A 115,343-nucleotide genomic window follows, 5' to 3' on the forward strand; every position below is an offset into this window, starting at 1 on the left:
AAATATGTGCAATCCGTGGTTTATCTGCCGCATTTCCTGTCCTGGGTCGTGATTGCCGGGATCTGGATCAGTCTATTGAATCCTGCCGAAGGCGGAGTCAATCTGATTGCGAATTTCTTTCAACTGCCATCCGTGGATTACATGACCAGCAAGGAGCATATCCGTTGGGTGCTCGTATTCTCCGAAATCTGGCGAAGCGCGGGTTGGGATTCCATCATTTATCTGGCAGCCATCATGAAGATCAGCCCAGGATTGTATGAAGCAGCCAAGATCGACGGGGCGACCCGGCTGCAGCAGATGAGGTACATCACGCTTCCTCATTTATACAGCACAGTTGTAACCGTCTTCATTCTGAATCTGGGTTTCTTCATGAATGCTGGTTTTGATCAGGTGTTTAACTTTATGAACGATTCCATCATCAGCGTGGTCGATATTCTGGACACGTATGTGTACCGGATCGGTATCGGAAACGGGCAGTTTGCTTATGCAACCGCAGCGAGCCTGTTCAAGGGCGTGATCGGCATCATTCTCATCCTGGGCACGCATTTCATCTCGAAGCGCTTCTCGGGCAAGGGCGTCTGGTAAAGGAGGGATTTACGATGAGACGGCTTGAAATTTCCAAAATCGTCATTTATCTGATGTTGTTTGTATTTACGCTCATGGTCTTGGTTCCTCTCCTGAATCTGCTGGCGCTGTCTCTGACCGACCCCGGCAAAGCCCATCTGATGGGCGGTCTGGACATCATACCGAAGGGATTCTCAACGATCAACTACCAGCTGTTGTTGTCCAATCCCTTGATCACGGGCAGTATTCTGAATTCGGTATGGATTACCGTGGCAGGCACATTCCTGAATCTGCTGCTGACCTCCATGGCAGCGTACGTGCTGGCCAGAACCGAGTTTATCGGGAAAAAGGTCGTGTTGTTTTTCCTGATCGTCATTATGGTATTCGAGCCGGGCATGATTCCCGAATACCTGCTCGTGAAGGACCTCGGACTGATGAATACGTTAACTTCACTGATCCTGTATAAAGCGATCAACGTATACTATCTCTTTATTCTCATGCGGTTCATTCAGGACATCCCGGAGGAGATTCTGGAGGCATCCCGAATCGACGGGGCAGGCCATTTCCGTTTGTATAGCCGCATCATCCTGCCGCTCTCCAAACCGGGTCTGGCGACCTTGGGCTTGTTCTACGGAGTATATCACTGGAATGAATATTTCCGGGCGACGCTCTATATTTCGGACCCGACCAAATGGCCGCTGCAGGTCGTGCTCAGGCAGTTTGTTGTCCGTAAGGACAATACGTCCCTGATCGGGAACCAGAACATGTTCGACAGCTCGATCAATTTTGATTTCGCTTCCCTGCAGGCAGGTACGATCATGATTGCGATTGTGCCGCTGTTATTCCTATACCCGTTCATTTTGAAATATTACGCCAAAGGCGAACTGGAGGGCGGAGTCAAGGATTAAGCTAAGGAAGGCAGCATACTTAAGGCATGAATGTTCAAATTCAAAAAAGGGGAGAAAGATGAACATGAAAAAATTAAGCCTATTATTAATCGTTGCCATGCTGGTTATGGTCATGTCGGCATGTACATCGAATTCGAAGACGCCGGGAGCGGGCCAGACCGAGCCCGGGACCGCGCAGCCTGAAGGAAGCGGTGATCCGGTTACGCTGAAGATCGTGTACAAGGATGAAGGAACGGCGAATCCCGTTTCCGTTAAATTCTTCGAGACTTTGGAGAAATCCCTGGCCGAAGACGAAGGCTTGAACGTGAAGTTCGAGCTTGTGGATCTGGCACAGGGCAGTTATGCCGAGAACCTGAATCTGCTGCTGTTGGGCGGAACCATTCCGGATATTATCTACTTCCAAGGCGGCGACCAGCAAATTGCCGAACAAGGCCTGCTGGAAGATCTGACGCCTTACATTGAAAAATCCACTTACATTAAAGATATCATCGAGCCGCATAACCAAACGCGGATGGCAAGCTATCCGTATCTGCTGTGGATCAAACCGCTCGCACCGAAGACCCCGGTCATCCGGGCCGACTGGTTTAATGCCATGGATAGCTCCAAGGCCCTGATGGAGAATCCGACCGTCGACAATTATTATGCTTTCTTCAAGGAATTGGTGGAGAAGAAGCCGGGTGAAGGCAAGCCGAGTTACGCGCTGACGGCAGCAGGCGATATTGCCGAGATCAATTTCATTTTCAATACGGCTTTCGGTTTGGATACGACTTGGCTTAAGAAGGAAGACGGCACTTATGAGTACTCCAAGGTTTCCCAGAATGAAAAAGAAAAGCTGACGTTCTACAACAAGCTCTACAAGGAAGGATTGCTGGACCCGCAATTCATTACGAAGCAGTGGGATACCAAGGAGGATGCCTTCTATAAAGGGGAAGCTGCCGTTATTACGGGCACAGCCGGCAAAATCATCGATTTGTATGACGGAAGAATGCAGGAGCTCGGCGGAGAAGACGCTAACCTGATCGTGCTGCCGCCTGCCAAGGGTGAAGCTCAAGGCTTCGGGGCAACCGACGTGACGAAGGAATCCAGAGGAATTGCGATCTCTTCCCAGTCTCCGCATAAAGACGTGGCGTTCAAGGTCTTTGATTACCTTGCAAGTCCGAAGGGACAAATGCTGGACCGTCTCGGTTTCGAAGACGAGCATTATAAGGTCGTTGACGGCGAGATCGAGCTGAACGAGAAATACTACAGCGAATGGTATGCGCGTTTCTGGGAGCCGACCGAGATCAAATCCGAAACGCCTTTGAAAACGCCGCTATTGGGTGAGCCTGGAACCGAATCGTTGAAAATGGCTGGCGATTTCTACACGGAAGACAATAATTTCATCATCCCTGAGCAATTCATTGCGAACTGGGATGCGATGAACAATCTGTACAAGGAATATTCGACGGACTTTATTACAGGCAAGAAGGATTTGTCCCAATTCGACCAATTCGTTGAAGCATGGAATGCTGCAGGCGGAGCAGAGATAACGAAATACGCCAACGAAAACATCAAGTAAGGAGCCTATAACTATGACTTCGTTTCGTGACCGGGTGAGGGGCGTGGTGATATCCACCGCGCTCGGAGACGCAATGGGAGCTCCAATCGAGAAATTGACGTACGGGGAGATCAAGTCCAAGTACGGACGCGTGGAATCCCTTATGACAAGATGGCATAAGATGGACCTGCCCCCCGACGTCCGGCTTGGCCGGGTAAGGGGCGATGGCATTGTCACGGACGATACGCTGATGACCATTGCGCTCATGAACGTGTATCTTACCGAGGGCAGGCATCTGGATGCCTATGATATGGGCAACGAGTTCGTGAAGGAGATTGCGTTCCGCAAGACGTTTGTCCCTGAGCTGAATGAGGAAACGTTGATTATTGACCGATTGTTCTATCCGGAAAAATACATCTTCATGCGTCATGTGCTGGCCAATTGCGATCCGCGAGAAGGCGGCATCGGGAATATGGTGAACTGCGGGGCGGCGATGTACATCGCCCCGATCGGGATCGTCAATGCGGGCAATCCCAAGGCGGCCTATGATGAAGCCATCCTGTTTGCGATGGGTCATCAGAGCAGCTACGGCCTGGAAGCCGCGGGCGTGCTGGCCGCTTGCGTGGCGAAGGCCTTTGAGCCAGGGGTGAGTGTGGACGATATTGTCCGCACCGCCATCAGCCTGGCGAAAGACGGCACGAAAGCGGCCATTGTGGAGATGACGCAAGCCGCGCGCGATCTGCGGCAGGAGCGGGATGACATGGACAAAGTGATCGAGGTATTGCAAGCGATCATGCTTAAATATTCGCCGATGGGCGATGACGTGAGCCGCCATATCGACAAGGTCGGCATCCCGAGCAACCATTATACGCCAAGCCGTTTATGGTCGATTGAGGAGCTGCCGATGGCACTGGCGTTCATCGTGCTCAATGACGGAGAGTACTACCGTTCGATCCTGGACGGGGTTAACTCCGGGCGCGATACGGACTCGATCGGCGTCATGGCCGGGGTGATCCTGGGCGCCATGTACGGTAGCGAGGTCATCCGCAAGGAAGATATCGAACAACTGAATAAGGTGAATCGTTTGGACCTGTGTGCCATCGCCGACCGGTTCAGCGGCATTGCCGCGAAGATCATCGAGGAGGATCTTCGCATCAATGAATCTCGGAAGAATATTGTGAGCCCATAGTTTTTTTGCAAGCTATTGGAATTCAGCGGAAGTAGAGGAATGGTTGATACAGGAGGGAGAGCAAATGATACCTAAACATTATGTAGAGACGGTATATGCGGGATTCATCGGCATGAACATTGGCATAAGGCTCGGTGCTCCCATCGAACCGGTAGCTTGGACGTATGAACGCATTCGGGACGTATACGGCGATATCCGGGATTACGTGAAGCCGTACAAAACCTTTGCCGCGGACGATGACGCAAACGGTCCGGTTTTCTTTATTCGCGCGCTGTATGACGATGCGACGGACCGTGAGCTTGCGCCTGAGGATGTGGGTAAGGCATGGCTCAATTACGCAAGGGAAGGGATCGGCATGTTCTGGTGGGGCGGCGAGGATATCAGTACCGAGCACCGCGCCTATGTGAATCTGCGCAAAGGCATCTCGGCCCCTCGTTCCGGTTCGATCGAGGTCAACGGCACGGAGATGGCGGAGCAGATCGGCGGCCAGATCTTCATCGATTCCTGGGGCTTGCTGTTCCCGGGACAAGCGGAGAAAGCGGCGGATTACGCGGAAAAAGCGGCCAGCGTCTCCCACGACGGCAACGGGCTGTATGGTGCCCGCTTCATGGCCGCTTGCATAGCCAAAGCCTTTAATGCTTCATCCATGGATGAGATTATCGCGGAAGGCCTACGCATGATTCCGGATGACTCCACCTATGCGCGCGTGGTCCATGCGGTGATGGACTTCCACCGGGAGCAGCCTTCCGATTTCCGCGCTTGCCGCCAATATTTGGAGGACCACTGGGGATACGATAAATATACGGGCGTATGCCACATTATCCCGAATGCCGGGGTGTGCGTGCTTGCCCTTCTGTATGGCGAGGGAGATTTTGCGCGCACGGTCGAGATCGCCTCGATGTGCGGCTGGGACACCGATTGCAACGCAGGCAATGTGGGTACGATCCTCGGCGTTTACGGGGGGCTGGCGGGGATCCCGGATCATTACCGCAAGCCGATCAATGACTTCATCGTGGCTTCCAGCGTGTCCGGCTATTTGAATCTGGTGGATTTTCCGACATTCGCCAAAGAGCTTTCACTGCTTGGCTATCGTCTTAACGGAGTGAAAGCACCTGAAGAGCTGGTTCGTCGGGTGAAGCAGGGCGAGGTGTACTTTGATTTCGACCTGCCTGGATCTACGCATGGCTTCCGGACGAGCCATGCCTTCAAAACGCCGGTCGTTCGCCATTCGACGAAACATGTTTATGACAGCAGAGGATCGCTGGAAGTGGTTTTTGACAGACTGGTTGAAGGCGACAGCAGCAAAATCTATTTCAAACCGTTCTACCGGCGCGCCGAGTTCAACGATGAGAAGTATAAGCCGACCTTTGCGCCGCTGGCCTATAGTGGACAAACCGTATCCGCCCACATTTATGTGGACCAGTGGGAAGGCGCACCGGTTACCTTGACTCCGTATGTGCGCAATACCTATACGCAGGAGGACGTGCGATTGGCTGCGTTTACTCCCGTGTGCGGAGAGTGGAACGCGGTGCAATTCGTCATCCCGGATACGGATGGTGCCATGATCGATGAGATCGGCTGGATCTTGGAGAGCCCGTCGCCGCTCTTAAACCGTGCTATCGGAAGTTTGTTCGTCGGGCAATTCCGCATCACGGGGGCTTCGAACTATGCGATCGATTTTGCCAAGCAGGCCAAAGAGTTCGCTTCCGTCACCCCATTCTCGCATCATCGCGGGAAATGGGAACTGCGTGACGGTGCCCTGCATTGTTTCTCTGAAGGGGATACCTCGTCTTATTCCGGCAATTATTATGCCGGAGATATGGAGATTGAGGCGACCATCAAACCGATATCCGGCACCAGCCATTGTGTTATTGCAAGGGCGCAAGGCGTCATGCGTCATTATCTGGCCGGCTTCGACGGCCCGAACGCCGTATCGTTTATCAAACAGGATTTCGGAATCAAGCGTTTGATCACGGCAAAATACGATTGGGCATTGGGTAACGAATACCGCCTGAAGCTGGTGTCCGAGAGGGACAGGTTCATCTTGTATATTAATGGAGAGAATGTGCTGGAATGCAAGGAAACCACCTATGCTCACGGCATGTTCGGTTTTGGTTGTCTGGAGGATGGCGAGAACGAGATCAAGGAAGTTCGCGTCCGTACATTCGAGCCGAAGCCGGTTTAACAGAAGGGAGCGGGTTAACTTTGCGCAAGCTGGTTGTCATTGGCAGCATTAATATGGACGTTGTAAGTAATGTAGCGCAGTTCCCCCAGCCGGGGGAAACGATTCACAGCAGGGACGCACAGTTTTTTCCCGGAGGCAAAGGGGCAAATCAGGCTGTGGCCGCAGCCTTGGCAGGTGCCGATTGCAGCATGGTCGGCGCCGTGGGCCTGGATCCTTTTGGAAGCACCTTGGTTGCTTCCTTGGAGGAGCGCGGCGTTGGCGTCTCGTCCGTTCTCGCTAAGGCAGGCACATCCGGAATCGCGATCATCACGGTCAACGAAGAAGGCGAGAACTATATCGTGCTTTCGGAAGGAGCCAATGGGCGGCTGACCGAAGAGGATGTTGCCGCCGAAGTCAATTGGGACGGGGTATATGCGGTGCTGCTGCAGAATGAAATTCCGTGGCAGACGACACAGCATGTCATCCGATCGGCCAGCAAGGCAGGCGTTCGCGTCTGGCTGAATCCGGCCCCCGCGCGAACGATTCCGCACGAGGTGTTTCCGCTGCTGGATACATTGATCGTAAACGAAACGGAAGCAGGCGTGGTTAGCGGGCTGAGGGTGGAGGACGCGGCTTCGGCCGAGGATGCTGCAGCATCGATCATCGGAAGAGGCACTTCCAACGTGATCATCACCCTTGGCGAGTTAGGGTGCTTCTATGGGAATGCATGCGGCGAGCGTTTTAACGTCCCGGCTTTCCGCGTCAAACCCGTGGATACCACGGCGGCAGGGGATACCTTCATCGGTGCTTATGCGGCAGCTTGCACGGAGGGGCTGGATACGGAAGCAGCGCTGCGGTTTGCGACAGCAGCTGCTGCATTGACGGTGACCCGTCCAGGCGCTCAATCCTCCATACCGGCTAAGGAAGAGATTGTGGCGTTTATGAATACATGAAGCTGCTAAAGAGAGGGCGTTTACGGATGCCTTCTCTTTTTGTTATATAATGCAAGATTCCATGGGAGCTGCCCGACATGTTATGCCGAACCCTTTCATATATGTAAGAGTGACGATAATGAATCTATGAAATGGGGGATCTGGCAAATGGCAAAACAAAAAAGAGGCAAATCCTTATGGCACTTACCGACTCGCGCACGCGGCACATGCCCGGTGTGCAAGAGTACCCGGACCAAACTGTTGTATCCTCGGACCAAATCGGACGGGACTGCCCTGAAAGTGTGCAAGCGCTGCGACGGGGCATCGCAGGAGCGGGTGGATGCGGCTGTGTAAGCAGCTTCCCGATACAAGGAAGGACTAGAAGTCAGGGATTATTTGGAATATAATAGTGTAATCCAAGAGTGCATAGGCCGTATTCCTCGTGAAGCGGTCTATGCTTTTTTACACGGATCAAGGTTCTCTGGGGCATGCTCCCGCATATTCGGCGGGGTTCGTAAACGTGAGGGACCTGGGGAAGACACGATTACAAGCAAGCTGGGATTCATATCAACCATTCATGGGCGGTGAAGGCATGTTAGAGGAACGGTTAAAGGAATACATAAGGCAGCACAAGCCATTGATGGCGGATTTGGGCATCGTTCGGGATTTAGCCCTGCCGCAATGTTATATTGCCGCAGGTTACATTCGAAATTATGTATGGGACATCCTGCATGGATTAGACGGGACGGACCGGCATACCGATATCGATGTCGTTTACTTCGATCCGGAGGATGTGTCCGAAGAACGGGATGCTGCCCTGGAACAGCACTTAAGAATCTCGACGGCAAACCCGAAGTGGTCGGTCAAGAACCAGGCCAGAATGCATGCCAAGAACGGAGACGAGCCCTATCATTCGACCCATGCAGCGCTAACCCATTGGCCGGAGACGGCCACCGCGGTCGGGGCCAGACTGAACGTCGAAGGGGAGCTTGAGCTTTGCTGTCCTTACGGATTGGATGATTTATTCGCGCTTCGGGTTCGAAGAAGTCCTAACTTTGATAAGCGGGGCTATTATTTGGAACGGGTACGCAAGAAACAATGGAAGGATCAGTGGCCGCGTTTAGCGATCATCGAGGATTAGATAAGAGTTCGCCGAGTAAGAGACACGATCGGCAAGGATTTAGGCATTCTTATGTGGAATTTGTTAGAAAGCAGCTGATAACGGCAAAAACAAGGGGTTATAACATTGAACATATACGACCGTGCGCGGGAAAAGGAAAAGTCGTATCACGAGAAATTGTATGAAGAAGCCGTATTGTTTGAACCTGGGAGCTGGTTAGCCAAGCCCGTTCAGACGGTCCTGGATCATTTGGACTTATTGCCGTTTCCGGATATGCGGGTCCTGGATTTGGGATGTGGCGTCGGGCGCAACAGTATTCCGGTTGCGCAACGGATCCAATCCGCGAAAGGGAAGGTCATCTGCGTGGATTTGCTGCCATCGGCAATCGACAAGCTGGTTCAGTATGCCGCGTTGTATGGCGTAAGTCCAAGCATCGAGGCACTTGCAGCAGACGTAGAGCATTACGAAATTGCCGAGGCGTCTTATCACTACATCATTGCCTGTTCATGCCTGGAGCATTTGAGCTCGGAAGAAGCCTTCGTAAGTAAGGTCAAACAAATGCAGGCTGGAACCGTGGACCAAGGCATTCACTGCATCATGATGAGTACGGAAGTGAAGGAAATCGATCGGGAGACTGGTTTAGAGGAAGAGGGGTTAATCGAGCTGAATCTGTCGACCGAAAGGGCCTTTTCCATCCTTGATGAGCTGTATTCGGAATGGGAAATCTTAACGAGGCGGCAGGTGCAGCAGGATATTCAAGAAGTGAAGGAGGGGAGAGACGTTCTTTTCCGAAGTCAATGGATGACCTTCACTGCGAGAAAAGGAGGGGATTGACCATGGTGAAACATACGCATCTCGGCGTTTATGGAATACTGATTCAGCATGATCATATCCTGTTGATCCAGAAAGCGAGAGGGCCGCATAAGGGGAAGTGGGATTTACCGGGCGGCTCGATCGAGTTCGGCGAAGAGCCGGAGCATACCCTTCAGCGCGAATTTAAGGAGGAAACCGGACTTGGTTCAATTAAGGGAAGCATTCGGACGGCCGTCTCTTACACGATCGTGTATCAGTATGAAGCGAATCAGATGGAAGAACTGCATCATATCGGCATTATTTATGATGTCGAGCTGCTGGAGGATCAAGCTAGGATCCAAACGGACGGTGACGGTCAAGACTCCTTGGGAGCCCAATGGATTCCGATTGACACACTGGGCTCGCTACCGTTAACGCCTTTTGTCGAGATGATGATGGAGCCTGAATTCGAGACGAATCCAGAAGCGGGGATCGAAGAATGACGATGATATATTTTGTGAGACATGCGGAATCCCCATTTATCGAGGGGAAGGAACGGTCTCGTGGATTATCGGCGCAGGGATCGCTTGCTGCGGAGCGAGTGAAGGAGATACTGCTGGGTGAAGGGATTGACGCAATCCTGTCGAGCCCTTATCAGCGAGCCAAGGACACGGTTCAACCATTGGCGGACGCTTTAGGATTACCGATTGCGGAGCAGGAGGACTTAAGAGAACGGATGGCCGGCGATTTGCAGGGACATTCCTTCCCTGATGCCAAAAAGAAATTGTTCCAGGATCCGGCCTTCTCCTTCCCCGGAGGGGAATCCGGTAAAGCCGCGCAAAGCCGTGCGGTTCGGGCCTTCGAGGGAATTTTGAATGCATATGGAGGCAAGCGGGTAGCGATCGGCACGCACGGCGATATCATGACACTCATGCTCCAGCATTATGATGAGCGCTTCGATTATCATTTTTGGCTGGGAACCACATTGCCTGATATTTACCGGGCCGAGTTTGAGGAAGGGCGGCTTGCGAATCTAGCGCGGTTATGGAGCGAGCGTCAAGAGATAGGATGATAAAAAGGCCAAGAATCTCGATAGATTCTTTGGCCTTTTAAGTTTAGATACGATAAATGCGAGTTTATGCAGACTGCGTCACTGCTTAAAATTTGAAAATGTTGATGGTTTTCTGCAGCCGGAAAACGGCGTTATTCATCGCTTCCGCTTCTTCAGCCATCTTCTGGATCGACGAGATGCCTTCGTTCATGGAGGCCGACACTTGCTCCGTTCCGGCAGCGGATTGCTGCGTGATTGCGGATATATTCTGAATCGCGGAAGAAATGTTCTGCGCGCTATCCAGCATGGACTGGCTTTCTTTGGAGAAAGCGGCGATCTGTTCCGAGATATACTGCACGCTGTTTACGATCTCCATAAACACTAGCTCTGCTTCGCGAATCATTTCGGTCTGCTGCCTGACGACCTCTTCATTGATTTTGATGTTTTGGGACGCGTGTTTGATGTCCGATTCGATGCTCCGAACGAGATTGAATACTTCCCGGGTTGAAGACGTAGATTCTTCGGCCAGTTTACGCACCTCCTGGGCGACAACGGCAAAGCCTGCGCCATGCTCGCCAGCTCTGGCCGCTTCGATGGATGCGTTCAGGGACAACAGGTTGGTCTGATCGGCAAGCTCGGAGATCGTCTCCGTAATCTTCGTGATGCCCCTGGCGCTTTGGGCCAACGCATCGATGGATTCCGAAACCTTGGCCGTGGCATCAATGTTCCGCTGCATCCCTGCAGACTGCTTGGCTACCGAATCCCTTCCTTGTTCAACCAGTCCCAGCGTTTCGATCGAGCGGGTATTCATTTCCTGGGTCGAATGCGTATAATTGCTGACCTTCTCTTCGATCTCACGGATGGAATGCGTCATTTCGGATACGTCTTCCGAAATTTCGTTGGCGCCGACGGCCAGCTCGTTGGAGGAAAGAGAGACTTGATTCATCACTTGAATAAGCTCCTGGTTTTTAATCGAGATGCTTGAGCTTGACGTCATTACCTGACGGGTGATATCCGAGGTTTCCTGCAATATTTTGCGAAGCTTGTCCACCATGCTGTTGAAGGTTCTGCTCAGATCGTTCATGCCGCCAACCTCCTCCACCTGGAAGGTGAAGTCGCCTTTGGCGATTTTGGCGGAAACGCTGGAAATTTCCGCAAAGGAGTTCGTAAGCGTTTTCTCAATGAGACGAGAAAGAGGAAAAGTAAGTCCGGTTAGCACCACTACGATGACCACGCCAATGATTGCTTTACCCATCAGAATAAACGCAAGCAGCATGGGTACCGCAAACAAAGCGGCAATGAGATAACAGGCTGCGGTGATTTTTTGAGACATAGGGAGTCTGTTGAACCATGCCATAAGAATGAATCCTCCTCAACAACATAGGATATATTTACCACGATTATAGCATCGAAGGGCTAAACTAGATATAACGAATTGACAAAAAGTGTTGAATTAGGTCGAAAGAACTGAGTGTGATGAAAGTGAGGGGAAGCATAGCCATATGCAGATCCCCTCTTGATGCATAGATATGAAGCCGGATTATTTCACCGCACGAAATAAGGCGGAAGCGAGATAATCCGTATTATCCAGAATCATGCGGTCATGCTTGAACAGCGTTTCCCAGAGCGCAACATCGAACAGGAGTCCTTTATCGCGCTGCTCAAACGCATCCAGATGACGGGTTTGCTCTTCCTTTAATTGCTCGTTGAAGTGGTTGTACTCCAAAAATTCAGACTGCTTAAAACCGCAAGACAAGAGGGCCTCCGCCCATTCTTCCCTCATCATCAGATTAGGAATGCCGAAGAATTCGAGCAGCTCCTTAAGCTTCGGCTCCGGCATCGGCTTATCCAGCAGCAGTTCCCTGTCCAGCAAGACGCCTCCGCGATCCAGAACGCGGTAATATTCGGGCAGCGATTTCGAGGCATCCGTAAATACGGTGACGGACTCGGCCATGATCAGATCAAACCGATTGTCTTCGAAAGGCAATGCGCATACATCCGCCTGCAGGAATTCCACGTCCATACCCATGGCTTCGGCTCTTGCGCGGGCTTTTTTGATCATGTTTTCGTTCAGGTCAATGGCGGTCACTTGATAACCCATCTCCGAAAGATGGCAGGCGGTTCTGCCGGTTCCGCACCCTACCTCCAAAATGCGGCTGCCCGGTTGAATGGGATAATTCTTCAGCATTCTGAGGGTTGCCTCGAATCCTCCCGGGTGGGCACTGCCCATGCCTAATCTGGAGAGCATGTGAATGTAATTCATCTCATCTATCCCTTCTTCCTTATCGTCAATGCGGGTAATCGTTTATTTACCATATGATTCAGGTACGTTTGGGGTTTTCGTTGAATTTAATATTTTGAGCCCTTTTTTGTGGCGGATGAGTGAATTACTGGAGGGAACGGCCATGAGACTGGAACCGACGGAGGCAGCGATACGCGTCATGCAACGAAATTATCCCGACTGCTTGCTTGCCGTACTTGGCGGCAGCGCGAGCTGTGGCGAATATAATGAACAATCCGATCTGGACATCATCGTCATTGAACGGGACGGATATGACTTCAGCAGGAAGACGATCGAGGCGCATGGCTGGATCGCGGAAATATTCATATTGTCTTTATCCTCCTATCGCGAATATTTCGATGAGGGAGTGCTGGCGGCGAATCCGTCTTTACAGCGGATGGTCGCCGAAGGGACGGTGCTGCGTTCGTTGCCTGAGGGAGTAGAGGTTCGGGCGGATGCCCGGCGTGATTTGAATTACGGCCCCATGCCCTTGTCGCCGAGCGATATTGCCGAATACCGCTACATCCTGACCGAGTTTTTGCTGGACTTGACAAGTCCCCGCAGAGAAGGCGAAAAATGGTTTACGGTACACAAAATAGCGTCGACTTTATGCGAATTCGTGCTGAGGGCAAACCGGGAGTGGACGGGTGAAGGGAAGATGCTGTTCCGTTTGTTCAACCGCTACAGCCCAGCCTTGGGGGATCGGCTGGAGGCAGCGCTTCTGGCGATTTATCGGGAGGATGATCCTGAGGACCTTATTGCATTGACGGAGGAAGTGCTCAGCCCGTACGGAGGCAAGCTGCTGGTCGGATATGAGGAATAATAAGCCTTGCATAAAAAAGAGGGGGTACATCAGCCGTGACGCTCGCCCGCCACAAGCAATAAGATAATAACGTGATTAACTCACGTCATTCTTTTAAATCCAGGAGGGATCTTCATGAGCGGAGCATACGGCGGCGCATGGGGCAATTCAGTAGGAACTATATTGGTTCTCTTTATCCTGCTCGTAATCATCTTGAGTGCTTGGGTTTAAACACCGTCAATATTCTTGCCTGCAATTGATAAAGGCCCGGCGCTTGCCGGGCCTTTATCTGTTGAAAAGGACCTTAAGCTTTGACTTTGGGAGATGGACTGTGCGCCGAAACCACCGCGGTCATGACCAGATGGCTGCTGTCGGATTGGATCGCATGTTGGAACGCGTCTTCGAGTGATCCGAACACCCGGGACAACGTCCCGTCCAACCGGCTGGCGTAATGAACGCTTCCACCGAATGTGCCCGCTGCCTTCGCACGATCCACTTCTGCGTAAATGACATCCATGTAATTGGCGCTCCCCAACGGGTAAAGTGCGAATTGGCAGGCCGTTTCGATATCGGCGTGTTCCCCGATATCGTGGTTTAAGCGGGTCGAATCCTCGTCCATATACGCATCGGCATCCGTATCACCCGGACAGCCGATAGAATAAGTACCGTTAAAGACCGTGTGCACGCCGCTAGCCGCGGCATGAGCGAATATCGCTCTCGTCACATCAAACACATGCTCCGCACGTCCGCGAATACAAGTGCTCACATCATCCGTTTGGATCCATACCTTTTCCGAATCCACGGAACGAAGCGCCTCCGTGATCACTTCCACGAACCGATCCGTCATGGGAAATACCGAGAACCGGCATCCCACGATCCGGCTCGTTCCGCATACAAGCTCATTCATAAATTTTTTTCCTCCCCATTGTAAAAGTCCACGCAAAAAAACCGCACCCCATGAAGAAGTGCAGTTATGCCTACGCAAAGAAATAAACATAAATGCTACACTTCCCCACGCTAGTATGATCTAGATCGGGTGATAAGGGTTAACGGCGGCCCGCCGTCTCTCAGCACATGGCACCCCTAGTACAGCCAAACATCAAATATGCAGTTGGTAATCAAGCCGGCTCCAAGAACTTCCGAAGATCAGAAGGCGAAAGGCCTGCTTCCTGTGTTATTGTATCGTTTTGCCGGCAGGTTTTCAATGGCAGGGCACCATAAAAAAACCGCCTATTCCAATCCAATGGACTGAATAGGCGGCTTATGCCGGTAATGGCTTACTTGTATACCTTCACGCGATCTTCGAGCGGCGCAAATTCTTTTTCGCCCGGATCTGCAACCGGTTTGCCGAAAGGCATTTGAGCGATCAGCTTCCAGTTTTCCGGAATGTTCCATTCGGACTTCACTTTCTCGTCGATCAACGGGTTGTAATGCTGGAGGGATGCGCCCAGGCCTTCTGCCTCGAGGGACGTCCATACCACGAACTGCAGCATGCCGTTGGATTGGTTCGACCAAACCGGGAAATTGTCGGCATACAGCGCGAACTTTTGCTGCAGGTCGGCAACTACGTTATTGTCCTCGAAGAAGAGAACAGTGCCGTATCCAGCGCGGAATGCGCCCATTTTTTCTGCTGTGGATTTGAAAGCCTCTTCGTCTCCGACAACTTCTTTCAGAATGCCTTCGGTCAGGTTCCACAGTTTGTCATGCTGTTCGCCAAGCAGGACAACGACGCGTGCGCTTTGGGAGTTGAAAGAAGACGGAGTATATTTAACGGCTTCATTAACAATCTCCTGGATGCGTTCGTCGGAAATGACCGGGTCTTTGCTGATGGCATAATGGGAACGGCGATGCTTAAGTGCTGCTGAAAAATCTTTAGACATTGAAAAAAACCTCCTGATGTAATCATGTTTGCATAAGCCTGATAACAAAGATGTCCTTTAATTCAAGCAAATATGCATGTTGAGTTGAATTGCTGTCGTTGAATTATCATTCCACATTAACTTACGTTTAGTTAGAAATAATAATTATGTTAGCATATTAATATAACTTAGAGAGATTGTCAACGCCTCGAAAGAAAGTCAATTTATATTTTTTATACCCGGTTACTGAGAATTAAATCAGCTTCTACATCCGTATGGATTTCGGGAACCGCGAATCCCAAGCGGCTCAGCCTTGGTGATATAAAGTTTTATCTCTGCGAAACTCCATATTATGAACAAATCATGAACAAATGATACTTGGATGAATAAATTAAATGATTTTGATTCTCAATTATACTTGTCGACTGAGAATGTGAATGATATAATCCATATCAGAACGCAAATGATAATCAATCTCAATGAGAATGGTTGGGGAATTGCTGACTGCCGGGAGTTCGACAGACAAACGCATAGAAGGAAGAGCCATGAAGATTAGATACTTATTCGCAGCCGTTGTGGTACTCTCGATAATCTCGTTATTTATTGGAGTTAAAGATATTTCGCCACTGGAACTGTTCTCGATGACAGAACAACAACAGCATATTATGCTTGTCAGCCGGATTCCCCGGCTTGTCAGCCTCATATTGGCGGGTGTCAGCATGAGTATCTGCGGATTGATCATGCAGCAGCTCAGCCGCAACAAGTTCGTATCGCCGACCACGGCGGGCACCATGGACTCCGCCAGATTGGGGATCTTGGTCGCCATGCTCGTCTTTACGACAAGCGGCCCGCTTATCAAAATGCTCGTGGCATTCGTATTCGCGCTGGCAGGAACCTTTATCTTCATGAAGATACTGGATCGGATCAAGTTCAAGGACGCGATCTTCATTCCGCTGGTAGGACTTATGTTCGGTAATATCATCAGTTCGGTCGCGACCTTCTTTGCCTACAAATATGATCTTATACAGAATATGTCGGCTTGGCTGCAGGGCGATTTCTCCATGATCATGAAGGGCCAATACGAAATGCTGTATCTCAGTATCCCGCTTGTGATTCTGGCTTACCTGTTTGCCAACAAGTTTACGGTAGCCGGAATGGGAGAGGAATTCGCAACCAACCTGGGACTTCATTATCGGCGAGTCGTGAACCTGGGATTGGTCATCGTTGCGCTGGTTACGGCTTCCGTAGTACTGACCGTCGGCGTGATTCCGTTCCTTGGTCTGATCATACCTAATATTGTCAGTCTGTACTTAGGGGACCATTTGAAAAAAAGCCTTTCGCATACCGCGCTGCTGGGGGCCGGGTTCGTACTGTTCTGTGACATCCTTGGCCGGATCATCATTTATCCCTATGAAATTCCGATTAGTCTGACCGTGGGCGTACTCGGAAGCGGTATATTCATTTTCTTACTGATGAGGAGAAAGGCTTATGACTTATAAAGCCAAACTCGGCCTGTTGGCCGCGGCGGCAATCATCCTGGTGGCAGTCTTTCTGTTCATTGATCTTGGCGGCAATTGGGATTACGCCCTTCCAAGACGAATCAAGAAGGTGCTTGCCATTATTCTGACCGGCGGGGCGATCGCTCTGTCGACCACGGTGTTTCAAACGGTCACGAATAACCGGATACTGACGCCAAGCGTGATGGGATTGGATTCCTTGTATATCCTGATCCAGACGACCGTGATCTTTGTCTTCGGTTCCTTCACGCTGTATAAACTGGGCAGCAATGTTAACTTTTTGATCAATGTCGGCGCTATGATCCTGTTTGCCGGGATCCTATATAAGATTTTGTTTCAGAGGGAAGGAAACAACATTTACTTCCTGCTGCTGATCGGCATGATATTTGGAACCCTGTTCTCCAGCATGTCTTCCTTTATGGAAGTGCTGATCGATCCGAACGAGTTCCAGTACGTGTCCGACAAGATGTTTGCCAGCTTTAACAATGTGAAGACCGAGCTTCTCATCCTATCCGTCATTGTCGTTGCACTGACCCTGCTGTATTTTGCACGGTTTGCCAAGTACTTGAACGTGCTGTCGCTGGGTCGTGATCAGGCGATCAACCTTGGCGTAAACTATGATTACGTGGTGAAGCGGCTTCTGATCGTTGTCGCGGTTCTCATTTCGGTGGCCACCGCATTGGTAGGACCGATCACGTTCCTTGGACTGCTTGTGGTCAACGTCGCTTATGAATTCATGAAAACATACCGGCATTCACATTTGATCACGGCGTCCATTCTGATTAGCATTATCGCCTTGGTGGGCGGCCAACTTGTGGTAGAGCGGGTGTTTACGTTCTCTACTACGCTAAGCGTCATCATCAACTTCATCGGCGGCGTGTACTTCATATACCTGCTACTAAAGGAGAGTAGAGCATGATCCAGGTTACGAACGTATCGAAAGTCTATGGCGGCAAAAAAGTCGTCGATAACGTGTCGGTTACGATCCCGAAAGGTCAAATTACGTCCTTTATCGGCCCGAACGGTGCCGGTAAGAGTACTTTGCTGTCCATGATTAGCAGACTAACGGGCAAGGACAGCGGTCAAATTACAGTGGACGGCAAAGAGGTCAGCCAATGGAAAAGCGGGGACTTGGCGAAGAAGGTCTCGATTCTGAAGCAATCGAACCATATCAGCCTCCGCCTGACGGTTCGCGAGCTTGTATCCTTCGGGCGTTTTCCCTACTCCCAAGGCCGATTGAACGCGGAAGACGAGAAATTCGTGGATGAAGCCATCTCCTATATGGAGCTTGAGGATATGCAGCATAAATATCTTCATCAGCTAAGCGGCGGTCAGACTCAGCGTGCTTATATCGCGATGGTCATCGCCCAGAACACGGAGTATATCCTGCTGGATGAACCTCTGAACAATCTGGACATGAAACACTCCGTACAGATTATGAAGATTCTCCGAAAGCTTGTCGCTGACCTGAACAAAACGATCGTGATCGTGATTCATGACATCAACTTCGCTTCCTTTTATTCCGATTACATCGTGGCATTGAAGGGCGGAGCGATTGAAAGCGAAGGGAAAACCGAGAACATCATTCAGAGCAATGTTCTTCGCGGCATCTACGACATGGACATCGAGATCGAAGAGATTAACGACAATCGGGTGTGCGTATACTACGGCTAATCGACAAGGGATCGGGATTTGAAAATATGATGTGGACTCCGGGAGAAGCTGATGAAGCGAGCGAGCTTCACTCCTTGCATAAGGACTAGGCCGCCTTGGTCAAAGGACGGCATGGTTTCCTCTGTCCAAATTGAATTACATATTCAACCATAAATTCAAATATGTGTTGAATTATATTGATTTTAAATATAAAAAATGGGGTGTTAGGAATGAAAAAATGGTTGGCTTTATTTATGGTAGCAATGTTCACGCTTGTGCTCGCGGCTTGTGGGCAGGACGCTAAAACTAGCGGTGCGGGTGGAGGCGACGCTGCGGGAGAAACGCCGCCTGCGTCCGAAGAAATCACGATTACCCATAAGCTGGGTGAAACGCCTGTCAAGAAAAATCCTTCCCGCGTCGTTGTATTCGATTTTGGTATTCTGGATTCCATGGATAAATTGGGCGTTGAGGTTTTGGGCGTTCCGCAAGCGAATATCCCGGCATACCTGTCCAAATTCGAAGACAAGAAATATGAGAATGTGGGCAGCCTGAAAGAGCCCGACTTTGAGATAATCAACAGCATCGATCCGGATCTGATCATTATTTCCGGCAGACAGCAGGATGCTTACGAGGAACTCAGCAAAATTGCTCCGACGATCTTCCTGGGCGTGGACACAAGCAAATACATGGAATCCTTCAAAGAGAACATGAATACGCTGGGTCAAATCTTCGGTAAAGAAGCCGAAGTTGAAAAAGAGCTTGCCACGATCGACGAGAACATCAAGGCATTGAATGAGAAAGCTACTGCAACCGGCAAGAAAGCCCTGATCATTCTGGCGAACGAAGGCAAAATCAGCGCGTACGGCCCAGGCTCCCGTTTCGGCATTCTGCATGACGTGTTCGGTTTCGGTGCCGTCGATCCTAACATTGAAGTCAGCACGCACGGTAAAGATATTTCGAATGAATACATCGTTGAGATGAACCCGGATTATCTCTTTGTTGTGGACCGCGGTGCAGCGGTAGCCACGGGGGAAGGAGAATCAGGCGCCAAAGCGGTTGTCGAGAACGAACTTGTTAACACAACCAATGCGGCGAAAGAGGGCAACATCGTATATTTGAACCCTGACTTCTGGTATCTGTCCGGCGGCGGATTGACATCCGTATCCGAAATGATCACGGAAGTAGACGCAGCCGTTAAATAAGCGGGCACTAGCTATGAATATGGAAGCACTGGAGTTTCTTGACGAAGCTCCGGTGTTTTATTTTTTTGCATTAGGGTAAGTGGATATCGGATAATAGGCTGACAGACCCTTACGATAAATAGATGTTAGTCAATCATGATATCAAATAATCGCAGCATAGGAGAATCGATTAGGAGGTCATTCTTATGTTTCAAAATCAAATCTATATCGCCGGAAAATGGATTCAGACCGAGGAGCAGATGGATGTATATAACCCGGCAGACGGCAAGGTTATCGGTACCGTATCCAAAGGCGGGAAGAAGGAGGCCGGGCTTGCCGTCGATGCGGCCGCCGATGCTTTTCCGGCATGGTCCCGCAGAACGGCGAACGAGCGGGGAGAGCTGCTGCGCCGCTGGCATGAGCTGATCGCGGAACATACGGACGAATTGGCAAGGATTATGACCACGGAGCAGGGGAAACCGCTGAAGGAAGCGGCGGGCGAGATCCAATATGCCAACAGTTTCGTGGCATGGTACGCGGAAGAAGGCAAGCGAATCTACGGCGAGACCATCCCCGGATCATCCAGCCGCCAGCGCATCATTGTCACGAAGCAGCCTGTTGGCGTCGTTGCCGCCATCACGCCATGGAATTTCCCGGCCTCCATGATTACACGTAAGGTAGCGCCGGCCCTGGCGGCGGGGTGCACCGTGGTGATCAAACCATCCGGCGAGACGCCGTTCACGGCGATCAAGCTGGTGGAGCTTGCGGATCAAGCCGGCATTCCAGCCGGGGTCATTAACATCGTAACCGGGTCTTCAAGCGACATTTCCGGTGTCTGGCAAGGGGACAGCCGGGTTAGAAAGCTGTCTTTTACGGGATCTACCGAAGTAGGGAAGCAGCTGATGGCCGGCGCGTCGGCCAACGTCAAGAAAATATCGCTGGAGCTTGGCGGCCATGCCCCGTTTATCGTGACCGATCAGGCGGACCTGGATCAAGCGGCTGCGGGATTGATTTCTTCCAAGTTCCGCAACGGGGGACAGACCTGCGTATGTGCCAACCGGGTATATGTTCAGGAAGGGATCGCGGAGAAATTCGCTGCGAAGTTTACTGAGCTTGTCAAGCAATTGAAGGTGGGCAGCGGAATGGAGAAGGGGGTCGATATCGGTCCCTTGATTAATCGGGAAGCCGTGGATAAAGTCGTACGACAGATCAAGGATGCGAAAGAGAAAGGCGGCATCGTCTTGGCAGGCGGTCAAGCCCTGCCCGAGCTCGGCCGCAATTATGTGGAGCCCACGGTCATCATGAACGCTACGGACGACATGGAGTGCATGAACGAGGAGACCTTCGGCCCCCTTGCGCCGATTACTACTTTCGAAACGATAGACGAAGCCGTGCAGCGTGCCAATAACAGTCCGTATGGCTTGGCCGCCTATGTATTTACGCAAAATCTGGGTGAAGCGGTGCGCATTGCCGAATCGTTGGATTACGGGATTGTAGGCGTGAATGATCCGGTGCCTTCGACAGCGCAAGCGCCGTTCGGCGGCTTTAAGGAAAGCGGGCTCGGCCGGGAAGGCGGGCATTACGGAATGGAGGAGTTCCTGGAAGTAAAATACATTTCGCTTGGATTATAAGAGTGGAACGGACAACTTCACGCTCCCAGCGGTAACGCAAGCGGCAAGAAGCCTCTGACAGGGAAGCGGCAGCTTATTGCAATGTAATGAACATAACGAAACTTGTTGCTAAACGAAAAGTAAAAGGGCGTCCTCAAAGTCTGCAGACCGCGAGAACGCCCTTTTTGCATTATGGCTGAATCGTTACAGGTTGGCCGGTCTCGGCGGATTCATTGGCGGCCAGCGTTACTTCCAGCGTCCTGAAGCCGTCTTCGTAGGATGCCAGTACCAGGCTCGGGTCATTGTTCCGAATGGCGTCAATAAAGGCATTGGTAAGATTTTTGTAAAAGTCCGTCTTGCTGCGGTACACCACTTCTTTCTCCTTGTCTACGATGGAGAGCGTGGTTCCGTCCAGGACAACCCGGAAATCCCGGCCCATAATCTCGATACCGCTGCGGTGATCGAACTGGATAAACCCGGTTTGCATATGGCCGACGGCCCCGGAATCCAGGACGAATTGGATGGCGCCCACATCCGGAATGTCCAGCTCCGGAATGTCGTTGACCAGCAGCAGTTTCATATCGGCATACAGGCGGGTGATGTCGCCGCACAGGTAGCGGACCAAGTCCAGGGTATGCGTGGATTGCTCAACCAGCTGCCCGCCGGACAACGCCTTTTTGCGCCACCATGGAGTCGGCACAGGCGTTGTGATGTAGTGGGCGCGGACCAGGCCGATTTTTTTGTCCTTGAGAAAATCCTTGGCGATCGCCACCGTATCCAGGTACCGCAGGCAATAACCAGAGGCGGCGATGATTCCGCTTTCAGCAATGACTTTGGCTTTGTGGCGAACGGACTCGACATCCAGCCCCAGCGGCTTCTCCACCATCAGGTGAATGCCCTTGGCAGCTGCCTGCTCTTCAATGTCGCCATGGCAGAACGGCGGAATGCAGACATACAGCACATCGAGCGGCTCCTGCTCCAGCATCGTGCTGCCGTCCGTATAATAGGCCGCACCGTAAAGCTCGGCTTGCTGTTTGGCTAACGCTTCATTCGTATCGCATATCGCGGCCAGCTGGACATGTTCGTTCCCGTGAAGATTTTTAATGTGGACGGCGCCCATGCCGCCCGCTCCCATCACGCCTGCTTTAATCATAGGTTGCTTCACTCCCGATCGTATAAATGTTGGCTTCAAGTTCCGGTAACTCGATTACTCACACGTGATTATAGCCCCGCCATCCATATTATTCAAGCATTCATTTGGGCCCGGATTCACGGATCCGCTATGAGAAAAAGCACAGAAGGCCTTCTCGTACACGACGAGAAAACGACTTCTGTGCCGGTTATCAAATTACAGCTCCGACATCGCGATCGTCCGCTTGTCTGCGGACGATCGGTAGGCGGCTACGGCCACGGCTAGCGCATGAAGCCCGTCCTCGCCGGTGACGGATGCCTCTGCGGCGCCGGAGGAGACGGCATCCACGAAATCCCTGATCAGGCTGTCATCCATGCTGTCACCCCAAGCCTGATGGCGGTATCCGGATTCATCGGTGTATACGTGCAGTTTCTGGCTGGTGGCATTGACGCTGAGAGTCCCGGCGGAACCGACGATTTCCAGGGTGACATCGCCCCAGGTCGGGAACTCCTTGTTGCGGGACCAGCTGCAATCCAGCGTAGCAAATACGCCATTGTCGAATTCCATGGTCAGGATGCCGCTGTCATCAATCGGAGCTTCCGAGATGAGATGGTCGACCTCGGCGTACACTTCCTTGACCTCGGCACCGGTGATCCAGCGCATAATATCGGCGACGTGCACGGTATGGTCAATGACGGCTCCTCCGCCGGAGAGCTCCGGATCGACGAACCAACCGCCGGGATTGCGTCCGCGGTTGGTTCCCTTCATGGCCAGAATGCGGCCTAATTTTCCATCATCGATCATTTGCTTGGCCCGCACGACCGTCGTATTGTAACGCACCGGGAACGCCGTTTGCAGCAGCACGCCGTTTGCTTTGCAGGCATCTATCATGTCCTGTGCATCCTGTACGTTGGTCGAGAGCGGTTTTTCGCAGAGCACATGAACCCCGGCCGCAGCGGCGGCCAGCACGTGCTCCTTATGATGCGCGTTCTCGGACGTCACGATGACCCCGTCCAACCCTTGGTCCAGCAGCTCGCGATAATCCCGATAATAGGCGGTCTCGAAATGTTCGGCGTATTTGCGGCCGCGCTCCTCTACAGGGTCGGCAATGCCGGCAAGCTCCACGCCTTCAATCCCGAGAAGGGCTTTGGCATAACTGAACGCATGCATATGCGCAAAGCTGATCACTCCCAATTTCATGGCTTTCTCTCCTTGTTTAGTGATATGAAAGTATATCCCGCAGACGCTTCCTCTCCTTATTCAGCAACAAAATCTGCAGGATGCGGGCTCTCCAGATAATACATCGATCGCGTTTATTTCATGTCGAGGTGAGGGTAAGCGCAGCGTCCCCGATAACCACCGGCTCGCCTGCGGCCATGGAGGTTAGAGCGGCAAGAGCGATGCGAAGCGCTTCATATGCGTCTTCGGCGGAAACCAGCGGTTCGCTGCCATCGCGGATGCACGACATAAAGTGTTCCAGTTCCCGGTAATAGGGGCTTCGTTCAAGCGGGCTTTCCGGAACGGCGACGCCGGGAATCGTCGCGGCACTGCTCCGCGATTTGAAGAGAAGCGGGCTGTCCTTGGCACTATCATAGTCAATGATGCCGCTGGTGCCCGCCATCTCCAAATTCATGGAGAAGCCGTCATGGGCCCAGGTGCCCTCCACATGAGCGATGACGCCGCTGTGGAAGCGAATGGTCACCAGCGAATAATCCAGCTGGGCCTGGTGGCGGCCGTTCAGCCCCTTGGCATAGACGCGCTCCACTTCTCCGAAGCACCAGCGCAGGTAATCAAAATCATGGATCATCGCATCCAGCGTAATGCCGCCGCTCGCACCAAAATCGCTGTACCAATGGTTCCAGCCGATCGGATAACCGCCGCCGCGACCAGCCCGGATGACAGCAGGCTTCCCGATGCTGCCTTGATCGAGCAGCGACTTGGCCTTCACGTATTCCGGGAAGAAGCGCAGCACATGACCGACAAATAAGCGTACGCCCTTATCACGGCAGTAGTTGATCATGAATCGCGCGTCTTCTTCGGTTCTTGCCAGCGGTTTCTCGCATATGACATGCTTGCCGATGTCCGCCGCTTTGACAACGTAGTCCTTGTGAAGCGGAGTTGGCAGGCAGACGTCGATGACATCAATCTGCCCTGCACCCAAATCCTCTACCGCCGTTTCAAACGAACGATAGGTGCCTGCTTCATATTCGTCCGCAAGCTGCCTCGCTTTCTCCAGCCGGATATCGGCGATGCCGGCAAGCTTCACTCCCGGCATCGAAGCATAGGCGGCGGCATGGGTTTTTCCCATGGCGCCTGCACCAATGACTAACACGTGTAACATTTACCGTACACTCCTTTTTTACATGGTGGGCTGATTCATTCGTTATCCTTTGATCCCATTCATGGCTATGCCTTCAATGAAATACCGCTGAAGGAAGATGAACAGGATGATGATGGGAAGGGTGGCCATCAAGGCCCCGGCCATCAGCAGCGGATAATCGGTGGAATGCTGCCCCTGGAAGCTGGATATCCCGATCGAAAGGACGCGCATCTCCTCGGAGCTCGTCATAATGAGCGGCCACAGCAGATCGTTCCATGAGGCTAAGATGGTGAAAATCGCCAGTGAGACGAGTGCGGCCTTGGATAACGGTAAGTAGATATTCCAGTAGATCCGGAAATAACTGCAGCCGTCGATTTTGGCGGCTTCCTCCAGATCCTTCGGCAGCGTCATGAAGAACTGTCTTAACAAGAACGTGCCGAAGGCGCTGAATATGCCGGGTACGATGAGCACATAAAACGTGTCGAGCCAGTTGAACTCGCGCATGATGACAAAGCTCGGAATCATAACGACTTGGGAAGGTACCATCAATACGGCCAGGAGGGCGAGAAAAATGGCATTCTTGAACGGGAACCTCAAGCTGGCGAATGCATAGGCTGCCAGCGAGCACAGAATGAGCTGGCCCGCGGTGCGACCCACCGTCACGATGACGGTGTTCAAATAATAAGTGCCGAAATCAATGGTTTGGATGACACGAAGGTAGTTGTCCGGATGCCATTCCACAGGCAGCCATTTCGGCGGAACGGACATGGAATCGGCAAAGGACTTGAAGGATGTCGAGATCATCCACAGAAACGGCATGATCATGAGCAGCGCCCCGACGGCTAACAGGATGTGTACCGCCAGGCGGCTTGCTTTTTCAGCTTGGGTTGAAGTAGTCACGTCTACGCACCTCCTGTTATTGGTAATGGACCCAGCGCTTCTGAATGTACATCTGAACCATGGTGATGATCAGAATGACGACGAAGAGAATGAAGGCTTGCGCCGAAGCGTATCCCATGTTGAAGTATTTGAATCCGTCTTCCCAGATGCTGTATACCACCGTCCGGGTGGACTCGAGCATCGTGGTCTGCTGATCCATCATGATGAAGATCAGGTCAAACACCTGGAACGAATTGATGAAGGACATGACCAGGACAAAGAACAAACTGGGCGTGAGCAGAGGCAGCGTAATCCGGAAGAACTTATACAGCGTCCCCGCTCCGTCAAGCGAAGCCGCTTCATAGTAGCTGCCGGAGATGCCCTGCAGACCCGAGAGCAGAATGACGGCGTTATAACCGATGCTGCTCCACACGCTGACAAGCACGATGGAGAACAAGGCGAATTTCTCGTCAAACAGCCAGTTGGGCTGCGGCAGGTTCATGACGCCCAGCACATGGTTGATTAATCCGAATTCGGAATTGTACAACCATTTCCACACCATGCCGACCGCGATCGGCATGGTGATGACGGGAATGAAATAGAACGTGCGGTAGAAGACCATACCCTTGATCTTCTGGTTCAGCAGCACCGCCAGCACCGTTGCCAGTGCAACGGATAACGGTACCGTACCGATGGTATACAGCATCGTGTTCAGCATGGAGCCGGTGAATTTGTCGTCCTTCATCAAATTCGCGAAGTTATCGAGCCCGATGAATTGGGGGGCAGTCAGTCCGTCCCAGGAAGTAAACGACAGAAACAGGGAGGCGGCGGAAGGCGCCATGTAGAACAGACCGAGGCCCAGCACGACAGGCAGAATGAAGATGTATCCCCACATGGCTTCATGAAAGGCAAGTTTCCCGACCTTTCGCTTGGCCGTCGTTTCAGGAGGTTTCGTAGTCACAGTGATGGGAGAGCTCACAGGCTGCACCGTCCTTTCTTAGGTTCCGTATTGGAAGGGCTGTTCGTTAATTGGTTTCCGTCGCAAGGATGGCATTCATCTGCTCGCCTGCATTTTTCAACGCCTCTTCAAACGTTTTCTTGCCGAGGAAGGCGGCCTGGATTTCCTTCACTTCCGCGTCCTGCCACTCTGCGGTTTTTTGGGATACGGGATACGGGACGGCAAACTCCAGGCTGTCGACGAACACTTGCAGATCAAGCGAAGGAATGGATTTCAGCCATCCTCCCTCCGTGCCTTTGTAAGCAGGCATCGAGAAGCCCGAGTCAGCCAGCAATTCCTGTCCTTCCTTGCCGGATAGAATCTGAATCAATTCCCAGGACTCCTGCTCGACTTTGGTTTTGCCGTTGATGGCCCAGCTGAGTCCATGGACGATGGACGCCTTTTCCTTTCCGGCGGGCAGAACCGCGACGCCCAGCTTGTCGCCAAGCAGCTTGTACAGTTCCGGCGAGTTGACGGAGATTCCCGGGAACATGGCGGCCTTGCCCGATCCGAACAGCTGGCGCGACTTGGTTTCAAGCTGCTGCTGCGCATTCGGAGAGTAGCCTTTTTCAATCAGGCTCTGCTGCCATTTGAATGCCGAAAGAGCTTCCGGCGTATCGTAACCGGACGTTTTTTTATCGTCGGATATCACGAATCCGCCGGCCTGGGCAATATAGTTGTAATAACCGATTTGACTGTCGATCGGCGTAATATAGCCGTAGATTCCGTTCGATTTATCCGTCAGCTTGGCTGCGTTCTCTTCTACCGTTTCCCAGGTCCAGGTATCGTCGGGATAGGGCAGCCCGGCCTTGTCAAATAGTTCTTTGTTGTAGAAAAGTCCTACGGAATCCTGGAAGTAAGGAAGTCCGTGAAGCTTGCCTTGATAGGTATACATATCGACGAGCGCTTCGGTATAAACCGAGGTGTCGAGCCCGCTTTGCTCAATCAGGGGAGACAGGTCTTTGATCAGACCGGAGGAGGCATACGAGTGAAAGTTGGGTCCGTTCATCCAGTAGACGTCGGGACCGCTGTTGCCGGCAAGGCTGGTTTTCAGCTTGGTCCAATAGTCCGCCCATGGGGTATAGGTCACCTTCACTTGTACATCGGGATGCTTCTCATTGAAAATTTTGATGGATTTGTCCAGCGTGTCCCGCACATTTTCGTCCCATAGGGCAACGTTGATGACCTTCTTGCCATTATCTCCTCCGGAGGCATTGCCGCCTCCGCAGGCGGACAGCAGGGCGGAGAACACGAACAGTACTGAAATCAGGACAGACATTCTTTTTTTCATCAAATAACCCTCCTTGAATTCACATGGTTTTTGATCAAGCGTGGTTGGTCGTGCGGCTTGTTCGAAGTGAATCGATCCCCCAAAGCGCCCCCTTTGTGTTTGAGTGTAAAAAGCGATAGTTATTCCATTGGTCGAAAAAAGTTAACATGCCTATGCTATCTATCTTGACGGAATAACCAGCTTCTATTGCGAAAGATTATATAATTACCTTGTTTATTTTTCAAGATAGCGATTTCAAATCCTTTTAAATTCTTTTTTTCACAATATGAGAGAGTCATTATCAAATCTTACGTCATATGTTATTTCGATGAATGGAATAAGTTTATATCCGCTTGTTGAAAATGGTATAGTGGTTCTAACCTCATTTTTCCGATACAGAAAGTCGCACTATAATGAAGAACCCATAGAAAGGTTGAACTTGCTTGAAGAATATGAAAAAAGGCAATCACAAGCTGATCCAGGCGCTAAATCGGTCCAAGGTGCTGAACAAGATCCGTACGGAAGGGCCTATTTCCAGAATCGAACTGGCCAAAAAAAACAAGCTGAGTCCCTCCACGGTGGCATCGGCCGTTCAAGAACTGATCAGGGAAGGCTACGTTTCCGAAATTGGAACAGGCTCCTCCAGCGGCGGTAGAAAACCCATACTGCTTAAATTCAATCCGGATAATCACTTTCTGTTAGCCGTAAGCATAACGAATTCGGTCATGATCCTGGCCCGGATGAATCTGGAGGCGAAGGTGCTCGCAAAGGAAACGCACCCTATAGCCAGTCTCCAGGGAGAAGCGGTTATCGAGCGGCTGCTGCACCTGATGGATGATTTCATGGCAGGTCAGGAGGACCTGGAACGGTGCGTCGGCATTTCCATTAACGTCCCAGGCATTGTGAGCGACAGCCAGGGCGTCGTGCATTATAACACGAAACTGCGGATGACGAATGTTCCGCTGAAACGGATATTTGAAGACCGCTACGGAATGCGGACCTGGGTTGAGAATGACATGAATTCCGTTGTGCTGGCCGAACGCCGATTCGGCGATTACGCGTTCGCGAATCTGATCTATATATCCATCGGGGACGGGCTTGGTTCCGGTATTTTGATTAACGATCATCTCCTAAGAGGCAAGCATGGCGGTGCCGGGGAATTCGGGCATACGAGCGTGCATCGCAGCGGAATCCGCTGCGAATGCGGCAATGCAGGCTGCCTCGACAGTTATATCAGCTGGATTGCCGTGTATTCCCGCATTATTACGGCGATCGCAACAGGAAGGCCGACGCTGATCCAGGAGCTGAGCGGTGGGGATTACGGTAAAATTGTTCCGTCCGTATTCAAGGAAGCCCTTCGCAAGGGGGACAAGCTGGCGAAGGATCTGAATGAAGAAGTGGCCGAGCACTTGGGAGCGGCCATCGTCAACCTGGTGAACATGTTTAATCCCGAGGCGTTGATATTAGGCGGGGATTTGGCGCTTGGAAATCCGGAATTGCTGGACATGGTCAGCGCATATATCGACCGGCACGCGATGCCGATTCTGAAGGATGACATGGTTTTCGGCTTGGCTTCCCTGGGCGAGGAGGACAAGCTAATGGGTGCGGCTTCGGTCCTGCTGCAGGACCTGCTGGGCTTCTCTTTGATGGAATAATGGATTTGACAACGTTTCCATCTGCACGTTATCTTTGGTTAAATGCATATGCAGAAAGGGGAGAAGATGCTTGGAGAAGTACATTCTGGCGCTTGACCAAGGAACGACAAGCTCGCGCGCGATCCTGTTTAACCGCGAAGGGCAAATCGTTCACTCCGCTCAAAGGGAATTTCCGCAGTATTTTCCGAAGCCCGGCTGGGTGGAGCAGAATGCCAACGAAATATGGGGCTCGATTCTGGCGGTCATTGCGACTTGCTTATCCGAAGCGGGCGTGAAGACGGAGCAGATTGCCGGCATCGGAATTACAAATCAGCGGGAGACCGCCGTGGTATGGGACCGCAAGAGCGGTGAACCGATCTATCCCGCCATCGTATGGCAATCCCGCCAGACGGCCGGCATATGCGAGGAGCTCATTGCAGCAGGCCATGACGGGACGGTCAGGGAGAAGACGGGACTTCTGATCGATCCCTATTTCTCGGGAACGAAGACCAAATGGATCCTCGATCATGTGGACGGTGCGCGCGAACGGGCCAAGCGAGGAGAGATTATATTCGGGACCATCGACACCTGGCTGATCTGGAAGCTGTCGGGCGGCCAGGCGCATGTAACCGATTATTCCAACGCATCGCGTACGATGCTCTATAACATCCATGAATTGAAATGGGATGAGGAGCTGCTGCAGCTGCTGGACATCCCCAAGGCCATGCTGCCTGAGGTCAGGCCATCATCCGAAATCTATTCCAATACGGCATCCTATCACTTTTTCGGGCGAGAGGTTCCGATTGCCGGAGCGGCCGGCGATCAGCAAGCGGCGCTGTTCGGCCAGACCTGCTTCTCCGAAGGCATGGTGAAGACGACCTACGGAACAGGCAGCTTTATGCTGATGAATACCGGCGATAAGCCGGTTCAATCCGAGCATGGGCTGATCACCACGATCGCCTGGGGACTGGACGGACGCGTACAATACGCCCTGGAGGGCAGCGTTTTCGTGGCGGGCTCCGCGATACAGTGGCTGCGCGACGGTCTTCGAATGTTCCGCGAAGCCAAGGACAGCGAGCCCTATGCAAGACGGGTCCAATCCACCGAAGGCGTCTATGTGGTGCCGGCTTTTGTCGGTCTTGGCAGTCCGTATTGGAACAGCGATGTGCGGGGGGCGGTCTTCGGTCTGACGCGAGGCACGTCGAAGGAGCATTTCATCCGCGCAACCCTCGAGTCGCTTGCATATCAAACGCGCGATGTGCTATCCGTGATGGAAGAGGATTCGGGCTTTCATATCGAATCCCTGCGGGTGGACGGAGGAGCGGTGTCCAACACCTTTCTTATGGAATTCCAAAGCGACATCCTGAACGTCCCGGTGGAAGTGCCGGACATTACGGAGACAACGGCGCTCGGTGCAGCCTATTTGGCAGGGCTCGCTGTCGGCTTCTGGAAGGATCAGGAGGAGATATGCAGCAAGTGGAGCATGGGGCAAAGCTTCAAACCAACCATGGAGGAAAGCGCAAGGGAGCAATTATACAGCGGCTGGAAAAAAGCCGTTTATGCGGCAATGGCTTTTCAATAGCATTTTATATGGTATAATGATCAATAAGTGAATAGATGTCTGGAGACTTGGAGAGACCACTAGGCGCGGATACCTCATGTTATGGGGTTGTTACCGCGTGTTTCGTGGTCTCTTTTTTGCTGTCTTTTTTCAAGGGAAGGATAACGATAGATAAAAACAGGGTAAAGCATACTGGGAGGGATTCAATGTGGAGCAGTCACAGTCGTTTTCAAGTTTGGACCGAGGGCATCGATTTCAAAGAATAGCCGAGGACACCTACGATCTGATCGTGATCGGCGGCGGAATCACCGGAGCGGGGATTGCACTGGATGCGGTCACGCGCGGGATGTCGGTGCTGCTGGTGGAAATGCAGGATTTTGCGGCGGGAACGAGCAGCCGTTCCACCAAGCTGGTGCATGGCGGGCTGCGGTATTTGAAGCAGTTTGAAGTCGGCATGGTGGCCGAGGTAGGCAAAGAACGGGCCGTGGTGTACGAGAATGGGCCGCACGTCACGACCCCGGAGTGGATGCTGCTGCCGATACACCAGGGCGGCACCTTCGGGAAGTTTAGTACCTCCATCGGTTTGATGGTGTATGATTTCCTGGCCGGCGTGAAGCGGGGAGAACGGCGATCCATGCTGTCCGCATCCGAGACGTTAAAGCGGGAGCCGCTTCTGAAGCAAGAGGGCCTGAAGGGCGGCGGCTATTACGTGGAATACCGGACGGACGACGCCAGGCTGACGCTGGAGGTCATGAAGGAGGCGGCAGCAAGAGGGGCGGTTCTGTTTAACTACGCCAAGGCGGAATCGCTAAATTATGATGCGAATGGGCGGATTACCGGGGTTACGGTAAGGGATATGCTCGGCGGCGCTGTGAAGTCCGTCTCCGGCACCAAAATCGTAAATGCGGCCGGACCATGGGTGGACCAAGTGCGCGAAATGGATAAGTCCAGGAAGGGAAAAATGCTTCAGCTGACCAAAGGGGTTCACCTGGTCATCGACCAATCCAGGTTCCCGCTTCGCCAGGCGGTCTACTTCGATACGCCCGACGGCAGGATGGTGTTTGCCATTCCCCGGGACGGGAAAACCTATGTCGGCACAACCGACACGGTTTATAAGGCGGATCCCGTACGTCCCTTGATCACGGTGGAAGACCGGGATTATATTTTGAAGGCCATCCATTATATGTTTCCGGGCGTAAAGCTAAGTCCGGCAGACGTTGAATCGGGATGGGCCGGGGTCCGGCCCCTGATTCTGGAGGAAGGCAAGAGCCCGTCCGAAATTTCCCGCAAGGATGAAATTTGGGAATCCCCCTCCGGCCTGATTACCATTGCCGGAGGCAAGCTGACCGGATATCGGAAAATGGCGGACACCGTCGTTGACCTGGTAGCGAAACGGATTCAAGAGAGCGGCGGTAAGGCATATGGCGCCAGCGTAACGAAGAATCTGCCGATTTCCGGCGGTCAGGTTGGCGGTTCCAGCCAATTCCCGGATTTTGTCCGCAAGCAGACGGAGATCGGCGCAGCGCAAGGAATTGACCGTAAGCTTGCCGAGCACTGGGCGCGAATGTACGGCTCCAACGCAGCGGAATTGTTCCGCTTGGCCAAGGAAGGCTCCGATCAGGCGGAGGCATCGGCGCTTCCGGTGTCGGTATTGGTTCCGCTGATGTATGCCATTGAGCGTGAGATGGCATCGAAGCCGGCCGACTTTTTTATCCGTCGCACGGGGTCTCTCTTGTTTCATATCGACTGGACGAGAAAATGGAAGGTGCCCGTGATCAATTATATGGCTACCGTACTGGGCTGGAGCGAACAGCAGAGAACCGAGTACACCAGGGAACTGGATGAGGAGCTGGCTTTGGCGACGCAGCCGGCCGCTAACGAACCGCCGGCCCAGGCACCGATTTCGCCAAATGCTTCAAAGGCCAAACTTTCGTCTTAACCGGCCGGCCATGAGGGGGGATGGGTCAGCCCGTCTACCCCGAACATATAGAAGTAAGGGCACTGGTATGATAATCTATATACGTTCACACTTGAGAGGAGAGATCACCCGATGAACCACAAAGCGTATGAAGGATCGTATCAGGGAGAGCGTGCGGTTTGGCTCCAGCATGGCCCTTATGAAGCGGCGATATTGCCTGAAATCGGAGGCAATCTCATTGCTTTCAGGGATAACGTAAGCGGTTACCGGTTCCTGCGCGAGCCGGAAGAGAACGAAATGGAAGCGTTCAAAGCCAGTCCGGGCGTTCACGGCATTCCTGTTCTGTTTCCGCCTAACCGATATGAGGACGGACGGTTTCCTTGGAACGGACAAACCTATCAATTCCCGGTAAATGAAGAAGAGACGGGCAATCACCTCCATGGTTTTTTACATACGACCCCTTGGAGTGTCGAGGATTATGGCAGCAGCGAGACCGAGAGTTATGTGGTGGTCTCCGTCACGGTTGACGAGCATCATCCGGTGTACGCCATGCTTCCGCACCGCTTCATCTTCCGGCTTCGCTACACGCTGAATCAGGACGGCTTGGCCCAGCATGTGTTTATACGGAATCAGGGTACCAGCAGCATGCCGTGCCTGCTTGCCTTCCATACGGCGATCAATGCTCCTTTTGCCACGGAAAGCACGGCGGATGATTGCGTCGTGAGAATCACCATTGGCGAGCGGTGGGAGATGAGCGACCGGATGCTGCCGACCGGCAAGTTCCAAGCGCTTACGGCAGAAGAAAAGCTGCTTCGCACGAGCGGCGTGAATCCCTATTTCGATTCGATGGACAACCATTATACGGCCGTTCCGCAAAACGGCAGAAACCGCATGGAGCTGACGGATACCAAGCTAGGCAAAACATTCGTTTACGATGTCGGCAACTCGTATAAGCAGTGGATGGTATGGAACAGTAAGGCGTCCCGCAAATTTTTCTGTCCAGAACCGCAGATCAACCTGGTTAATGCACCGAACACGGACTTGCCTGCGGACGAGATCGGTCTGTTCGGTTTGGCGCCGGGCGAGATTTGGGAGGCAAGCTCCCGTTTGTATCTTAAGAATTAGGGGAGGGACCCCTTCCTTAAAAAAGCGTATGGATCGTAAACACCCTGTCGTTTCAGGTGCTTCAATCCATACGCTTTATGTTTCTATGACGCCTTGTTCAACCGCCTGTCGAAGACAAGGAAGCCGGCTCGGGTTTGCGTCGGCGGCTGCGCCTCATCCGATCCGGGATGACAAAGAAGGCGACATGCATAAGGATAAACAGCGATAACGCGATAAGCTCCTCTACAACAATATAAACGGGATGCGGCCCCAGCAGATCGAGCAGCGAAGCCGTATCCGGCTTGCGCATCAGGAACATATAGTTCGAGCCGACAGCGAGGTTGACCAGACCGACCAAAAGTGCTGACACGTTAAGGAAGACCATCGTCCAGGCGATGGATTTCCAGGTGGGACGGTACCCCCGAACCCATGTCATGTACAATGCCGTCATGATGATCGCGATATGGACAACAAAGAAATGAAAGAACCGGAAGTGCGGAAAAGGGTATCCCAAATTAGGTGTTAATACAGCTTGCAGGGCTCCCCCGATTCCCGCAAAGTAAACCAGCGGGTATAAGCGGCGTTCATCCGTAAGCAGGATGGCAACGGAGAGGAACAGGGTCAGACTGCACAATTCCAAGGGAAGCGAAGTGGCAGGATCCCATATTCCCGTTGACACATACCAGATATGAAGGGAAGCTTCTGGCAACGCAAGGGCAGCGAGCAGGCTCCATCTTATGGTCTTTTGCAGCGAAGGTTTGAAGGCGATGGCAGTCCTGAACAGGTACAGCAGCAGGCCAAGGCTTATGCATATGCCAATGGCTATCCAATGTTCAACGGAAAAGGCAGCAAACGCTTCCGGGTATTGCGGATCAAAATAGGAATCGATGCATGACCACTCCTTTATGAATGTTCATCGGGTTTTTATTCGATATTACCATAATGTGGGCTATTCATATATACCCGCAGCGCATTCGGGAAGGAAATCGGCCGCGTCGTTATTCTACCTATGTAGAACAGACGCCAAGAACTTAGAGGCTGCTAATATCATGCCGACGCAAGAAGATCCCGCCTCCGAATGTAACGGATACGGGATCTGCTCTTGTCCTGTGCCAGATTCAAGGTATACGCGCGCTGCTCGCTCAAACCGGCTGTTTGACTTCAGCAACCAGGCGCTTCAGCGATTCCTGCTTCCAACGGGGAATGCGAAGATGTTTAGCGGAAGGCGCCTTCTCCCCGAAATAAACGATGCCTTGCTCTACCGTAGTTATTTTGTCTACGTTGACGTAGCAGTTGCCGCCGACATGATAGAATTGTTTACCGGACAGCAGGGATGCGATTTTTTCGGCAGTCATTCTCTTTTTAATATTATAGTTCCTGCCGTGAAAGCTGACCAAACCGTGCGATCCGGTTTTAAAGAACAGAATGTCTGTCTCCACCACGAAGTCCTCATACATGTTGCGGGATTCCGATACGTGCTTCATCATTCTGCTTCCCCCTTTTCCAAGATCAACATTTGATAACGCTTACATTCTAACACGTTTTCCCTGGGGTTTAAAGAACTTTTTATTTTGCATGAAAAAAAGCCCATACCGCAAGGGTAGGGGCTTGGACTAACATTTAAGGTGCAGGAGGTGTTTTGCGAAGTTTAAGGTGTCTCTGTAGCATCTGCCGGTGCTTCTGCTGGAGCTTCTTCCAGGGTATTCGTGATGGTAGCTTTATCCTTCAGCTCTTGAATGTAGGCTGTGGATTCGGCATAGACCTTCTGGTTCTCAAGCTGGCTGCGGATTTCTTCCTTCTTGTCTTCCAAGGTAGGATTCGTTGCTTCCTTACGATCGGTAACCTTGATGATATGGTATCCGAAGGAGCTCTTCACCGGTTCGCTGATTTCATCTTTCTTCAGTTTGAACGCCGCCTCTTCAAATGCGGGGTCCATCTCGCCGCGTCCGAAGAAATTCAGGTCGCCGCCGGTATCTTTGGTTGCATCCTGGTTTTTCTCTTTAGCAATCGCTGCGAAGTCAGCGCCTTCCTTCAGCTGCTTCACGATGGCTTCGGCTTCTTCCTTGGTTTCAACCAGGATGTGGGAAGCGCGGACCTGCTCAGGCGTTGCGAAGCTTTCTTTGTTTTGGTCGTACACTTCTTTGACTTCTTCGTCGGTTACCTTGATTTTGTCGGCCATCAGCTTTTTAAGCTCAACCTGGGTTTTCGTCTGCTCCTTCAGGTTGTCGAGCGTCATGCCGTTTTGCTGCAGAGCCATATTGAATTGTTCCTCGGAAGGGAAGGACGCTTTCAGTGCATCCACTTCTTTATTCACATCGGCATCGGTCACCGTAATGGACTTGTTCTTCAGTTCCTGCTGGATCAATTCCTCTGTGATCATGGAGTTCAGCGTTTGTTTGCCGCCTACGCTGACAAGCTCATCGTACAGATTATCCTTGGTAATGTTAACGTCGTTGACTTTAGCTATAGCTTCATTGCCGGATCCCTTGGCAAACGGTGGTACGATCAGGACGACGATTAAGGCAGCCGCCAATACCAGCGACGCGATCATCCAGCCTTTGCTTCCGTTGCCGCCGCCATCTGCAGGTGGCTGTTCATCGTAATGCGGTTGATCTCCCGAATGCATAACGGCTGGGTGTTCGTTCTCTTCCTTGTATAGCTCGTCGGACTCCGGATAGGTGGAATCTATTCTTTCTTCTTCATGAGGCAAACCGCCTTGATCTTGTTGGTTATTCTCTTTCTCTTGGGCTTGTCCCTGATCCTCCTCGGGCTGTCCCGGATGGTTTGGCTGCAAATCGTTATCTTTCATGTAATGATTGACTCCCTTCGACTGCATATAATAATGAGTTGTTCATTCTTTTATCACTTTACCAGATAAGCCTATGGTTTACCTTAAGAAAAAATAAAAATTGAAAATATAAACGGAAAAGTGGTTCCTGCCTACAGAATCAGCATTCCCGCCACGCCGCATAGAATTCCAAGCAAGACGACGGAGGCAGTAACAAACCACAAAACTCTTTTAGGGAATGAACGCCTCACCATAAGAAGAGACGGAAGACTGACAGCCGGCAGCGTCAGGAGCAGCGCCGCGGCCGGACCCGCTCCCAGGCCCGCTGCCATAAAGGCCTGGATGATCGGGATTTCCGCTGCGGTCGGAATGACGAACAGCATTCCCATCACGGAGAAGAAGATGACGGCCAAGAGCGTGTTCCCCGCTGCCGCTCCCAAATGCGGGAACATCCATGCCTGCATGGCGCCAAGGAGCAGCACGGCTATAAAGTAAGCCGGGACCACCCGAACCAGCATCTGCCCGATGCTGGTTAACCAGCGTTTCCACAGCGGACGATCATCGGTTTGATCCGTGCTCTGAGGCGCATCGATCTCCACGGGATCCGCTTCCTTGGCGAAGCGGTTTGCCAGGTAGCTGACGCCGAAGGTTAGCAGGAGGCCGAAGATCAACCGCAGCACGGTGAATTTCCATGATAAAACAAACGTCATGAAGACGAGCGTTGCCGGATTGATGGTTGGATTGCCGATCCAGAACGCGAGGGCAGAGCCGACCGACACCTTTTTCTTGCGCAGACCGATCGCGATCGGTGCGGCGCAGCAGGAGCACATCATGCCGGGAATGGAGGCGATTCCTCCAATCGCCGTGCTGCCGAAGGTCGTTTTGCCGAGGACCCGAAGCAGCCATTGGGAGGGCAGCAGCGACTGGACCAGAGTCCCGAGCAGAATGCCGAGCACCGCCGCTTTCCAAACCGCTTTAAAATAGGTGAGCGCATAATCCCAGGCTGCCTGCCAAGAAGGGGCGGCATCGGCCGGATCCATGCCTAATATGGAAGAGCCGATGCTGTGTTCCATAATAGCTTTGAGCGCTTTATCGTAGTAAGGCCACCACTTCACGTAGGTAAGGCCTGTTGCTGCTATGATGATGAAGATGGTGATGAGCCAGACGGTTCTTCTGCGATCCGTATGATTCAAGGCCCTTCCACCGTCGCTTGAGTGATTCATAATCTGTACTCCCCCGATGTGTCGTGAAATTATTTACATATCCAATCAAATAGTATATCACATAGTCGGCAGATTGCAGAAAGATATTCCCGTTAATTGCAAGAAATAGGAAGACCGTTAGACTTGAAGCAGCCGATTTCATATAATATAGATATTGTGTGTTTGAACAAGTGTTAGCTAAACGGATGAATATCAGATGATCCCCGGTGTAGATGAGACGTTATCCAAGCATCCACGCCGGGGTTGTTGCATGTGCTTTGCCTAAAATCACTCTTAAGACGAAGGGAAGATCCGTGATGAGTCAATCGGAGAAAATAAAACTAACCTCGTATTCCTCCAAAGGTGGCTGCGGCTGCAAGATCGGACCTGCCGATCTGGCGCAGGTCATCCGCAAGCTTCCGCAAGCCGAGCCGAATCCTAATTTATTGGTTGGTCTGGATACCAGCGATGATGCGGGCGTATACCGTCTCACGGATGATCTGGCCATGGTGCAGACCGTCGATTTCTTTACGCCGATCGTGGATGACCCTTATGATTTCGGTCAGGTGGCCGCGGCGAATGCCATCAGCGATATCTATGCCATGGGCGGCAAACCGCTGACCGCCTTGAATATCGTAGCATTCCCGATTTCGACGCTGGACAAGCAGGTTTTGACGGATATATTGAGAGGTGCAGGAGATAAATTGAAGGAAGCGGGGGTTACACTGGTTGGTGGACACTCCATCGATGACAAAGAGCCGAAATTCGGCCTTGCCGTAACGGGGACCGTTCACCCGGACCGGGTAAGAACCAATGCCGGAGCCAAGCCGGGCGACGCCTTGATTCTAACGAAGCCGATTGGCGTGGGTATCCTGACGAGCTCCATCAAGAAGGATCTGTTAACTGAAGATGAGATTCGCCGCGTTACCGCCGTCATGGCGGCACTGAACAAAACGGCTGCGGAGACGATGGAGCCTTATGACGTGCATGCCTGCACCGACGTGACGGGGTTCGGTCTCCTTGGCCATGCGCTCGAAATGGCCAAAGGCAGCGGCACGGGCATCCGGATTACCAAGCCTTCCGTTCCCATTCTGGAACGGGTTCGGGAAATGGCCGACGGGGGCGTCATTCCGGGCGGAACCAAAAACAATTATGAACACGTGAAGGACGACGTGGATTTCCCGGATGGGATGGACCAGATCGATAAATGGATATTGTGCGATGCCGTGACGTCAGGTGGACTCCTCATTGCCGTTGACGGCTCGCAGGCCGAACCATTATTGGCAGAGCTTCGCCAAGCCGGGCTGGAAGCCGGCAGAATCGGAGAGGTCGTACATGACCATCCGAATCGCATTGTCGTTGAGGCATAACATGAGCCGGGTTTTGTTTGTGCAACCATAAAGGAGCGAACAGACATGTTTCAAGACATCACCGTAAAAGAATTATTGGAACTGCAAAGCAGCAAGAAGATTACTTTGATTGATGTCCGTTCCCCTTCGGAATACAAGGACTCCACCATTCCGGGGAGTCTGAACATTCCGGTCTTCAATGATGAAGAACGGGCCGAGATCGGGACGATTTACAAGCAGGTGAGCGTGGATGCGGCCAAAGAGCGGGGACTCGCCATCATGTCGGCCAAGCTACCCAGCTTCGTGAAGCAGTTCAAAGAGATTGAAGGAGATAAGGCGGTCTATTGCTGGCGCGGCGGCATGCGCAGCCGAACGGCTGCAACGGTGCTGTCCCTGATGGATATCCATGTCAATCGGATTACGGGCGGGATTAAGGCTTACCGGAAGTATGTGCTGGATACGCTTGAGCAGAAGAGTCTGAATGCGGAAGCGTTTGTCCTACACGGGTTGACGGGTACGGGCAAGACGGCAGTGCTTAGGCAGCTTCAGCAGGAAGGCTACCCCGTCGTGGACCTGGAAGGGCTCGCAGGCCACCGCGGCTCGATCTTCGGGCATATCGGCCTGCAGTCCAACAATCAGAAGACTTTCGATGCGGAATTGGTTGAACGGCTGAAACAATTGGAAAATTCGCCTTATTTGTTATTTGAGGCCGAGAGCAAACGGATCGGCAAAATCGTCGTTCCTGATTTCCTGATGATGAAGAAGGAGTCGGGCACAGCCATCGTATTGGAATTGCCGATGGCGGAGCGTGTTCGCCAGATACTGGAGGATTACACCCCTGCCGCTTATAAAGAGCAATATTTGGCGGCCTTTCAATTAATCAAGAACCGAATCCACACTCCGATCGCCGCGGAAATTGGCAAGTCTTTGGAGGAGGGAAGGTATGCTCAGGGAATACAGCTGCTGCTTGAGCATTATTATGATCCCAAATATAATTACTCCTTCAGTCAATATGAGGACAGCGCTCCTATCGTTGTGGCAGTAGATCGGGTGGAAGAAGCGGTGGAAGCCGTAAAAGACATACTGCGAAGCCGAATGCTGCACAAGACAGGCGCGTAAATGCCAGGATCGGTTGAGTGCGTAGGGAGAAGGAGTTCCATTGTGTCTCTTTATTTTGCGATCCGGTCCTGATGCGAATAGAACGATAGATCGCCCCTTTAGCAATAGCAGATACGAAGGTATCGCTTTTGCTTGAGGGGCGATTTTGCTTTTGGATATGAAATGCTCTTAGAGTGACGATAGAGCTTCCGAGATAGGCGTTTCGCCTGAAATCAGGTCGAAGGAACGCCGGAAAGTATGTTCTTCGTCCAGCGCCAACAGGATCGTTTTCGCCACATCCTCGCGCGGAATCGAGCCGCCCTTGATATTCTCCTCAGCCGTAATGCGACCGGTACCAGGCTCATTCAAAAGTCCTCCCGGACGAATGATCGTATAGGAGAGGCTGCTGTGACGAAGCATTCGATCCGCGTAATGCTTGGCGGCATAATACGGTTTGATGTCCTCGTTCCAAGATTCGCGATGATGGGCCCCGATCGCGCTAACCATCACAAAGCGCGGGACCTTCGCCTCTTCGGCAGCTTCGACCATCTTGACGGCTCCGTCCAGATCGATCAGCAGCGTTTTGTCGTATCCGGTAGCTCCGCCAGAACCAGCCGTGAAAACCACTGCCTGGCAATCTCGTGCTGCTTCCGCCAGTTCCTTGACCGATCCTTCCAAATTCGCGACAACGCACTCTATTCCCGCATCTCGATAATAGGCTGCCTGCGCCTCCTTCCGAACCATGGCTTTTACGCTATAGGCATCATGTTCATGCAGGAGAAACGTAAGCTGTTTGCCAATCTGGCCGTTCGCGCCGGCCACTAGAACTTTCATCATGACATGCTCCTTTTCTTTTGGGTATATATATTCTCGTAAAGAGTAATCCCAGCGATTTTGACATAGACTACGGGATATTTGTCATGTAATATCTTTGGGCCTTTCCTTTATGACAGGAAAATGATATTATCTTGTTTTCACCAAATCGCACGGTTTCGAAACAAGGTCAAAGGAGAACAGAGAGTTGAGCGGAGAGAAGATATACCCTGCTTCAGGAAGACAACGCTGGATATTCCTCATATCGATGATCAGCTTCATCAGCTTTGTCATTCTGGCGGCGCTGGTAAAGCGGGAAAGCCTGGCAGCGCTTGATTTGGCGATCATTACGACGGTACAAGCCCTTGAACATCCGCTGCTTACGGATATTGCCATCGGGCTGTCGTTCATAGGCTCCATCGGACCGGTGATCGTGTTAAGCCTGATCGTGATCGCCGTGCTATATTGGATTCTGGGCCACCGCAGGGAGATTCTTCTCCTTATTGTGGTTGTCTTCGGTTCATCTATTCTGAATTTATTATTAAAATGGGTGTTTCAACGGGCAAGGCCGGACATCAACCGCCTGATTGAAATTACGGGATATAGCTATCCCAGCGGCCATTCGATGGGGGCCTTCTCGTTCTACAGCGTGCTCGCTTACTTGTTGTGGAGACATATTGACAGCAGAGCGGGGAGAAGGACGTTGATTGCCGTTTCCATCGTGATGATTCTAAGCATCGGATTTAGTCGGATCTATCTCGGCGTCCATTACCCGAGCGATATCGTTGGCGGATATCTGGCTTCTTGCGCTTGGCTTGGTTTTGTGATCCGATTTTACGAGAAAAGGATGGGGAAGCGGGCCAACCCGGATGATGTCAATGAAGAATCTGCATAACATTGGAAGCGTAAGGGTAATTCATGTAATAGCGGTTCAAACGGAGGAGTATGTATCATGGTGTGTAGGCATAGACGTGAAATTGGGTTGCGTAAGGAGGGCTGTCCGTGGCGTTTGGAGCAAGAATGTTCAAAACCGGCCTGGCCGTGACGCTGGCTCTTTATTTAGCCATGCTGTTTGACTTTAAATCACCTGTCGTAGCCGCCATCGCTGCGATTTTCGCGATGCAGCCATCCATATACAGGTCGTGGAGATATTTTCTGGACCAGCTGCAGACCAGTACGCTCGGTGCGATTCTGGCCATGCTCGGCGGGTATTTTTTATCGAATCAACCGATTTCCGTCGGTTTGGTCTGTATTCTAGTGATCATGATTTGCATGAAGCTGAAAATGGGCGAGACCATCGGACTTACGCTTGTTACGGTTATATCCGTGATGGAAGCTTCCGGCCAATGGGATTTTGCCCTCAATCGCTTTATTCTGACGATTATCGGCATCATATCTGCATTCCTCATCAATATTCTTGTGTTTCCACCGAAACCGAAGGAACAATACATCACACGGATTCATATTGTATTTGGCAAAATGTCGCTGCTGCTGCGTACGGCGATCTCCCATGAAATGAAGGATTCGGTCTACCGTGCGGAGAAGAAAGAACTGGAATCGGCCATCAAATCGTTGTCCGACAAATACAATTTGTTTGAGGAAGAGCAGAAGAAGCTGAAACGGGCGAAATACAGTCAAGCAAGACAGCTCGTGGTGTATAAGCAGCTGCTCCAATCCCTTCGCAAGGGGTATGAAGTGCTGGATGCGGTGGAGAACCACTATTTCCAGGCGGATCGATCCGATGAAATCGACGAACAGTTTGATCACAATCTGGAGCGGTTAATGAAGTACCATGAGCATATTTTATGGAAATTCGAAGATAAACTTAAGCCGAACGAGGATGAGGCCGAGACCATGGCGGAGAACAATGAAGCTTTCATGGAGCAGGTGATGTGCGGACCCGGTTCAAATCCCGGCGGACTCCGGCTGGCGGTGGTGGCCGCCTCCATGTACGACTACGGCTATCAGCTTGACCGGTTGAATCGGGTGGCGGATCAAATCAGCCGAGTCGTGGATGATAAGGAGCAAGAGGATGCCATGTTCTCGTGGCTGCGAAAATAAGGGAGCTCGCCATGAGGATGCCGATCAAGATTTTACATTTGATCGGCTGTTTTTAATACATCTCAGCAAGCAGCAAGTTTGGCATTTGAAGCTCGGGAATGGTATGGTAAATGGTATGGTATATGAACATAAAAAAAACCGCCTCGGCGGGTCGGTTACTGAAATTCCATGTTGAATTATGTACGGCAGCTTGCTATAATTAACAATGCTTTGTCATTAAATGATTGATATATGGTTAGAATATCACAATTGTATTTTATCACGATTAACTAACGCTGTCAACCGGTATATTAGGGGGATGAACAAATGGCTATCAGCGATCAAGATTGGAAAGAGGAACAGGCGCGGGTAACGGAAGTAACAGCAAAAATCGGTAATAAAATATCCCAGCTGGAAGCGAGCGTCGGCGATATCCGTGAAGTCGTCATTGACATGCGGAAGGACTTCTGGGACGAAGTTACGGTGAACTTCAGCAACCCGGACGATTTGGGCGAAACGTCCACCAACCTGAGACAGCAGTCGCAGGTGCTCGCCGAACGCGAGCATGCTCATCTGCAGTCCAGCAAGCTGCTTAAAAAGTACAGGAAGCTGGTGGAATCCCCGTACTTCGGACGCATTGACTTTCAGGAGGATGGAGCTGCGGAGACGGAAACCATTTATCTTGGAACAGGTTCTTTTTTGGACGAAAAGATGGAGACGTTTCTGGTTTACGACTGGCGGGCACCGATCTCGAGCCTGTATTACGACGGTGCGCCGGGCCCAGCCCAATATGAGACGCCTTCGGGTACGGTCAAGGGCGAAATGCTGCTTAAGCGCCAATTCGTCATCCATAACGGCGAGATCAAGGTGCTGTTCGATACCGGCGTGACCATCGGAGATGAACTGCTGCAGCAGGTGCTCAGCCACAGCGCGGATGACCGCATGAAGAGTATCGTGGCTACGATTCAGAAGGAACAAAACGCGGTCATCCGAAATGACAAAACGCGCATGCTGATCGTGCAGGGGGCTGCCGGAAGCGGAAAGACCTCGGCGGCACTGCAAAGGGTTGCTTATCTGCTGTACAAGTACCGGGAGACGCTACGGGCCGACCAGATGATCCTGTTCTCCCCGAATCCGTTGTTCAACAGCTATGTGTCGACGGTGCTTCCGGAGCTTGGCGAGGACAATATGCAGCAGACGACCTTCCAGTCCTATCTGGAGCACCGGCTTGGTAAGGAGTTCGATCTCGAAGACGTGTTCACGCAGACGGAAACCCTGTTGAACGCAGATGATTCGCCGCGTTACCGGGCACGCTTGGAGAGCATATCGTATAAATCCTCGGGGGCTTATCTGGACACCATCAGACGATACAAGGAGCTGCTGGAAAAGGGAGGCATGCTCTTTAAGCCGGTCGTATTCCAGGGGAAGGTGATTGTCAGCTCGGAGGAGATGGCATCGCAGTTCTATGGCTATGATTCGGCGGTTAAGCTCGCTGGCCGCATTGATCTGATGAAGGAATGGATGCTTAAACGCCTGTCGGAGTTTGCCCAGAGCGAGAAAGATGCCCCGTGGGTAGAGGAGCAAATCCAGCTTCTGGATACGGAAGATTACCAACGAGCCTTTCAAACGATGAGACGCAAGCAAAACCGGAAGGCAGACACGTTTGACGATTTCGATAAGGAAAAAGACGTCCTTGCGAAAATGGTGGTCAGCAGCCGGCTCAAGCCGCTTCGGCGCTGGATCAAGCGGTTCCGGTATGTGGACGTTAAGGGCATGTACCGAAAATTGTACACGGACGAATCATTATTCCGCCGGGCGGCGGGAAATTTGGAGACACTCCCGGAACATTGGGATGAAATATGCAATCTTACCGTTGCGTCCCTGGACGACAAAGCCTTGCTTTACGAAGACGCCACGCCGTTTCTCTATCTGAAGGAACTGCTGCAAGGGTTCCGTACGAATACGTCGATACGCCATGTCATCGTCGATGAAGTTCAGGATTATTCCGCATTTCAGCTGGAGTTCCTGAAGCGTTTGTTCCCGCGGGCCAAAATGACGGTGCTGGGGGACCTCAACCAAGCCATTTATGCTCATGGAGAGGCACTCGGAAGCTTGGAGAATCTGGTGAGTCTGTATGGCAATGAGGATACGGAGGTCATTAATCTGACCCAAAGCTACCGGTCGACGTATGAAATCGTTAACTTCACGCGACAAATGATACCGGGCGGGGAGCGGATCGTTCCTTTCAACCGGCAAGGGGAAGCTCCTCGGGTCGTACAGGTGAACGATGAAGAAGAACTGCAAGGCGCGATCGTATCCGATATCCGCGAGCTTCATGAGCAGGGATTCCAATACGTTGCGGTGATCTGCCGGACCGAAGAGGAGAGCAGGCGCGTACATCAGCAGCTGTCGGCGGATATCTCCGCCCGCTTAATCACCAAAACCACGCCGGCCTTTGAAAAGGGAACCCTGGTGGTTCCCGCCTACTTGGCCAAAGGCGTGGAGTTTGACGCGGTGATTATCTATAACGGCGCCGAGGACGTGTACCACCGGGAAAGCGATCGGAAGCTGTTCTACACGGCATGTACGCGTGCCATGCATAAACTGCATGTCTATCATATCGGGGAGAAGAGTCACTTTATCTCCAGTCAAGCTTAAAGGAAAGAGGTCTGCCTGAGCCCGTCTCAGGCCGGCCTCTTTTTGCATGATGTCTATATGAAAATCAAACCCGTTTTCATAATGGAGGTAAAAAATGGAATCTAGTATACTAAGAAATTTATGGCATTTGTTATACCATAAGGAGGGAGTTATCCAAAATTTATCAACATTTGACCGGTGATTAATAATTTTTTTTCAATTATTTTCGAATTAAGCGATTTCACGGTAGTCCTGCCTATTCACTTTTGACACAAAATTGACGAAAAAAGGAATGGGGGTATATTACTTATATCAAAGGTCGGGTGCTTGCGGATGAAGATAAAAACAAAATTGATTCTTTCGTCTACGATACTTGCGACGGTTACGGCGGTTATCGTAATCATTGCGTTAATCACTTCGAATATGACGGAGAAGAGGTTCAGCAAGATTATTGAAGAGGACCAGAAGGTCATTTATAACCTGACGCAATTGGAGACCCTATTAACGGGCGTTTCCAATGATGAGCGGGGCTACTTATTGACCGGGGATTCGACCTTTGCAGATTCATTGAAATCGAAACAGGAGTCCATCGTCAAACTCATGGCCGAAACCAAAGGCTTAATGACGGCAGAAGAAGACCAGAAGGTATTTAACGAGATTGAAGCCGGTTATGTCGTATACTCCGAGGCCATTGCCGAGGTATTGAACAAATTGGGGTATGACACCGGTTTTTACAAGGCGGTCCCGTTCCGGGTATATGAAGCTGCCTTTAACAAGGAGCGGGAAGTGCGCAAGTCTTTTAGCGAGCTGATCGCGCAGTTTACGGTACATAAAAATGAAGCCCTGGCAAAGCAGGCTGATCAGATTGCGTCCAGCAGCCGGTTTCAGAATTTGATCATCATGCTGATCGGAGCGGCAGCCGTCGTTTATTTTGCCATACAGGGCTATCTCTTGACCCGCTCGATCCGTCCTTTGAACCAGATGAGCAGTCAGCTTCTGAAGATTGCCGAAGGCGGGGGTGATCTGGTCACCCGATTACACATTACAACAAAAGATGAAATCAGGGATGTAGCCGACGCTTATAATAAATTGGTCGATGGCTTCAGGGAGCTGGTCGTCCAAGTGCAGGATACTGCAGGTAAAGTGGGTATCGCTGCTTCGACGCTGCATTCGACGACAGAGGAAATCCGTCAGGCTTCCCACCAAACGTCCGGGATTATGGAAGAGCTGGCTGCCGGGGTAGAGAACCAGCTGCAGGATACGGAGGAAACGACGGCGACCGTTACGGATATGGCGGAAGGCATGAAGCATATCGCGCTTGCAGCCCAAGACGTTTCCGGACTGGCGGCAGCGGCGAACAAGCTTGCGGCTGAAGGGGAACAGGCACTTGTGCATACGCTAACCCAGATGGAAGGCATCCGTACCAGCGTGGACCAATCTGCGCAATCCGTGCGTGCGCTCGGAGAGAAGGCCTCCAACATCGGGGCGATGGGACAGATCATCATCGAAATTGCGGAGCAGACCTCGCTTCTTGCCTTGAATGCCTCCATTGAAGCCGCGCGGGCTGGCGAGCATGGCAGAGGTTTTGCGGTCGTCGCCGCAGAGGTCCGGAATTTGGCTGACCAGGCATCGAACTCCTCCGTGGAAATCAGACAGTTCGTTCACGAGCTGCAGCAAGACATCCTGAATCTGGCTGGCGTGATGGAACAGGGAACTCGCGAAGTCACCGAAGGCATGAATGTGGCGCAAGGAGCCGAGCGAGCCTTTAAGGAAATCGAGCAGTCGGTCGGTGAATTGAACGGGCAGATTCAAAGCGTCACCGCTGCAACCGAACAGATGAATTCGGGAGCCGGGGAGCTCGTTCACGCGATCCGTCGAATCCAGGAGGTCACGGAAACAACGGCAGGCGGCACGCAAAGCGTCAGTGCTGCAACGGAAGAGCAACTGGCGTCCATGGAAGAAATCACAAATTCCGTTGAAGATCTTAACGTGATGTCTGGCAAGCTTCGTCAGTTGATGTCGGGATTTAAAGTATAATTAAGGAAAAATTGCATATAGGAAAAAACGGCCACCTTGACGTCATGCATATTCTGGGCGAAAGAACCTACAATATGGATGACAGATAACGTAAAGGTGGTCTTCTCTCATGGAAAACAAGAAATGGGATCTGGTTGCCCTAGCATCCATACCACTCATCATGACGTTAGGCAATTCCATGCTGATTCCCATTTTACCGCAAATTTCCAAGGTTTTAGGGATCAGCTCCTTCAAAGTGAGTATGTTGATAACGGTGTATGCTGTTGTAGCCATCTTGCTGATTCCGATTGCCGGGTATTTGTCGGATCGGTATGGAAGAAAGAAGATCATCATCCCGAGTTTGATTATTGCGGCGTTAGGCGGAGCTGTGTCCGCGGTAGCTGCCTGGCTGCTAAGCGGGACAGGGGCGTATTATGTCATATTAGCCGGCCGTTTTCTGCAGGGTATCGGTGCAGCGGGGGCCTTCCCGATCGTCATCCCGCTTGTCGGTGACATGTTCAAAGAGGAAGAAGAGGTTAGCAAAAGCCTCGGAATCATTGAAACCTCCAACACGTTTGGTAAGGTTGTCAGTCCGATATTAGGTGCGCTGCTGGGAAGCTTCATTTGGTTCTTGCCCTTTATATCGATTCCGGTTCTATGCCTGATTTCACTCGTGCTGGTCATTTTTTTGGTGAAGACGCCAAAGTTGAATAACAATGATAAACAATCCCTGCGTGAGTTTTTGAAAACAACCAAGGGGGTTTTGCATGAGAAGGGAAGATGGCTGTATGCGATATTCGCCATCGGCGGCATCGCCATGTTTGGCGTATTCGGCGTTCTTTTTTATTTGTCGGAGACGCTGGAAAGCACTTACAAATTACATGGCGTAATAAAAGGATTGGTGCTTGCAATTCCACTGGCTTTATTATGCCTATCTTCTTATCTTGCCGGTAAATTCACGGGCAAAAACAAAGCGGCAAAGAAGTGGACCGGCTTCGCCGGCATGGTTATTTTGACGGCTTCCCTTATCGTCACCGGCTTTAGCGAACAGATCTATTTTGTCGTCGGGATGATGACGCTTGGCGGCATCGGGATCGGGATGGTGCTGCCGTGCATGGATACGCTGCTGACGGAAGGCGTGGAGAAGGAGCAGCGCGGCACCATCACCTCGCTTTACAGCAGCATGCGTTTTATCGGGGTATCGCTGGGGCCGCCGGTCGTTTCTCTCCTGCTGGGCGCGAACCATTGGCTGATGTTTGGCACGCTGGCAGCCGTTGCGGCCGTAGGCGGTCTGCTTACGTTATTCGCGGTGAAGCCGGAGGCAAAAGAAGACGATTCCGGAGGGAATTCATACCGGGTCGATTTCAAGAAACCGCAAGGATTGAAAAAGAAAGGTCTTGTCCATAAATAATGGACAAGACCTTTTTTCATATGCCGGGATCAGTTTGGCTGGCCGGTCCCTTCCCTTATGGCCAAGCATCCCGGCATCCGGCATTCCGGCTGACGAAGCTTTTTCGTTATCGCTTTGTTCATTAACCTGCCACGGTAGCCTCGGTGTCCTTAACTGCCGTGGTTGATTTGGAACGCGACTTGCCGGCTGCCTGCACGATGATATAAATCAGGATCAACAGCACGAGCGCAATCGCCGAGTAACGGTACATGACGGCATAGGAAGTGGATTTGGCGATGGCGCCGAGCGCAATCGATCCGATGGCCACGCCGAAATCCAGGGAGTTGAAGAACATGCCGTTGGCCATGCCGCGCTGCAGCGGATGAACCTCCTGAATCATCCAGGTCTGGATGGACGGCTGCATTGCCCCAAAGCCGATGCCGTAGCAAAGCGCCGATGACAGCATGGATCCCGTCGATGTGGCGAAGGTAAGGAGGAGCAAACCGGATACCATCAGAATTGCGGCGGGTATAACAAGCGCTTTATGTCCATACCGGTCATATATTCTGCCGGAGAACGGCCGTACGAGAATGATGGCAATGGCGTTGAACAAGAAAAAATACTGCGGATTACGGAGGTGAGCCTCCGCTCCGAACAATGCCATGAAGCTCAGGAGCCCGCCGTACGTAATCGACATCAAAAAGTTGAGGATACTGGGAAGGATCAGTTTTTTGTTAAAGGACCCCTTCGGTTTATCCTCAACTCGGGGTTGAAGCGCTGCAGGGCGCTCCGCGTTCCGTTTAGCCGCTCTTGATGTCAGGAGGTAGGCGAGAGGGAAGATCAGAAGGTTGATGATAACCGTGATGAACACGAGCGGAGTGAAACCGCCGCTTTGCAGCAGCGTCAAGCCGATCATGGGACCGATCGACATGGCAAGCGTAGTGGATAGCCCGAAATACCCCATGCCTTCGCCCAAGCGTTTGATTGGAATGACATCCGATGCCATGGTTGGAAACGAGGTGCTTGTCATGCCAAAGCCGATGCCGAACAATATGCGCATCAGCAGCAGGAAGGCTATGCCGCTCGCCCAGTAATAACCGAGCGTGGCTGCCAGGGAAATCAGCAGCCCGACGTACAGCAGCAGCCTCAGCTTTCCTTTTTCCAGCGCTTTGCTTGATACGAAGCGGGAAGCGATCGCACTGAAGGCGAACAGGCTGGTTATGAGGCTCACCTGCAAGGGGCTTGCCGTGAACGCCTCCTTGGCGTATGCGGGCAGCGTGGTCAGCATCATCTGCAGGGTCAGGAACAGAAAAAGGTTGCTGACCATCAACGTGATGAATTCTTTGGTCCATAGCGGTTGTTTCGTGTTGATATCATTCATGTGGAACATCTCTCCTGTTGTTGTGTAAGTTGTGTATGTTGGCATTGATGCGCGAGAGTGTGTCCCAGAACATCTCCAATTGCTTCTCGTCAATGCCCTCGATTAATTGGCTTCCGCATTGACTTTCGATGGCTGTGGTCGCTTCAATCAGTTCCTTGCCTGTATCTGTCAAAAAGAGCTGAAAAGCTCTCCGGTCGTTAACCGACACGGATTTAGAAGTGTATCCTTTTTTCTCGAGCAGGTCCAGAATACGGGTTGTCGTGGGCTGGTCTTTGTCCGCTTTGGCGGCAACTTCCTTCTGATTCAGCCCCTCGTGCTCGCCGATGTGGTACAGAACCAGCCATTGCTCGGGGGTGATGTCATAGGGCTTCAGGGCATTAGCAAACAATTGGGATGCGCGCCGATAGGTGTAACCCAGATGAAAACCGATGGAAGGGTTGCGTTTAGGTATTTTCAAGAAAAAGTCACACCTTTCATTTCAAGCTTTCAAAAATACTTGTCTAAACAATTATATGCCTAACATACAAATCGGTCAAACCATTTGAAAAATTAATTAGGACATGACAGGGTTTCATCAACCGATGTGGAATATGAAAATGGAATGATAACATAGCTCTAACAATTGCGAGCTATATTTATAGTACAAAACCAAAACCAAAACCTAATCACTCAGGAGGAAGTACAAATGTCACAATTGATCAATTTCGCACACCGCGGGTCATCGGCCATATGCCCCGAGAATACGATGTCTGCCTTTGCCAAAGGCTTGGAGCAGGGAGCTACCGGGATCGAAACCGACGTCCAAATGACGAAGGATGGAAAGCTGGTATTGATTCATGATGAGAGTGTCGCCCGCACAACCGGGGCCGAGGGGCTTGTCAAGGATTATACATACGACGAGCTGTCCAAGCTGGACGCAGGCTCATGGTTTGGGGCCGATTTCCAAGGCGAACGGATTCCGCTGCTGGAAGAACTGCTGGAATTAACGCAAAGCCGCGGCACGATTGTTAATATCGAGCTGAAGAACGGAACGATTCAATACCCAGAGCTGGAAAAGCGCGTGATTGAGGCTGTAAGGCATTACAATATGGCGGAGCAAATCGTCATTTCGAGCTTTAATCATTATTCCCTGGTGGAATGCAAACATATTGATCCAGAAATTCGTACCGGGCTGCTGTATAGTGAAGGGCTGTACCAACCGTGGGAATACGCCAAATTGGCTAAAGCGGATGCCCTGCACGCATACCATCGAGCGGTTCTGCCGGAGTGGGTAACGGAAGCGAAGCAGCATGGCGTCGTCTATCATCCGTGGACCGTGAATGACGAGGGAGGGATGAAAGAGTTGATGGATGCGGGCGTTGCGGGCATCATTACGGATTATCCGGATGTGCTGAACGGACTGCTGCAAACCAAGGGAGCGTGACTTTGTGAGGAAAACATGGCTGCTGGGCTTCGGCTTTTTTAGCATCAGCATTACTTGGGCGCTGTACAATGCGTTTGTGCCCTACTTTCTGGAGGATTACATATCCAGTGTCGCATGGATCGGTTTTTTTATGACGATCGACAATTACTTTGCCTTGTTCTTGCAGCCATGGATTGGAAGCCGAAGCGACCGTACCCATACCCGGTACGGCAGAAGAATGCCTTACCTGCTTATCGGAATGCCGCTAGGCGCTTTGTTTACGGCCATGATTCCGTTTCATAACGGAATGGCGACGTTGTTGCTGTTCATGGTCCTCATGAACCTGGCCATGAGCCTGTATCGTTCGCCAACCGTTTCATTGATGCCGGATATAACGGAAGAGAAGCGACGTACCAGAGCCAACGGCATCATTAACTTTATGGGCGGCTTGGGCTCCATATTGGCATTTGGCTTGGGCTCGGTGTTGTACAGTGCCCATGCATCGCTGCCTTTCATTGCAGCTGCCGGCGTAACGCTTGTCTCTTTGTTCATTCTGAAGACGTTCATCCGAGAGAAACGCGATGCTCCGGGCTATCAAGCCCAGACGGCCGCCAGAGCCAAAATTTCCTTGAAAAGCCAAATCAATCGCACGACGGTACTGCTGCTGGCGGCCATATTTTTCTGGTTCGTGGCGTACCAAGGGGTTGAGACGCTGTTTACGCTGTACGGGAAGAATGAGATGGGGCTGACGGAATCGCAGGCTTCCTTTTCCTTGACGTTTTTTTCGCTCGCCTTTGTTCTGTTTGCGATTCCCAGCGGATGGCTTGGCGGTAAATTCGGGAAGAAACGGCTGATCCTGATCGGCGTCAGCGGGCTGCTGATTGTCTTTGCGCTCGTCCCATGGGTAGAATCGCTGCTGCTGCTTCGCGTACTGCTGACCGTTGGCGGATTGTTTTGGGCTTGCATCAATATCAATTCTTACCCATTCATCGTATCGACCGGATCGGAGGACAGCATCGGAACGCGGACAGGAATGTACTATTTGGTGTCTTCGCTGGCGGCGATATCGTCGCCGCCTCTGCTTGGCAAGCTTATTGACGGAATGGGATATTCGATCCTGTTTTATTGCGCCGCAGGCAGCATGCTGCTTGCGCTGATCTGCATGCTGATGATTCGTCATCAGGAAACGGATCATTCCGCTAAAGCGCAGAACGCCTCCGCCAGCTTGTCCTAGCCGTTGTCATTTGGATAACCGGGAGTTTTAGCTCCTGCCCGGATGTGCGGAATAACATTGACGAGTGCCTGCCGGCACAGGTAGAATTTAATACCAGAGAGATGGTCTTAAATTATGTCGGCGAAGGGCAGGAGCTGATACCAAGGTTGACAACGATTTACGATATTGCGAAGAAAACAGGCTATTCGCCTACGACGGTATCCAAAGTCTTCAACAATTATCCGGATGTTCGGGAAAAGACGAGAGTCAAAATCCTGGAAACCGCGAAGGAAATGGGGTATCTTCCAAACGCCAATGCCAGGTCACTTACGACCAAGCGATCCTGGACGATCGGCATTCTTTTTGTTGAAGCCACGGGAGCCGGAATTCGGCATCCCTATTTTGGAGCCGTCATCGAAAGCTTTAAGAAAATCTCCGTATCCAAAGGGTATGATCTGATGTTCATTTCCAAGGATGTCGGCGGCCGAAGAAGCAGTTATGTGGAGCATTGCAAAATCAGGGGCGTCGATGGCGTTGTGGTCATCCTGTCGAGCAACGATGATCCCGATTTCCAGGAGCTGCTGGATAGCGGCATTCCGTGCGTCATTCTGGATTCGTCACCGGAGCATGTGCATTCGGTATACTCCGACAATATCGGAGGCAGCATGCTGGCAATCCGGTATTTGCACTCGCTTGGACATCGCAGCATTGCCCATATTTCGGGCGGATTGAATACGTTTGCAGGCGAGCAGCGCCAACATGGCTATGAACAAGCGCTGCGTGAGCTGGATCTGAACCTAAGGGAAGAGTACATAACCGGCAGCGATTTTTACTCCACCGAGAGCGGATACGAAGCCATGAAGAGGCTGCTTGCGCTTGAGGATCGGCCGACAGCCGTTTACGCCGCTGGGGATTTGCTCGCGCTTGGAGCGATTCGAGCCGTGCTGGACCATGGCCTTAGCGTGCCGGGAGACGTGTCGGTCATCGGCTTTGACGATATTGAAATGTCCCGCTACATTACCCCTGCATTAACGACGGTCCGTCAGGATACGGAGCAGCTTGGCAAGGTTGCCGCGGAGATCCTTGTTTCTTCAATCGAAGAGCGGGATACCGCCGTGAAGTCGGTTATGCTGCCAGTCGAATTAATGATCCGGGAGTCCTGCCGCCCGGTCACCTAAGGTGAACCTAAAGAGCAGGATTCGTTTTTAACCTAATTCGAAACCGGTTTCGAATTAGGAGCTTCTTGATTTCAGCGAATGATGCACTCATTTAAGGAGGATTTGAACATGTCCAATTATCGTTTTGAGAAGGATGCCTTTGTTATCGAGCAGTATGATCTCGCCAAGCCGTTTTCCAGCTTCCTGCCAGGGATTGCCGGATTGAAAGGGATACCGATGTGGACCTTTTACGTCAATCGGGGCCAGGGGATAAGCAGTTTCGGCATACGCGACAAGAATTCGCCGATTATGGAATTCTCGCCGGCCAATATCTCGTATAAGAACGTATCCGCCACCGGCTTCCGCACGTTTATCAAGATGGCCGGGACGCCGGCCGTATATGAGCCGTTCCAATCCTTTCAGCCGGACACGAAGGCACGGAGAACGATGCTGATTCGTCAGAATGAGCTGGTCATCGAGGAGGAGCATGCAGATAAAGGTCTTCGAACATCCGTTTCGTATTTCCAGCTGCCCGGTGAAGATTTTGCCGCGCTCGTCCGCCAGGTCAGCGTGACGAATATCGGGGCCCGGGCGGAATCGCTGGAGCTGCTGGACGGTATGCCGGAGATTCTGCCTTACGGCATCGAGAACAGCGGATACAAGGAGGTCGGCAATCTGCTGCGAAGCTGGATGGAAGTAAAGAATCTGGACCGGGGCATACCGTTCTATAAGGTTCGCTCCAGTACGCATGACGAGGCGGAGGTTACCGAAGTTACGAACGGCCATTTCTATCTATCGTTTGATCAGCACGGGAATTTGATCAAACCGATCGTAGATTTTGAGCTGATATTCGGCGGAAACACTTCATTGATCCACCCCGATCGATTTGCTGCGGGTTCGATCGAATCCTTGATGCAAGCCACGCCGTATCCTGTGAACAAAGTGCCATGCGGCTTCAGCGGATTATCGGCGCGGCTTGAGCCTGGGGAGACGGAAACCGTGTATACGCTGGTTGGTCATGTGAACGATATCGGCAAAATCAACAAACGGTCGAAAGATTTGTGTTCGCCTGCCTATATCCTCGATAAGCGGAAGGAGGCATCGGCATTGACCCGGCAATTAACCGATGACGTAGCTACCCAAACAGGGTTGCCCGTATTTGATGAATACAGCCGGCAGTCCTATTTGGACAATTTCCTGCGGGGCGGTTATCCGTTTATATTCGATAACGGGAAGGATGGGGCGGTCGTCCACCTCTACTCCCGCAAGCACGGGGATCCGGAGCGGGACTATAACTTTTTCTCGCTGGCTCCGGAATATTATTCACAAGGGAACGGCAATTTCCGGGACATGAATCAGAACCGCCGAAATGATGTGTTTTTCAATCCGAAGGTGGGCACGTTCAACATCCGGATGTTCTTCAGCCTCATTCAAGCGGACGGTTATAATCCCCTTAGCGTAGAAGGCACGCGGTTTCGAGTAGCCCCAGGCATGGAGGGGGAATTGGATAAGCTACTGCAAGTCTCTGCGGCTCAGGAGGATTACGATAAGCTCGCGAAGGCATGCACCGGGGATTTCACCCCGGGCAAAATCATTAACGCGATATCGGATCAAGGCATTCGGCTGGCGATCGCCGAGGAACGGTTTTTATCGGGATTGCTGACGATATCCGAACAGCATTTTGCGGCTTCGTTCGGCGAAGGCTTCTGGTCGGACCATTGGACCTATAACATGGATTTGGTCGATGGTTTCCTGGATATTTATCCCGACCGATATGAAGAGCTGCTGTTTGGCGAGAATGCCTATACATTCTTTGACAGCCCGGTATATGTGCTCCCACGGAGCGAGAAGGTCGTGATCAGCCGGGGCAAGGTTCGCCAGTACGGCGCGCTGCTGGAGGACGAGGAGAAGCTGAATAAGCTCGGCAGAAAGCGGAACGCGGCGGAATGGCTGCGGGTGGATGGCGGACAAGGCGACATTTACCGTACGAATCTGTTTGTCAAGATGATCTCCTTATCCCTCAATAAAATGGCAACGCTCGATCCTTACGGAATGGGCGTTGAGATGGAGGCAAACAAGCCGGGCTGGAATGACGCGATGAACGGATTGCCGGGCCTGTTCGGCTCCGGGATGAGCGAAACGATGGAATTGAAGCGCATGGTGGCATTCATTGTGGAGGCTGCCGAGCGGTTCGGTCATCATACGGTGATGGTGCCGGAGGAAATTGCCTCTTATTTAGAGAGTGTATATGATGCCGTGCAGCAATATCAAACCGGTGCACTGGACTCCTTCCGATATTGGGATCGGGTAGCCGGGCAGCGCGAGTCCTATCGGGCATCCGTCCGATACGGCATCAGCGGCTTGGAGGTTGAGATTCCGGTGAAACACGTAAAGAGGATATACGCGGCTTTCCTGGACAAGATTGAAGAAGGGATTCAGCGTGCCGAGCAGCTGGGGGGCGGAATCGTTCCGACGTACTTCCGCTTTGAAGCGGAGCGATTCGAAGAAATCCGGGATGCGGAGGGCAGCCCGGTCATCACCCGCTATGGCTTGCCTGCCGCTAAAGTGCTGGAATTCAAAGCATATGCGCTTCCGCATTTTCTCGAAGCCCCGGCCCGGGGAATGAAGCTCGCCAATGAAGGTCAGGCGAGAGCGATGTATGATCGGATCAAGGCTTCCGATTTATATGATGCCGCGCTGGGGATGTATAAGACGTCCGTCAGCCTGGAAGGGGAAGGCGATGAAATCGGACGCATCCGCGCATTCACGGCCGGCTGGCTGGAGCGGGAATCCGTATTTTTGCATATGACCTATAAATACTTGCTTTCCTTATTAAAAGCGGGACTGTACGACGAATTTTTCTCGGAAATTAAAACTTCGCTTATCCCATTTCTGGACCCGGCCGTTTATGGACGCAGCACTTTGGAAAATTCATCGTTCATCGCCAGCAGCGTCAATCCGGATCCCCATGTGCATGGACGTGGTTTTGTGGCAAGGCTGAGCGGATCGACGGCCGAATTCTTAAGCATGTGGATTATGATGATGGCCGGTAAAAACGTATTCCGTTATGAGGACAACCAGCTTCAGCTTCATCTGAACCCGGTGATTCCGGCATGGCTGTTTGACGACCGGCAGGAGGTATCGTTCACCTTCCTTGGCTCCGTCAAGGTAACGTACCGCAGCGAGCGAGCTGCCAATACGTTCGGACAAGACGGCGTTGCGATTCAGCGATTCACGTTGACAACGGCGGGAGGAGACAACTTCGAGGTAGACGGCCCCCTCCTTACGGGCAAGTGGGCCCATGAAGTCCGCAACGGAAACATCCGGTCCATTCTTGCAGTCATGAGGTAAGTTTACGGAACCCGAATAGACCACCCGATTCTAGCCGGGTGGTCTATTCCTTGTGCTTTGGCGTTTTCGTTTATTCTTGGGGCGGCTTTTTGTTCTTGGTTGTCATGGCGGAGCCGAACGATATGCCGATGGCAACACCGATTGCTATGCCTATAGCAATATTATTCATTGCCACTCCAATCGCCACGCCCACGCCGATCCCCATGCATATGCCTAAGGCCATGTTGTTTTTTTTCTTTTCCATCGGGCAGTCACCTCCATCTGAGAAGATGTTGAAATAGGATTCAAACCAGCGTTTCCTTCGTCCTCCAGCTGCCTTTGTTCTTATTATATAGTAGGATATCGGACATGGATGCCGGATACCCAATTCTTCATCTTTTCTCCGCTTGCAAGTCCCCTGTTTGCAACCCATAATAGATATATCGATTCCACATACATAACGAATGTTCATCTTACCGTGCGAGGAGGGGGTTATCATGCAGTGGATCGCTATGCTGACGATGCTGATTGATCATATCGGGCTTGTGTTTTTTCCGCATCAGGAGATGTGGAGAATCATCGGCCGCATCGCATTTCCAATCTATGTTTACGCTCTCGTGCAGGGACACCGCTACACTTCATCGAGACCCAAGTATATCGCACGGCTGGCCGTTATTGCAGTGGTCTCCCAAATTCCATACCAGCTTGCGCTGGATCCCGAAGGGCTGAACGTGGTCGTAACCTTGTTGGCCGGAGCCTTGGTTCTTTATGTGCTGGAACGATCGGATTCCCGGCTGCTATCATGGATGGTGGTTGTTGCCGCCTGTGCGTTGATGAGTGAGTTTCCATTTGATTACGGAGCCTACGGCTTGCTGTTGATCTTGATTTTCCGATATGCTCAGGCCGGCTGGCTTGTTCCGCTTCATATGTTATTGAACCTGCTGTTCTGGTTCCTTAATGATTGGGAGCTGCAGATGTGGAGCGTCATCCCGACGGCCGTGATAGCTTATGGCCCTCATGTATGGAGAAAACTGGAGTCCGTCCGGGTGAGCCGCTGGGTATGGCGTTCATTTTATCCGCTGCATTTACTGGCTATTGCCGTATTGCGGGTCTTTATATAACAGAAGATTTTAGGTTAATGCCTCATGAACTGATCATATACAAGGAGAGACATTCATGCTGAATATCGCAATCGCTGCCTGCATCTTACTGTTCGCGGCAGCGGGTTACATCGCGTTTATGAATTCCAAATTAATTGCGGATAAAAAACGGGAAGCATACATTCCTTCGCCTGCTTCGGAATATACCGTTTATATGACGCCTCAATTCACCGAGGAGGACAAAAGGACGCTGAGTCCGATCGGCGTCATGGAATTTCGCGATCCGCAAGGTTTGATGAAGGTATATCTTTGCCGGGTCAAAAATGAATCCGAAGACTTGAAGCTGGAGCAAGCCGGCAACGTGTTTCTTCATCATCTGACCAAGGCCAGGGACACCGGCACGCTGATGTTTTATCGGACCGTGGAGGAAGCGCTGCAAGGGCCGGAGGAGAAGGTCTTAACCGACCGTCTGTCTGCAGCCGCGAAAAAAAAGGCGAGGACAGAATAGGTCGAACAGGGTCAATCCACCCTCTTGCGGGGTAATAGAGAAATAAAAGACCGAAAGGAGATTTTCCGAAATGAAAACATTTAAAATCGGAAGGACATCGGTCTCCGTCTTTATAGGCGATATTACGACATGGACGGGCGACATTATCGTCAATGCTGCAAATTCGGGACTGCTGGGCGGAAAAGGCGTGGATGGCGCGATTCATAGCGCCGGAGGGCCGGAGATCATGGAGCAGTGCATGGAAATTCGCAAGCAGCAAGGCGGCTGCCCGCCAGGCAACGCCGTGATTACAGGAGCAGGCCGGCTGCCTGCCCAGCATATCATTCATACCGTCGGCCCGATCTGGGAGGGCGGCGGAAGGCGCGAGGAGCATACGCTGGCGGAATGCTACCGCAACAGTCTCCTGCTTGCAATCGAGGTCGGTGCCAAAAGCATCGCCTTTCCTAATATAAGCACGGGTATCTATGAGTATCCTAAAGCTCCGGCATGTGACGTGGCACTAAAGGCGGTGACGAAGCTGCTTGAGGAAGATCTGCCGGATAACCGGCTGGAGCGGGTTGATTTCGTTTGCTTTTCTCCCGAGAATGAAGAGCTCTATGTCCGTTGGCTGGAGCGGTTCACGCAGGAGAAGGAGGCGCAAGTATAAGAATAACCTCTATCGACGTACATTCTCAGAAGACAGACCGCATGTATAGGATGTTTTTCTTGCGATATCAGGAAGCCCATGCTTCGAAGTTCATACTTTCTGAGATCTTAAGAAAAACCTCTATCGACGTACATTCTCAGAAGACAGACCGCATGTATAGGATGTTTTTCTTGCGATATCAGGAAGGACCAGGCTTCGAAGTTTATACTTTCTGAGATCTTAAGAAAAAACCTTGTGATTATAGAAGTGTTCAGCTCTGCTGTAACATGGTGTATTCTATAATCTTAATAAAAAGCAGGGGCGCACATTTGCGCCCCTGCCGTTTATTCGCCGTTTATTACATATGATAGGAACCGCTTGGTTCAAACAGCACCCATTCCAGCATGGTAATCATGTCGTCAAGACGGGCATCCTGATTGAGAAGGGAAGCGCGCTCAGGGCTGTTCTCTTCGAGAGCTGCCAGTAGGGTTTGCATTTTTTTCTTTTGCATCGAAAGCTCATTGATTTTGGATTTGATCTGGTTCTCTGTTCGCATGGCATAATCCTTTCCTTTGGCATGAAAATGATCACTGTACCCCATATTATAACATTTGATTCAGCTTAAGACGAAGGAGCGGGTCCTATGACGAGTGAAATGAATATGAAGAAAATAGCGGCTGAGCATGCCGCCAAGTATGTTCAAGACGGGATGAAGATCGGGCTGGGCACAGGCTCCACCGCCTATTACGCCATACTCAAAATCGGGGAGATGGTCAGGTCCGGACTATCGATTCAGGCCGTGGCTACCTCTGACGCTTCGGAGAGGCTGGCGATGGAACAAGGAATTTCCCTGACGCCCATACATCAGATCGATCGCCTGGATTTGACGATCGACGGGGCTGACGAGCTGGATGATCAGCTGCGGTTAATCAAGGGAGGAGGCGGAGCCCTTCTTCGCGAGAAGATCACGGCTTATCACAGCGAACGGCTCGTGATTGTGGCGGATGAGGCAAAAGCGGTAGTTCAACTGGGCGCTTTTCCGCTGCCGGTTGAGATTGTCCCTTTTGCCTATGAGTGGACGATTCATTCCCTGGCACAGCTTGGTTGTTCGGTCCAATTGCGCCGTCTGCCGGATGAAGGGGTGTATGTAACGGATAACGGGAATTATATTGCTGATTGCCGGTTTCAGGAAATCTCGAGGCCGGAGGAATTGAGCTCCCGTTTAGGCAATATACCCGGCGTGGTTGAACATGGTTTGTTCATCGGCATGGCTGATCAAGCGATTATCGGCTGCCGGGACGGTTCGGTACGGATACTGCATTCTGCGAGCATGCAGGCAAAGAATACATTTGACAGTTGAACCGGCGTTCATTAACCTTAAATACATGATATCTTTCGGAGGGTGAAGTATGTCGGATTTTCAAGAACACGAGGATTACCCGCTGCATCTGCTGGTTGTCCTGGCCAGAGCTTATAACGCAGTGATGACGCATTCGCATCGAAGCATCAACAGCCACGGATTGAATTCCACTGAATTTGGGGTATTGGATGTGCTGTACCACAAAGGTCCGCAGCCGCTGCAAAAAATAGGGGAGAAGGTGCTTATCTCCAGCGGTAACATTACATACGTGGTCGATAAGCTACAGAAGAAAAACCTGCTTGTTCGCCGGGCTTCCGCTGAGGACCGCCGCGTAATTTATGCCGAGTTGACCGCAGAGGGGAAGGAATTCTTCGAAGCCATCTTCCCTCAGCATCAGGAATTGATGGTTAACGTGCTTAGCGGATTGTCGGAAGAAGAAAGAGCGCAGGCGGCCAAGCTGCTGCGCAAGCTGGGGATCAGCGCAGAGAAGAAGCTGTAGTCCTACATGAGTTTAGATTGGAGATAGGTATGCTTAAAGATATAACGATGCAAGCGTCGCAGCCCGAAATCAAGGAGCTGCTCAGTTACTCGGTTTTCCCGGATCCGGAGGCGGTGGACGAGGCAGCCGCATTTTATCAGGGCGGCGACAGCCGGTTGTTCGGCTACGAAGAGGACGGACTTCTTCTGGGAGTCATCGGTTTTGATGTGATGGAGGACGAGCTTATCATCCGGCATTTAGCGGTCCTGCCGGAGAATCGGGGGAAGGGATACGGACGCGGGTTGATTTTGGAGCTGCTCCTCGAGGTGCAGCCTAAACCGGAACGAGTCATTGCGGAAACGGACGAAGAGGCCGTGAACTTCTACCGCAGTATCGGTTTCGAGGTTTACAGCCTGGGAGAGAAGTACCCGGGCGTTGAAAGATTCCGCTGCATTTATGAGGTGGAGGAATCCGAAGAGTAGTCATTCCTATGGATGCATGTTACGTCTCCAATTGGAATTAAAATTGCCATTCAAGTTCATATACCCGTTTCGCACAGGAGGCATTCCTCATATAATGTCGTAACGAGCGGGGCAGGGGGTGAACATGTTGGTGTACCATTATACCGCTGTCGGCGATTCCTTGACCTTTGGGTTTGGGGCGATGCCTGGCAGCGGTTTTGTTCCGTTATACCGTCGGATGGCGGAGGAGAAACTTCGCCAATTCGTGGCCCATGAGAACCTCGGGGTCAATGGATTAACCTCGGATGAATTATACGATCGGGTCGTTCAGCTTCCAACGTATCGCTATCATTTGCAGCAGGCCCAGATTATCACGATGTCGATCGGCGGCAATGACCTGATTCGTGCGGTGAAGTCCACGGGAGGTCGACCGAATCGGGAGGTGCTGGACACCGCCTTGTATCGATGCCAGAACCATGTGGCTAATATCGTCAAACATATCCGCAAAATAAAGTCACCGGCCAGCAAGCCTTATTTTATTCGCGCTATCGGTCTGTATAATCCATATCCGGCCTGGACGGAGGCAACGGAATACGTGATTCGGTTCAATCGGCATTTGATGGGATTGAGCGACGGCTATTTTCGCGTTGCGGATATTTACGCGCAATTTTCTGGCCGAGAGAAGGAACTGATGTCGGTCGACGGTTTACACCCGAATGGCCGAGGGTACCGGGTGATCGCGGAACAGTTAAACCGGCTTGGGTACAAGCCGCTTGCATAAGAAACGAATATTTTCATGAAAAAAAGGACGTCCCCGGGTCTCATGACCTCTAACGGACGTCCTTTTGGTTTAAGTCATTAGTAACGCTTAGAATAAGTTCCTGAACCAACTTCGAACTGCCCATTTGCGTTCCTGCCGTTTTTTGTATTTGGGCAGCGAGCGATACACGTCCATCGATTCCTGATAGGATTTCTTGGCATCTTCGGCCCTTCCCAGCGATTGATACATATACCCCAGCAAATAAAAGGCTTCGCTGGAGGAAGAGTGAATGGCATGGAACTGCTCCAAATAGTGGAGCGCCTTCTCACGGTCCGAATCCCGAAACGCCTCGGCAAGCCTAAGATAAGGCCGGCCATATTTGACTCTCGGATTGATTTGAAGGGCCCGGACGATATCGGCCTCTCCCTGAGCGATGCTGCCGGTATGCAGACGCGCGCTTCCGATATCGTCCCAGAATTCGGCGGAATCCTCTAAACTGGATTCCATGGTTTCCAGCAGCTTTAGGGCCTCTCCATACTTGCGGCGCTCCAGCAGCAATCGGGCAAGCTCGTGCCGGGATGATACGTCGCTAGGGCTGACCGCAATCTGTCTGCGCAGCTTGGATATAGCCCTTGCACGCTTGAACGGCTTCGTCACACTGGGAAATACCCCGACAAAACGGCGATCCAGCACGTACACGATAAGAAGCAGCACCAGAATCGCCGTTATCGGATTGCCGAAAATGTAAAACAAAAATCCGAAAATAATGAGTTTAAACAAATAAATCCCTCTATTTCCTTGTAATGTCGTAGCCCGAATTATACCATATCATGGATTTATTTGGGGGGAAATGCGGTCGGTTCTATAGACCTTAAAAGGATGCGCATGTCGGAATAGGTCGCAGGTATTGAAAGTAGCCAGGTGATAACCGATATAGGTAGTAAAGAGGTGATAATCATGGCGAAAAAGGGACAGACATTCCATCATTACAGTTTCGAAACAAAGAAAAAGGCAGTCGCCATGCGGCTGGAAGGGATGACGAAGAAAGAAGTGGCATCCGCCTTACAAATATCAGACATCGGACGGCTGAAAGTGTGGATGCGCAAATACCGGGAGCTGGGAGAAGAAGGCTTGGTCGATCGCCGCAGACGAATCGTGCATCCAGACCATGACAACAAACGGAATGAGAACGTACAGGTTCCGCAGCTGCAGAAAATACAGTAATTACATGAGGCGTGGTTGAACGACGGTTCCACCACGCCTCTTTCATATGGGAATCATGGAAAATCGGCGTATGGATACCCGCAGATGCGCGTGCATTTAGGCGGGTTCACTATTCTGATCGCGAACAGGCGGCAGCCCAGTTCATTTTAGCGGAAACGACATAACATGTGGTATGTTCAAAAAAGGAGGGATTGTTATGAGCGGAGTAGGAGAAGGCTACGGCGGCGGCTATGGATATGGCTCTTCTGTAGGTGCTATTTTGGTATTGTTCATCTTGTTGGTGATCATTACTCGCGCATTTATCTAATCCATCTTTTGAGCGAACTAAACCAATGAATCAATAGGAGAATACCAGGCACCATGAGCAGTCACAAGGAAAGACCGTCCCAAAGAGGCATTGCTGCTTCTTAGGACGGTCTTGTTTATGAATAACGAGCATTCTTGATTTGTGTCCCCTTCATGCTACATCATGATCAATATGGCTTTCCCGTTGACGAAAGATACGATATTGAAATTGGAGTACCCCCAAGTTTCAATGGTTTTTCCGCCGCCGGAGGTAACGTCTTTGGCAGCCGGGTTCCCCCATGAAAGCTGGACCTGCTCTTTCGTCATGCCGAGGGAAACCTGTCCGACTTTGATCTGCTTCCAGACGGAGGCGGACCATTTGTGTTTTTTATAGGGATCGTAAGTTAATAACGAGGCACGGTCCGCAAACAGCTGCGTCACTTCCGAAGACCGCATAGGATAACTTTTTACCGTTTTCCCCGATGCCGATTTGAAGATTACGTTGAATTCGCCCTTGTCGTCAGGCAAGATGTCGGTAACGGTCAATTTCGAGAAGCGTTCCAAATCTTCGAATTCGTTCACCCAATACGTTCGGCCGATATACTTAACCAAATTGCCCTGCATCGCTTTTTTGATCAATCCAGCCGTTTCGCTGGAGACGACGGTCATGGCTGCATCCGCGCCGAGGGAGATATGAGCTTGCTTCCACTTGGCATCCCAGCTGGTTTTAGCTCCCAGAGCATCGGATAACACGGAGGCCGGAATGAGCAGCTCGCCCTTGTCGTTCACGGGTGCGGCTTTGAGTCGGATGGTGCTTTCATTCAGCTTGGCCTGGTTGCTGCCTGCTTTGAACGAAAACAGGGTCTGGCCGAACTTCGCCTCCACGCTTCCGTTTTTAGCCGAATAGGTGCCGCCCAGCGCCTGGATGACGGATTTAGCCGGTACCATGACATTGCCGTTGACCTGTTTCGCGTATTTCAAATTGTTGCGCAGGCTGGACGATACCGTCACCGCTTTGGACTGGCCGCCTGAGGTTACCGTAATCTGCGTTTTGCCAACGCCTGCAGATTTCAGCGTGCCATTCTTCTGCATGCTCAACAAATACGGCTTCTCGATATCGATGCCGGCGTCTTTAACCGGTACCTTGATTTTCGCCCCGTTCGTATAGGTTTCCTGGATGCTCACTTCCAGTGATTCTCCTACATAAGGCGTCGCATCGGATATGGCAACGGACAAGCTCTTGACTACCGGTACATCGATGTTCTTGTTCTGCCCCTCCTTGTGATGTACCCAGCTCCCATCACTCCGCTGCGCATAAAAGCCTTCCGACAAATCCTTTGCATTCCCATAGATGGATGTTTTTACGATCCCGCTAAGTCTGGTAATCTGCTCCTTGAGTTTCCAGCGGTCTTTATACTCGCCGGTAGTCCATACGGTTCCGTCCTGGAGCGTAACAATGAGAAGATCCGTCGGCTCACTCGATGCATAAACGATATGAGCTGCATTCTGGGCCACGGTAACCGGTATGATCCGCCCGTTATCGTCGAAGTTGGACGTTTCGTACACGACAACGTCGCCGTTGTTCTGCAGCAGGGCAACGCGTCCGCTGTGTACCGTCATGGATTTGACGGCTGCCGGGTTTTCCACGATCCCGAGCTTTTTGAATTGCCCCTTTTTGTAGTTATCCTGGAGCAGCAGTTCTCCATTGGAGGATAATGCAGCGAATTCCTGATCCGCATGGGCGATCAGCAATATGCCGCTGAGGTTCTTCGCTTTTTCATCGCCGGCCCATACGGTACCGTCCGACTTCAGCCAGTAGGAACCCGCTATCTGCTTCACGCCGCTAGTACCCGGAACGACCTGGGGCCCCTTGCCGATGTCCCACTCTACTAAGCGGCCCTCCCGCGTCATACCGATGCCACCGTACTCATAACCGCTGATGGCTGCGACGGTACCTGGTGTTCGTATGGCATGTCGTCCGTCGATCAGGGACCACATGGAGCCATCGCTCATCAGGTAGGTGTTTTTTCCGGCAATGTCTTGGATCCGGAGCTCGGCCCCGTCGGCAGAAGCGATGTCTTGCGTCGTCCCTGCAAAACCAAGCCCTGCCAGCATGCTGAATAACACGAGAGCATACAACGTTCTTTTCACTTACATGACCTCTCTTCACTGTACAAATAGGAATATTTTTCAAACAACCTCCTTGTTTTCGACAAAATAGGCGTTATTCCTGCAAGATTTAGAGGAGCGTTGATTAAAAAGGAACAAAAAAAACGCTCCCGGATGGGGGCGTTTTGCAGATTAAGCTTGCCATTATTCGATGAATTTGTCCCGACCCGACATATACGATAAGCCGGTTCCCTTCAAGAGCAATAAAACCGCGCATGCATCATTTTTCGCGGTTTCGATTTTTGGGAACTTTCTGAATGTAACGATTGAAATTATTATGAACAGAGCATACTTCATTCTCGCAAGTTCTATTTCCTTAGTTTCATTGCTAATGAAACCATTCATAATCGAATCCCCTCTTCATCAATGGAAGTGTCTTGTTAACGGAACAGAAGATATACAATACCGGCTGCTGCAAGAAATACAATTCCCGCGAGAAAAAACCAATTGGCCGCCTTTTTTCTGGATGCGCGGTCGTCCTTGGAATCGGCATGGAAGTTGCCTCTCTGCTGGTACCCCGTTGTAAACGCTCCCGATAGGATTCCTGTCACCAAGAGACAGGCCATTCCTGCGTACACCAGCAGGTCCATCTTGAACTCCTCCCATCATGCTCTTATATAATATGAACGTTCGCTGAGAGGGATTGGTTATGCTTCATTACACATATGGATTGCTGAACCAACAGACCGCGGGGCTGAAAAATATAAAGCCGCTCAATGTAGAGCGGCTGAACATAAAAAAAAGAACAAAAGCCCCGTAACAACATGTTGACATTACAGGGCTTTTGTTCGGGAGCCACCGAAGTGACTCCCTCATGGGAGAGGAGAAACCGGACGAAGAGCTTATGGGGAAACGTAAGTCTTCTCCGCGGTTGTCTACGACATTCATTGATGTCGATATTTCAAGGATGCCCGGCTGGTGCAGAAATATACCTTGCTCTGAAAAAAAGTTGGGAGCTGTTACGTTTCGTTTTTCATATATGGGATGAGTGTGTTACGATAATCACTGTCCATGGCGTTGTCTGGGCTCTAATTTATAGATAATGAAACGGGTGAATGAAGCAGTGAGAGTAGTATCCGGAAGTGCAAAAGGCCGGCCGCTCAAAAGCGTGCCGGGTACAAGCACCCGTCCGACGACGGATAAAGTGAAAGAATCCATATTCAGTATGATCGGCCCTTACTTTGAGGGAGGAATCGCGCTTGACCTGTTCGCAGGCACGGGAGGCCTTGGCATCGAGGCGTTAAGCCGGGGGATGGATCGTGCTGTTTTTATTGACGTGGAACCGAAAAGCATCAGCACGATCAAGGATAATTTGAAGGCGGCCCGGCTTGAGGAAAGCGCAGAGGTATACCGGAACGATGCGGCACGGGCGCTTAAAGCGCTTGAAAAGCGAAGCTATGTCTTCGACCTGGTCTTCTTGGATCCGCCGTACAGGTTCAAAAATGGCGATGAATTGATGTTGGATATGGCCGAGCGAGGGTTGCTGCAGCATTCATCCCTGGTGGTATTGGAATACGAATCAAGTTACAATTATGCTGAGGAATTTGGCGATTTTCATTGTATCCGAACCGCGAAATACGGAGAAACCGCCATATCGATATACCGTTATGACACAGCGCAAGATCAAGCGTCGGAGCTTGATGAGGAGGAATTGCACGATGACAAATGAGAATACTAGTACATACCGCGTTGCCGTATACCCTGGGAGTTTTGACCCGGTCACCATGGGACACATGGACATTATCACACGTGCTTCGAAGCAGTTTGATCTGCTGATCGTGGCCGTACTCAATAATTTAAGCAAGAACCCGCTCTTCACGGTGGACGAGCGTAAGGACCTTCTGAAACAGGCGACCGCGCATCTGCCGAATGTGGAAATCGACAGCTTCCGCGACCTTTTGGCGAACTATATTCGTCAGAAGAACGCCCAGGTCATCGTACGCGGGATCCGGACCGTGACCGACTTTGAATATGAACTTCAGCTGGCATCCACCAACCATAAGCTGAATCCGGATGCAGAGACCATCTTTATGATGACGCATCCGAAATATTCGTTCTTGAGTTCCAGTCTTGTGAAGGAAATTGCGCATTTTAACGGTGACACTACAGATTTGGTCAGTCCCGAGGTCGATGCGGCGTTGCGCCGCAAATTCAGCGGGGATCACGCCCGATAAGACGGGAGCACAGCCAGAAAGCCGCGATTAATAACAAGCAGATCATGCCTTGAACCTGCAGGAAAGAAGGCAGTCCGCTCCAAAAATTGAAGAATTGTTCCGTATCGGCATGATCGATCGGTTCCGTTCGGAATGCCGGCACGATGCCCGCGGAAAGGGTGCTGACCGGTTTCCATATGGCCAAGGTAATGACAAAGGCGAGTATCGAATGCAGGATTCGCTTTGCCATAAAGTAACGCCAGGTTAAACCGGCTTCCCGCATCAGCGACAGGCTTTGCAGATGGGCGCTGATTCCGCTCCATGCCAGTGCGGCCGACAGGACCGCCAGCTGCAGAGCCCCTGCTTGAAATGCCGAGGAGCTGATCGCCTGGGCGGCCAGATGGGCTTCCAATATTCCGGGCACAAGATAGGATGGAAGCTGGGGCAGCAGCTGGCCGGTCAATACTCTAGTAAGAACGGCGAAGAACAAGATAAAGCCGCCCGTCATCATTAAGGTCTGTACCGAACGGGTAACGGATTCGCCAAGTAGTTTGCCGAAGCTTCGCCCATCCCGTCGATGGGCGTCCAGCGCGGCGGAGGCTGCCCGTCGAAGAATCGGACGCTTCGCCGATTCGTTCATCCGGTCATTGTCGACGGGTGCGCCCTGCTTCCCGGCTTCTGCAGAGGGCGATTTGCTGAATAGACCGAATATCCATGCGGCCAGCAGGCCGGATATCCAGTGGACGATCAGCAGCAGATAACCGGCTTCCGGTTTATGCAGCAGGCCGGTTCCGATGACAACGAGGATGGTCATCGGATTGCAAAAATGGGCCAAAGCGGCAAGCCTGCTGGCGTCAACGGCACGAAGTTCGCCTTGTTTATGCATGCCGGCCGCGGCCTGAGCGCCTGCCGGGAACCCGGCTGTCATTCCTGTTATAAGAACCCAGCCGCCATTACCGGGAAGTTTGAATATTTTTTTCATCATAGGGTCCAACAGTACGCCAACCCCGTGGGCCCAACCATAAGCGATGAGTATTTCAACCAGCACGAGAAAAGGCAGCAAGGATGGAAATACGATATTCCACCACAGCTTGAGTGCTTGCAGGGTGGCTTGAAAGGCGGGTTCGGGCGCGCTGACGACGGCCAGTACAAGCAGGAACGCGGCGGCACCGAGAAGAATGGTGTTCCACAGCCCGTTGGATGACTTGACGGCGTTGTCTTTATTCATAAGGAATCTCCTTTCGGCGTAAACATGGCTAGTACAACTTTATGCAGAGGAGACAACCGTCAGACCAAACTTGGTGGAAGGCTGGATATATGAGGCGGAGGGAAGGAAAACCATGAAGAAGTCTGTAAAACCGAATGGCTTAAAAATAGCGCTGTATTTGTTGCTGGTCGGGGTCATGCTGTACGTTGTCGTTTATATGCCGACCCCTTATCTTGTATACCAGCCCGGAAGTGCCGAAGAGGTTCGTCCCATGATCAATGTCGAGAAAGGCGATCCGGCGGAAGAGGGTACGTTCATGATGACTACCGTGTCGGCAAGTTATGCCAATATAGCTTTATTAATGCTGTCTGCGTTTAATCCTAATGCAGAGGTTGTGAAGAAGGCCGAAAAAATGGGCGACCAGAGCAAGGACGAGTATGCGGCCACGCAAGTGTATTATATGAACTCTTCACAGTCTTCCGCAATGGAAGCCGCTTATCAGGAGGCCGGAATCGATTACAGCATCGAGCCCGCTTACGTTTTCGTGATGTCGATCTCCGAGAATTCGGCTAATGCCGATTATTTTCGGCCTGGCGATAAATTGATCAAAATCGATGGTCAGCCTGCAGAGGATAATGAGAAAATTGCCAGCCTGTTAAGCGGGAAAAGCATCGGAGAAGAGGTTTCCGTGGAGCTTGAACGCAAAGGGAAAACCGTGAAGGAACAGGTGAAGCTTGTAAGCATTAAGGATGAGAAGACCGGCGCGGAGCGTCCGGGATTAGGCGTCATGATTGCCACGATGCAGAACGTGGAGCCGGCAGATCCCGATCACACCATTCACTTTGCGAATACCAACATCGGAGGACCGTCAGCCGGATTGATCTTCACCCTTGAGATTTATAATCAGCTTACCGAAGGGGACTTAAGCAAAGGTTACCGGGTTGCCGGAACGGGTACCATCGATAAATCAGGCGCCGTTGGCCCCATTGGCGGCGTGAAGCACAAGATCGTGGCTGCCGACCGGAAGGGAGCCGATATCTTTTTTGTGCCTCGAAAAAATTACGATGAAGCCAAGAAGCGCGCGGACCGGATCAAAACGGATATGAAACTGATCCCGGTCGATGACCTGCAGGATGCCGTGGATTATTTGGAGGAGCTGCCGCCTAAGGGGTGAGCGGCGGCAGCAGGTAATCGCTGTAGTAGTTTCGGATTTGGGGCCTAGGTTGCCCGTTAGCATAGACGGCGGCTGCCGCCAGGTCGCGCTCCAGCTGAGGATGCTCCAGCTTAGCTGGCTGATGAATGACGGGGAGTGAAGCGCTTCGCTTCATTCGTTTCAGCAACGAACGACCCGTCTCGCTGAAGCCGAGGACTCGGATATATCCCGGACCTTTGGCGAGCTCTTCACGATTCATTGATGCCTTGTCATGATTCAGCATGATGTGCATCAGCATGCGTTGAAGCTTGGTTCGCGTATAACGCTTGGTCTTCAACGCTTCCAGAAGGGCGTCAACCGTCGGCTGCTCCAGCTGCGATAGCGAGCGCTGAACACGATGCTCCAAGCCCTCGGTTACTTCGAGGAAGCTTTCAAGCTGGGCGGGTGTATGCGTGAGCAGGGCTTGGAACAGCGGCTGGCGAAACTGCTCCCAATGGACCGGAGCTAGTCCGCTCTTGATCTCCCGCTCCATGATGTTGAACGTGAAATCCGGGATATAGGGTCTGGCGGCTTCCAAACCCTGTGACAGAATAATGTTCCGGATGGCGGTTGCGCTGGCAATGGATGACGTTCCCGGCAGCGGATCGTGGTAATGTGCGCTTACTCTTGGAATGGTATAAGGCGTAATGCGGCTGCCCAGGCGCTGGAGTGCGATCAGATAGTGCAGCCCCAGGGAGTTGTTCGGCTGCGTGAGCAGCTCTTGCAGCTCTGCCCTTGCCGTTGCAGGACCGGATTCGCCGAATAGGGCAGCGGCGGCAGCGCCGTAGGCAGATGGGAAGTTCATGCCTTCCAGGAGGCGCTTTTCGATTTCGGATCGAAGCTCGCCGGATTCGTTTGCGAGCGAACGGGACAACGGCAGGATTTGCTCCAGCGTTCCGCTTTCGGATCCGAAGGAAAGGCAATCCACGACGCCCGTAGCTTCCAGAATGGCTACCGCACCGAACGCGAACCATTCCGCAGGCTGGACGGCATAGGTTACCGGCAGCTCGAGGCACAGGTCAACCCCCATGGCAAGGGCCATTTCCGCCCGCGCGCGCTTGCTTGCGATGGCAGGTTCGCCGCGCTGGAGAAACGGACCGCTCATCACCGCGACGACGGCATCTGCCCCTGATACTTCTTTGGAACTGCGATAATGCAGTACATGACCGTTATGTAAGGGATTATATTCAACGACTATGCCAACCGTTTTCATTCGTTTCAACTCCTTGATTAGAATATAACATAATTGCATGATGGTCCTGCAACCATAAGCGCCCTCCCGGGAGTGTTATAATTCTGGTAGTATGAAGAGAAATATCGGGTAACAATATAGAGGTTGTTAGGGTTATCCTGTTGACAAAACTCTCTGGGAATCGGTATAATAATCTTTGTTTGTTTGGAGTGATGGATATGCTAATTCAATTTCGTAAATTGACAACCAGCGATCAACCGTTACAGTTCCATCAAACCGTGGATGTAAGCAATGCCATTAAGGACCGGAAGGATATTGTTGCGGTTAAGCCATTAGACGTGGATTTGAAAGCAACTCCGTCGATTACCGGTTCGGTGGATGTTCGCGGACGATTGCAAGGCGAGCTGGAGATGAATTGCTCCCGCTGCCTGAAGCCGATCAGCGAGCATGTGCACATCCCTTTTCATGAAGTATTCCAGCCGGTGGAGGATCCTGAATCTGTGGTTCAGGATGAGGATGACGATACTACATACGTACAGGGTGAGAGTGTGGATCTCACTCCCTATGTAGAAGAAGCATTTCTGCTCCACCTGCCGCTAGCTCCGGTTTGCAAAGCCGACTGCAAGGGACTCTGCCCGAATTGCGGCAAGGACCTGAATGAAGGCACCTGCGACTGCGATACGGAAGTGATCGATCCTAGGCTAGCCGGACTGAAGGACTTCTTTAAATGATGATGGATATGGCACCCGTGTTCAGCGGGTTGAATTGATAAGGAGGTGGGAACATGGCAGTACCTCAACGTAGAACGTCCAAAACACGTCGTGACAAGCGTCGTACTCATTTTAAGCTGGCTGTGCCAGGCATGGTGAAATGCGAGCAATGTGGTGAATTGAAGCTTGCTCATCGCGTATGTAAAGTGTGCGGAACGTATAAAGCAAGAGAGATCATCAAACAATAGTTTCTAAATAAGTAGTACTTCATCTTTGGTGAGGTGCTATTTTTTTTGGTCTGAAGTCCCTCTTTCTTTTTAACGTGACATGATTTATACTTAACATTAGTACCAGGTTCTAATATTTGCGACTAATTTACATATAAGTAGGTTTGAAGATTGGCGGCTATCATAGCGGCAGAAGGAGTTGTTTCGTCATCGATCGTTTATCCAAGAAAGACCGTCACCAGCGGCTGATTCAGCTGATCGACGAGAATCCCTTTGTTACGGACCGCGAGTTGACTCGCCAGCTTAAAGTAAGCATTCAAACAATACGCCTTGACCGTATGGAACTGGGCATTCCTGAGCTCCGTGAGCGAATGAAACAGATGGCGGAGCATTCCTATGACCAGGTTCGTTCTTTGTCGCTCGAAGAGGTGATCGGGGATGTCGTTGACCTGCAGTTGGACAAGAGCGGAATATCGATATTTGAAATCCGTGAGGAACATGTATTCAGCAAAACGCGGATTGCCCGCGGACATTATGTGTTCGCTCAGGCCAATTCGCTTGCCATTGCCGTGATCAATGAAGAAATCGCATTGACGTCTTCAGCGGATATACGGTTTTTGAGACAGGTGCGCCTCGGCGAGAAATGCATTGCCAAAGCCTACGTCAGATCCATTGCCGGCCAGAAGGGGAAGGCCAAGGTGGAAGTGTTTACTTATGTCGCTGATGAAATGGTGTTTCAGGGGAATTTCGTAATCTACCGATCTGCAGGAGAATGACATAAGTGAAGGAGGAAATTTGGCATGAGAATTGTGGTTGATGCGATGGGCGGGGACAATGCCCCCCAGAGCAACGTCGACGGCGCGCTGATTGCCGCACGGGAATGGAGCGACACCGATATCATCCTCGTCGGGGATGAGGCCCAGATTGGAGCCCTTCTGAAGGACAAGCCGGCCAATCTGAAGGTGGTTCATGCGAGCGAAGTCATCGAAGCGGAGGATGAGCCGGTTAAGGCCGTGCGCCGGAAGAAGGATGCGTCGATGGTCGTGGCGGGGCGGATGATTCGGGAAGGCGAAGCGGATGCCATGATCTCGGCGGGCAACACGGGAGCGCTCATGACGACCGGATTGCTCGTCGTGGGCAGGATGAAAGGGATTGAGCGCCCTGCGCTGGCCCCTATGATTCCGACGCTCGACGGCAAGGGGATGCTCGCCTTGGACCTCGGAGCGAATATGGACTCGAAACCGGAGCATTTGCAGCAGTATGCGCTGATGGGCAGCCTGTATCGCGAGAAGGTGCACGGTATCGCCAAACCTCGCGTCGGGCTGTTAAATGTCGGCACCGAGCCGGGCAAGGGCAATGAATTGACGAAGCACGCATATCCGTTGCTTGAGGAATTGCCTATTCATTTTGTGGGCAATGTGGAGTCGCGCGATGTCATGAACGGCGTTTGCGACGTGCTCGTCTGCGACGGGTTCTCGGGCAATATTCTGTTAAAATCGATTGAAGGAACAGCCGGTGCACTCTTTTCGCTGTTGAAGGAGCAGTTCGGCAAGTCCCTCAAGACCAAGATGGCTGCCGCGTTGATGATGCCGGAGCTTCGCAGCCTGAAATCGACGCTCGATTATAAGGAGCACGGCGGAGCGCCGCTGCTTGGTCTGGGCGGCCTGGTTGTCAAGAGCCACGGTTCGTCGGATGCGAACGCCATCAAGAATGGGGTTCGTCAAGCGCGTACGGCGCTGCAGAACCGGTTGGTAGAGAGTATTTCGAATGAAATCAGCGGGAAGTGAGTGAGGAAATGAACAATTTGCGTCCGGTCGGTATTATTGGCACAGGCAAGTACGTGCCTGAAAAGATTTTATCCAATAGCGATTTAGAAAAAATGGTAGATACTAGCGACGAATGGATCGTCTCGATGACGGGGATCCGCGAGCGGCATATTGCCGCGCCGAACGAAGCGACTTCGGATTTGGCTTATCACGCTGCTGTGAATGCGTTGAAATCCGCCGGCATGCAGGCTGAGGATCTGGAATTGATAATTGTGGCGACCATTACGCCCGATATGTTCTTTCCATCGACCGCATGTTTGCTCCAGGATCGGCTTGGAGCCAAGAAAGCAGCGGCATTTGACCTGTCCGCAGCCTGCTCGGGATTTGTATACGGCCTGGCCACTGCCACGAACTTCGTGAAAACGGGCATGTACAACAACGCCCTGGTTATCGGGGTGGACTGCTTGTCCCGGATTACCGACTATACCGACCGCAACACCTGCGTCCTGTTCGGTGACGGCGCCGGAGCGGCGATTGTCGGCGAAGTGCCGGAAGGCCGCGGATTCCAGGCGTTTGATCTGGGCGCGGAAGGCGCGGGCGGGGCTCATCTGTATATCGAGGCAGGCGGCTCGAGATTGCCGGCGTCCGCTGAAACGATTAACACGAACAAACACTATATTTACATGAACGGCCGCGAAGTGTTCAAGTTTGCGGTGCGGGTCATGGGCACTGCCACGGAAGCCGTCTTATCCAAAGCAGGCATCGACAAGAAGGATATTGATTTATTCGTTCCTCACCAAGCGAACATCCGGATTATCAAGTCGGCCATGGAGCGATTGGAGCTTCCGGAGGAGAAGGTCGTCATCAATGTTGACAAGTATGCCAACACCTCGGCCGCTTCCGTGCCGCTGGCGCTCGTGGAAGCCCAGGAGTCCGGCCGCCTGAAAGAAGGGGACAAGGTGCTGATGGTTGGTTTTGGCGGCGGATTGACATGGGGTTCCTCCGTACTCATCTGGTAAACCGAATGGACATAACAGGACTAGTGAAAGAAGAGAAGGGAGCCAACGATTTTGGGTAAAACAGCATTTATATTTCCGGGTCAGGGCGCTCAGTCCGTCGGAATGGGAAAAGACGCCTACGATGCGGTTCCTTCCGCACGCGATCTATTTCTAACCGCGGATGCTCAGCTTGGATTTCCGCTCAGCTCCATTATTTTTAATGGCCCTGATGAAGATTTGAAGCAAACGGTCAATACGCAGCCGGCTCTGCTCGCAACCAGCATGGCTTATCTGGAAGCCGTTCGCGGCAAAGGAATCGTGCCGGATTACGTTGCGGGCCATTCCCTCGGCGAGTACAGTGCGCTTGTATGCGCAGGCGTGCTCGCGTTCGAAGAAGCCGTGTCGATCGTTAGAACACGTGGCGAATACATGGAAGCTGCCGTTCCCGGAGGACAAGGCGCCATGGCAGCCGTTCTCGGCGCAGACCGGGAGGCCCTGGCCGAGCTGTGCAAGGGCATTTCGTCAGAGGGACATGTCGTAGAGCTTGCGAACATGAACTGCCCGGGGCAAATCGTCATCTCCGGTTCGGCTCAAGGCGTTGCAGCTGCTGCAGAAAGAGTCAAGGAAGCCGGCGGCAAGCGGGCCATCCCGCTGGAAGTCAGCGGCCCCTTCCATTCTTCCTTAATGAAGGAGGCGGCTGAGCGACTGGCCGGCAAACTGGAGCAGGCTTCGTTCAACGCGCCTTCCGTGCCGGTGGTTGCCAACGTGACGGCCCGTCCGGTGGAAGATGCCGCTGCCATCCGCGGTTTGCTGGTGGAGCAGGTCTATTCCCCCGTGCTGTGGCATGACAGCGTGGAGTGGATGATCGCACAAGGCGTGGACACTTTCGTCGAGATTGGTCCCGGCAGCGTTCTCAGCGGTTTGATCAAGAAAATTGACAAATCCGTCAAAGTCATGAATGTGAATAGCCTGGAGAGCGTCAATAGTTTGGAGACGGTTGTCTAAACAGCTTTTGATGCCAACCGGATCACTCTGGAAAGGAGGAACAGGTATGAGTGAAGCTCTAAAAGGACAGACTGCGCTTGTTACGGGTGCTTCCCGAGGAATCGGCCGGAGCATTGCCCTCGCACTTGCCGATCTGGGCGCGAACGTTGCTGTCAATTATGCAGGAAGCGAAGCGGCCGCAACCGAGGTTGTGGAGGCCATTCGCGCGAAGGGCGTTTCGGCGATCGCGGTTAAATCGAACGTCGGACGGACCGAGGAAGCGGATGCGATGGTTAAGCAGGTGTTAGAGACTTTTGGTCGAATTGATATCTTGGTGAATAATGCGGGGATTACTAGAGACAATCTAATCATGCGCATGAAGGAAGAGGAGTTCGATCAGGTGATCGAAACGAATCTGAAAGGGGTATTCAATTGCCTCAAAGCGGTGACGCGTCCCATGATGAAGCAGCGCTATGGACGCATTATCAACATATCCTCCGTTGTCGGAGCGCTTGGCAATCCGGGGCAGGCCAATTATGTCGCGGCCAAAGCCGGCGTCATCGGTCTGACCAAATCAGCCGCGAGGGAGCTGGCTTCCCGTGGCATTACGGTAAATGCGGTAGCGCCAGGATTTATCGATACCGACATGACCCGGGAACTTCCCGAGGACATGCGCGAAAGCCTGCTTGGCGGAATTCCGCTGGCCCGTCTGGGCCAGCCGGAAGAGATTGCCGGCGTGGTGACTTTTCTAGCATCTTCCAGCGCGTCATATATGACTGGACAGGTGTTGCATGTGGATGGCGGCATGTACATGTAGAGCCGCTGCTGTTCCGGCGCTTGACGCGCCGGGCGCTAAATCGTTTTCAAATGCCTTCTATGGCAATTTGAAGTCATATCTCGTATAATGACCAAGAGGAGGTGAGCCGGATGTCCGATGTATTGGAACGCGTGAAACGCATCGTTATCGACCGCCTGGGTGTTGACGAAGCCGACGTAACATTAGAAGCATCTTTCAAAGACGACCTTGGAGCTGATTCTCTCGATGTAGTTGAATTGGTGATGGAGTTGGAAGATGAGTTTGATATGGAGATCTCTGATGAAGATGCGGAGAAAATTACGACCGTAGGTGAAGTTGTAAACTACATACAATCTCATACCTAAGTCATTACAGTTAAGTCCCGTTCTTTAGCAAGGCGGGACTTCTCCACATTCAATCCAAGCTTTAGTTCTAACAAGTGATAGATTATTACTGCCTGGGTTCATCTGGAGTCCTTACGGTTTCATAGATGGACGGGCAGTCCATATAGAGGTGAGTCTGTTTGAAACAAAGAGTCGTTGTAACAGGAATGGGAGTCATGACCTCGCTTGGTCAAGATCTTGATACATTCTGGAACAGTTTGATGGAAGGCAAGTCCGGCGTATCCCGCATCGAAGCGTTTGACGTGAGTGATTACACCACGCAGATCGCTGCGTCCATGAAGGATTTCAACCCGGAGGATTACATGGACCGCAAGGAAGCCCGCAAGATGGACCGATTTGTGCAGCTAGCTGTGGCAGCCGGTTCGAAGGCGCTGGAGGACAGCGGTCTTGATATCGGCGTGAATGCCGATGCAGAGCGAGTCGGCGTTTCCATCGGATCGGGTATCGGCGGTTTGGGAACCTGGGAGGATCAGCATAACATCCTGCTGGAAAAAGGCCCGAAACGTGTAAGCCCCTTCTTTATTCCGATGATGATCGCCAACATGGCCTCAGGCCAAATGTCCATCAATCTGGGTGCCAAAGGGCCGAACACCACCCAAGTGACGGCTTGTGCTACCGGAACGCATTCGATCGGCGATTCCTATCGCCTGATTCAGCGCGGCGATGCCGACGTTATGATATGCGGCGGGGCGGAGGCGACCATTCGTCCGACGGGGATGGCTGGTTTCTGCGCTATGCGCGCTATGTCGACCCGCAATGACGAGCCGGAGAAGGCCAGTCGGCCATTCGATACCGGCCGCGACGGTTTTGTCATGGGTGAAGGTGCCGGCGTGCTCGTCATCGAATCCCTTGAGCACGCGTTGAAACGCGGAGCCAAGATCTATGCCGAGGTGCTTGGTTACGGCCTTAGCGCCGATGCCCACCACATTACCGAGCCGGATCCGGACGGGGCAGCCCGCTGCATGAAGATGGCGATCCGCGACGCAGGCATTGCGCCGGAAGACGTGGATTACATTAATGCTCACGGGACTTCTACGCCGGTGGGTGACCGCTCGGAAACGAAGGCCGTCAAGATGGCTCTTGGCGACCATGCATATAAAGTGGCCGTGAGCTCGACCAAGTCGATGACAGGTCATTTGCTTGGGGCCGCCGGCGGTGTCGAGGCGGTTATCTGCGGATTGAGCTTGAAGAACCAGACCATTGCACCGACGATTAACCTGGAGGATCAGGATCCGGAGTGCGATCTGGATTACGTACCGAATCACCCGCGTAAAGCCGATTTGGATGTCGTGATGTCCAATTCGTTCGGATTTGGCGGGCATAATGCCACGATTATCCTGAAAAAATACGCCGAGTAAGGGGACAGTGTGTTGAGTGGAGATCTGAAGCAGTTACAGCATAAACTTCAAATCCAGTTTCGCAATGCAATGCTGCTGAAGCAGGCCTTTACCCACGCATCATATGTAAACGAGCATCGCTTCAGTCAGAGCCAGGACAACGAGCGCCTTGAGTTCCTGGGTGACGCCGTTCTGGAACTGACGGTCAGCGAATTCTTGTACAACCTTTTTCCGGACCGTCCGGAAGGCGAATTAACCAAGCTGCGGGCCGCTATCGTATGCGAGCCTTCCCTGGTGCAATTCGCTGTAAGTCTGGACTTTGGACGTTACGTTCTGCTAGGCAAAGGAGAGGAAATGACGGGCGGTCGAACCCGCCCGGCTCTTCTTGCGGACGTATTCGAATCATTTGTGGGGGCGCTTTATTTGGATCAGGGATTGGAAGCGGTTCGCCGGTTTTTGAGCGACCACGTCTTCCCTACGGTGACCGTCAACGGTCGTCCGCAGATGAGCGATTATAAGACCGAGCTTCAGGAACTGACCCAGCATCACGGCATGGGCGCACTGGAATATCGTATCGTAGAAGAGCGAGGACCGGCGCATGAGCGGGAGTTTGTCTCGGAGGTATACATGGGAAGCGAATGTCTTGGACGCGGAAGCGGACGATCCAAGAAAGAAGCCGAGCAGCAGGCAGCGGCGGTAGCCTTAAAGCAGCTGAAACGTGCGGATGCCTAAAGCTTCGCTGATGTGATGACAAACAAAGAGCAAAGAGCAGTCAAGCGGATAACCGGACCCGGATAGGATGACTGTTTTTTGCTCTTTTCGTTGTCTGTCTTTTGATAAAGGGGATAGCTGCTTATAACGTTGATGGGCCTCGTCCCAAGACGGCGGTGAAGCCGATTCTACTTGTGGTACAATAGCAGGAGAGGTGATAGTTCGAATATGTTTTTGAAACGGATCGAGTTAGCAGGATTTAAATCGTTTGCCGACAAGACGGAGATGGAGTTTGTCCGGGGAATCACGGCCGTTGTAGGTCCTAATGGCAGCGGCAAGAGCAATATTTCCGACGGGATCCGCTGGGTGCTTGGCGAACAAAGCGCTAAATCCCTCCGCGGAGGCAAGATGGAGGACATTATCTTTGCCGGAAGCGATGCGCGTAAAGCGGTCAATTATGGGGAGGTTTCCCTTACGCTGGACAATGAGGACCATGTGCTGCCGCTGGATTTTAACGAGGTGACCGTAACCAGACGGGTGCACCGCAGCGGGGACAGCGAGTATTTCATTAACAGGCAGTCCTGCCGGTTGAAGGATATTACCGAGCTGTTCATGGACACCGGGATCGGCAAAGAAGCCTATTCCATCATTGGACAAGGCCGCATTGAGGAAATTCTGAGCACACGATCAGAAGATCGCCGGGGGATTTTTGAGGAAGCTTCCGGGATCGTTAAATATAAGTCTCGTAAAAAAGAGTCTGTGCGCAAGCTGGATGAAACGGAGCAAAATCTGCTTCGCATCTATGATTTGGTCACCGAGCTGGAGGATCAGATCGGACCGCTCAAAGAGCAGTCCGAGAAGGCGATTCGCTACAAGGAGCTCCGGGAGGAGCTGAAGCACAAGGAAATTTCGCTGTACGTGTATCAGATCGAACAGATACATACCTCATGGAGCGAGGCCAATGCCAAGCTGGAACAGCTGAAGGAAGAGCAGCTTGCCTTGTCCACCGTAGTATCCGCGCATGATGCCAAGCTGGAGAGTGACCGATCGGCCCTGCGCCAGCTGGAGCAGGAAGTTGAGGATCTGCAAAGTCAGCTGCTTCAATTCAGTGAGCTGTTCGAGAAGAGCGAGGGCTATGGCGAGGTGCTCAAGGAACGCCGCCGCAACCTGGAACGTACGCGGGATCAGCTGGAGGAAAGCTTGCACTCGGGCGATCATCGTCTGGAAGAGCGTGTAGGGGAGCTCGCGAGGATGAAGAGCAAGCTGCAGGATCTGCAGCAGGAGCTTACCCAGGTTCGGGATCAGCTGTCGGCGGAAGAAGCAAAGCTGGTTGGCGTAACCGGCGGTATCAGCCAGCAGCAGGAAGAGAGCTTGAAGGGGAATTTGCTGGAGCTTATGAACCAAATGGCGCAGGCGCGGAATGAAATCCGGTATGCGGACCAGCAGCAGGAAGCGCTCGACCGGCGGATGAACCGGGCGCAGGAGGAATCCGGCAAATGGGAAGCCCTGAAAGAAGATCTGCTCCGTCGCAAAGATAGCATCGATCGAAGCATTGAACGCTTCGGCAAAGAAATTGCGGACCTTCGCAGCGGTTACATCAGCGAAAGCGAGCGGTATCAGTCCCTGCAGAAACTGCAGGAGGAGACGCAGGGAGCCCTTCGGAAATGGGAGCAGAAGCGGGAAGCGCAAATTTCCCGCCGCGATACCATGAAAGAGCTTCAGGACGATTTTGACGGATTTATGCTGGGCGTTAAGGAAGTGCTGAAGGCTTCGCGCAAATCCGTGCTCCATGGCGTCCATGGTGCGGTGGCCGAGCTTATTCGCGTGCCGGAAAAGCTCGAGCTTGCGATGGAGACCGCCCTTGGCGCATCGGTTCAGCATATCGTCATGGAGAACGAGTCCGTCTCGAGGCAGGCGATTTCATTCCTGAAGCAGCGCCAGTTAGGCCGTGCGACATTTCTGCCTTTGGACGTTATTCGTCCAAGGAACGTATCGGCATCCGACCGGCATTTGGCGGAAGGAGAGGCCGGGTTCGTAGGGTTTGGCTCCGAGCTGGTGAAGTATGATTCCAGATACAGCAACATCGTCGGCAGTCTGCTTGGCAATGTCGTTATTGCCGAGACCCTGGAGCAAGCGAATAAGATCGCGGCGCGATTCTCCTATCGATTCCGCGTAGTCACCCTGGAGGGAGACGTCGTCAATGCAGGCGGCTCCATGACAGGCGGCAGTCAGCATAAGAAAACAAACAGCCTCCTGGGGCGCAAACGGCAGCTGGAACAGCTCGATCAGGAAATTTCGGAAACCGAGAAGCAGTTGGAGAAGCTTCAGCAGGGCATTGAAGGCGTTCGGAATCAAATGATTGAATCTCAGGATAAGCTGGACGAGCTTCGCAAAGCCGGAGACGACAAACGGATCGAGGAACAGCAGGCTGCGGGCGACCGCAAGCAGCTTGAGCATGAGCTGCGTCACGTCCTCGAGCAAGCCGAGCTGGCAGGCGAAGAGAAGAGCAGTCAAGAGAAGGAAGCCAAGGAAATTCAGCAAAGCCGTGAACGCGCGCAGAAGCTGCTGTCTGAGCTGGAGGAAGAAGAGAAGTCCACCCATCTGGCCATCCAAGCGGCAGAGTTTGCCCGGAAAGCAAATGAATCGGCCAAGGAAGAGCTTCAGAGCCAGCTGACAACTCTCAAGGTTCGCGAAGGAAAGCTGGATCAGGAAACCTTCTCGCTTGAGGAGCAGCTGAAACGCCTGCAATCGGATGTTGACAACCATGAGAAGGAACAAAAGCAGAACCGCACGATGCTGGCCTCCGTTCAAGCAGACCTAAGTCAGAACGAAAGCGAGAGCGTGAAGCAGATCGAGGATCTGAACCAGTACAAGCTGAAGAAGGAAGAAGCCACGCAGCAGCTCGAATTCAAACGGGCGGCACGCAGCGCGCTAAGCCGGAAGCTGGAGCTGGAAGAGAGCGAAACCAAGGAGCAGCGCACCCAGCTGCGGTCCGTGGATGATCAGCTGCGCCAGACCGAGATTGGGGTAAACCGGCTCGATGTGGAGCTTGAAAATATATTGAAGAAGTTAAGCGAGGACTATGAGCTGAGCTACGAGCTTGCCAAGCAGCGGTATCCGATTCCGGAAGACATCACGGCCGCTCAGAACGAAGTTCGCGATTTGAAACGGTCGATCACTTCCCTGGGGGACGTCAATCTCGGGGCCATTGAAGAATACCAGCGCGTCAATGAGAGATACCTCTTCCTGAGCGAGCAGAAGGCGGATCTGGTGGAAGCGAAAACGACGCTCTACCAAGTCATCAAGGAAATGGACGATGAAATGTCCAAGCGCTTCAAGCAGACTTTCGATGCCATCCGGCGCGAGTTCGGTACGGTGTTTATGAAGCTGTTCGGAGGAGGACGAGCCGACCTGATCCTGATCGATCCGGAACGTTTGCTTGAGACGGGGATCGATATCGTCGCTCAGCCTCCAGGCAAGAAGCTGCAGAATCTGCAGTTGCTCTCCGGCGGAGAACGCGCATTAACGGCTATGGCGCTGCTGTTTGCCATTTTGCAGGTGAAGCCGGTTCCGTTCTGCGTGCTTGATGAAGTCGAAGCGGCGCTAGATGAAGCGAACGTGGTACGATTTGCCCAGTATCTGCGCGAATTCTCTGAACAAACGCAGTTTATTGTGGTCACTCACCGCAAAGGAACGATGGAGGAGGCGGACGTGCTGTACGGCGTCACGATGGAGGAAGGCGGCGTGTCGAAGCTGGTATCCGTCAAGCTTGAGAATGAGGAAGCGGAGATTGCCTAATTTAAGAGGTTGTTCAAAAAGCCCGTTTTTGATCACGAAGTGAATCAGGAAGGCACTCGGCATCGAATCTTGAATTCAGCCGGGCCTTCCGGTGCTCACGTACCAAAAACGTACGCTCCACTCCTCAGTCCCTAGCTTCATCCAACTGAAGCGTTTTGGAAAAACGCACATCGGAAGCATAAGCTTTGGTGCTGAAAACCGACCTTTTTGAACACGTACTTTAACATAAACGACATGGAGGGAACGTATGAGCTTTTTTAAGAGGTTAAAAGAGAGCATTTCCAGCAAAACGGAAAACGTAACAAAACAGTTCCGCGACGGATTGGAGAAGACCCGGAAGGGGTTTATCGAGAAAGTATCGGACCTGGTGATTCGCCGGAAAAAGATCGATGAGGAGTTCTACGAGGAATTGGAAGAGATTCTGATTGGCGCAGACGTCGGCGTCAATACGGTGATGGATCTGATGGACGATCTTCGTGCCGAGGTGAAGAAACGGCGGATCGAGGACGCTGCCGATTTGCAGCCGGTATTGTCCGAGAAGCTGATGGGACTTCTCCGTGATGACAGCAGCAACGAGCTGCGGGAGAATCCGGACGGAATAACGGTCATCCTGTTCGTGGGCGTTAACGGAGTCGGCAAAACAACAACGATTGGCAAGCTGGCGCATCGTTACAAGCAGGAGGGCAAGAAGGTTTTACTCGCAGCGGGAGACACGTTCCGGGCGGGGGCGATCGAGCAGCTGGAGGTATGGGGAGAGCGGGTTGGCGTAGAAGTCATTAAACAACAGCCTGGCTCAGACCCGGCAGCCGTCATGTTTGATGCGGTTCAAGCTGCCAAGCAGCGGCAGGCGGATGTCCTGCTCTGCGATACGGCGGGACGCCTTCAGAACAAAACGAATCTGATGGAAGAGCTGAACAAGATCTTCCGCGTCATTCAACGCGAAATTCCAAGTGCCCCGCACGAAGTGCTGATGGTCCTTGACGCGACGACGGGACAGAATGCGCTGAGCCAGGCGAAGCTGTTCGGAGAGAAGAGCGGCGTGACCGGTCTCGTGTTAACCAAGCTCGATGGTACGGCTAAGGGCGGAATCGTCATCGCAATCCGTCAAGAGCTGAATTTGCCGGTGAAGCTGGTGGGCTTGGGAGAGAAGATGGGGGATCTCCAGACCTTCGATTCGGAGCAGTTTGTGCATGCACTCTTTGCGGGCTTAATCAAAGAAGAAGAGAATGCCGCAGAACAACAAGACTAAGCCCTTGTCTAGCGAAAGCGGGCAGCTATACAAAAAGGACCGAAACATTTACGTTCGGTCCTTTTTCATGTTCTGTTCGGTCCAAGAGCCATCCATTTTTATTCTTATGAAGATACGATCCGAACGAATTCAATCGAGCGAAGCGGGATGATGGCGGTATCGGTTGGCGGGCCATAGATGATCGGCGGTACTTTTAAGGTGATGGTTCCCTCGCCCACTTCGTTCAGCGTGCCGATGATGACATCTCCCGACACCGTTACTTCGGTTTCCGAGCCGATAAATCCTTGCAGCCAATCCACGTAGCGCATTCGGTTAACCTCCTTGCCGTAAATGAAAGTTTGAATCTGATCTTCAGATCCCTGAGGGGATTACTACTGAACGGAAGTAATATTGGCGAACGGAATCAGCACAAGGTCACCGGATGCTTCACGAAGCTGAACGCCGTCTTCGACGGTGGCCAGAACGATCCCCTCCAAGGTGACAAACGTTGTGCTTACTCTAACCTGTTGACCGGTGCGGACTTCGAAATACTGAATCAGTTCCGGGTTAATGGTTAGCCCCGTGAGCACTTGGCTCTCCAGCGACTCCACCCTAACGGTTAATTGACTGGTTTCCTGGCTTAGAAGCTCGACCTGCCGCGTTAGTTTTTTTACTCGTCCGGCAAGCTTTCTGCAGAACAGGAAGCAACACATACTCATTCTCCTTTCTGTATTATCAACGGTTGTGCTCTTCGATGTGATTTTTTAAATCGCGGAGTGAGGCTGTGCTTTTTTTCTCGGCTGCACGGATCAGCGGTATCACCTGCTGCACGTGAGCAGGGCCGTATTTAAGGAAGCTCTCGGTTTTATCCACCAGCACATCAAGCGGCTGACGGTAATCCGTAAAGTATTGGCCAAGATGAAAAGAGCTCAACAGGCTGTGCACTTTGCCCATGGTGCTGAGCGCCAGCACGGGTTTGCCTCCGCGTAAAGCGGCCAGCGATGGATGAAGCTTGAACGAGATCAGATAGTCCACGGATTGTATGAAACTGTAGGTGAGCTCAATATTCATGAGAAACGGCAGCGTTTCAATGGAAGCGCCGGGTGTTAGCTCCCTTACCTTCTGCTGTAATTGCAGGCATGTGTTGTAATCGGAATACGCATTCCCCGGATGATGAATGACCGGAATAAGGACGGCATGATAGCCTGCTGCGACAAGATGGTCCAGCAATTTGGTCATATTATCCATCGGGAACGATTCATAGGAAAACACGACAACGCCAATCGTTGGACGCTTCGAGAATCGTTTTACCGGGATGTCGGGCTGACGGTAGCCGAATACCATATCTGGGGCCGTTTCGACGTTTCGGTGAAAGCCAGCCCGCTTGGCGATGGCCGACGATCGTTCATCCCGGAACACCGCGCGTTTTGCCTGGGAGATCAACTCCCGGTAGGCGGATACCTGCTCCTCAGGCCAGGTATGTTCCGGGTAGGCATCGACGATGCCGACGCCGTAAACCCAGGTAGGCTGTCCTTTGAGCTGCGGAGGGAAGTAATACGAATTGAACGAGTAAGGCGTAATCAAATCGCCACCGCCGATGATAAAGGCATCCGTCTGACGGGGATCCAATCGGGAATTCCAAGGATAGACGTGGTGTTCGTGGAATACTTGTCGAAGGGTGTGAAGAAACAAATCATCGCCGAAGTTTCCCATTCCATAGTAGCCGGAAGCGGCAATATGCATGACGTATCACCTCCTTTTCAAACGCTAACCCTGCATGGTTTGCTGATACCAGGCTTCGTAGAGGCTGCGGCTTCGTTGGCTGGTACTGCCGCCATAAATGACGCGATGATACAACACCGCATCCACCCGGATCGGCGAACTTTGTTTAAGAACGCGTGCGGTCACATCGATATCTTCAAAGATGCGTCCGAAACGATCCTCGCGATTCCACCAGCCATCAACGGCGACCAGGGAAGATGTGCGGTACATTCGGGGAACGAGCGGGTGGCCGTGTTCATGCGATCGATTTAGGGACGGAGAGTATATCGAATATAGCTTGCCGGAGTCTGCATTCCTTCTCCATAACGGACCGAACTGCCGGGTTCGTTCCCAGCATCCGTATCTGCCCGTGGCGATCAGCCCGTCCGGATTTTTGTCAAGCGCCTCGGATAGGAGAGCAACCGCATCGGGTGCCAGCCAATCATCCCCATCCAATTCCAGAATATAGTAACCTTTTGCTTCCGTAAGCAGCCGATTCATCATGATCGCCTTTCCTCGGTTACGCGATTGTGTTATCACTCGTATTCGACCGTCATGAAAAGCGCAGGCTTCCTTCAGACTTTCGTCCTCTGAGCCGTCATCGCCGATTAAGAGCTCCCAGTTTCCGTTCGTTTGCGCCAATACGGAACGAATGCTCCAGCCTAAAGTGTCCTTCATGTTATGAATGCTCATGAGAATGGAGACTTCTGGCTGCTGAGGCGGTTTGGAAGATAAAGCCCCTTCGAGGACGGTGGCGCTCTCTTGCCTCCGTGTTGCAGAAAGTATGGGGAGAATATACTCCAGCTCCTTGTGATACGGAGGGTTATGCACAGCTTCCAGATGTAAAGTTAGGTTGGGATCGACTGGCAGGAGATCATAGGGCAGAAATCTGGCAGCAGGGAGCCTGTCATTCCAGCGGGCGAGGGCGGCAAGCAGCCAGACTTTTCTCCAATAGATCGGGGCACCGCTCATACATATACAGACGACATGGTCCGGAATATGAAGCGGCATTGGGACCGGAGCCGACGATCCCCGATGGGTAAACGACAAGCTGCAGCTCCATAAAATCCACTCGCGGTCTGTCCCTGTGATTTCCTGAATGACCCGCTCACGAAAAAAAGCGGCATCGGTGGACCTATAGCCGAAAGGCTGCGTACGAATCGTGGCGTAAGGGATCACTGGGCATTCATGCTTTTGTCCATGATGGCTTGCCGGATCACTTGATCGGCTTTCAATCCGCGTTCAACCCAGCGGTTCTTTCTGGCGTAGGCTATGCGGGCGAGTTTGTGCTCTGTTGAATCGGGGCGATCCAGCATGGCTGCCAGCTTGCCCAAGAAATCATCATGGGTCGTTGCTGTGGTGACGTGCGGCTCCATGGCAATGCATTCCGGAAGTGCCGTTGATAGCACACGGACGCCGGAAGCCATATACTCGTATGCTTTGACGGGATTGGTAGCGAGCGTAATCGGATGGTATTGGAAGGGAATCAAGGCAACGTCAATATGAGTAAGGTAACGCTTCAGCTCCTGGTGCGGCTTTTCCCCGAGAATATGCACGTTCGGTAGCTTCGAATAATCGCCGGAGCTGCCGTAAGGAGCACCAATGGAAACGAAGTGGACGTTCGGAAACCGGAGGGCGGCCTTAGCGAAGAGCTCATGGTCCACCCAATATGCCCAGGCTCCGATATAAGCAACAACAGGACCCGGAAGGAGATCGGCGGGTCTTTCGCTGAATGAAATATGAAAAAATGAAGAGTCAGCTCCATTCGGGATCAGGGTGAGCGGTTTATCCGGATAAGCCAGGGACAACCGGGTGTGGATCACCTCTGCGGTACACACGACGTGGTCCGCCTCGTCTATCATTTTCGGTTCATATTTTGCCCAATGCGGAAATTCGTCACAACAGTCGTAGATCGTAATATCGGGCTTGAAAAGCGTGGAAATGCGCGTCCGGAGCTTAGACCAGGTGGTCCAGACGACAATGGGATGTTCTTTGCGGAGGGCAGGCAGCTTTTTGTGCAGAAACGTTTTGGTATCGGTGAACAGATACACATTCGGTTCAATTTCTTTGAACTCCTTATCGAGCGGGGCCAGGTTTTCGAAGAAAACCTGATGACCAAGCGAGCCCAATTGCGTCATAAGCTGCTGCGGTCTCTGTTTCATGTACGACCAGTTCATCGTTCTCGGATAAATGATGACAGCCAAGAGGTTTCCTCCTTTCTTTGTACTCCGGATAATATATGCAATGCTAGCTTTATAGAATTGGACGAATGCGCCGAATCGCTGAAAAATGGTTGATTTCTACAAGCTTTCCCCTGGCCGGAACGAATCTATCAACTTTCCATATATTGCGTTAAAATATGACGTTTCAGTCCTATCTTTTCATATAAAACGAGGGAGCGTGAAGGTTCTCGAATTCCAAGAAGGTTCTTGTTGTGTTCGGACCGCGTTCCTACCGCCAAGAGGCTGATATGGGGGTCCGCTGGATTTTGCATGCAGGCAGAGCTTATAATGAAGTATAAGTTGGGTTCAAAAAGTCGCTTCAAGTACTGCTTGATCAAAAGATGACTTTTTGAATAACCTCTATAAGATTTCAAGCGAAAGGATACCTGTTATGGCCAATACTTACACTTATCCGCGCAGAGAAGAGATAGCGAACGCAATAACGCATGGCATAGGAGCCGCGCTAAGCGTTGCCGCGCTGGTGCTCCTGATCGTTTTTTCAAGCTTGAAGGGCACGGCCTGGCATGTTGTGAGCTTTACGATCTACGGATCCACGATGCTTCTGCTGTATTTGAGCTCAACGCTCGTTCACGGCTTGCGGGACGGGAAAGCCAAGGATTTCTTTGAGTTTATGGACCACTCCTCCATTTATTTGTTTATCGCGGGGACATATACGCCATTCCTGTTGGTCGCCATCCGGGGGCCGCTAGGCTGGAGCCTCTTCGGAATCGTATGGGGCATTGCGCTGTTCGGCGTCGTATTTAAAGCATTTTTTGTCAAAAAGTTTCTGTTCCTCTCCACGATTTTCTACATTGCGATGGGCTGGCTGATCGTCATTGCCTGGAATCCGTTAACGGCGGTAGTCGCGCCTCAAGGCATGAATTTGCTAGTTCTTGGCGGTGTGCTGTACACGCTGGGTACCATTTTCTATGTATGGAGAGGCTTCCCGTACCATCATGCCATCTGGCATTTGTTTGTGCTGGCGGGCTCGATTCTCCACTTTTTTGCGATACTGATTTACCTTCTGCCTATCGGTTGAACCGCTGGGAAGACGGCTTTCTGCACATGATGAAGGATGACAAGGGAAATGGCTTGACATCCTTCTTCGTTTTTTGTATGATAAGGTTCGTTAAGCGAACTGTAAAGTGTTTTTCCTTGACGAGGGGGTGCCCTTAAATGAGTCAGGAGAATCGGCTCGAGAAGACGAACCGGATCAATTTGCTGTTCGATTTCTATGAGCAGCTGCTGACAGAGAAACAGCAGACCTTTTTGAAATATTATTTCCATGACGATTTTTCCCTTGGTGAAATCGCCGGCGAATTTGAGATTAGTCGTCAGGCCGTCTATGAGCATATTAAGCGCGCAGAGCAGGTGCTCGAGTCTTATGAAGAGAAGCTGGGGCTCCTGAGCAAGCATGAGGCGCGTATCCGAGAGTTGGAAAAGTTTCGGGAAATGGTGGAGACTAGCGACCTGGACGAACATGATAAGCATGTAATGACCGATATGGTCGATCGATTAAAAGTATGGGATTAAGTATGAACGGAGGTGGCGGATATGGCGTTTGAAGGATTGACCAGCAGACTACAGAATGTGTTCAGCAAGCTTCGTGGTAAAGGCAAGGTGTCCGAAGAAGATGTAACAGCCGCCATGCGTGAAGTTAGACTTGCGCTTCTGGAAGCCGACGTTAACTTCAAAGTGGTTAAGGATTTCGTATCCAAAGTAAAAGAGAAGGCCATCGGCAAGGAAGTGATGGACAGCTTTACGCCCGGCATGGTGATCATCGACATCGTTAACAAAGAGCTGACGGAGTTGATGGGGGGAAGTCAAGCCAAACTGGCGAAGAGCAATAAGCCGCCCACGGTCATTATGATGGCCGGTTTGCAAGGTGCCGGTAAGACGACGACCTCGGGGAAGCTGGCTAAGCTGCTTCAGAAGCAGAACAGCCGACCACTGCTCGTAGCAGGCGACATTTATCGCCCCGCTGCGATCAAGCAGCTCGAAGTGCTCGGCAATCAGATCAATGTGCCGGTATTCTCCTTAGGAGACAAGACAAGCCCGGTTGAAATCGCGAAGCAGGGCCTGCAGCATGCCAAAGATAACGGCCATGATTATGTCATTATCGATACCGCCGGCCGGCTGCATGTCGATGAAGAGCTGATGGAAGAATTGAAGCAGATCCACAGCGTAGTGAATCCTGATGAAGTCCTGCTTGTCGTTGATGCGATGACGGGTCAGGACGCGGTGAATGTCGCGGAAAGCTTCAACCAGCAGCTGACGCTCACGGGCGTCGTGCTGACAAAGCTGGATGGTGACACCCGAGGCGGTGCTGCCCTCTCGGTTAAGGCGGTTACCGGATGTCCGATCAAATTCGCTGCGCTCGGGGAGAAGATTGATGCGCTCGAGCCGTTCCATCCGGAACGGATGGCATCGCGGATCCTCGGCATGGGCGATATGCTGTCTCTTATCGAGAAAGCACAATCGAACATTGATGCGGACAAGGCCAAGGAAATGGAACGTAAAATGCGCAATGCCGAATTTACGTTCGAGGATTTCCTGGAGCAGATGGATCAGGTGAAGAAGCTCGGTCCTCTGGATCAGCTGATGGATATGATTCCCGGCATGGGCAAGATGAAGCAAGCCAAGGATCTCAAGGTTGACGAGAAGCAGATGGGACGCATCGAGGCTATCGTCCACTCCATGACAACGGCGGAGAAGCAGCAGCCTGACATTATCAATCACAACCGTCGTAAACGGATTGCGGCCGGCAGCGGAACCTCGCTGGCTGAAGTGAACCGGCTCATCAAGCAGTTTGACGAAATGCGCCGCGTGATGAAACAGTTCTCGGATATGATGGGTCCTAAAGGCGGCAAGAACAAGGCCTTGAAGCAGCTGAAGGGCCTGACCGGCGGAAAAGGTATGAAGTTTCCGTTCCGTTAAGCCCCGGATATATCGAATGGACATTTTTTGAAGGAGGTGAATTTTCAAATGGCAGTACGTATTCGTCTGAAACGCATGGGTGCTCACAAGGCTCCTTTCTACCGCGTGGTGGTTTCTGATTCCCGTTCCCCACGTGACGGCCGTTTTATCGAGGAAATCGGTTATTACAATCCGGTTGCTCAACCGGCTGAAGTTAAGATCGATGAAGAGAAAGCACTGAACTGGCTTCAAAATGGTGCGCAAGCATCTGACACGGTTCGCAACTTGCTTAGCAAAGCGGGCGTAATGAAGAAGTTTCATGAGCTGAAGCATCAGAAATAAGACTGATCGCGAGGGTTATCTATGGAAGAATTAGTTCGCGTTATTGCTAAGGCTTTAGTGGATCATCCAGAAGATGTGACTGTGAAAACCGTTGAGAAGGAGCACTTGATTGTATATGAACTGTACGTGCATCCTGACGATGTCGGGAAGGTCATAGGCAAACAAGGGCGTATCGCCAAATCATTGCGTACAGTCGTTACATCGGCGGCAGTTAAAATGGATAAACGGGTGACCGTTGATATCATTTCTTAAAATATACGAAAGGGGGTTAGGATGCATGTCCTAGCCCTTTTTCGTACATGCTGAAGAAATCAGCCGGTCATACCAGCTTAGAACGTTCATTAAGTGATGCAGGAGGAAGACCATGTCTGAAAAGTTGTATACCGTTGGCAAGATCGTGAACACGCACGGCATTCGCGGCGAAGTTAAGGTCATGCCGCATACGGATTTTGCCGACCAGCGTTTTGCCGCGAAGAGCAAGCTGTATATCGTTCCCGACAAAGGGAATAAGATTGAAGTAACGGTCGAAACATCCCGCTTTCATAAAAACATGTATGTCCTGAAATTCAAGGAGCTTCATGGGATTAACGAGGCTGAAAAATATAAGGGTTCGCTGCTGAAAATCACCGAGGATCTTCAGGAGGAGCTTCCGGAGAACGAGTACTATTTCCACGAGATCATTGGTTGCAAAGTGGTGACGGATGAGGAACCGGCTGAGGAGTTGGGCACGATTTCCGAGATTTTGACGCCAGGCGCCAACGACGTGTGGGTTGTCAAAACGCCTAAGGGAAAAGAAATTCTTCTCCCGGCCATACCGGATGTCGTGCTGGATGTGGACAAGGAATCGAAACTTGTCCGCGTGCATCTTATGGAAGGGTTGTTATAGTCCATGCGGATTGATGTGTTGACGCTGTTTCCCGAAATGTTTGATGGCGTGTTCCATTCGAGCATTCTGGGTAAAGCGGCCGAGAAAGAAATCGTGAACCTGAATGCCATCAACTTCCGCCAGTATGCCGGGAACAAGCATGGGCAGGTCGATGATACGCCATATGGCGGCGGTGGCGGAATGGTGTTAAAACCGGACCCGATTTTTGCTGCGGTAGAGGACATCCTCGCTTCGGATCCGAATGAGATTTCGAATCATGGGGAGGGAGCTGACCCTGCCCGAGAGGTTTCGGCGGAAATCACCGGCGCAGCCAAGCCTCCGCGAGTCATTCTGATGTGTCCGCAAGGAGAGACTTTTACGCAGAAGAAGGCGGAAGAGCTGTCTCAAGAAGAGCATCTGGTGTTTATATGCGGGCATTACGAAGGTTACGATGAACGAATCCGCGAGTTTCTCGTGACGGATGAGTTATCGATCGGAGATTACGTGCTTACCGGCGGAGAGCTGCCGGCCATGGTGGTCATCGATGCCGTCGTCCGATTGCTGCCGGGTGTACTTGGGAATGAAACCTCGGCGGTGACGGATTCATTCAGTACGGGCCTGCTGGAATACCCGCACTATACACGTCCGGCGGAGTTTCGCGGCTGGAAAGTGCCGGATATTTTGCTAAGCGGTCATCATGCGAATATCGATGTATGGCGCCGTGAACAAGCGCTTAAACGGACATGGGAAAGACGCCCTGAATTATTGGAGGGACTGGAGCTTTCGAAACAGGATACGGCGTTTCTTGAGAAATTACGTGCCCAAAGCGGCAAGGCAAAATGAAATGAATAACCTGGATAACGAAAAGAGAGGGCTTCTCTTAAATGGGCCTTCTCTTTTTTTGTTGCGGTTCAATTGTAAGATCTAGAACCTATTGTTCGCCCAGTGAATAGTCTGCAGATATGGGTGATTGCTGAGTCGTAGAGAAGCAGAACGAGGAGTGAAGCATATTGGATTCCCCACGGAGAGGAAATCGCGGCAAATTGAAGTGCACGCCTTCACGAAAAATGGAACCCAGGCGGAAGAGGTTAAGAGAGCTTTGGTTGAGTCGCCTGGTTTGGTCGTTTCGCCAATTGAGAGTACTTGTCCGCATATTCATTGAGCAACCGGTGCATGAAAACTTCATTCGGCTAAAAAGACAAGTTCGGCGGATCCAAAAATTGTTGTCTTCCGATAGGTCGCTCTCTAAAAGCGAGAAGCGATTTATTCGAATGGCGGCTGAACAAGTATTAGTTATTTCTAATATGAACAATAGCAGAGAAATTATAGATCGAATAAACTTTTTTGCGGTACTTATCCTTTCTTATGCCGAGCGCATTGGAATAGGAAGATTGATAAGATCATCCATTCTTGAAATTAGCAGTTCGCTCAATAGATGGGGTTATGCTCAAGAAAGAATGGATTTAATTCCGTTACACAACTTGATCGATAATCTCCCGTTATATATTGCGGACGCAGTAACGAATCCAGGGATGGACTCTGAGAATAGATTAGGGGTTGTTTTTGAAGAAATCAATCAGCAATTATCCCGTGCGGGGGCTTCTGCAGCGCAGCAGGAAGCTTTGCAGACAGCGTCTCAGGACGTTATAGCATCACTGCTGGAAGGCGCGTCTCTGATGCAAGTGAATGATCGATTGATGAATTATACCAATATACTTGGAGAAACGCTAACGACTTTGGATATACCGACAACTGATCGGAATGGGTTGTTGTTTTCTTTGTTATCTGTTTCAAGAATAAGTGCCGAGAGCGTTCAAAGTATGATGATGCAGGATTTCGTTGAAAATGTACAAGATCCAACGGGACCAACGGGCGAAACAGGAGCCACAGGGGCCCAAGGAGTACCGGGTGTTCCTGGGTCAACGGGAGCAGCAGGAGCAAGAGGAACGACGGGAGCAGCAGGAGCAAGAGGAACGACGGGAGCAGCAGGAGCAAGAGGGGCGACGGGAGCAGCAGGAGCAAGAGGGGCGACGGGAGCAGCAGGAGCAAGAGGGGCGACGGGAGCAGCAGGAGCAACAGGAACCACTGGAGTGACAGGAGCTACGGGAGCCACTGGGGAAACAGGAGCAACGGGTGCAACGGGAGCCACAGGAACGACAGGAGCTACAGGAGCAACCGGTGCGACAGGAGAAACTGGTACAACAGGAGCAACGGGTGCAACAGGAGCTACAGGAGCAACCGGAGCAACAGGAGCAACAGGTGAAACAGGAGCAACAGGAGTAACAGGAGTAACAGGAGCAACGGGAGCAACTGGGGTAACTGGTGCAACAGGAGCAACCGGTGCAATAGGAGTAACCGGTGCGACAGGAGAAACGGGTGCAACGGGAGCAACCGGAGCAACAGGAGCAACAGGTGAAACAGGAGCAACAGGAGTAACAGGAGTAACAGGAGCAACGGGAGCAACTGGGGTAACTGGTGCAACAGGAGCAACGGGAGCAACTGGGGTAACTGGTGCAACGGGAGCAACAGGAGCAACAGGAGCGACCGGAGCAACAGGTGAAACGGGAATGACAGGAACAACGGGAGCAACTGGGGCAACGGGAGCAACAGGAGCCACCGGAGTAACAGGAGCAACCGGAGAGACAGGTGCAACGGGAGCGACAGGAGCTACAGGAGCTACAGGTGAAACAGGAGCAACGGGAGCAACGGGAGCAACGGGAGCAACGGGGGTTACTGGAGCAACTGGAGCAACTGGAGCAACAGGTGAAACGGGAGAAACTGGTGCAACAGGAGCAACCGGAGCAACGGGAGCAACAGGAGCAACGGGAGCAACGGGTGCAACAGGAGCAACAGGGGTAACAGGAGAAACAGGAGAGACAGGTGTAACAGGAGCCACGGGGATAACAGGATCAACAGGAGCAACCGGTGCAACAGGAGCCACGGGAGCGACAGGTGCAACCGGAGCCACCGGAGCCACCGGAGCAACAGGAGTAACAGGAGCAACGGGATCAACAGGAGCAACTGGTGCAACAGGAACAACTGGGGTAACCGGGGCAACAGGAGCAACCGGAGAGACAGGAGCAACAGGAGCTACAGGAGCAACAGGAGTAACAGGAGCAACAGGAGCAACAGGAGCAACGGGAGCAACGGGAGTAACAGGAGCAACGGGAGCAACGGGTGCAACAGGTGAAACAGGAGCCACCGGTGCAACCGGTGCAACCGGAGCAACAGGGGCCACGGGAGCGACCGGAGCGACAGGAGCAACAGGTGAAACAGGGGCCACGGGTGCAACGGGAGTAACGGGTGCAATAGGAGCGACAGGTGAAACAGGAGCAACGGGAGAAACTGGTGCCACCGGAGCTACAGGAGCAATAGGAGCAACCGGAGAAACTGGTGTAACAGGAGCAACAGGAGCAACAGGTGAAACAGGAGCTACGGGAGCAACCGGAGAGACAGGTGCAACAGGAGCAACGGGAGCAACGGGGGCAACTGGGGAAACTGGAGCGACAGGAGCAACAGGAGAAACAGGAGTAACAGGAGAAACAGGAGTAACAGGAGCAACAGGAGCGTCAGGTGAAACGGGTGCAACAGGAGCCACGGGTGCAACCGGAGCAACAGGTGAAACGGGTGCAATAGGAGCCACCGGAGCAACGGGAGTGACAGGAGCAACGGGAGTGACAGGAGCAACGGGTGCAACAGGAGCAACAGGAGCTACAGGTGAAACAGGAGAAACTGGTGCAATAGGAGCAACGGGGGCCACCGGAACATTTATATTAGGAAAACAAACTGCCATTAAAAATGCGGTTTCTCTAAACCGCGTTCTCAGGGGTGTTGACTTCAATGTACTCCGCAACTCTGCGGTACTCATTGGCAAATTTCAGCTTCACGCTGATATTGCCGTTTTCGTATACTTTGATGGTGTCCACAAGTTCAATCAAAATGTCCCTTGTCAGTTTGTCGATATTTTCATACTTCCGAAAGGCTGCTAGAAACGGGTTCTCCACATCGACACCATTTTCAAGTTCGGCCTTTTCTTCTTGCAGATTGCTTATCACTTCGTTAATGGCTTCGACTTGCCGCTCATAGTCCTCTTTCATCTGGCGATATTCCTTATGAGAAATTTCTCCATCTTTCCAGTCCTGATAAATACTTTGCTTGTAGCGTGAAATCTTGGATAGCTCTTTTTCCTTTGCCCCTAGCAATTCATTAAGACGAATGGACTGGCTTTTTTGGAGTGGGGCCTTGTTAATCCGTGAAATCATTTCTGACAGGGAAACCGCAATGTAGACCTGTTGTTTGATGGCATACAATACTGCTTGTTCTAAGTGGTTGTGCTTCATCGTATGCTTCGTACAAGCCTCTTTGGACTGGTCTTTGTAAGTGCGGCAATAGTAGTACACATTCCCTTTAACGGTGCTTCGTGTCATGGCCTTGCCGCAATCTGCACAGCGTAGGAAGCCACTGAATAAATATAACGTTTTTTGCTTTGGTGCGGTGCGGGTATCTTTTTTCAAAAGTTCCTGCACTTTGGCAAAATCTTCACGACTAATGATCGGCTCATGCGTATTTTCGACGATGAACCATTCATCTTCGGGAACCGTTTCCTGTACATGGATTTTATAACTCTTCATGCGATAACGCCCTTGCACCATATCCCCAACATAAATGCGGTTTTTCAACATATTGGTGACCGTCATGGCACACCATAACGGATTGCCGCCCTCGCTGTTGGGATTCTTGTATTTCATGCCCTTGCTTTTTTTATACACTGATGGGCATAATATGCCGCTTTCGTTCAACTTGCGAACAATCGCATTTTTGCTCATGCCCTCTAAGAACCAAGCATAAATGCTTTTGACATTTTCTGCGGCTTCCTCATCGAGTATAAGAGCGTTCTTGTCCTCCGGGTCTTTCAGATAGCCATAAGCGGCAAACGAGCCGATATGCAGACCTTTCTCCCGCTTCTTGTCAAAGGTTCTCCTGACGCTCTCCGAAGTACCTCTTGCATGTTCTTCATTCAGAACGCCCTGAACCGGAACGGCGATGTTTTGCGCGTTTTGCGGGTCTTTGTACGTGTCAACGGGTTGTTGGTAAAGCGAAATAAACCGGACATTGTTTCGTGGAAACCAATCGCCAAGATAATAACTCTGATCGCCATTGTTGCGGAAGCTCCGGGCAAGATTCTTCACGATCACACAGTTGATCTTTCCTTTTCGTATATCGGTTAGCAGCCGTTGAAAGTCTTCTCGTTCCTCGTCTGTCGTACCACTAACACCGTCATCAACATATTCACCAACAAAAACATACTCGTCATCATCATCTTGCTGTTCAAGGAAGTCTGTTAAAATCAGTCTTTGGTTGGTAATGCTTTCGGATTCATCTTTTCCACGCTTGTCTTCGCGTGAAAGACGGATATAAAAGCCTACATACCATACCCGCTTTTTTGAAGCTGCTTTTACAATATTCTGCCTATTGGCTACTCTGGCCATGTGTCCTCCTTCCTATCACATTACACCTCTATTATACCATTCGGGCGTAATGCGAACCATGTTGTCGAGGGCACAAAGTCGCATTACAAGCCACTTTTCTTGCGTATCATAAAGTTCGTGAGTACCTCTTGAATGGGGGGCGCGGTATCGTCAAATTCAAGTTTTACACCCACCTCACCACAACGGAAACACAACGGATTTTTTAGTTTTTCCAAAACATAAGCTGGCCGCTGTTCTATCGGGAGAGAATTATCAAATTCCAGTGTACCTATATCAGCTAATTTTCCGGTATCTATGGTCTCCATATTTACATTCATAAAACGATCAATCAGTTCAGAAGTAATCATTCATCATGCCCTCCTTGATTAGCATGATTCAGTATATGCGCTTCCCCGTTTGTCCTGTGAGAAACAAAAACAGCCACCACTTGCAATAAAAGTGATGGCTGTTCGTCTGTCCGTATACTTCGGGACAAGTTGACCCGAAGTCAATAGGGACTGTTTCGGTAATGTTCGTCAGCTTCGTCAATGGACTTGAAATCAAAAACATAACGAAGTTCTGAAACTACACGCTGAATATTGTCAGTACCGAAACCACAGTTTTCCATTGCCCAAATGACATAGCTGCGGCAAGCGTTGTTACTCCATTGTTCAGAAAGCATTTCAGTAGAAATCGTATCTTTTTCCATTTCGTTTCTCCTCATGCCAAAGTAAGCTAAGTACCGCGCCGGGAAGTATTGGGCTGTCGTTAGACAGAAAAACCGGTGCTTCCTCCTGTAGTTTAATAAAAGATAATCCGAACAGGCGGTGGCAACCGCCCTCATGGGAATATCACCCCGCCCCATGCTGATGGCGCGACGGTCAATGCTGTGAAGCGTTCAAACCGTAAGTATCATTATCCTATGTGTGAGATCATCGCCCGGCAGACTACCACAGTCTGCTTACCGTAGATCGTGTTTGTCGCTCGTTCTCAAACGATTAAATTCGCTAAAAAGTTATGGCGCACTCTGCGGCTTGGCTCCCTCACACATGAAACGTATCCGGGTTATCCGTATTTAGTTATCAAGGATCACTAGCTGAAGAAAACATCCTTCCAATAACCGTGACATTTTCAGGACAGAACCGACCCTCATGTCATGCTCAATCCCATCTCCCCGGTCAAGGGAATACTGTGCCTTGTGGCGGTACATACGCCGCCGATACGCTTCTTCTTGCCGTTCAGCTTCCAGCAGGACTGTTGCGACTTCATGAGGAATCTCAAGGAAAATGTCGTGATTGCAAAATGGGTAGTAATCCCGCAGATTAATCTTTGTCATATGATGTTCCTCCGTTCGATTTTTTTGAAGAGAAAAAATCGAAACGGAAGTGGAGGGGAACGACAGCGGGGACGAAGTAGCAACGAAGCTTGTCCAATATAACTTGTTGAAAAAGATCGTAAACAGTCAAAAAAGATTATAAAAAACACCTTTTAGGGATAATCCCCGAAAGGTGGCGAATAAAAAAATGGCGCACTTAACGCCCAAGTATTCCTGTGATTTTTTGAAATCAAGTAGTTTGAAAACTTTTGCTACATCTGGCCGTCACGACAAGGCAACGACCCCTCACATACAAAGAATGGAAACAACAAAAATCACGCCTCCCATAAGCCAAGGTTATCCGTGCTTTGCCACCACTCCCTGATCACGGAAGCAAAATCTGCATCAGAAAATGAGGAGAAGCGTTTATTAATCCATGAATAACAATAAGAGGCCAAACCCTCCGATAGCGTGCCCACAAGTAACCAAGGAACAGACCCGTAAGCCCGTGATTGGCGATCACGGTCGCAGCATCAACATCCCATTGACCGCTGCCTTGAATGGAGATATGCCAAATTGCCCATAAGATCGAGACAAGCAAAATGGCCGGCCATCTTCCCAGCAAAACTTCCAGCCGGGTTTGCAGCCAAACCCGATAAAAAATCTCTTCCAAAACGCTATTAATCAAAAAACTGATCACCACCATAATAATCAATACGATAGGGTCGGCCAATTCTATGGTTCCCTCCGGTTGAGCAAGTGGAGAAAAGAACTTCAAACATCCCCAGACCACAATGATGATAAGTGGCGCCACCCAACTCCTTCGGGAAAAAGATTTGGCAGTCGAAAGCCCCCTAGAGTAGCCCGATATTTTCCGATGCAGCAGCAAAAAAATCAAGGGAATGAACAATAAAAAGATCAGCTTGAACACCATGTGATACATCTGAAAATCCATCCCCTGCCCGCCTATCAACAGAAGAGAAACCGTGTATAAAACAGCAGAGAGAAATAACACCCCGGATTGGACGAGCAGTTTTTGTTGTGTCCAATGTATAAACGGATTGTTCTCCTGCCAATGAACAGGCATCAGACGAATAAGCAAAATACAAATAATTGCCGGCACCCAATTGTAATAAAGCGGGATTGTTCCCTCATGATCAGCCGTATATCGTATATTTAAATTTCCGGTCCACATCAACCACAGTGAAGCTGCCACAAGGATGGTCGCACTAATTACACCCATCGCCTTCCCCCATTTCGGTAACCGAATAGCTGGCTGATTATCCATTAGACTCCCACTTCCTTTCTTTTCCTCTTCAGTATAGGTAGCTAATCAGTGCATGATGTTATGCGGAGGAAGCCACTTCGGGGAATGAGGGGACATCAATCACTGTTGCCCCCAGATTTCTTGATCATAACCGCTTCAACAGTTGAAATCTGAGGACAAAGGCGAGCGCTTTGCAGCCTACGCTCCCGAAGTCGCTTTCTTCCAGAAAACATTTACCAGTCTCTCTCATCCCTTCCGTTTCTGCCCTCTTTTCCGTCAAGCACTGATTATTAAATTGAGCCTTTTTTATTCAAGACTTTTTTTAATTCGACTGAACGAAATAAAGTCTACCACAGCGAGTCGAATAAATCAATTATTTAATTCACTTGAGTTAAATAAAATGTTATAATGGAGCTATGCCAAAAATCGTGGACCACGCCAAAAGAAAAAAGCTACTCGCTGAAGCAACATGGAAAATAATTAGTGAACAAGGTATTCAGCATGCGACATCGAGAACGATTGCAAAAGAAGCCGGCTTATCGCAAGGAGCTTTGAGACATTACTTCCCCACTCAGGAAAGTCTTTTGATTTTTGCGATGGAATTAGTCAAGGAAAAGGTAGTGATCCGCCTAACAAATCTGGAAGAAAAAGAGCTGACTCCCGCCGAAAGAATCGTTGAGTACCTAGTGGAATTGATCCCTACAGATCAACAAACCCTGTTGGAAATGGAGGTTTGGTTTGCATTTGTTACATTTGGAAAAACACATCAAGGGTTTGACATTAATTATGAAGAGTTGCAAACAGCGATTAAGGATTGCATTGTGTATTTGAAAAAGGAAGGGCTGCTGCGAGAGGTAGATGAGGAGTTGGAGAAAGAAAAACTGTATGCTTTTATGAACGGAATGGCTCTCAATCTGTACCTGGAGCCTCAAAAGATGGATCGAGAGAGAAGCAAAGAGATGATTAAAGACTATCTGAAATCCATTATAAAAAAACCTCCAGCCAAAGCAGAGTGATTGAAAAAAAGTAGTAAGGCGATATTCACCTTACTACTTTTTTTATTGACTAGTGACCACAGGCCAAGCAATGAACTTATACTTAACTATACGTTACCGTACTTGGCTTCGTTTTGAAGGAGTTAGGTTCAACACCACCAACAGGATCAGCAACTACAGAATTATTACATTACTACTAAGATGTGAAGACGCTTTTTCCGTACTTGGATTCGCTTTGAAGGAATTAGGTTCAACAGTTCCACTAGTAGGGTCTGCAAATCAGGAATACTACTAGACGCAAAAAGAACAAAGGTTAAACTACAGGTTATGAGTAACTTTTTCATCTTCTTCATTTGAGATTCCCTTTCTTAAAAAGATTTTTAACGCTTCCTCGTTCTCGCCCAATTTGCGAAGTTCTTCAACAGGAAGACGCAAACGGTAGTAATCAGCGATTTTTACAAAAAAGTCAATCGAATGATATTGAAACTTCGTTTCGTCCTTCAATAAACCTTTGTAGTACCAGCAAAAAGCTCGTTGGCGATCAGTTAGATCATTAATGTCGATCTCATTCAAAAGAGATTCAGCATAGCTTTTGTCTCCCTTTTGAATCAAATTGAAAATGTAACTCGTTAAGGTATCATAGGAAAACTTCTGCTATATCGGATCGCCACGATCGGGTGACGGCCTTTCACATTTAATGGATTGAAGTAGATTGTGGAACACAAAGAACCCTCCAATCTCATGCCGCCACTGGAAGGCCCAAAAAGGGCATAGCAAATATACCCTCTCTATTCCTTTTTTGAGAAAGTGACGACTTGACTCTTGCAAGCCGCCATTCCACGATTCAACAGGTTAGGTTTTTACCTAAATAACGGTTTTTGTTTTTGAATAAAAGCTCTCAAAGATATTAGAACCCCCTTAAAATAGATCGGTCACAACGTTTAGTTTTTTCCTGAATTTTGACTATGAGGCATTTGAACGGTAACCGAAGTGCCATGACCTACTTTACTTTTGACATCGATGGTTCCTTGATGTGCGGTGATGATCTGCTTCACAATCGCCTTCCCTAATCCGGTACTGGCTGTAGGAGTATCCGTTGAAGTCCCTCGATAGTACCTGCCAAACAGACCGGCGACACTTTGTTCATCCATTCCTTTTCCATTGTCTGTGACCTGTAATTGGACATGAGAGTTATCTTGTATATGCACAATAATGGATGTACCCCCTAAATTATTCATGTTCATCCGATAAAAGCATGTCCGTATAACCAGAAATATAAGACAAAGGAGTCTTCAAATCATGGGTGACGCCCGAGGCCCAATCCTGTCTCAACTGTTCGAACTCTTGCCGTTTTCGCTCATTTTCCTGTAAGGTCAAGGAGAGAGACTCAAGATTGGCGTAGACCTCCCTGTAAAGACGACTTGAGAGGGCGAAAAAGCGTCTTTTCCTGTCAAGAATTAAATACTCCCCACATTTTTCCGGTTGCTTTAGCACGACAATATAGAAAGCCGCCGGCAATGAGACGGTGTGGAACAGCAGGATCTGATGTGCGATAAAATTCAATGTAAAACGAATGACCAACTTACCATTTGAGAAATTTGCCTTCATATCAAATTACCCTGATTGGGAGGGACAACGCCGCCGCTTAATAGCTTCCAACTGCATGTGTAGAGCTTTGGCTCGTTCACTGTGGAGAATATTTTCACGCTGGTTGGTGTTATCCTCCACCATCTGCGTGATTGCCTGCTCGTCCGTCATGCTGCGGATGATACAGGGCATATCTGCAAATTCGGCTAATTGGCTGGCTTTCTGGCGGCGGTGACCGGATATAATTTCATACCCACCGTTTTCGCGGGGGCGCACAATGGCGGGTTGTGTAACGCCCTTGTCTTTTACGCTTGCCACCATCGCCGCCATTTCTTCGTCATCGCGGACTTGGAAAGGATGATCCTTGAACGGATGAAGCTCCGAAAGTCTCAGATAGACGATCTGCTCTTGTTCGCCTGATCGGGGAGCCTCCTTCGGTTCGGTTGGAAGTTCTGCGGACGGTGCTGTTTGCTATGCCTGTTCAGTAGATTTTTCGGAAGCAGAACCGTCAATCCTTTGCGCTTGCTTCTGTTTGTCGGTTTGATCGTTCTTTGTAGCTTTCGCTGCTTTTTCCTGCTTGGCAGGGAGGGCAGGTTTTTCGTTCGCTTTTTCGGCGGTCTGACTCTGGTGGTCTTTAGGTGTATTTTTCTGCTCGATTTCTTCAAGCGACTTTGCCCGTCCCTTCCGGGTGGCTCCGGCTTTCGGCCCGATTTTATCGGGCTGTGTCTTGTTATCGGTGGAGACACTTTTCTTCGCTTCTTTTACTGCTGCCTGCTTTTTGGAAACAATCTCATTGATTTTCTCAAAGGGAACAACAATATCTCCGAAAGCGGAAATACGTTCACCATTAACAGGAGAGGGCGGCTCTGCTCTTGCTTCGCCCATTTCCTTTGAAGTTGTCGCTTCGTCTTTTGGTGGCACAGTCACTGCTTCTCCGGTGCTTATTTCCGGGGCAGGAGTTTCTTTTTCCGGCATAGTTTTTACTTCGTCCGACTGATTCGGCTTATTTTTTGCCATGCACGTTACCTCCTTGTCCGTCATATAGCATGAAAAAAGGCCTGATTTTCAATCAAGCCTTATCGGCATGTAGCAACCCCTCCTTTGACTTCGAGTCAAGTTGTCCCGAAGTAGCGCTATCCAGACACAGAAATACCGCCCAACTTGTCCAATGGGGCGGCATCCTGTGTAATTGTGACAGCTCATATTTTATTTTTGCCCTTTTATCGGGCTATTTTACAGTTTTCCTATTATAAACGGCCCCACCGGAGCAACAGGAACAACTGGGGTAACAGGAGCAACTGGGGTAACCGGGGCAACCGGAGTAACAGGTGAAACGGGAGTGACAGGAGCAACAGGGGTAACAGGAGCAACAGGTGAAACAGGAGCAACTGGAGTGACAGGAGCAACTGGAGTGACAGGAGCAACGGGAGCGACAGGAGAAACAGGAGCAACGGGAGCAACCGGAGAGACAGGTGCAACGGGAGTAACAGGAGCAGCAGGAGCAACTGGGGTAACTGGAGCAACGGGAGAAACTGGTGCAACCGGAGCAACGGGAGCAACTGGAGCGACAGGAGCAACAGGAGCTACCGGAGCAACCGGAGAGACAGGTGCAACGGGAGTAACGGGTGCAACGGGAGAGACAGGAGCTACAGGAGCAATAGGAGCAACGGGAGCAAGTGGAGCAACTGGGGTAACTGGTGCAACCGGAGAAACAGGAGCAACAGGAGTAACAGGAGAAACGGGTGCAACGGGGGCAACAGGTGAAACAGGAGCAACAGGAGCTACAGGAGCAACAGGAGCTACAGGAGCTACAGGTGAAACAGGGGCCACGGGAGCCACCGGAGCAACAGGTGTAACGGGAGCAACAGGAGCAACGGGAGCGACAGGAGAAACGGGTGCAACAGGAGCAACAGGTGTAACGGGAGCAACAGGAGCAACGGGAGCGACAGGAGAAACGGGTGCAACAGGAGCCACCGGAGTAACAGGAGCGACAGGAGAAACTGGTGCAACAGGAGCAACGGGAGCCACTGGGGTAACAGGAGCAACAGGAGAAACAGGAGCAACAGGGGCCACGGGAGCGACCGGAGCAACAGGTGAAATGGGAGTGACCGGAGCAACAGGAGCAACAGGAGCAACAGGAGAAACAGGAGAAACAGGAGCAACGGGGGCAACTGGGGAAACTGGAGCGACAGGAGAAACTGGTGCAACAGGAGCAACAGGAGCAACGGGAGTAACAGGAGCAACGGGAGCAACAGGAGTAACAGGAGCAACGGGAGCCACAGGAACAACTGGGGTAACAGGAACAACTGGGGTAACAGGAGCAACTGGGGTAACCGGGGCAACAGGAGCCACCGGAGCAACAGGAGCAACAGGAACAACTGGGGTAACCGGAGCAACAGGAGTGACCGGAGCGACAGGTGCAACCGGAGCAACAGGAGCCACCGGAGTAACAGGAGCAACGGGAGCAACAGGAGCCACGGGAGCAACAGGAGCAACAGGAGCGACAGGGGTAACCGGAGTAACTGGGGTAACAGGAACAACTGGAGCAACAGGAACAACTGGGGTAACCGGAGCAACAGGAGCCACCGGAGTAACAGGAGCGACCGGAGCGACAGGTGCAACGGGATCAACAGGAGCCACCGGAGTAACAGGAGCAACGGGAGCAACAGGAACAACAGGAACAACTGGGGTAACCGGGGCAACAGGAGCAACAGGAGCCACCGGAGTAACAGGAGCCACCGGAGTAACAGGAGCAACAGGAGCAACAGGAGCAACGGGAGCAACAGGAGCAACTGGGGTAACCGGGGCAACAGGAGCCACCGGAGTAACAGGAGCAACAGGAGCAACAGGAGCAACAGGAGCCACCGGAGCAACGGGATCAACAGGAGCAACTGGTGCAACAGGAGCAACAGGAACAACTGGGGTAACAGGAACAACTGGGGTAACCGGGGCAACCGGAGTAACAGGAGCAACGGGAGTAACAGGAACAACTGGGGTAACAGGAGCAACAGGTGTAACAGGAGCAACTGGGGTAACGGGAGCTACCGGAGTAACAGGAGCCACAGGGGCCACGGGAGCAACAGGTCCGGCAGGCCCGACGGGTCCAACCGGCTCCACAACCCTTGTGGGAGGTAGTGTGATCTATGCCAGTAACGGAGTAGCTCAAAATGTGGCTACCAATTCACCGGTTGCTTTTTCAACAAGCACACTTCAAGGTGTAACCTTTAATGGTACTACGACGCTGACCATCGTGACAGCAGGTTTCTATTACTTTGATTGGCAGATTTCGGTCGAAACGGGTTCGTCAGCGCCTAATACGTTCGGAATCGTTGTCAACGGTAATACGACAAATACGGCGAACATGAACTCGAATTCGGCCAACGCCGAGGTTTCAGGATCTGCCGTCATTAATTTAAGCGCAGGTAATACCGTTGGGCTCTATAATTTATCGCCGGTCACTAAATCGATAACGGCACCGCAAACCGCTGCAAGAATTTCTATCTTTAGAATTGGCTCATAGCCCAGTATTGTATACTTCAGTGTCAATTTTTTTAATATGGTTGATGCATCGTCTCCTTCGGTGGGTAATATGTATCTGGAGAAACACTTGAGATTACTGGGAGGCATCTTGTGATGACAGAACATCGACAACAACAGGAAGCAAAAATAGAAGAATCAAACCATACTGAAGTTCAATTCCAAACGGTAGACGACATTCTTGAATACTATGGCAAGCGCCACAAAGGCCTGAACGACTCGAAAGAAAGCGTAAATTAAGCTCAGCCTAACCGCTTCCGGCATGATCCCTCATGCTGGAAGTGGTTTTTTAATGACCTGTGAGCGTTGAGCGGATATATTGAGGGGGTGTAAAGATAAAATACTTGATTCAGTCAGCGAAATATGTTACTATTTCTTTTGTTGTGAATACGGTGGTCCGCTGCGGATAATGAAGGAAATACATAGAGTTTCCGGAAGATGCAAGAACACCTGTGTGAGAGGAGGGAGTCCTAGATGAATATCGTTCAAGCGATTACTCAAGAACAACTTCGTAAAGATATTCCGAGCTTTCGTCCTGGTGATACTTTAAAAGTACACGTTAAGGTTATCGAGGGAACTCGTGAGCGTATCCAGTTGTTTGAAGGTGTAGTAATTAAACGTCGCGGTGGCGGAATCAGTGAGACTTTTACCGTTCGTAAAATTTCTTACGGTGTTGGTGTGGAAAGAACTTTCCCAATCAACTCGCCTAAAATCGATAAAATCGAAGTGGCTCGCCGTGGTAAAGTGCGTCGTGCGAAGCTTTATTATCTTCGTGAACTGCGCGGTAAAGCAGCGAGAATTAAAGAAATTCGTCGTTAATTACAAGGCGGTAAAAGGGGCTTGTGCGTATATACAAGCCCCTTTTGTATATCCAAAAATCGTTATCATGCGAAAGCGATCTATAGGGAAGGACGGTGGATTATGGAGAAAGATCAACACCAGGAGGCCATTGAAACCAACGTGGGGAAACCGGCCAAAAAGGCTAAGAACGAGCTTGTAGAATGGCTGAAGGCTCTTCTCATCGCTCTGGTTCTCGTCGTTCTCATTCGCTGGCTTCTCTTTAAACCGTTTATTGTGCAGGGACCATCGATGGAACCTAATTTTGTTTCGAATCAGAAGCTGATCGTCAACGAGATTTTATATGACATCCGCAAACCCGAGCGTGGCGAAGTTATCGTGTTCCATGTTCCCGACGAGGGCAGGGATTTCATTAAACGCGTGATCGCGGTTGCCGGTGATACGGTTAAAGTGGAAGGCGATAAAGTGCTTGTCAACGGGGAACCTGTGAATGAAACCTACATACAGGAAGCAATTGATCAAGCCCATGCGGAAAATCGATTATACAATAACACGGATTTTCCAAACTCGTTTGTTCAGGACGGCGTTGTCCCGGAGGGCCATGTGTTCGTGATGGGGGATAACCGCTCCAACAGTACCGACTCCCGAATGATAGGATATGTTCCTTTGGGGGATATTATCGGTCGAGCAGACTTGATTTTCTGGCCGATTAAAGACATAGGGCTCATCAACCATTAGCCAGCCGCATGGCGCTATAGAAACGATGAAAGTTTGCAGAGCAAAGTAGAGGTGACGACGTTTGACAATACAATGGTTTCCTGGACATATGACCAAAGCGCGCCGTCAAATTCAGGAGAAGCTGAAGCTGATCGATGCCGTTATAGAACTGATCGATGCAAGGCTTCCGCTCTCAAGCCGAAATCCGATGATCGACGAGATTTTGCAGGGCAAGCCGCGGCTCGTTATTATGAATAAAGCCGATTTGGCCGATCCTGAGGTTACAAGGCAATGGCAGGCCCATTTTAAAGAAGACGGACTGACGGCTTTTCCCGTCGATGCATCCACGGGGACGGGCGTTAAGGATATTCCGAACCAGATTAAGCTGCTGCTGAAAGAGAAGATCGACAAACAAATCGCCAAGGGCATGAACCCGCGAGCGATGCGGGTGTTGATTGTCGGCATACCAAATGTTGGCAAATCCACGCTGATTAACCGGCTTGCCGGCCGTAACATCGCGGAGACGGGAGACCGTCCGGGCGTCACGAAAGGGCAGCAGTGGATCAAGGTTGCCGGCGGTGAGATGGAATTGCTGGATACCCCCGGTATTTTGTGGCCGAAGTTCGAGGATCAGAATGTAGGATACCGCTTAGCGGTAACCGGTGCCATCAAAGAGGAAATATTGAACGTAGAGGATATTGCCTTTTTTGCGATCAAATATTTCGCCAACTATTACTGGGAAACGATGAGCGAGCGCTTTGACCTGAAGGAGCGCCCGACGGATCTGGACAACCCGGATGAAATCGTCGCGGTCATGGAGGCGATCGGAAGAAAACGCGGCTGTATCGTAAGCGGCGGAAGAGTCGATCTGGAAAAAGCCTCGAGCCTATTCCTGCGTGAGCTTCGCGCAGGGAAGCTTGGGCGATATTCCATGGAGTCGCCTTATTGATTCGTTTAAGGGAGAATGCACTGTCTCTCCAACCCCATTAAACCGAAAGAACCGTTCAGCCGAATACCGGCAGAACGGTTCTTTGTTCATGAAAAGGATAAAACTAGTCTGTTTTTTCGGTAGATGCCCTGAAGATCGGCTTGGTTTGGATATGGGTGACTTGATAGGGCAGCGCCGGTTCTTTTACCCGGGACAACAGCATGTTAGCCGCAGCAATTCCCATTTCATCGCTATAGATATGTACCGTGGATAAATGGGGTTCAACGATGCGCGATTCAGGCGCATTATCAAAGCCGCATACGGCAATGTCGCCGGGGATGGCGATATGGCTATTCTTCAAGGCTTTCATCACATTGACCGCAATAAAATCATTGGCGCATACAAAAGCGGACGGCAACTGTTTCATCTGTTTCAGCCGCTTCTCCATCCAGTCGGACTCGGAGAAAAACTCACGGTCCGGGTTTAGGACACACTGTTCCGGATCCAGCTGGATCCCCATCTCGGTCAAAGCCCGATTAAATCCCACCCAGCGTTCGTTAAAGCTCTTGCAGTGCCGGATGTCCCCGATGAATCCCAAAGACGCGTTGCCCTGCTCGATGAGCCGTTTGGTCATGTGGCAGGTGCTGTGTTCATTCTCCATCAGAAGCAAATCCGCCTGCAAATCCGGGTAGAACATGTCAGCGGCACAATCGATAAATACGGTAGGCAGGCCCAGGCTTGTGAGCTCCCTGCTGTATTCCATATCAAATAACTCGATACATATGATGCCATCCACTTTGGATGATTCAAAATTGTTAGGCAGCGTTCGAGAGCTTCGATCGATGTCACGGACAATATGAATGGACAGGTTATATCCTTCCGCGCTGATTCGTTTCTCAAGCCCGCTGATTAATCGCGAGCCAAAATGGGAGGTGCTTGGGAGATTCGCCGTCAGAAGAGCGATGTTTCCCGGGTTTTTGGTCAGCAGATTGTCCGTCTCCATGAAAGCAAACTGTTTGTATTTCAGTTCAATCGCTTTTCGGATAACCTTGCTGCGCGTCTCATCCGGAATACTTTCGCTCCCGTTCAGAGCCTTGGATGCCGTGTTTCTGGAGATTCCCAGTGCATCGGCAATATCTTGAATTGTGACTTTTTCTTTCGTCATGTATCTGATTTCACCTCAAATGATCAAGTTCATGCGAAGGTCAACTGTTTCTTCCAGTCGCTTATGACCTCTGAATATCTTAAATCAAATGTATAATAGATTAGCCCAAATAGCAACCTTGACTTTACAAATGCACAATATATTTAACATTTAAACAGAAGAGGTTTTGTCATTTTCCTGGCTGCTATTTATTTAAATTGGCTGAAACATCATCTAACAAGGAAAAAAATAATAAACCCTTCCAACTTTATAAGGAAAAAAGCTTGTGCTGCTCATTTTTATGACAGAAGAGGAAATAAATGAACAAATAATGTTGTCAATTGCACAAATTAAATTTTACAAATACTATTGACTGATGTTACATCATTTGATAAATTGTAAAAGCGACATTCAACATAAGTGAAAAATGAAAGCCTTTTCTGTAAGCAATATGTAAACTTCTCTAGAAAGAACGGGGGAACAGGTTTGAGACATTCAGTGGAACCAGCCAATCAGGGGGCAGGGGTAATCAGGGGGCGGAGCTCCGCAGGTCGAACGCTCACTTTCATCAAGAAAAACTATTTTCTGTACATACTGCTGGCCCCGGCACTTATATTGACCCTTATTTTCAAGTACGTTCCGATGTACGGTGCCGTTATCGCATTTAAGGATTTCAGCCCGATTAAAGGAATCCTCGGGAGCGAGTGGGTCGGGCTCAAGCATTTTGAAAAATTTATCGCCTCGCCTAATTTTGATGTCATTTTTATGAATACGCTTAAATTGAGTTTTTTTGGTCTTATCTTTAGCTTTCCGGTGCCGATCCTGCTTGCGCTCATGTTAAACCAGGTTCGCAAAGCGGCAGTCAAGAAAAATATTCAATTGTTCCTGTACGCGCCCAACTTCATCTCGGTGGTCGTCATTGTCGGGATGCTGTTTATCTTCTTGTCCCCGACGGGGCCGATCAATCAATTGGTCATTTGGATGACGGGAAGTCCGCTGATGTTTATGTCGCAGCCGGAATACTTCAGGTGGATTTATATTCTATCGGATATATGGCAGGGTGCCGGATGGGCCTCCATCATCTATGTGGCTGCTCTTGCGAATGTGGATCCCGAGCTGCATAACGCGGCCAGCCTGGATGGAGCTAACCTTCTCCAGCGCATCCGACATATCGATCTGCCTACGATTAGGCCGATTATGGCGATCGTTTTCATACTGGCGGCAGGGGGCATTATGTCCATAGGTTTTGAAAAGGCGTATCTGATGCAAACCTCGATGAATCTTCCTACTTCGGAGATTATCGCTACCTATGTGTACAAGGTCGGCTTACAGTCAGGCGATTATGCATACTCGGCTGCCGTTGGTTTATTCAACTCCGTCATCAATGTCATTTTGCTTGTAACGGTGAACTTTATTGTCAGAAAGCTCAATGAAGGCGAAGGCCTCTACTAGGAAAGGAGTCATACTCATGGCCGTCAAACATTCACGCTTCGACCGCTTCCTGTTGTCATTAAATGCGATCTTTTTAACGCTTGCCGTACTGGTCGTTGTCGTTCCATTGGTTTACATTGTGGTGGCCTCGTTCATGGATCCCACCGTGCTGCTGAATCAAGGACTATCTTTTAAAATCTCCGATTGGAGCCTGGAAGGATATCAGATGATTCTGTCCAACCCCGCGATGCTCCGCGGATTTGGCAATGCCGTTTTCTATTCGACAGCATTTGCGCTTCTCACGGTAACGGTTTCGGTCTGTGCGGGATACGCACTTTCGGAGAACCGGCTGGCCGGACGCCATTTTTTCATGACGTTGTTCATTATCACCATTTTTTTCGGAGGCGGACTGATCCCTACGTATTTGCTTGTAAGGGAGCTTGGCATGCTCAATACGGTATGGGCCGTGATCATCCCCGGCGCGGTGAACGTGTGGAACATCATTTTGTCACGAACCTTCTTCAAAGGAGTGCCTAATGAATTGAAAGAGGCAGCCAATGTGGATGGGGCTTCCGATATGAAAATCTTTTTCCGGATCGTACTGCCGCTATCCAAGCCCATTATCTTTGTGCTCGCGCTGTATGCCTTCGTGGGGCAGTGGAACGCATTCTTCGATGCCATGATCTATCTGGACGATCCCAAGCTGCATCCGCTGCAGCTCGTTCTGCGATCGATCCTCATACAAAACCAGGCTGCGCCGGGCATGATCAGCGACCAGCTTGCGATGGCGGAGCTGAAACGGCTCTCGGAAATGATTAAATATTCGGCGATCGTGATCTCCAGCCTTCCGCTATTGATTATGTATCCGTTCTTCCAAAAGTACTTCGAGAAAGGTGTTATGGTAGGCTCTCTCAAATAGCGGGCCGCCTTCAACATAATTATCCAAATACAGGATTCGGGAGGTCATTGATATGAATACGAAGAGATCCAAGAAACATAACCGTAAAAAAGCGGTAACCCTGACAGCTCTCGCAGCCGTGCTGCTCTTGTCCGGTTGCGGCAAGGGGGGGGGAGCCTCAAATGAGTCGCCGGACGGTAAAGTCACCCTGAACGTCCTGACGCAAAGCTCGCCGCTGGCTCCTGCGGACCCTAACGAGAAGCTGATCAACAAGCGCCTGGAGGAGAAAACGGGCATTCACATCCAGTGGAAGAATTATACCAGCGATGTATTTGCGGAAAAGCGCAATCTGGCCGTAGCAAGCGGAGATTTGCCTGATGCCATCTTCGATGCGGGGTACGGAGATTACGATCTGCTGAAGCTGGCAAAGGACGGAGTCATCATTCCCGTGGAGGATTTAATCGAACAGCATATGCCCAATCTGAAAAAAGTGTTGGAGGAAGCACCGGAATACGTCAACATGATTACGGCGCCAGATGGGCATATTTATTCCTTTCCATGGATCGAGGAGTTGGGCTCAGGGAAAGAGCGGATTCAATCGGTGGATAACTTCCCATGGATTAACGTGGAGTGGCTCGACGCCTTGGGGCTGGACATGCCAACTACGACGGAAGAGCTGAAAACCGTATTAAAGGCGTTCAAAACCCAAGATCCGAACGGAAACGGGCAGGCTGACGAAATACCGCTTTCCTTCATAAATAAGCCGGGCGGCGAGGATCTGACATTCCTGTTTGCTTCATTCGGCTTGGGCGAGAACTGGGATCACACCGTTGTTACGGATGACGGCAAGGTGGTGTTCACCGCCGCAGAGGAAGGGTATAAGGAAGCCATAGCATTCATTCACGATTTATATGAAGAGGGATTAATCGACATCGAAGCATTCCAGCAGGATTGGAATACCTACCTGGCCAAGGGAAAAGACCATCGGTACGGGATGTATTTTACATGGGATAAAGCCAACATCACGGGCATGAATGATACGTATGACCTGATGCCGCCGCTTGCAGGGCCAACCGGAGAGATCAATGTAACGAGGACGAACGGAATCGGACTGGACCGGGGAAGATTGGTCATTACCAGCAGCAACAAGAAGCTGGAGGAAACGGCCAAATGGATTGATGCCATGTATGAACCGCTCCAATCGGTTCAGAACAACTGGGGAACTTACGGCGACGATACCCAGCAGAATATTTTTGAGCTGGATGAAGCCAAAGGGATGCTGAAGCACCTTCCGCTTGAGGGCACGGCTCCGGTTGAGCTTAGACAAAAAACAAGCATCGCGGGGCCGCTTGCGATCCTGGACGAGTATTATGGAAAATACACCACGATGCCGGATGATGCGGCGTGGAGGCTCAAACTCATGAAAGACGTCATGGTACCGCACATGAAAGCGGAGAATACATACCCGAAAGTGTTCTTCTCCATCGACGAGTTGGATCGCTTATCCACGATTGAAGCGGACTTGTTCCCTTACCTGGAAAGAATGCGCACCGAATGGTACCAGAATGGAAAAGTAGATCAGGAATGGGATGCTTATCTGAAGGAATTGGATCGACTTGGGCTTCAGGAGTGGCTGACGATCAAACAAACGGGATACGACAGAAACATGAAGTAACCGTATGGAATGC

General features: G+C 51.2%; 113 protein-coding genes, 1 pseudogene and 1 riboswitch (1 of these 115 cut by a window edge). Of the genes and pseudogenes, 74 read left to right on the top strand and 40 right to left on the bottom strand.

Annotated elements, in window-relative coordinates:
• The 11 genes from BMX45_RS00830 to BMX45_RS00880 all read left to right on the top strand — a co-directional run.
• Positions 1-585 carry the 3' portion of an ABC transporter permease gene (locus BMX45_RS00830; RefSeq protein ID WP_090908095.1) on the top strand. It extends 309 nt beyond the left edge of the window, so the window shows 585 of its 894 coding nt (coding positions 310-894); the start codon falls outside the window, past its left edge; it ends in the stop codon at positions 583-585.
• A gap of 14 nt (positions 586-599) precedes the next feature.
• Positions 600-1,472, top strand: coding sequence for a carbohydrate ABC transporter permease (locus BMX45_RS00835; protein WP_009589953.1), 873 nt, complete (start codon positions 600-602; stop codon positions 1,470-1,472).
• 64 nt (positions 1,473-1,536) lie between these two features.
• Positions 1,537-3,030, top strand: a complete 1,494-nt coding sequence (locus BMX45_RS00840; protein ID WP_090908096.1) for an extracellular solute-binding protein — start codon at positions 1,537-1,539, stop codon at positions 3,028-3,030.
• A gap of 13 nt (positions 3,031-3,043) precedes the next feature.
• The gene (locus BMX45_RS00845; RefSeq protein WP_090908097.1) at positions 3,044-4,198 is read left to right on the top strand and encodes an ADP-ribosylglycohydrolase family protein; all 1,155 of its coding nucleotides are present in this window, start codon (positions 3,044-3,046) and stop codon (positions 4,196-4,198) included.
• Positions 4,199-4,262: 64 nt separating this feature from the next.
• Entirely contained in the window at positions 4,263-6,383 is a 2,121-nt protein-coding gene (locus BMX45_RS00850) for an ADP-ribosylglycohydrolase family protein (RefSeq protein ID WP_090908098.1), read from the top strand.
• A 20-nt stretch (positions 6,384-6,403) separates the two neighbouring features.
• Positions 6,404-7,315 carry a ribokinase gene (gene rbsK / locus BMX45_RS00855; RefSeq protein WP_090908099.1) on the top strand — a complete coding sequence of 304 codons (912 nt, stop codon included), beginning with the start codon at positions 6,404-6,406 and terminating at the stop codon, positions 7,313-7,315.
• 147 nt (positions 7,316-7,462) lie between these two features.
• Positions 7,463-7,648 carry a hypothetical protein gene (locus BMX45_RS00860; protein WP_081746334.1) on the top strand — a complete coding sequence of 62 codons (186 nt, stop codon included), beginning with the start codon at positions 7,463-7,465 and terminating at the stop codon, positions 7,646-7,648.
• 238 nt (positions 7,649-7,886) lie between these two features.
• On the top strand, positions 7,887-8,435 hold the full coding sequence (locus BMX45_RS00865; RefSeq protein WP_090908772.1) for a nucleotidyltransferase family protein: 549 nt from the start codon (positions 7,887-7,889) through the stop codon (positions 8,433-8,435).
• 105 nt (positions 8,436-8,540) lie between these two features.
• Entirely contained in the window at positions 8,541-9,248 is a 708-nt protein-coding gene (locus BMX45_RS00870) for a class I SAM-dependent methyltransferase (protein ID WP_090908100.1), read from the top strand.
• Between the two features lie 2 nt (positions 9,249-9,250).
• Entirely contained in the window at positions 9,251-9,709 is a 459-nt protein-coding gene (locus BMX45_RS00875; RefSeq protein ID WP_090908101.1) for an NUDIX hydrolase, read from the top strand.
• Entirely contained in the window at positions 9,706-10,278 is a 573-nt protein-coding gene (locus BMX45_RS00880) for a histidine phosphatase family protein (RefSeq protein ID WP_090908102.1), read from the top strand. Before BMX45_RS00875 ends, BMX45_RS00880 begins: the two co-directional genes overlap by 4 nt.
• A gap of 85 nt (positions 10,279-10,363) precedes the next feature.
• On the opposite strand, the gene BMX45_RS00885 is transcribed toward BMX45_RS00880, so the two are convergent.
• Together BMX45_RS00885 and BMX45_RS00890 are read right to left on the bottom strand one after the other, a co-directional pair.
• Positions 10,364-11,614: a methyl-accepting chemotaxis protein gene (locus BMX45_RS00885; RefSeq protein ID WP_090908103.1), complete on the bottom strand. Its 1,251-nt coding sequence runs from the start codon at positions 11,612-11,614 to the stop codon at positions 10,364-10,366.
• Positions 11,615-11,797: 183 nt separating this feature from the next.
• Positions 11,798-12,520, bottom strand: a complete 723-nt coding sequence (locus BMX45_RS00890; protein ID WP_090908104.1) for a class I SAM-dependent methyltransferase — start codon at positions 12,518-12,520, stop codon at positions 11,798-11,800.
• A gap of 142 nt (positions 12,521-12,662) precedes the next feature.
• On the opposite strand from BMX45_RS00890, the gene BMX45_RS00895 reads away from it, so the two are divergent.
• Both BMX45_RS00895 and BMX45_RS00900 read left to right on the top strand, forming a co-directional pair.
• Positions 12,663-13,361, top strand: coding sequence for a nucleotidyltransferase domain-containing protein (locus BMX45_RS00895; RefSeq protein ID WP_090908105.1), 699 nt, complete (start codon positions 12,663-12,665; stop codon positions 13,359-13,361).
• 114 nt (positions 13,362-13,475) lie between these two features.
• Entirely contained in the window at positions 13,476-13,571 is a 96-nt protein-coding gene (locus BMX45_RS00900; RefSeq protein WP_015736424.1) for a hypothetical protein, read from the top strand.
• Positions 13,572-13,644: 73 nt separating this feature from the next.
• On the opposite strand, the gene BMX45_RS00905 is transcribed toward BMX45_RS00900, so the two are convergent.
• Positions 13,645-14,247, bottom strand: a complete 603-nt coding sequence (locus BMX45_RS00905; protein ID WP_090908106.1) for a YkoF family thiamine/hydroxymethylpyrimidine-binding protein — start codon at positions 14,245-14,247, stop codon at positions 13,645-13,647.
• 85 nt (positions 14,248-14,332) lie between these two features.
• Positions 14,333-14,435: riboswitch (TPP riboswitch) on the bottom strand.
• 182 nt (positions 14,436-14,617) lie between these two features.
• A complete protein-coding gene (locus BMX45_RS00910; protein ID WP_009589776.1) occupies positions 14,618-15,220 on the bottom strand; it encodes a nitroreductase family protein in 603 nt (200 codons plus the stop codon).
• A 524-nt stretch (positions 15,221-15,744) separates the two neighbouring features.
• On the opposite strand from BMX45_RS00910, the gene BMX45_RS00915 reads away from it, so the two are divergent.
• The 5 genes from BMX45_RS00915 to BMX45_RS00935 all read left to right on the top strand — a co-directional run bounded on the left by BMX45_RS00915 (position 15,745) and on the right by BMX45_RS00935 (position 21,181).
• Positions 15,745-16,698: an ABC transporter permease gene (locus tag BMX45_RS00915; RefSeq protein ID WP_090908107.1), complete on the top strand. Its 954-nt coding sequence runs from the start codon at positions 15,745-15,747 to the stop codon at positions 16,696-16,698.
• On the top strand, positions 16,688-17,635 hold the full coding sequence (locus BMX45_RS00920) for an iron chelate uptake ABC transporter family permease subunit (protein WP_090908108.1): 948 nt from the start codon (positions 16,688-16,690) through the stop codon (positions 17,633-17,635). The genes BMX45_RS00915 and BMX45_RS00920 overlap by 11 nt, the downstream gene beginning before the upstream one ends.
• Positions 17,632-18,390, top strand: coding sequence for an iron ABC transporter ATP-binding protein (locus BMX45_RS00925; RefSeq protein ID WP_090908109.1), 759 nt, complete (start codon positions 17,632-17,634; stop codon positions 18,388-18,390). The genes BMX45_RS00920 and BMX45_RS00925 overlap by 4 nt, the downstream gene beginning before the upstream one ends.
• A 209-nt stretch (positions 18,391-18,599) precedes the next feature.
• A complete protein-coding gene (locus tag BMX45_RS00930) occupies positions 18,600-19,571 on the top strand; it encodes a siderophore ABC transporter substrate-binding protein (RefSeq protein WP_090908110.1) in 972 nt (323 codons plus the stop codon).
• A 185-nt stretch (positions 19,572-19,756) separates the two neighbouring features.
• The gene (locus BMX45_RS00935; protein ID WP_090908111.1) at positions 19,757-21,181 is read left to right on the top strand and encodes an NAD-dependent succinate-semialdehyde dehydrogenase; all 1,425 of its coding nucleotides are present in this window, start codon (positions 19,757-19,759) and stop codon (positions 21,179-21,181) included.
• Between the two features lie 169 nt (positions 21,182-21,350).
• On the opposite strand, the gene BMX45_RS00940 is transcribed toward BMX45_RS00935, so the two are convergent.
• From BMX45_RS00940 to BMX45_RS00965, 6 genes are all read right to left on the bottom strand, one after another.
• Positions 21,351-22,313, bottom strand: coding sequence for a Gfo/Idh/MocA family protein (locus BMX45_RS00940; RefSeq protein ID WP_090908112.1), 963 nt, complete (start codon positions 22,311-22,313; stop codon positions 21,351-21,353).
• A gap of 195 nt (positions 22,314-22,508) precedes the next feature.
• Positions 22,509-23,492 carry a Gfo/Idh/MocA family protein gene (locus BMX45_RS00945; RefSeq protein WP_090908113.1) on the bottom strand — a complete coding sequence of 328 codons (984 nt, stop codon included), beginning with the start codon at positions 23,490-23,492 and terminating at the stop codon, positions 22,509-22,511.
• 118 nt (positions 23,493-23,610) lie between these two features.
• A complete protein-coding gene (locus BMX45_RS00950; protein WP_090908114.1) occupies positions 23,611-24,633 on the bottom strand; it encodes a Gfo/Idh/MocA family protein in 1,023 nt (340 codons plus the stop codon).
• A 42-nt stretch (positions 24,634-24,675) separates the two neighbouring features.
• The gene (locus BMX45_RS00955) at positions 24,676-25,512 is read right to left on the bottom strand and encodes a carbohydrate ABC transporter permease (RefSeq protein ID WP_009589889.1); all 837 of its coding nucleotides are present in this window, start codon (positions 25,510-25,512) and stop codon (positions 24,676-24,678) included.
• Between the two features lie 16 nt (positions 25,513-25,528).
• Positions 25,529-26,470 (bottom strand): carbohydrate ABC transporter permease, encoded by a 942-nt coding sequence (locus BMX45_RS00960; protein WP_090908115.1) that lies wholly within the window; start codon positions 26,468-26,470, stop codon positions 25,529-25,531.
• A gap of 46 nt (positions 26,471-26,516) precedes the next feature.
• On the bottom strand, positions 26,517-27,779 hold the full coding sequence (locus tag BMX45_RS00965) for an ABC transporter substrate-binding protein (RefSeq protein ID WP_090908116.1): 1,263 nt from the start codon (positions 27,777-27,779) through the stop codon (positions 26,517-26,519).
• Positions 27,780-28,210: 431 nt separating this feature from the next.
• On the opposite strand from BMX45_RS00965, the gene BMX45_RS00970 reads away from it, so the two are divergent.
• The 4 genes from BMX45_RS00970 to BMX45_RS00985 all read left to right on the top strand — a co-directional run bounded on the left by BMX45_RS00970 (position 28,211) and on the right by BMX45_RS00985 (position 33,996).
• Positions 28,211-29,413: an ROK family transcriptional regulator gene (locus tag BMX45_RS00970; protein WP_254777955.1), complete on the top strand. Its 1,203-nt coding sequence runs from the start codon at positions 28,211-28,213 to the stop codon at positions 29,411-29,413.
• 70 nt (positions 29,414-29,483) lie between these two features.
• Complete coding sequence (glpK, locus tag BMX45_RS00975; RefSeq protein ID WP_090908118.1) at positions 29,484-30,974, top strand: glycerol kinase GlpK; 1,491 nt, start codon at positions 29,484-29,486, stop codon at positions 30,972-30,974.
• A gap of 187 nt (positions 30,975-31,161) precedes the next feature.
• The gene (locus BMX45_RS00980) at positions 31,162-32,892 is read left to right on the top strand and encodes a glycerol-3-phosphate dehydrogenase/oxidase (RefSeq protein WP_090908119.1); all 1,731 of its coding nucleotides are present in this window, start codon (positions 31,162-31,164) and stop codon (positions 32,890-32,892) included.
• Between the two features lie 111 nt (positions 32,893-33,003).
• On the top strand, positions 33,004-33,996 hold the full coding sequence (locus BMX45_RS00985; RefSeq protein ID WP_090908120.1) for an aldose 1-epimerase: 993 nt from the start codon (positions 33,004-33,006) through the stop codon (positions 33,994-33,996).
• Between the two features lie 97 nt (positions 33,997-34,093).
• Here BMX45_RS00985 and BMX45_RS00990 read toward each other — a convergent pair whose 3' ends face one another.
• The 4 genes from BMX45_RS00990 to BMX45_RS01005 all read right to left on the bottom strand — a co-directional run bounded on the left by BMX45_RS00990 (position 34,094) and on the right by BMX45_RS01005 (position 37,986).
• Complete coding sequence (locus BMX45_RS00990; RefSeq protein WP_368087157.1) at positions 34,094-34,882, bottom strand: YwaF family protein; 789 nt, start codon at positions 34,880-34,882, stop codon at positions 34,094-34,096.
• 235 nt (positions 34,883-35,117) lie between these two features.
• Positions 35,118-35,462: a LytTR family transcriptional regulator DNA-binding domain-containing protein gene (locus BMX45_RS00995; protein WP_009590070.1), complete on the bottom strand. Its 345-nt coding sequence runs from the start codon at positions 35,460-35,462 to the stop codon at positions 35,118-35,120.
• A 161-nt stretch (positions 35,463-35,623) separates the two neighbouring features.
• The gene (locus BMX45_RS01000; protein WP_090908122.1) at positions 35,624-36,784 is read right to left on the bottom strand and encodes a peptidyl-prolyl cis-trans isomerase; all 1,161 of its coding nucleotides are present in this window, start codon (positions 36,782-36,784) and stop codon (positions 35,624-35,626) included.
• Positions 36,785-36,915: 131 nt separating this feature from the next.
• On the bottom strand, positions 36,916-37,986 hold the full coding sequence (locus BMX45_RS01005) for a permease (protein WP_090908123.1): 1,071 nt from the start codon (positions 37,984-37,986) through the stop codon (positions 36,916-36,918).
• A gap of 296 nt (positions 37,987-38,282) precedes the next feature.
• Between BMX45_RS01005 and selD the strand changes: the two genes are divergently transcribed.
• Both selD and mnmH read left to right on the top strand, forming a co-directional pair.
• Complete coding sequence (gene selD / locus BMX45_RS01010) at positions 38,283-39,335, top strand: selenide, water dikinase SelD (RefSeq protein WP_090908124.1); 1,053 nt, start codon at positions 38,283-38,285, stop codon at positions 39,333-39,335.
• Between the two features lie 45 nt (positions 39,336-39,380).
• Positions 39,381-40,433 (top strand): tRNA 2-selenouridine(34) synthase MnmH, encoded by a 1,053-nt coding sequence (mnmH, locus tag BMX45_RS01015; protein ID WP_090908125.1) that lies wholly within the window; start codon positions 39,381-39,383, stop codon positions 40,431-40,433.
• A 168-nt stretch (positions 40,434-40,601) separates the two neighbouring features.
• On the opposite strand, the gene BMX45_RS01020 is transcribed toward mnmH, so the two are convergent.
• On the bottom strand, positions 40,602-41,246 hold the full coding sequence (locus BMX45_RS01020) for an SDR family oxidoreductase (RefSeq protein ID WP_090908126.1): 645 nt from the start codon (positions 41,244-41,246) through the stop codon (positions 40,602-40,604).
• A gap of 187 nt (positions 41,247-41,433) precedes the next feature.
• Between BMX45_RS01020 and BMX45_RS01025 the strand changes: the two genes are divergently transcribed.
• The 5 genes from BMX45_RS01025 (at position 41,434) to BMX45_RS01045 (ending at position 49,329) form a co-directional block, all read left to right on the top strand.
• The gene (locus tag BMX45_RS01025; protein WP_090908127.1) at positions 41,434-42,120 is read left to right on the top strand and encodes a phosphatase PAP2 family protein; all 687 of its coding nucleotides are present in this window, start codon (positions 41,434-41,436) and stop codon (positions 42,118-42,120) included.
• Positions 42,121-42,227: 107 nt separating this feature from the next.
• Positions 42,228-43,286, top strand: a complete 1,059-nt coding sequence (locus BMX45_RS01030) for an FUSC family protein (RefSeq protein ID WP_015736402.1) — start codon at positions 42,228-42,230, stop codon at positions 43,284-43,286.
• A 306-nt stretch (positions 43,287-43,592) separates the two neighbouring features.
• Positions 43,593-45,923: an RNA polymerase recycling motor HelD gene (gene helD / locus BMX45_RS01035; RefSeq protein ID WP_090908128.1), complete on the top strand. Its 2,331-nt coding sequence runs from the start codon at positions 43,593-43,595 to the stop codon at positions 45,921-45,923.
• 312 nt (positions 45,924-46,235) lie between these two features.
• Entirely contained in the window at positions 46,236-47,939 is a 1,704-nt protein-coding gene (locus BMX45_RS01040; RefSeq protein WP_090908129.1) for a methyl-accepting chemotaxis protein, read from the top strand.
• A gap of 109 nt (positions 47,940-48,048) precedes the next feature.
• The gene (locus tag BMX45_RS01045; protein WP_090908130.1) at positions 48,049-49,329 is read left to right on the top strand and encodes a bacillibactin exporter BcbE; all 1,281 of its coding nucleotides are present in this window, start codon (positions 48,049-48,051) and stop codon (positions 49,327-49,329) included.
• Between the two features lie 121 nt (positions 49,330-49,450).
• Here BMX45_RS01045 and BMX45_RS01050 read toward each other — a convergent pair whose 3' ends face one another.
• Both BMX45_RS01050 and BMX45_RS01055 read right to left on the bottom strand, forming a co-directional pair.
• On the bottom strand, positions 49,451-50,689 hold the full coding sequence (locus BMX45_RS01050; RefSeq protein WP_090908131.1) for an MFS transporter: 1,239 nt from the start codon (positions 50,687-50,689) through the stop codon (positions 49,451-49,453).
• Positions 50,682-51,146 carry a MarR family winged helix-turn-helix transcriptional regulator gene (locus tag BMX45_RS01055; RefSeq protein WP_090908132.1) on the bottom strand — a complete coding sequence of 155 codons (465 nt, stop codon included), beginning with the start codon at positions 51,144-51,146 and terminating at the stop codon, positions 50,682-50,684. The genes BMX45_RS01050 and BMX45_RS01055 overlap by 8 nt, the downstream gene beginning before the upstream one ends.
• Positions 51,147-51,374: 228 nt before the next feature.
• Between BMX45_RS01055 and BMX45_RS01060 the strand changes: the two genes are divergently transcribed.
• The 4 genes from BMX45_RS01060 (at position 51,375) to BMX45_RS01075 (ending at position 57,812) form a co-directional block, all read left to right on the top strand.
• On the top strand, positions 51,375-52,112 hold the full coding sequence (locus tag BMX45_RS01060; protein WP_090908133.1) for a glycerophosphodiester phosphodiesterase: 738 nt from the start codon (positions 51,375-51,377) through the stop codon (positions 52,110-52,112).
• 4 nt (positions 52,113-52,116) lie between these two features.
• Complete coding sequence (locus BMX45_RS01065; protein ID WP_090908134.1) at positions 52,117-53,325, top strand: SLC45 family MFS transporter; 1,209 nt, start codon at positions 52,117-52,119, stop codon at positions 53,323-53,325.
• Positions 53,326-53,471: 146 nt separating this feature from the next.
• Positions 53,472-54,482, top strand: coding sequence for a LacI family DNA-binding transcriptional regulator (locus tag BMX45_RS01070; protein WP_090908135.1), 1,011 nt, complete (start codon positions 53,472-53,474; stop codon positions 54,480-54,482).
• 108 nt (positions 54,483-54,590) lie between these two features.
• The gene (locus BMX45_RS01075) at positions 54,591-57,812 is read left to right on the top strand and encodes a cellobiose phosphorylase (protein ID WP_090908136.1); all 3,222 of its coding nucleotides are present in this window, start codon (positions 54,591-54,593) and stop codon (positions 57,810-57,812) included.
• 70 nt (positions 57,813-57,882) lie between these two features.
• Here BMX45_RS01075 and BMX45_RS31160 read toward each other — a convergent pair whose 3' ends face one another.
• Positions 57,883-58,056 (bottom strand): glycine zipper domain-containing protein, encoded by a 174-nt coding sequence (locus BMX45_RS31160; protein ID WP_175495014.1) that lies wholly within the window; start codon positions 58,054-58,056, stop codon positions 57,883-57,885.
• Between the two features lie 232 nt (positions 58,057-58,288).
• Between BMX45_RS31160 and BMX45_RS01080 the strand changes: the two genes are divergently transcribed.
• The 3 genes from BMX45_RS01080 to BMX45_RS01090 all read left to right on the top strand — a co-directional run bounded on the left by BMX45_RS01080 (position 58,289) and on the right by BMX45_RS01090 (position 60,045).
• Entirely contained in the window at positions 58,289-58,912 is a 624-nt protein-coding gene (locus BMX45_RS01080) for a TraX family protein (protein ID WP_090908137.1), read from the top strand.
• Positions 58,913-58,967: 55 nt separating this feature from the next.
• Positions 58,968-59,399, top strand: a complete 432-nt coding sequence (locus BMX45_RS01085; RefSeq protein ID WP_090908138.1) for a hypothetical protein — start codon at positions 58,968-58,970, stop codon at positions 59,397-59,399.
• Between the two features lie 70 nt (positions 59,400-59,469).
• The gene (locus tag BMX45_RS01090; RefSeq protein WP_015736389.1) at positions 59,470-60,045 is read left to right on the top strand and encodes a macro domain-containing protein; all 576 of its coding nucleotides are present in this window, start codon (positions 59,470-59,472) and stop codon (positions 60,043-60,045) included.
• A gap of 337 nt (positions 60,046-60,382) precedes the next feature.
• On the opposite strand, the gene BMX45_RS01095 is transcribed toward BMX45_RS01090, so the two are convergent.
• Complete coding sequence (locus BMX45_RS01095) at positions 60,383-60,580, bottom strand: hypothetical protein (RefSeq protein WP_090908139.1); 198 nt, start codon at positions 60,578-60,580, stop codon at positions 60,383-60,385.
• An 87-nt stretch (positions 60,581-60,667) separates the two neighbouring features.
• Between BMX45_RS01095 and rpiA the strand changes: the two genes are divergently transcribed.
• The 4 genes from rpiA (at position 60,668) to BMX45_RS01115 (ending at position 63,104) form a co-directional block, all read left to right on the top strand.
• Positions 60,668-61,384: a ribose-5-phosphate isomerase RpiA gene (gene rpiA / locus BMX45_RS01100; RefSeq protein ID WP_090908140.1), complete on the top strand. Its 717-nt coding sequence runs from the start codon at positions 60,668-60,670 to the stop codon at positions 61,382-61,384.
• Between the two features lie 49 nt (positions 61,385-61,433).
• Complete coding sequence (locus tag BMX45_RS01105) at positions 61,434-61,883, top strand: MarR family winged helix-turn-helix transcriptional regulator (RefSeq protein ID WP_090908141.1); 450 nt, start codon at positions 61,434-61,436, stop codon at positions 61,881-61,883.
• A gap of 29 nt (positions 61,884-61,912) precedes the next feature.
• On the top strand, positions 61,913-62,344 hold the full coding sequence (locus BMX45_RS01110; RefSeq protein ID WP_090908142.1) for a GNAT family N-acetyltransferase: 432 nt from the start codon (positions 61,913-61,915) through the stop codon (positions 62,342-62,344).
• A 124-nt stretch (positions 62,345-62,468) separates the two neighbouring features.
• Complete coding sequence (locus tag BMX45_RS01115) at positions 62,469-63,104, top strand: GDSL-type esterase/lipase family protein (RefSeq protein ID WP_009595336.1); 636 nt, start codon at positions 62,469-62,471, stop codon at positions 63,102-63,104.
• Between the two features lie 87 nt (positions 63,105-63,191).
• Here the strand turns inward: BMX45_RS01115 and BMX45_RS01120 are convergent, their stop codons facing one another.
• Positions 63,192-63,863, bottom strand: coding sequence for a tetratricopeptide repeat protein (locus BMX45_RS01120; protein ID WP_036663981.1), 672 nt, complete (start codon positions 63,861-63,863; stop codon positions 63,192-63,194).
• Positions 63,864-64,040: 177 nt separating this feature from the next.
• Here BMX45_RS01120 and BMX45_RS01125 point away from each other — a divergent pair, with 177 nt between their 5' ends.
• Both BMX45_RS01125 and BMX45_RS01130 read left to right on the top strand, forming a co-directional pair.
• Positions 64,041-64,307, top strand: coding sequence for a helix-turn-helix domain-containing protein (locus tag BMX45_RS01125; protein WP_090908143.1), 267 nt, complete (start codon positions 64,041-64,043; stop codon positions 64,305-64,307).
• 196 nt (positions 64,308-64,503) lie between these two features.
• Positions 64,504-64,614 carry a hypothetical protein gene (locus tag BMX45_RS01130; RefSeq protein ID WP_015736381.1) on the top strand — a complete coding sequence of 37 codons (111 nt, stop codon included), beginning with the start codon at positions 64,504-64,506 and terminating at the stop codon, positions 64,612-64,614.
• A gap of 155 nt (positions 64,615-64,769) precedes the next feature.
• On the opposite strand, the gene BMX45_RS01135 is transcribed toward BMX45_RS01130, so the two are convergent.
• Positions 64,770-66,743, bottom strand: a complete 1,974-nt coding sequence (locus tag BMX45_RS01135) for a stalk domain-containing protein (protein ID WP_090908144.1) — start codon at positions 66,741-66,743, stop codon at positions 64,770-64,772.
• A gap of 398 nt (positions 66,744-67,141) precedes the next feature.
• Positions 67,142-67,351, bottom strand: a complete 210-nt coding sequence (locus BMX45_RS01145; protein WP_090908146.1) for a DUF5316 family protein — start codon at positions 67,349-67,351, stop codon at positions 67,142-67,144.
• 473 nt (positions 67,352-67,824) lie between these two features.
• Here BMX45_RS01145 and rsmD point away from each other — a divergent pair, with 473 nt between their 5' ends.
• Both rsmD and coaD read left to right on the top strand, forming a co-directional pair.
• The gene (rsmD, locus tag BMX45_RS01155) at positions 67,825-68,430 is read left to right on the top strand and encodes a 16S rRNA (guanine(966)-N(2))-methyltransferase RsmD (protein ID WP_090908147.1); all 606 of its coding nucleotides are present in this window, start codon (positions 67,825-67,827) and stop codon (positions 68,428-68,430) included.
• Positions 68,420-68,935: a pantetheine-phosphate adenylyltransferase gene (gene coaD, locus BMX45_RS01160; protein ID WP_090908148.1), complete on the top strand. Its 516-nt coding sequence runs from the start codon at positions 68,420-68,422 to the stop codon at positions 68,933-68,935. Before rsmD ends, coaD begins: the two co-directional genes overlap by 11 nt.
• On the opposite strand, the gene BMX45_RS01165 is transcribed toward coaD, so the two are convergent.
• A complete protein-coding gene (locus BMX45_RS01165) occupies positions 68,913-70,142 on the bottom strand; it encodes a nucleoside recognition domain-containing protein (protein WP_090908149.1) in 1,230 nt (409 codons plus the stop codon). The genes coaD and BMX45_RS01165 overlap by 23 nt on opposite strands.
• Positions 70,143-70,254: 112 nt before the next feature.
• Here BMX45_RS01165 and BMX45_RS01170 point away from each other — a divergent pair, with 112 nt between their 5' ends.
• Positions 70,255-71,295, top strand: coding sequence for a SepM family pheromone-processing serine protease (locus tag BMX45_RS01170; RefSeq protein WP_090908773.1), 1,041 nt, complete (start codon positions 70,255-70,257; stop codon positions 71,293-71,295).
• Here the strand turns inward: BMX45_RS01170 and BMX45_RS01175 are convergent.
• Positions 71,285-72,526 (bottom strand): nucleotidyltransferase, encoded by a 1,242-nt coding sequence (locus BMX45_RS01175; RefSeq protein WP_090908150.1) that lies wholly within the window; start codon positions 72,524-72,526, stop codon positions 71,285-71,287. The two genes, BMX45_RS01170 and BMX45_RS01175, sit on opposite strands and share 11 nt — an antisense overlap.
• Before the next feature lie 197 nt (positions 72,527-72,723).
• Here BMX45_RS01175 and BMX45_RS01180 point away from each other — a divergent pair, with 197 nt between their 5' ends.
• The 12 genes from BMX45_RS01180 to ftsY all read left to right on the top strand — a co-directional run bounded on the left by BMX45_RS01180 (position 72,724) and on the right by ftsY (position 85,485).
• The gene (locus tag BMX45_RS01180) at positions 72,724-73,236 is read left to right on the top strand and encodes a YceD family protein (protein WP_090908151.1); all 513 of its coding nucleotides are present in this window, start codon (positions 72,724-72,726) and stop codon (positions 73,234-73,236) included.
• Between the two features lie 53 nt (positions 73,237-73,289).
• Positions 73,290-73,463 (top strand): 50S ribosomal protein L32, encoded by a 174-nt coding sequence (gene rpmF, locus BMX45_RS01185; RefSeq protein WP_006211382.1) that lies wholly within the window; start codon positions 73,290-73,292, stop codon positions 73,461-73,463.
• A gap of 143 nt (positions 73,464-73,606) precedes the next feature.
• Complete coding sequence (gene fapR / locus BMX45_RS01190; protein ID WP_015736373.1) at positions 73,607-74,218, top strand: transcription factor FapR; 612 nt, start codon at positions 73,607-73,609, stop codon at positions 74,216-74,218.
• A gap of 24 nt (positions 74,219-74,242) precedes the next feature.
• Positions 74,243-75,229 carry a phosphate acyltransferase PlsX gene (gene plsX, locus BMX45_RS01195; RefSeq protein WP_090908152.1) on the top strand — a complete coding sequence of 329 codons (987 nt, stop codon included), beginning with the start codon at positions 74,243-74,245 and terminating at the stop codon, positions 75,227-75,229.
• Positions 75,230-75,237: 8 nt separating this feature from the next.
• A complete protein-coding gene (locus tag BMX45_RS01200; protein WP_009594985.1) occupies positions 75,238-76,227 on the top strand; it encodes a beta-ketoacyl-ACP synthase III in 990 nt (329 codons plus the stop codon).
• Positions 76,228-76,278: 51 nt separating this feature from the next.
• Positions 76,279-77,211 (top strand): ACP S-malonyltransferase, encoded by a 933-nt coding sequence (fabD, locus tag BMX45_RS01205; RefSeq protein ID WP_090908153.1) that lies wholly within the window; start codon positions 76,279-76,281, stop codon positions 77,209-77,211.
• A gap of 46 nt (positions 77,212-77,257) precedes the next feature.
• Complete coding sequence (fabG, locus tag BMX45_RS01210; protein WP_090908154.1) at positions 77,258-78,007, top strand: 3-oxoacyl-[acyl-carrier-protein] reductase; 750 nt, start codon at positions 77,258-77,260, stop codon at positions 78,005-78,007.
• A gap of 110 nt (positions 78,008-78,117) precedes the next feature.
• Entirely contained in the window at positions 78,118-78,351 is a 234-nt protein-coding gene (gene acpP, locus BMX45_RS01215; protein ID WP_006211375.1) for an acyl carrier protein, read from the top strand.
• A 158-nt stretch (positions 78,352-78,509) separates the two neighbouring features.
• Positions 78,510-79,748 (top strand): beta-ketoacyl-ACP synthase II, encoded by a 1,239-nt coding sequence (gene fabF, locus BMX45_RS01220; RefSeq protein ID WP_090908155.1) that lies wholly within the window; start codon positions 78,510-78,512, stop codon positions 79,746-79,748.
• A 12-nt stretch (positions 79,749-79,760) separates the two neighbouring features.
• Positions 79,761-80,459: a ribonuclease III gene (gene rnc, locus BMX45_RS01225; RefSeq protein ID WP_036663972.1), complete on the top strand. Its 699-nt coding sequence runs from the start codon at positions 79,761-79,763 to the stop codon at positions 80,457-80,459.
• A 207-nt stretch (positions 80,460-80,666) separates the two neighbouring features.
• Positions 80,667-84,236 (top strand): chromosome segregation protein SMC, encoded by a 3,570-nt coding sequence (smc, locus tag BMX45_RS01230; protein WP_090908156.1) that lies wholly within the window; start codon positions 80,667-80,669, stop codon positions 84,234-84,236.
• 247 nt (positions 84,237-84,483) lie between these two features.
• Positions 84,484-85,485: a signal recognition particle-docking protein FtsY gene (gene ftsY, locus BMX45_RS01235; protein WP_090908157.1), complete on the top strand. Its 1,002-nt coding sequence runs from the start codon at positions 84,484-84,486 to the stop codon at positions 85,483-85,485.
• Positions 85,486-85,589: 104 nt separating this feature from the next.
• On the opposite strand, the gene BMX45_RS01240 is transcribed toward ftsY, so the two are convergent.
• The 5 genes from BMX45_RS01240 to BMX45_RS01260 all read right to left on the bottom strand — a co-directional run bounded on the left by BMX45_RS01240 (position 85,590) and on the right by BMX45_RS01260 (position 89,429).
• On the bottom strand, positions 85,590-85,793 hold the full coding sequence (locus BMX45_RS01240; protein ID WP_009594997.1) for a hypothetical protein: 204 nt from the start codon (positions 85,791-85,793) through the stop codon (positions 85,590-85,592).
• Between the two features lie 63 nt (positions 85,794-85,856).
• The gene (locus tag BMX45_RS01245) at positions 85,857-86,183 is read right to left on the bottom strand and encodes a hypothetical protein (RefSeq protein WP_254777914.1); all 327 of its coding nucleotides are present in this window, start codon (positions 86,181-86,183) and stop codon (positions 85,857-85,859) included.
• Between the two features lie 16 nt (positions 86,184-86,199).
• Complete coding sequence (locus BMX45_RS01250) at positions 86,200-87,207, bottom strand: polysaccharide pyruvyl transferase family protein (RefSeq protein ID WP_090908159.1); 1,008 nt, start codon at positions 87,205-87,207, stop codon at positions 86,200-86,202.
• 24 nt (positions 87,208-87,231) lie between these two features.
• Positions 87,232-88,404 carry a glycosyltransferase family 2 protein gene (locus BMX45_RS01255; RefSeq protein WP_090908160.1) on the bottom strand — a complete coding sequence of 391 codons (1,173 nt, stop codon included), beginning with the start codon at positions 88,402-88,404 and terminating at the stop codon, positions 87,232-87,234.
• On the bottom strand, positions 88,401-89,429 hold the full coding sequence (locus BMX45_RS01260; RefSeq protein ID WP_090908161.1) for a glycosyltransferase: 1,029 nt from the start codon (positions 89,427-89,429) through the stop codon (positions 88,401-88,403). Before BMX45_RS01260 ends, BMX45_RS01255 begins: the two co-directional genes overlap by 4 nt.
• Before the next feature lie 409 nt (positions 89,430-89,838).
• Here BMX45_RS01260 and BMX45_RS01265 point away from each other — a divergent pair, with 409 nt between their 5' ends.
• The 8 genes from BMX45_RS01265 to BMX45_RS01300 all read left to right on the top strand — a co-directional run bounded on the left by BMX45_RS01265 (position 89,839) and on the right by BMX45_RS01300 (position 97,559).
• The gene (locus BMX45_RS01265) at positions 89,839-90,486 is read left to right on the top strand and encodes a PAQR family membrane homeostasis protein TrhA (protein ID WP_015736361.1); all 648 of its coding nucleotides are present in this window, start codon (positions 89,839-89,841) and stop codon (positions 90,484-90,486) included.
• 137 nt (positions 90,487-90,623) lie between these two features.
• Positions 90,624-90,980, top strand: coding sequence for a putative DNA-binding protein (locus tag BMX45_RS01270; protein WP_090908162.1), 357 nt, complete (start codon positions 90,624-90,626; stop codon positions 90,978-90,980).
• Positions 90,981-91,001: 21 nt separating this feature from the next.
• The gene (ffh, locus tag BMX45_RS01275) at positions 91,002-92,384 is read left to right on the top strand and encodes a signal recognition particle protein (RefSeq protein ID WP_009594989.1); all 1,383 of its coding nucleotides are present in this window, start codon (positions 91,002-91,004) and stop codon (positions 92,382-92,384) included.
• 48 nt (positions 92,385-92,432) lie between these two features.
• Positions 92,433-92,705, top strand: a complete 273-nt coding sequence (rpsP, locus tag BMX45_RS01280; protein WP_006211361.1) for a 30S ribosomal protein S16 — start codon at positions 92,433-92,435, stop codon at positions 92,703-92,705.
• A gap of 21 nt (positions 92,706-92,726) precedes the next feature.
• Positions 92,727-92,957 carry a KH domain-containing protein gene (locus BMX45_RS01285; protein WP_006211360.1) on the top strand — a complete coding sequence of 77 codons (231 nt, stop codon included), beginning with the start codon at positions 92,727-92,729 and terminating at the stop codon, positions 92,955-92,957.
• Between the two features lie 112 nt (positions 92,958-93,069).
• Positions 93,070-93,591, top strand: coding sequence for a ribosome maturation factor RimM (rimM, locus tag BMX45_RS01290; protein WP_090908163.1), 522 nt, complete (start codon positions 93,070-93,072; stop codon positions 93,589-93,591).
• Between the two features lie 3 nt (positions 93,592-93,594).
• The gene (trmD, locus tag BMX45_RS01295) at positions 93,595-94,413 is read left to right on the top strand and encodes a tRNA (guanosine(37)-N1)-methyltransferase TrmD (protein WP_090908164.1); all 819 of its coding nucleotides are present in this window, start codon (positions 93,595-93,597) and stop codon (positions 94,411-94,413) included.
• A gap of 224 nt (positions 94,414-94,637) precedes the next feature.
• Positions 94,638-97,559 carry a collagen-like protein gene (locus BMX45_RS01300; RefSeq protein ID WP_302847854.1) on the top strand — a complete coding sequence of 974 codons (2,922 nt, stop codon included), beginning with the start codon at positions 94,638-94,640 and terminating at the stop codon, positions 97,557-97,559.
• On the opposite strand, the pseudogene BMX45_RS01305 reads toward BMX45_RS01300, so the two are convergent.
• From BMX45_RS01305 to BMX45_RS01325, 5 genes and pseudogenes are all read right to left on the bottom strand, one after another.
• Positions 97,509-99,059, bottom strand: a pseudogene (locus BMX45_RS01305) (recombinase family protein); the annotation flags it as partial. The gene BMX45_RS01300 and the pseudogene BMX45_RS01305 sit on opposite strands and share 51 nt — an antisense overlap.
• Before the next feature lie 83 nt (positions 99,060-99,142).
• Positions 99,143-99,406 carry a DUF6870 family protein gene (locus BMX45_RS01310; RefSeq protein WP_090908166.1) on the bottom strand — a complete coding sequence of 88 codons (264 nt, stop codon included), beginning with the start codon at positions 99,404-99,406 and terminating at the stop codon, positions 99,143-99,145.
• A 140-nt stretch (positions 99,407-99,546) separates the two neighbouring features.
• Positions 99,547-99,747 carry a hypothetical protein gene (locus BMX45_RS01315; RefSeq protein ID WP_090908167.1) on the bottom strand — a complete coding sequence of 67 codons (201 nt, stop codon included), beginning with the start codon at positions 99,745-99,747 and terminating at the stop codon, positions 99,547-99,549.
• Between the two features lie 366 nt (positions 99,748-100,113).
• Positions 100,114-100,374, bottom strand: coding sequence for a hypothetical protein (locus tag BMX45_RS01320; protein WP_090908168.1), 261 nt, complete (start codon positions 100,372-100,374; stop codon positions 100,114-100,116).
• Between the two features lie 364 nt (positions 100,375-100,738).
• Entirely contained in the window at positions 100,739-101,641 is a 903-nt protein-coding gene (locus BMX45_RS01325) for a CPBP family intramembrane glutamic endopeptidase (protein ID WP_090908169.1), read from the bottom strand.
• A gap of 395 nt (positions 101,642-102,036) precedes the next feature.
• Between BMX45_RS01325 and BMX45_RS01330 the strand changes: the two genes are divergently transcribed.
• Entirely contained in the window at positions 102,037-102,636 is a 600-nt protein-coding gene (locus BMX45_RS01330; RefSeq protein ID WP_090908170.1) for a TetR/AcrR family transcriptional regulator, read from the top strand.
• A gap of 297 nt (positions 102,637-102,933) precedes the next feature.
• Here BMX45_RS01330 and BMX45_RS01335 read toward each other — a convergent pair whose 3' ends face one another.
• From BMX45_RS01335 to BMX45_RS01350, 5 genes are all read right to left on the bottom strand, one after another.
• Positions 102,934-103,188, bottom strand: a complete 255-nt coding sequence (locus BMX45_RS01335) for a hypothetical protein (RefSeq protein ID WP_175495015.1) — start codon at positions 103,186-103,188, stop codon at positions 102,934-102,936.
• 368 nt (positions 103,189-103,556) lie between these two features.
• On the bottom strand, positions 103,557-103,853 hold the full coding sequence (locus BMX45_RS31545) for an ATP-binding protein (RefSeq protein ID WP_217648101.1): 297 nt from the start codon (positions 103,851-103,853) through the stop codon (positions 103,557-103,559).
• Positions 103,846-104,223, bottom strand: coding sequence for a histidine kinase dimerization/phospho-acceptor domain-containing protein (locus tag BMX45_RS31550; RefSeq protein WP_217648102.1), 378 nt, complete (start codon positions 104,221-104,223; stop codon positions 103,846-103,848). Before BMX45_RS31550 ends, BMX45_RS31545 begins: the two co-directional genes overlap by 8 nt.
• A 6-nt stretch (positions 104,224-104,229) precedes the next feature.
• Positions 104,230-104,604: a ParB/RepB/Spo0J family partition protein gene (locus BMX45_RS01345; protein WP_217648108.1), complete on the bottom strand. Its 375-nt coding sequence runs from the start codon at positions 104,602-104,604 to the stop codon at positions 104,230-104,232.
• 69 nt (positions 104,605-104,673) lie between these two features.
• Positions 104,674-105,219, bottom strand: a complete 546-nt coding sequence (locus BMX45_RS01350) for a hypothetical protein (protein WP_090908172.1) — start codon at positions 105,217-105,219, stop codon at positions 104,674-104,676.
• Positions 105,220-105,541: 322 nt separating this feature from the next.
• Between BMX45_RS01350 and BMX45_RS01355 the strand changes: the two genes are divergently transcribed.
• The 5 genes from BMX45_RS01355 (at position 105,542) to ylqF (ending at position 110,203) form a co-directional block, all read left to right on the top strand.
• Positions 105,542-107,722: a collagen-like protein gene (locus tag BMX45_RS01355; RefSeq protein WP_217648103.1), complete on the top strand. Its 2,181-nt coding sequence runs from the start codon at positions 105,542-105,544 to the stop codon at positions 107,720-107,722.
• A gap of 113 nt (positions 107,723-107,835) precedes the next feature.
• Positions 107,836-107,979 carry a hypothetical protein gene (locus BMX45_RS31165; RefSeq protein ID WP_175495016.1) on the top strand — a complete coding sequence of 48 codons (144 nt, stop codon included), beginning with the start codon at positions 107,836-107,838 and terminating at the stop codon, positions 107,977-107,979.
• 234 nt (positions 107,980-108,213) lie between these two features.
• Positions 108,214-108,558, top strand: a complete 345-nt coding sequence (gene rplS, locus BMX45_RS01360; protein ID WP_015736355.1) for a 50S ribosomal protein L19 — start codon at positions 108,214-108,216, stop codon at positions 108,556-108,558.
• Positions 108,559-108,660: 102 nt separating this feature from the next.
• On the top strand, positions 108,661-109,275 hold the full coding sequence (gene lepB, locus BMX45_RS01365) for a signal peptidase I (RefSeq protein ID WP_036663956.1): 615 nt from the start codon (positions 108,661-108,663) through the stop codon (positions 109,273-109,275).
• A 61-nt stretch (positions 109,276-109,336) separates the two neighbouring features.
• The gene (ylqF, locus tag BMX45_RS01370) at positions 109,337-110,203 is read left to right on the top strand and encodes a ribosome biogenesis GTPase YlqF (protein ID WP_090908174.1); all 867 of its coding nucleotides are present in this window, start codon (positions 109,337-109,339) and stop codon (positions 110,201-110,203) included.
• Positions 110,204-110,306: 103 nt separating this feature from the next.
• Here the strand turns inward: ylqF and BMX45_RS01375 are convergent, their stop codons facing one another.
• Positions 110,307-111,347: a LacI family DNA-binding transcriptional regulator gene (locus BMX45_RS01375; protein ID WP_090908175.1), complete on the bottom strand. Its 1,041-nt coding sequence runs from the start codon at positions 111,345-111,347 to the stop codon at positions 110,307-110,309.
• Positions 111,348-111,854: 507 nt separating this feature from the next.
• On the opposite strand from BMX45_RS01375, the gene BMX45_RS01380 reads away from it, so the two are divergent.
• From BMX45_RS01380 to BMX45_RS01390, 3 genes are read left to right on the top strand one after another with little or no spacing between them, the layout of a single operon-like run.
• Positions 111,855-112,778 carry an ABC transporter permease gene (locus BMX45_RS01380; RefSeq protein ID WP_254777959.1) on the top strand — a complete coding sequence of 308 codons (924 nt, stop codon included), beginning with the start codon at positions 111,855-111,857 and terminating at the stop codon, positions 112,776-112,778.
• Between the two features lie 16 nt (positions 112,779-112,794).
• Positions 112,795-113,676 carry a carbohydrate ABC transporter permease gene (locus BMX45_RS01385; RefSeq protein WP_090908177.1) on the top strand — a complete coding sequence of 294 codons (882 nt, stop codon included), beginning with the start codon at positions 112,795-112,797 and terminating at the stop codon, positions 113,674-113,676.
• Positions 113,677-113,728: 52 nt separating this feature from the next.
• Complete coding sequence (locus BMX45_RS01390; RefSeq protein ID WP_090908178.1) at positions 113,729-115,330, top strand: ABC transporter substrate-binding protein; 1,602 nt, start codon at positions 113,729-113,731, stop codon at positions 115,328-115,330.
• Positions 115,331-115,343: the final 13 nt, after the last annotated feature.

Origin of the sequence: Paenibacillus sp. cl141a (genome assembly GCF_900109305.1) — a bacterium.
GTDB lineage: Bacteria > Bacillota > Bacilli > Paenibacillales > Paenibacillaceae > Paenibacillus_AQ > Paenibacillus_AQ lautus_A.

Excerpts from the sequence above, each read along its gene's own strand:
- BMX45_RS01250 (WP_090908159.1), bottom strand. The coding sequence starts at position 87,207 with ATGCATATTGCCGCTTCCGGCTACTATGGAATGGGAAACTTCGGCGAT.
- trmD (WP_090908164.1), top strand. The coding sequence starts at position 93,595 with ATGCGGATTGATGTGTTGACGCTGTTTCCCGAAATGTTTGATGGCGTG.
- BMX45_RS00940 (WP_090908112.1), bottom strand. The coding sequence starts at position 22,313 with ATGATTAAAGCAGGCGTGATGGGAGCGGGCGGCATGGGCGCCGTCCAC.
- BMX45_RS01245 (WP_254777914.1), bottom strand. The coding sequence starts at position 86,183 with ATGAGTATGTGTTGCTTCCTGTTCTGCAGAAAGCTTGCCGGACGAGTA.
- BMX45_RS00900 (WP_015736424.1), top strand. The coding sequence starts at position 13,476 with ATGAGCGGAGCATACGGCGGCGCATGGGGCAATTCAGTAGGAACTATA.
- lepB (WP_036663956.1), top strand. The coding sequence starts at position 108,661 with ATGGAGAAAGATCAACACCAGGAGGCCATTGAAACCAACGTGGGGAAA.
- BMX45_RS00905 (WP_090908106.1), bottom strand. The coding sequence starts at position 14,247 with ATGAATGAGCTTGTATGCGGAACGAGCCGGATCGTGGGATGCCGGTTC.
- BMX45_RS01020 (WP_090908126.1), bottom strand. The coding sequence starts at position 41,246 with ATGAAAGTTCTAGTGGCCGGCGCGAACGGCCAGATTGGCAAACAGCTT.
- BMX45_RS00840 (WP_090908096.1), top strand. The coding sequence starts at position 1,537 with ATGAAAAAATTAAGCCTATTATTAATCGTTGCCATGCTGGTTATGGTC.
- BMX45_RS01000 (WP_090908122.1), bottom strand. The coding sequence starts at position 36,784 with ATGAAAGATAACGATTTGCAGCCAAACCATCCGGGACAGCCCGAGGAG.
- BMX45_RS01090 (WP_015736389.1), top strand. The coding sequence starts at position 59,470 with ATGAAAACATTTAAAATCGGAAGGACATCGGTCTCCGTCTTTATAGGC.
- BMX45_RS00890 (WP_090908104.1), bottom strand. The coding sequence starts at position 12,520 with ATGAATTACATTCACATGCTCTCCAGATTAGGCATGGGCAGTGCCCAC.
- BMX45_RS00875 (WP_090908101.1), top strand. The coding sequence starts at position 9,251 with ATGGTGAAACATACGCATCTCGGCGTTTATGGAATACTGATTCAGCAT.
- smc (WP_090908156.1), top strand. The coding sequence starts at position 80,667 with ATGTTTTTGAAACGGATCGAGTTAGCAGGATTTAAATCGTTTGCCGAC.
- BMX45_RS00930 (WP_090908110.1), top strand. The coding sequence starts at position 18,600 with ATGAAAAAATGGTTGGCTTTATTTATGGTAGCAATGTTCACGCTTGTG.
- acpP (WP_006211375.1), top strand. The coding sequence starts at position 78,118 with ATGTCCGATGTATTGGAACGCGTGAAACGCATCGTTATCGACCGCCTG.
- BMX45_RS31545 (WP_217648101.1), bottom strand. The coding sequence starts at position 103,853 with ATGAATAATTTAGGGGGTACATCCATTATTGTGCATATACAAGATAAC.
- BMX45_RS00845 (WP_090908097.1), top strand. The coding sequence starts at position 3,044 with ATGACTTCGTTTCGTGACCGGGTGAGGGGCGTGGTGATATCCACCGCG.
- BMX45_RS01125 (WP_090908143.1), top strand. The coding sequence starts at position 64,041 with ATGGCGAAAAAGGGACAGACATTCCATCATTACAGTTTCGAAACAAAG.
- BMX45_RS01130 (WP_015736381.1), top strand. The coding sequence starts at position 64,504 with ATGAGCGGAGTAGGAGAAGGCTACGGCGGCGGCTATGGATATGGCTCT.
- ftsY (WP_090908157.1), top strand. The coding sequence starts at position 84,484 with ATGAGCTTTTTTAAGAGGTTAAAAGAGAGCATTTCCAGCAAAACGGAA.
- rplS (WP_015736355.1), top strand. The coding sequence starts at position 108,214 with ATGAATATCGTTCAAGCGATTACTCAAGAACAACTTCGTAAAGATATT.
- BMX45_RS00885 (WP_090908103.1), bottom strand. The coding sequence starts at position 11,614 with ATGGCATGGTTCAACAGACTCCCTATGTCTCAAAAAATCACCGCAGCC.
- BMX45_RS00860 (WP_081746334.1), top strand. The coding sequence starts at position 7,463 with ATGGCAAAACAAAAAAGAGGCAAATCCTTATGGCACTTACCGACTCGC.
- BMX45_RS01080 (WP_090908137.1), top strand. The coding sequence starts at position 58,289 with ATGCAGTGGATCGCTATGCTGACGATGCTGATTGATCATATCGGGCTT.
- BMX45_RS01085 (WP_090908138.1), top strand. The coding sequence starts at position 58,968 with ATGCTGAATATCGCAATCGCTGCCTGCATCTTACTGTTCGCGGCAGCG.
- BMX45_RS00965 (WP_090908116.1), bottom strand. The coding sequence starts at position 27,779 with ATGAAAAAAAGAATGTCTGTCCTGATTTCAGTACTGTTCGTGTTCTCC.
- BMX45_RS00910 (WP_009589776.1), bottom strand. The coding sequence starts at position 15,220 with ATGTCTAAAGATTTTTCAGCAGCACTTAAGCATCGCCGTTCCCATTAT.
- BMX45_RS01175 (WP_090908150.1), bottom strand. The coding sequence starts at position 72,526 with ATGAAAACGGTTGGCATAGTCGTTGAATATAATCCCTTACATAACGGT.
- rpsP (WP_006211361.1), top strand. The coding sequence starts at position 92,433 with ATGGCAGTACGTATTCGTCTGAAACGCATGGGTGCTCACAAGGCTCCT.
- BMX45_RS01075 (WP_090908136.1), top strand. The coding sequence starts at position 54,591 with ATGTCCAATTATCGTTTTGAGAAGGATGCCTTTGTTATCGAGCAGTAT.
- BMX45_RS00925 (WP_090908109.1), top strand. The coding sequence starts at position 17,632 with ATGATCCAGGTTACGAACGTATCGAAAGTCTATGGCGGCAAAAAAGTC.
- BMX45_RS01005 (WP_090908123.1), bottom strand. The coding sequence starts at position 37,986 with ATGAATCACTCAAGCGACGGTGGAAGGGCCTTGAATCATACGGATCGC.
- BMX45_RS01115 (WP_009595336.1), top strand. The coding sequence starts at position 62,469 with ATGTTGGTGTACCATTATACCGCTGTCGGCGATTCCTTGACCTTTGGG.
- BMX45_RS01050 (WP_090908131.1), bottom strand. The coding sequence starts at position 50,689 with ATGAATGATATCAACACGAAACAACCGCTATGGACCAAAGAATTCATC.
- BMX45_RS01170 (WP_090908773.1), top strand. The coding sequence starts at position 70,255 with ATGAAGAAGTCTGTAAAACCGAATGGCTTAAAAATAGCGCTGTATTTG.
- BMX45_RS01300 (WP_302847854.1), top strand. The coding sequence starts at position 94,638 with ATGGAACCCAGGCGGAAGAGGTTAAGAGAGCTTTGGTTGAGTCGCCTG.
- BMX45_RS00865 (WP_090908772.1), top strand. The coding sequence starts at position 7,887 with ATGTTAGAGGAACGGTTAAAGGAATACATAAGGCAGCACAAGCCATTG.
- fabG (WP_090908154.1), top strand. The coding sequence starts at position 77,258 with ATGAGTGAAGCTCTAAAAGGACAGACTGCGCTTGTTACGGGTGCTTCC.
- BMX45_RS01320 (WP_090908168.1), bottom strand. The coding sequence starts at position 100,374 with ATGACAAAGATTAATCTGCGGGATTACTACCCATTTTGCAATCACGAC.
- BMX45_RS00995 (WP_009590070.1), bottom strand. The coding sequence starts at position 35,462 with ATGATGAAGCACGTATCGGAATCCCGCAACATGTATGAGGACTTCGTG.
- BMX45_RS01105 (WP_090908141.1), top strand. The coding sequence starts at position 61,434 with ATGTCGGATTTTCAAGAACACGAGGATTACCCGCTGCATCTGCTGGTT.
- BMX45_RS01310 (WP_090908166.1), bottom strand. The coding sequence starts at position 99,406 with ATGATTACTTCTGAACTGATTGATCGTTTTATGAATGTAAATATGGAG.
- BMX45_RS01375 (WP_090908175.1), bottom strand. The coding sequence starts at position 111,347 with ATGACGAAAGAAAAAGTCACAATTCAAGATATTGCCGATGCACTGGGA.
- selD (WP_090908124.1), top strand. The coding sequence starts at position 38,283 with ATGAGTCAATCGGAGAAAATAAAACTAACCTCGTATTCCTCCAAAGGT.
- BMX45_RS00920 (WP_090908108.1), top strand. The coding sequence starts at position 16,688 with ATGACTTATAAAGCCAAACTCGGCCTGTTGGCCGCGGCGGCAATCATC.
- rpiA (WP_090908140.1), top strand. The coding sequence starts at position 60,668 with ATGACGAGTGAAATGAATATGAAGAAAATAGCGGCTGAGCATGCCGCC.
- BMX45_RS00880 (WP_090908102.1), top strand. The coding sequence starts at position 9,706 with ATGACGATGATATATTTTGTGAGACATGCGGAATCCCCATTTATCGAG.
- plsX (WP_090908152.1), top strand. The coding sequence starts at position 74,243 with ATGAGAATTGTGGTTGATGCGATGGGCGGGGACAATGCCCCCCAGAGC.
- BMX45_RS01350 (WP_090908172.1), bottom strand. The coding sequence starts at position 105,219 with ATGGCAAAAAATAAGCCGAATCAGTCGGACGAAGTAAAAACTATGCCG.
- BMX45_RS01110 (WP_090908142.1), top strand. The coding sequence starts at position 61,913 with ATGCTTAAAGATATAACGATGCAAGCGTCGCAGCCCGAAATCAAGGAG.
- BMX45_RS01200 (WP_009594985.1), top strand. The coding sequence starts at position 75,238 with ATGAACAATTTGCGTCCGGTCGGTATTATTGGCACAGGCAAGTACGTG.
- BMX45_RS31160 (WP_175495014.1), bottom strand. The coding sequence starts at position 58,056 with ATGGAAAAGAAAAAAAACAACATGGCCTTAGGCATATGCATGGGGATC.
- BMX45_RS00985 (WP_090908120.1), top strand. The coding sequence starts at position 33,004 with ATGAACCACAAAGCGTATGAAGGATCGTATCAGGGAGAGCGTGCGGTT.
- mnmH (WP_090908125.1), top strand. The coding sequence starts at position 39,381 with ATGTTTCAAGACATCACCGTAAAAGAATTATTGGAACTGCAAAGCAGC.
- BMX45_RS01315 (WP_090908167.1), bottom strand. The coding sequence starts at position 99,747 with ATGGAAAAAGATACGATTTCTACTGAAATGCTTTCTGAACAATGGAGT.
- BMX45_RS01385 (WP_090908177.1), top strand. The coding sequence starts at position 112,795 with ATGGCCGTCAAACATTCACGCTTCGACCGCTTCCTGTTGTCATTAAAT.
- BMX45_RS00935 (WP_090908111.1), top strand. The coding sequence starts at position 19,757 with ATGTTTCAAAATCAAATCTATATCGCCGGAAAATGGATTCAGACCGAG.
- coaD (WP_090908148.1), top strand. The coding sequence starts at position 68,420 with ATGACAAATGAGAATACTAGTACATACCGCGTTGCCGTATACCCTGGG.
- rpmF (WP_006211382.1), top strand. The coding sequence starts at position 73,290 with ATGGCAGTACCTCAACGTAGAACGTCCAAAACACGTCGTGACAAGCGT.
- ffh (WP_009594989.1), top strand. The coding sequence starts at position 91,002 with ATGGCGTTTGAAGGATTGACCAGCAGACTACAGAATGTGTTCAGCAAG.
- BMX45_RS01095 (WP_090908139.1), bottom strand. The coding sequence starts at position 60,580 with ATGCGAACAGAGAACCAGATCAAATCCAAAATCAATGAGCTTTCGATG.
- BMX45_RS31165 (WP_175495016.1), top strand. The coding sequence starts at position 107,836 with ATGACAGAACATCGACAACAACAGGAAGCAAAAATAGAAGAATCAAAC.
- BMX45_RS00895 (WP_090908105.1), top strand. The coding sequence starts at position 12,663 with ATGAGACTGGAACCGACGGAGGCAGCGATACGCGTCATGCAACGAAAT.
- BMX45_RS01285 (WP_006211360.1), top strand. The coding sequence starts at position 92,727 with ATGGAAGAATTAGTTCGCGTTATTGCTAAGGCTTTAGTGGATCATCCA.
- BMX45_RS01265 (WP_015736361.1), top strand. The coding sequence starts at position 89,839 with ATGGCCAATACTTACACTTATCCGCGCAGAGAAGAGATAGCGAACGCA.
- BMX45_RS01040 (WP_090908129.1), top strand. The coding sequence starts at position 46,236 with ATGAAGATAAAAACAAAATTGATTCTTTCGTCTACGATACTTGCGACG.
- BMX45_RS01240 (WP_009594997.1), bottom strand. The coding sequence starts at position 85,793 with ATGCGCTACGTGGATTGGCTGCAAGGATTTATCGGCTCGGAAACCGAA.
- BMX45_RS01325 (WP_090908169.1), bottom strand. The coding sequence starts at position 101,641 with ATGGATAATCAGCCAGCTATTCGGTTACCGAAATGGGGGAAGGCGATG.
- BMX45_RS01390 (WP_090908178.1), top strand. The coding sequence starts at position 113,729 with ATGAATACGAAGAGATCCAAGAAACATAACCGTAAAAAAGCGGTAACC.
- BMX45_RS01045 (WP_090908130.1), top strand. The coding sequence starts at position 48,049 with ATGGAAAACAAGAAATGGGATCTGGTTGCCCTAGCATCCATACCACTC.
- BMX45_RS00915 (WP_090908107.1), top strand. The coding sequence starts at position 15,745 with ATGAAGATTAGATACTTATTCGCAGCCGTTGTGGTACTCTCGATAATC.
- rimM (WP_090908163.1), top strand. The coding sequence starts at position 93,070 with ATGTCTGAAAAGTTGTATACCGTTGGCAAGATCGTGAACACGCACGGC.
- BMX45_RS31550 (WP_217648102.1), bottom strand. The coding sequence starts at position 104,223 with ATGAAGGCAAATTTCTCAAATGGTAAGTTGGTCATTCGTTTTACATTG.
- BMX45_RS00835 (WP_009589953.1), top strand. The coding sequence starts at position 600 with ATGAGACGGCTTGAAATTTCCAAAATCGTCATTTATCTGATGTTGTTT.
- BMX45_RS01330 (WP_090908170.1), top strand. The coding sequence starts at position 102,037 with ATGCCAAAAATCGTGGACCACGCCAAAAGAAAAAAGCTACTCGCTGAA.
- BMX45_RS00945 (WP_090908113.1), bottom strand. The coding sequence starts at position 23,492 with ATGAAATTGGGAGTGATCAGCTTTGCGCATATGCATGCGTTCAGTTAT.
- helD (WP_090908128.1), top strand. The coding sequence starts at position 43,593 with ATGGCTATCAGCGATCAAGATTGGAAAGAGGAACAGGCGCGGGTAACG.
- BMX45_RS01165 (WP_090908149.1), bottom strand. The coding sequence starts at position 70,142 with ATGAATAAAGACAACGCCGTCAAGTCATCCAACGGGCTGTGGAACACC.
- BMX45_RS01180 (WP_090908151.1), top strand. The coding sequence starts at position 72,724 with ATGCTAATTCAATTTCGTAAATTGACAACCAGCGATCAACCGTTACAG.
- BMX45_RS01145 (WP_090908146.1), bottom strand. The coding sequence starts at position 67,351 with ATGGACCTGCTGGTGTACGCAGGAATGGCCTGTCTCTTGGTGACAGGA.
- BMX45_RS00970 (WP_254777955.1), top strand. The coding sequence starts at position 28,211 with ATGAAAAAAGGCAATCACAAGCTGATCCAGGCGCTAAATCGGTCCAAG.
- BMX45_RS00950 (WP_090908114.1), bottom strand. The coding sequence starts at position 24,633 with ATGTTACACGTGTTAGTCATTGGTGCAGGCGCCATGGGAAAAACCCAT.
- BMX45_RS00850 (WP_090908098.1), top strand. The coding sequence starts at position 4,263 with ATGATACCTAAACATTATGTAGAGACGGTATATGCGGGATTCATCGGC.
- BMX45_RS01060 (WP_090908133.1), top strand. The coding sequence starts at position 51,375 with ATGTCACAATTGATCAATTTCGCACACCGCGGGTCATCGGCCATATGC.
- BMX45_RS01270 (WP_090908162.1), top strand. The coding sequence starts at position 90,624 with ATGAGTCAGGAGAATCGGCTCGAGAAGACGAACCGGATCAATTTGCTG.